Source organism: Flavimaricola marinus, assembly GCF_900184895.1.
In the GTDB taxonomy this organism is placed as follows: Bacteria; Pseudomonadota; Alphaproteobacteria; order Rhodobacterales; family Rhodobacteraceae; genus Flavimaricola; species Flavimaricola marinus.
In genome coordinates, this window is the sequence record NZ_FXZK01000005.1 from 55,827 (window position 1) to 167,981 (window position 112,155).

Annotated in this window: 110 protein-coding genes, 1 tRNA gene and 1 other RNA gene (2 of these 112 running past the window's edge); 45 read left to right on the top strand and 67 right to left on the bottom strand. The window is 63.6% G+C overall.

Annotated features, from left to right (window positions below; translation table 11 throughout):
* From LOM8899_RS13400 to mgtE, 4 genes are all read right to left on the bottom strand, one after another.
* A protein-coding gene (locus LOM8899_RS13400; protein WP_306456529.1) for a DMT family transporter crosses the window boundary here: on the bottom strand, positions 1 to 904 show its 5' portion. The gene continues 14 nt to the left of window position 1, outside the view; only the first 904 of its 918 coding nucleotides appear in the window; it begins with the start codon at positions 902 to 904; its stop codon lies off the left edge, out of view.
* Complete coding sequence (locus LOM8899_RS13405) at positions 901 to 1,719, bottom strand: TIGR00282 family metallophosphoesterase (RefSeq protein ID WP_093992751.1); 819 nt, start codon at positions 1,717 to 1,719, stop codon at positions 901 to 903. The genes LOM8899_RS13400 and LOM8899_RS13405 overlap by 4 nt, the downstream gene beginning before the upstream one ends.
* A 96-nt stretch (positions 1,720 to 1,815) precedes the next feature.
* The gene (locus tag LOM8899_RS13410; RefSeq protein WP_093992752.1) at positions 1,816 to 2,397 is read right to left on the bottom strand and encodes a 5-formyltetrahydrofolate cyclo-ligase; all 582 of its coding nucleotides are present in this window, start codon (positions 2,395 to 2,397) and stop codon (positions 1,816 to 1,818) included.
* The gene (gene mgtE / locus LOM8899_RS13415; protein ID WP_093992753.1) at positions 2,394 to 3,782 is read right to left on the bottom strand and encodes a magnesium transporter; all 1,389 of its coding nucleotides are present in this window, start codon (positions 3,780 to 3,782) and stop codon (positions 2,394 to 2,396) included. Before mgtE ends, LOM8899_RS13410 begins: the two co-directional genes overlap by 4 nt.
* A 102-nt stretch (positions 3,783 to 3,884) precedes the next feature.
* Here mgtE and guaD point away from each other — a divergent pair, with 102 nt between their 5' ends.
* Entirely contained in the window at positions 3,885 to 5,204 is a 1,320-nt protein-coding gene (gene guaD / locus LOM8899_RS13420) for a guanine deaminase (protein ID WP_093992754.1), read from the top strand.
* Here guaD and LOM8899_RS13425 read toward each other — a convergent pair.
* The 5 genes from LOM8899_RS13425 to LOM8899_RS13445 all read right to left on the bottom strand — a co-directional run bounded on the left by LOM8899_RS13425 (position 5,171) and on the right by LOM8899_RS13445 (position 9,273).
* Complete coding sequence (locus LOM8899_RS13425; RefSeq protein ID WP_093992755.1) at positions 5,171 to 5,680, bottom strand: CAP domain-containing protein; 510 nt, start codon at positions 5,678 to 5,680, stop codon at positions 5,171 to 5,173. The two genes, guaD and LOM8899_RS13425, sit on opposite strands and share 34 nt — an antisense overlap.
* A 78-nt stretch (positions 5,681 to 5,758) precedes the next feature.
* Positions 5,759 to 6,271 (bottom strand): CAP domain-containing protein, encoded by a 513-nt coding sequence (locus LOM8899_RS13430; RefSeq protein ID WP_168770545.1) that lies wholly within the window; start codon positions 6,269 to 6,271, stop codon positions 5,759 to 5,761.
* 395 nt (positions 6,272 to 6,666) lie between these two features.
* Positions 6,667 to 8,004 (bottom strand): 8-oxoguanine deaminase, encoded by a 1,338-nt coding sequence (locus tag LOM8899_RS13435; protein WP_093992757.1) that lies wholly within the window; start codon positions 8,002 to 8,004, stop codon positions 6,667 to 6,669.
* On the bottom strand, positions 7,997 to 8,818 hold the full coding sequence (locus tag LOM8899_RS13440; RefSeq protein WP_093992758.1) for an inositol monophosphatase family protein: 822 nt from the start codon (positions 8,816 to 8,818) through the stop codon (positions 7,997 to 7,999). The genes LOM8899_RS13435 and LOM8899_RS13440 overlap by 8 nt, the downstream gene beginning before the upstream one ends.
* A gap of 80 nt (positions 8,819 to 8,898) precedes the next feature.
* Positions 8,899 to 9,273 carry a helix-turn-helix domain-containing protein gene (locus LOM8899_RS13445; RefSeq protein ID WP_093992988.1) on the bottom strand — a complete coding sequence of 125 codons (375 nt, stop codon included), beginning with the start codon at positions 9,271 to 9,273 and terminating at the stop codon, positions 8,899 to 8,901.
* A gap of 280 nt (positions 9,274 to 9,553) precedes the next feature.
* Here LOM8899_RS13445 and LOM8899_RS13450 point away from each other — a divergent pair, with 280 nt between their 5' ends.
* The gene (locus LOM8899_RS13450) at positions 9,554 to 10,513 is read left to right on the top strand and encodes an NADPH:quinone oxidoreductase family protein (RefSeq protein ID WP_093992759.1); all 960 of its coding nucleotides are present in this window, start codon (positions 9,554 to 9,556) and stop codon (positions 10,511 to 10,513) included.
* A gap of 5 nt (positions 10,514 to 10,518) precedes the next feature.
* Here LOM8899_RS13450 and LOM8899_RS13455 read toward each other — a convergent pair whose 3' ends face one another.
* Entirely contained in the window at positions 10,519 to 11,397 is an 879-nt protein-coding gene (locus tag LOM8899_RS13455; protein WP_093992760.1) for a LysR family transcriptional regulator, read from the bottom strand.
* A 121-nt stretch (positions 11,398 to 11,518) separates the two neighbouring features.
* Between LOM8899_RS13455 and LOM8899_RS13460 the strand changes: the two genes are divergently transcribed.
* The gene (locus tag LOM8899_RS13460; RefSeq protein ID WP_245820530.1) at positions 11,519 to 11,752 is read left to right on the top strand and encodes a DUF1127 domain-containing protein; all 234 of its coding nucleotides are present in this window, start codon (positions 11,519 to 11,521) and stop codon (positions 11,750 to 11,752) included.
* 182 nt (positions 11,753 to 11,934) lie between these two features.
* Positions 11,935 to 12,678, top strand: a complete 744-nt coding sequence (locus LOM8899_RS13465; RefSeq protein ID WP_093992761.1) for a Bax inhibitor-1/YccA family protein — start codon at positions 11,935 to 11,937, stop codon at positions 12,676 to 12,678.
* A 129-nt stretch (positions 12,679 to 12,807) separates the two neighbouring features.
* Here LOM8899_RS13465 and LOM8899_RS13470 read toward each other — a convergent pair whose 3' ends face one another.
* The 9 genes from LOM8899_RS13470 to LOM8899_RS13510 form a co-directional block, all read right to left on the bottom strand.
* The gene (locus LOM8899_RS13470; RefSeq protein WP_093992762.1) at positions 12,808 to 13,341 is read right to left on the bottom strand and encodes a GNAT family N-acetyltransferase; all 534 of its coding nucleotides are present in this window, start codon (positions 13,339 to 13,341) and stop codon (positions 12,808 to 12,810) included.
* A complete protein-coding gene (locus LOM8899_RS13475; protein ID WP_093992763.1) occupies positions 13,338 to 13,670 on the bottom strand; it encodes a hypothetical protein in 333 nt (110 codons plus the stop codon). Before LOM8899_RS13475 ends, LOM8899_RS13470 begins: the two co-directional genes overlap by 4 nt.
* A gap of 106 nt (positions 13,671 to 13,776) precedes the next feature.
* A complete protein-coding gene (gene rpmG, locus LOM8899_RS13480; protein ID WP_093992764.1) occupies positions 13,777 to 13,944 on the bottom strand; it encodes a 50S ribosomal protein L33 in 168 nt (55 codons plus the stop codon).
* A 109-nt stretch (positions 13,945 to 14,053) separates the two neighbouring features.
* Positions 14,054 to 14,483: RNase P RNA component class A (gene rnpB, locus LOM8899_RS13485), an RNA gene on the bottom strand.
* Positions 14,484 to 14,494: 11 nt separating this feature from the next.
* Positions 14,495 to 15,160: an N-acetylmuramoyl-L-alanine amidase gene (locus tag LOM8899_RS13490; protein WP_093992990.1), complete on the bottom strand. Its 666-nt coding sequence runs from the start codon at positions 15,158 to 15,160 to the stop codon at positions 14,495 to 14,497.
* A 64-nt stretch (positions 15,161 to 15,224) separates the two neighbouring features.
* Entirely contained in the window at positions 15,225 to 16,001 is a 777-nt protein-coding gene (locus LOM8899_RS13495; protein ID WP_245820531.1) for a hypothetical protein, read from the bottom strand.
* Between the two features lie 61 nt (positions 16,002 to 16,062).
* A complete protein-coding gene (gatA, locus tag LOM8899_RS13500) occupies positions 16,063 to 17,538 on the bottom strand; it encodes an Asp-tRNA(Asn)/Glu-tRNA(Gln) amidotransferase subunit GatA (protein ID WP_093992765.1) in 1,476 nt (491 codons plus the stop codon).
* Positions 17,538 to 17,825 (bottom strand): Asp-tRNA(Asn)/Glu-tRNA(Gln) amidotransferase subunit GatC, encoded by a 288-nt coding sequence (gatC, locus tag LOM8899_RS13505; protein WP_093992766.1) that lies wholly within the window; start codon positions 17,823 to 17,825, stop codon positions 17,538 to 17,540. The genes gatA and gatC overlap by 1 nt, the downstream gene beginning before the upstream one ends.
* Positions 17,826 to 17,863: 38 nt before the next feature.
* The gene (locus LOM8899_RS13510) at positions 17,864 to 18,514 is read right to left on the bottom strand and encodes a hypothetical protein (protein WP_093992767.1); all 651 of its coding nucleotides are present in this window, start codon (positions 18,512 to 18,514) and stop codon (positions 17,864 to 17,866) included.
* 272 nt (positions 18,515 to 18,786) lie between these two features.
* On the opposite strand from LOM8899_RS13510, the gene LOM8899_RS13515 reads away from it, so the two are divergent.
* Entirely contained in the window at positions 18,787 to 19,476 is a 690-nt protein-coding gene (locus tag LOM8899_RS13515; protein WP_093992768.1) for a metal-dependent hydrolase, read from the top strand.
* 42 nt (positions 19,477 to 19,518) lie between these two features.
* Here LOM8899_RS13515 and LOM8899_RS13520 read toward each other — a convergent pair whose 3' ends face one another.
* From LOM8899_RS13520 to LOM8899_RS13550, 7 genes are all read right to left on the bottom strand, one after another.
* Entirely contained in the window at positions 19,519 to 20,070 is a 552-nt protein-coding gene (locus tag LOM8899_RS13520) for a sarcosine oxidase subunit gamma (RefSeq protein WP_093992769.1), read from the bottom strand.
* Positions 20,063 to 23,002: a sarcosine oxidase subunit alpha family protein gene (locus tag LOM8899_RS13525; RefSeq protein ID WP_093992770.1), complete on the bottom strand. Its 2,940-nt coding sequence runs from the start codon at positions 23,000 to 23,002 to the stop codon at positions 20,063 to 20,065. Before LOM8899_RS13525 ends, LOM8899_RS13520 begins: the two co-directional genes overlap by 8 nt.
* Positions 22,999 to 23,289 (bottom strand): sarcosine oxidase subunit delta, encoded by a 291-nt coding sequence (locus tag LOM8899_RS13530; RefSeq protein ID WP_093992771.1) that lies wholly within the window; start codon positions 23,287 to 23,289, stop codon positions 22,999 to 23,001. Before LOM8899_RS13530 ends, LOM8899_RS13525 begins: the two co-directional genes overlap by 4 nt.
* A 17-nt stretch (positions 23,290 to 23,306) precedes the next feature.
* Positions 23,307 to 23,720, bottom strand: coding sequence for a hypothetical protein (locus LOM8899_RS13535; protein ID WP_093992772.1), 414 nt, complete (start codon positions 23,718 to 23,720; stop codon positions 23,307 to 23,309).
* The gene (locus LOM8899_RS13540) at positions 23,717 to 24,211 is read right to left on the bottom strand and encodes a hypothetical protein (protein WP_133065031.1); all 495 of its coding nucleotides are present in this window, start codon (positions 24,209 to 24,211) and stop codon (positions 23,717 to 23,719) included. Before LOM8899_RS13540 ends, LOM8899_RS13535 begins: the two co-directional genes overlap by 4 nt.
* The gene (locus LOM8899_RS13545) at positions 24,189 to 25,445 is read right to left on the bottom strand and encodes a sarcosine oxidase subunit beta family protein (protein ID WP_093992774.1); all 1,257 of its coding nucleotides are present in this window, start codon (positions 25,443 to 25,445) and stop codon (positions 24,189 to 24,191) included. The genes LOM8899_RS13540 and LOM8899_RS13545 overlap by 23 nt, the downstream gene beginning before the upstream one ends.
* Before the next feature lie 103 nt (positions 25,446 to 25,548).
* Positions 25,549 to 25,998, bottom strand: a complete 450-nt coding sequence (locus tag LOM8899_RS13550) for a MerR family transcriptional regulator (RefSeq protein ID WP_093992775.1) — start codon at positions 25,996 to 25,998, stop codon at positions 25,549 to 25,551.
* A 72-nt stretch (positions 25,999 to 26,070) separates the two neighbouring features.
* Between LOM8899_RS13550 and LOM8899_RS13555 the strand changes: the two genes are divergently transcribed.
* Complete coding sequence (locus LOM8899_RS13555; protein ID WP_093992776.1) at positions 26,071 to 26,691, top strand: cation efflux transmembrane domain-containing protein; 621 nt, start codon at positions 26,071 to 26,073, stop codon at positions 26,689 to 26,691.
* A 9-nt stretch (positions 26,692 to 26,700) separates the two neighbouring features.
* Here the strand turns inward: LOM8899_RS13555 and LOM8899_RS13560 are convergent, their stop codons facing one another.
* Together LOM8899_RS13560 and LOM8899_RS13565 are read right to left on the bottom strand one after the other, a co-directional pair.
* The gene (locus LOM8899_RS13560) at positions 26,701 to 27,285 is read right to left on the bottom strand and encodes a hypothetical protein (RefSeq protein WP_133065032.1); all 585 of its coding nucleotides are present in this window, start codon (positions 27,283 to 27,285) and stop codon (positions 26,701 to 26,703) included.
* Between the two features lie 6 nt (positions 27,286 to 27,291).
* Positions 27,292 to 28,734 (bottom strand): Glu/Leu/Phe/Val family dehydrogenase, encoded by a 1,443-nt coding sequence (locus LOM8899_RS13565; protein ID WP_245820532.1) that lies wholly within the window; start codon positions 28,732 to 28,734, stop codon positions 27,292 to 27,294.
* Between the two features lie 373 nt (positions 28,735 to 29,107).
* On the opposite strand from LOM8899_RS13565, the gene LOM8899_RS13570 reads away from it, so the two are divergent.
* The 3 genes from LOM8899_RS13570 to LOM8899_RS13580 are packed head-to-tail and all read left to right on the top strand — an operon-like array spanning position 29,108 to position 31,885.
* A complete protein-coding gene (locus LOM8899_RS13570; RefSeq protein WP_168770546.1) occupies positions 29,108 to 30,715 on the top strand; it encodes a TadE/TadG family type IV pilus assembly protein in 1,608 nt (535 codons plus the stop codon).
* Complete coding sequence (locus LOM8899_RS13575; RefSeq protein ID WP_245820533.1) at positions 30,712 to 31,257, top strand: TadE/TadG family type IV pilus assembly protein; 546 nt, start codon at positions 30,712 to 30,714, stop codon at positions 31,255 to 31,257. The genes LOM8899_RS13570 and LOM8899_RS13575 overlap by 4 nt, the downstream gene beginning before the upstream one ends.
* A 1-nt stretch (position 31,258) precedes the next feature.
* Entirely contained in the window at positions 31,259 to 31,885 is a 627-nt protein-coding gene (locus tag LOM8899_RS13580; RefSeq protein ID WP_093992779.1) for a TadE/TadG family type IV pilus assembly protein, read from the top strand.
* Here the strand turns inward: LOM8899_RS13580 and LOM8899_RS13585 are convergent.
* Positions 31,882 to 32,379 (bottom strand): hypothetical protein, encoded by a 498-nt coding sequence (locus tag LOM8899_RS13585; protein WP_093992780.1) that lies wholly within the window; start codon positions 32,377 to 32,379, stop codon positions 31,882 to 31,884. The genes LOM8899_RS13580 and LOM8899_RS13585 overlap by 4 nt on opposite strands.
* A gap of 164 nt (positions 32,380 to 32,543) precedes the next feature.
* Positions 32,544 to 33,497: an NAD(P)-dependent oxidoreductase gene (locus LOM8899_RS13590; protein ID WP_093992994.1), complete on the bottom strand. Its 954-nt coding sequence runs from the start codon at positions 33,495 to 33,497 to the stop codon at positions 32,544 to 32,546.
* A 270-nt stretch (positions 33,498 to 33,767) separates the two neighbouring features.
* Here LOM8899_RS13590 and LOM8899_RS13595 point away from each other — a divergent pair, with 270 nt between their 5' ends.
* From LOM8899_RS13595 to LOM8899_RS13625, 7 genes are all read left to right on the top strand, one after another.
* Positions 33,768 to 34,088, top strand: a complete 321-nt coding sequence (locus LOM8899_RS13595; protein WP_133065033.1) for a hypothetical protein — start codon at positions 33,768 to 33,770, stop codon at positions 34,086 to 34,088.
* Between the two features lie 53 nt (positions 34,089 to 34,141).
* Complete coding sequence (locus tag LOM8899_RS13600; protein ID WP_093992782.1) at positions 34,142 to 35,461, top strand: homoserine dehydrogenase; 1,320 nt, start codon at positions 34,142 to 34,144, stop codon at positions 35,459 to 35,461.
* Between the two features lie 52 nt (positions 35,462 to 35,513).
* The gene (locus LOM8899_RS13605) at positions 35,514 to 35,903 is read left to right on the top strand and encodes a VOC family protein (RefSeq protein ID WP_093992783.1); all 390 of its coding nucleotides are present in this window, start codon (positions 35,514 to 35,516) and stop codon (positions 35,901 to 35,903) included.
* Positions 35,900 to 37,144 (top strand): MFS transporter, encoded by a 1,245-nt coding sequence (locus LOM8899_RS13610; RefSeq protein ID WP_093992784.1) that lies wholly within the window; start codon positions 35,900 to 35,902, stop codon positions 37,142 to 37,144. The genes LOM8899_RS13605 and LOM8899_RS13610 overlap by 4 nt, the downstream gene beginning before the upstream one ends.
* Before the next feature lie 133 nt (positions 37,145 to 37,277).
* On the top strand, positions 37,278 to 38,243 hold the full coding sequence (gene glpX / locus LOM8899_RS13615) for a class II fructose-bisphosphatase (RefSeq protein ID WP_093992785.1): 966 nt from the start codon (positions 37,278 to 37,280) through the stop codon (positions 38,241 to 38,243).
* Between the two features lie 60 nt (positions 38,244 to 38,303).
* Complete coding sequence (recJ, locus tag LOM8899_RS13620; RefSeq protein WP_093992786.1) at positions 38,304 to 40,049, top strand: single-stranded-DNA-specific exonuclease RecJ; 1,746 nt, start codon at positions 38,304 to 38,306, stop codon at positions 40,047 to 40,049.
* Positions 40,050 to 40,148: 99 nt separating this feature from the next.
* Positions 40,149 to 40,223: transfer RNA gene (locus tag LOM8899_RS13625), tRNA-Glu, on the top strand.
* 267 nt (positions 40,224 to 40,490) lie between these two features.
* Here LOM8899_RS13625 and ypfJ read toward each other — a convergent pair.
* Both ypfJ and LOM8899_RS13635 read right to left on the bottom strand, forming a co-directional pair.
* Complete coding sequence (gene ypfJ / locus LOM8899_RS13630; protein ID WP_093992995.1) at positions 40,491 to 41,330, bottom strand: KPN_02809 family neutral zinc metallopeptidase; 840 nt, start codon at positions 41,328 to 41,330, stop codon at positions 40,491 to 40,493.
* Positions 41,331 to 41,680: 350 nt separating this feature from the next.
* Positions 41,681 to 44,674, bottom strand: coding sequence for a sensor domain-containing protein (locus LOM8899_RS13635; RefSeq protein ID WP_168770547.1), 2,994 nt, complete (start codon positions 44,672 to 44,674; stop codon positions 41,681 to 41,683).
* A 150-nt stretch (positions 44,675 to 44,824) separates the two neighbouring features.
* Here LOM8899_RS13635 and LOM8899_RS13640 point away from each other — a divergent pair, with 150 nt between their 5' ends.
* Positions 44,825 to 45,217: a hypothetical protein gene (locus tag LOM8899_RS13640; RefSeq protein WP_093992788.1), complete on the top strand. Its 393-nt coding sequence runs from the start codon at positions 44,825 to 44,827 to the stop codon at positions 45,215 to 45,217.
* Positions 45,218 to 45,428: 211 nt separating this feature from the next.
* Here LOM8899_RS13640 and LOM8899_RS13645 read toward each other — a convergent pair whose 3' ends face one another.
* Complete coding sequence (locus LOM8899_RS13645; RefSeq protein WP_093992789.1) at positions 45,429 to 51,335, bottom strand: DEAD/DEAH box helicase family protein; 5,907 nt, start codon at positions 51,333 to 51,335, stop codon at positions 45,429 to 45,431.
* Positions 51,332 to 54,586, bottom strand: a complete 3,255-nt coding sequence (locus LOM8899_RS13650) for a hypothetical protein (RefSeq protein ID WP_133065034.1) — start codon at positions 54,584 to 54,586, stop codon at positions 51,332 to 51,334. The genes LOM8899_RS13645 and LOM8899_RS13650 overlap by 4 nt, the downstream gene beginning before the upstream one ends.
* A 302-nt stretch (positions 54,587 to 54,888) precedes the next feature.
* On the opposite strand from LOM8899_RS13650, the gene LOM8899_RS23920 reads away from it, so the two are divergent.
* On the top strand, positions 54,889 to 55,377 hold the full coding sequence (locus LOM8899_RS23920; RefSeq protein WP_370739365.1) for a DNA cytosine methyltransferase: 489 nt from the start codon (positions 54,889 to 54,891) through the stop codon (positions 55,375 to 55,377).
* A 286-nt stretch (positions 55,378 to 55,663) separates the two neighbouring features.
* On the top strand, positions 55,664 to 57,274 hold the full coding sequence (locus LOM8899_RS13660) for a glutamate synthase-related protein (RefSeq protein WP_093992792.1): 1,611 nt from the start codon (positions 55,664 to 55,666) through the stop codon (positions 57,272 to 57,274).
* Here LOM8899_RS13660 and epmA read toward each other — a convergent pair.
* Entirely contained in the window at positions 57,271 to 58,317 is a 1,047-nt protein-coding gene (gene epmA, locus LOM8899_RS13665; protein WP_093992793.1) for an EF-P lysine aminoacylase EpmA, read from the bottom strand. The two genes, LOM8899_RS13660 and epmA, sit on opposite strands and share 4 nt — an antisense overlap.
* Positions 58,318 to 58,404: 87 nt before the next feature.
* Here epmA and efp point away from each other — a divergent pair, with 87 nt between their 5' ends.
* The gene (gene efp, locus LOM8899_RS13670) at positions 58,405 to 58,971 is read left to right on the top strand and encodes an elongation factor P (protein WP_093992794.1); all 567 of its coding nucleotides are present in this window, start codon (positions 58,405 to 58,407) and stop codon (positions 58,969 to 58,971) included.
* Between the two features lie 128 nt (positions 58,972 to 59,099).
* On the opposite strand, the gene LOM8899_RS13675 is transcribed toward efp, so the two are convergent.
* From LOM8899_RS13675 to LOM8899_RS13705, 7 genes are all read right to left on the bottom strand, one after another.
* Positions 59,100 to 60,245: an iron-containing alcohol dehydrogenase gene (locus LOM8899_RS13675; protein WP_093992795.1), complete on the bottom strand. Its 1,146-nt coding sequence runs from the start codon at positions 60,243 to 60,245 to the stop codon at positions 59,100 to 59,102.
* The gene (locus LOM8899_RS13680; protein ID WP_093992796.1) at positions 60,242 to 61,624 is read right to left on the bottom strand and encodes an aldehyde dehydrogenase family protein; all 1,383 of its coding nucleotides are present in this window, start codon (positions 61,622 to 61,624) and stop codon (positions 60,242 to 60,244) included. Before LOM8899_RS13680 ends, LOM8899_RS13675 begins: the two co-directional genes overlap by 4 nt.
* A gap of 10 nt (positions 61,625 to 61,634) precedes the next feature.
* Entirely contained in the window at positions 61,635 to 62,999 is a 1,365-nt protein-coding gene (locus tag LOM8899_RS13685) for a glutamine synthetase family protein (RefSeq protein ID WP_093992797.1), read from the bottom strand.
* A 97-nt stretch (positions 63,000 to 63,096) separates the two neighbouring features.
* Positions 63,097 to 64,164: a TRAP transporter substrate-binding protein DctP gene (dctP, locus tag LOM8899_RS13690; RefSeq protein ID WP_093992798.1), complete on the bottom strand. Its 1,068-nt coding sequence runs from the start codon at positions 64,162 to 64,164 to the stop codon at positions 63,097 to 63,099.
* A 47-nt stretch (positions 64,165 to 64,211) separates the two neighbouring features.
* Positions 64,212 to 65,546: a TRAP transporter large permease gene (locus LOM8899_RS13695; RefSeq protein WP_093992799.1), complete on the bottom strand. Its 1,335-nt coding sequence runs from the start codon at positions 65,544 to 65,546 to the stop codon at positions 64,212 to 64,214.
* Positions 65,543 to 66,043: a TRAP transporter small permease subunit gene (locus tag LOM8899_RS13700; protein ID WP_093992800.1), complete on the bottom strand. Its 501-nt coding sequence runs from the start codon at positions 66,041 to 66,043 to the stop codon at positions 65,543 to 65,545. The genes LOM8899_RS13695 and LOM8899_RS13700 overlap by 4 nt, the downstream gene beginning before the upstream one ends.
* A 25-nt stretch (positions 66,044 to 66,068) precedes the next feature.
* Complete coding sequence (locus LOM8899_RS13705; RefSeq protein ID WP_093992996.1) at positions 66,069 to 66,812, bottom strand: DeoR/GlpR family DNA-binding transcription regulator; 744 nt, start codon at positions 66,810 to 66,812, stop codon at positions 66,069 to 66,071.
* A gap of 103 nt (positions 66,813 to 66,915) precedes the next feature.
* Between LOM8899_RS13705 and LOM8899_RS13710 the strand changes: the two genes are divergently transcribed.
* Genes LOM8899_RS13710 through LOM8899_RS13725 form a run of 4 tightly spaced genes read left to right on the top strand, consistent with a single transcriptional unit; the run spans position 66,916 to position 71,422 of the window.
* Entirely contained in the window at positions 66,916 to 68,367 is a 1,452-nt protein-coding gene (locus LOM8899_RS13710; RefSeq protein ID WP_245820534.1) for an NAD(P)/FAD-dependent oxidoreductase, read from the top strand.
* Positions 68,360 to 69,571, top strand: a complete 1,212-nt coding sequence (locus LOM8899_RS13715) for an NAD(P)/FAD-dependent oxidoreductase (protein WP_211096202.1) — start codon at positions 68,360 to 68,362, stop codon at positions 69,569 to 69,571. Before LOM8899_RS13710 ends, LOM8899_RS13715 begins: the two co-directional genes overlap by 8 nt.
* A complete protein-coding gene (locus LOM8899_RS13720; protein ID WP_093992801.1) occupies positions 69,568 to 70,980 on the top strand; it encodes an FGGY family carbohydrate kinase in 1,413 nt (470 codons plus the stop codon). The genes LOM8899_RS13715 and LOM8899_RS13720 overlap by 4 nt, the downstream gene beginning before the upstream one ends.
* Positions 70,981 to 71,038: 58 nt before the next feature.
* Positions 71,039 to 71,422: a hypothetical protein gene (locus tag LOM8899_RS13725; RefSeq protein ID WP_093992802.1), complete on the top strand. Its 384-nt coding sequence runs from the start codon at positions 71,039 to 71,041 to the stop codon at positions 71,420 to 71,422.
* Between the two features lie 85 nt (positions 71,423 to 71,507).
* Here the strand turns inward: LOM8899_RS13725 and LOM8899_RS13730 are convergent, their stop codons facing one another.
* The 4 genes from LOM8899_RS13730 to LOM8899_RS13745 form a co-directional block, all read right to left on the bottom strand.
* Positions 71,508 to 72,440, bottom strand: coding sequence for a sugar kinase (locus LOM8899_RS13730; protein ID WP_245820535.1), 933 nt, complete (start codon positions 72,438 to 72,440; stop codon positions 71,508 to 71,510).
* A gap of 85 nt (positions 72,441 to 72,525) precedes the next feature.
* Positions 72,526 to 74,418, bottom strand: a complete 1,893-nt coding sequence (locus tag LOM8899_RS13735; protein ID WP_093992804.1) for an acyl-CoA synthetase — start codon at positions 74,416 to 74,418, stop codon at positions 72,526 to 72,528.
* Positions 74,419 to 74,656: 238 nt separating this feature from the next.
* The gene (locus LOM8899_RS13740; RefSeq protein ID WP_093992805.1) at positions 74,657 to 76,450 is read right to left on the bottom strand and encodes an ABC transporter transmembrane domain-containing protein; all 1,794 of its coding nucleotides are present in this window, start codon (positions 76,448 to 76,450) and stop codon (positions 74,657 to 74,659) included.
* A 364-nt stretch (positions 76,451 to 76,814) separates the two neighbouring features.
* Positions 76,815 to 77,570: an alpha/beta fold hydrolase gene (locus LOM8899_RS13745; RefSeq protein WP_093992806.1), complete on the bottom strand. Its 756-nt coding sequence runs from the start codon at positions 77,568 to 77,570 to the stop codon at positions 76,815 to 76,817.
* A gap of 78 nt (positions 77,571 to 77,648) precedes the next feature.
* Between LOM8899_RS13745 and LOM8899_RS13750 the strand changes: the two genes are divergently transcribed.
* The 6 genes from LOM8899_RS13750 (at position 77,649) to LOM8899_RS13775 (ending at position 83,427) form a co-directional block, all read left to right on the top strand.
* Complete coding sequence (locus LOM8899_RS13750) at positions 77,649 to 78,020, top strand: hypothetical protein (RefSeq protein ID WP_093992807.1); 372 nt, start codon at positions 77,649 to 77,651, stop codon at positions 78,018 to 78,020.
* Between the two features lie 76 nt (positions 78,021 to 78,096).
* Complete coding sequence (gene meaB, locus LOM8899_RS13755) at positions 78,097 to 79,065, top strand: methylmalonyl Co-A mutase-associated GTPase MeaB (RefSeq protein WP_093992999.1); 969 nt, start codon at positions 78,097 to 78,099, stop codon at positions 79,063 to 79,065.
* The gene (locus LOM8899_RS13760; RefSeq protein ID WP_133065036.1) at positions 79,058 to 79,873 is read left to right on the top strand and encodes an alpha/beta hydrolase; all 816 of its coding nucleotides are present in this window, start codon (positions 79,058 to 79,060) and stop codon (positions 79,871 to 79,873) included. Before meaB ends, LOM8899_RS13760 begins: the two co-directional genes overlap by 8 nt.
* Positions 79,874 to 80,000: 127 nt before the next feature.
* Positions 80,001 to 80,285 (top strand): 50S ribosomal protein L28, encoded by a 285-nt coding sequence (gene rpmB, locus LOM8899_RS13765; RefSeq protein WP_093992809.1) that lies wholly within the window; start codon positions 80,001 to 80,003, stop codon positions 80,283 to 80,285.
* 171 nt (positions 80,286 to 80,456) lie between these two features.
* The gene (hrpB, locus tag LOM8899_RS13770) at positions 80,457 to 82,877 is read left to right on the top strand and encodes an ATP-dependent helicase HrpB (RefSeq protein WP_093992810.1); all 2,421 of its coding nucleotides are present in this window, start codon (positions 80,457 to 80,459) and stop codon (positions 82,875 to 82,877) included.
* 148 nt (positions 82,878 to 83,025) lie between these two features.
* Complete coding sequence (locus LOM8899_RS13775) at positions 83,026 to 83,427, top strand: NUDIX hydrolase (RefSeq protein ID WP_245820536.1); 402 nt, start codon at positions 83,026 to 83,028, stop codon at positions 83,425 to 83,427.
* A 75-nt stretch (positions 83,428 to 83,502) separates the two neighbouring features.
* Here LOM8899_RS13775 and argF read toward each other — a convergent pair whose 3' ends face one another.
* The 4 genes from argF to LOM8899_RS13795 form a co-directional block, all read right to left on the bottom strand.
* Positions 83,503 to 84,429: an ornithine carbamoyltransferase gene (argF, locus tag LOM8899_RS13780; RefSeq protein ID WP_093992811.1), complete on the bottom strand. Its 927-nt coding sequence runs from the start codon at positions 84,427 to 84,429 to the stop codon at positions 83,503 to 83,505.
* Positions 84,430 to 84,503: 74 nt separating this feature from the next.
* The gene (locus LOM8899_RS13785) at positions 84,504 to 85,688 is read right to left on the bottom strand and encodes an aspartate aminotransferase family protein (RefSeq protein WP_093992812.1); all 1,185 of its coding nucleotides are present in this window, start codon (positions 85,686 to 85,688) and stop codon (positions 84,504 to 84,506) included.
* A gap of 303 nt (positions 85,689 to 85,991) precedes the next feature.
* Positions 85,992 to 86,849, bottom strand: a complete 858-nt coding sequence (locus LOM8899_RS13790; RefSeq protein ID WP_093992813.1) for a universal stress protein — start codon at positions 86,847 to 86,849, stop codon at positions 85,992 to 85,994.
* A 41-nt stretch (positions 86,850 to 86,890) separates the two neighbouring features.
* Positions 86,891 to 88,375: a SulP family inorganic anion transporter gene (locus LOM8899_RS13795; RefSeq protein ID WP_093992814.1), complete on the bottom strand. Its 1,485-nt coding sequence runs from the start codon at positions 88,373 to 88,375 to the stop codon at positions 86,891 to 86,893.
* 147 nt (positions 88,376 to 88,522) lie between these two features.
* Here LOM8899_RS13795 and LOM8899_RS13800 point away from each other — a divergent pair, with 147 nt between their 5' ends.
* Entirely contained in the window at positions 88,523 to 89,194 is a 672-nt protein-coding gene (locus LOM8899_RS13800) for a class I SAM-dependent methyltransferase (RefSeq protein WP_093992815.1), read from the top strand.
* Here LOM8899_RS13800 and LOM8899_RS13805 read toward each other — a convergent pair.
* Both LOM8899_RS13805 and LOM8899_RS13810 read right to left on the bottom strand, forming a co-directional pair.
* Positions 89,191 to 89,592, bottom strand: a complete 402-nt coding sequence (locus tag LOM8899_RS13805; RefSeq protein ID WP_093992816.1) for a hypothetical protein — start codon at positions 89,590 to 89,592, stop codon at positions 89,191 to 89,193. The genes LOM8899_RS13800 and LOM8899_RS13805 overlap by 4 nt on opposite strands.
* Before the next feature lie 91 nt (positions 89,593 to 89,683).
* Positions 89,684 to 90,499, bottom strand: a complete 816-nt coding sequence (locus LOM8899_RS13810) for an ABC transporter permease (protein WP_093992817.1) — start codon at positions 90,497 to 90,499, stop codon at positions 89,684 to 89,686.
* 133 nt (positions 90,500 to 90,632) lie between these two features.
* On the opposite strand from LOM8899_RS13810, the gene LOM8899_RS13815 reads away from it, so the two are divergent.
* On the top strand, positions 90,633 to 91,223 hold the full coding sequence (locus LOM8899_RS13815) for a GcrA family cell cycle regulator (protein ID WP_093992818.1): 591 nt from the start codon (positions 90,633 to 90,635) through the stop codon (positions 91,221 to 91,223).
* A gap of 246 nt (positions 91,224 to 91,469) precedes the next feature.
* Here the strand turns inward: LOM8899_RS13815 and LOM8899_RS13820 are convergent, their stop codons facing one another.
* The 3 genes from LOM8899_RS13820 to LOM8899_RS13830 all read right to left on the bottom strand — a co-directional run bounded on the left by LOM8899_RS13820 (position 91,470) and on the right by LOM8899_RS13830 (position 93,523).
* Positions 91,470 to 91,982: an SRPBCC family protein gene (locus LOM8899_RS13820; RefSeq protein ID WP_093992819.1), complete on the bottom strand. Its 513-nt coding sequence runs from the start codon at positions 91,980 to 91,982 to the stop codon at positions 91,470 to 91,472.
* Positions 91,975 to 92,319, bottom strand: a complete 345-nt coding sequence (locus tag LOM8899_RS13825; protein ID WP_093992820.1) for an ArsR/SmtB family transcription factor — start codon at positions 92,317 to 92,319, stop codon at positions 91,975 to 91,977. Before LOM8899_RS13825 ends, LOM8899_RS13820 begins: the two co-directional genes overlap by 8 nt.
* 178 nt (positions 92,320 to 92,497) lie before the next feature.
* Entirely contained in the window at positions 92,498 to 93,523 is a 1,026-nt protein-coding gene (locus LOM8899_RS13830) for a hydroxyacid dehydrogenase (RefSeq protein WP_093992821.1), read from the bottom strand.
* 168 nt (positions 93,524 to 93,691) lie between these two features.
* Between LOM8899_RS13830 and rimO the strand changes: the two genes are divergently transcribed.
* The 5 genes from rimO to ppk2 all read left to right on the top strand — a co-directional run bounded on the left by rimO (position 93,692) and on the right by ppk2 (position 97,485).
* Positions 93,692 to 95,071 carry a 30S ribosomal protein S12 methylthiotransferase RimO gene (gene rimO, locus LOM8899_RS13835; RefSeq protein WP_093992822.1) on the top strand — a complete coding sequence of 460 codons (1,380 nt, stop codon included), beginning with the start codon at positions 93,692 to 93,694 and terminating at the stop codon, positions 95,069 to 95,071.
* Entirely contained in the window at positions 95,044 to 95,748 is a 705-nt protein-coding gene (locus LOM8899_RS23250; RefSeq protein ID WP_133065037.1) for a hypothetical protein, read from the top strand. Before rimO ends, LOM8899_RS23250 begins: the two co-directional genes overlap by 28 nt.
* Before the next feature lie 50 nt (positions 95,749 to 95,798).
* Positions 95,799 to 96,065 carry a hypothetical protein gene (locus tag LOM8899_RS13840; protein WP_093992823.1) on the top strand — a complete coding sequence of 89 codons (267 nt, stop codon included), beginning with the start codon at positions 95,799 to 95,801 and terminating at the stop codon, positions 96,063 to 96,065.
* Positions 96,066 to 96,118: 53 nt separating this feature from the next.
* Complete coding sequence (locus tag LOM8899_RS13845) at positions 96,119 to 96,502, top strand: thiol-disulfide oxidoreductase DCC family protein (protein WP_211096203.1); 384 nt, start codon at positions 96,119 to 96,121, stop codon at positions 96,500 to 96,502.
* Between the two features lie 77 nt (positions 96,503 to 96,579).
* A complete protein-coding gene (ppk2, locus tag LOM8899_RS13850; RefSeq protein ID WP_093992824.1) occupies positions 96,580 to 97,485 on the top strand; it encodes a polyphosphate kinase 2 in 906 nt (301 codons plus the stop codon).
* 7 nt (positions 97,486 to 97,492) lie between these two features.
* Here the strand turns inward: ppk2 and LOM8899_RS13855 are convergent, their stop codons facing one another.
* Both LOM8899_RS13855 and LOM8899_RS13860 read right to left on the bottom strand, forming a co-directional pair.
* The gene (locus LOM8899_RS13855; RefSeq protein WP_245820537.1) at positions 97,493 to 97,747 is read right to left on the bottom strand and encodes a DUF6455 family protein; all 255 of its coding nucleotides are present in this window, start codon (positions 97,745 to 97,747) and stop codon (positions 97,493 to 97,495) included.
* Between the two features lie 91 nt (positions 97,748 to 97,838).
* Positions 97,839 to 98,249 carry a diacylglycerol kinase gene (locus LOM8899_RS13860; protein WP_245820538.1) on the bottom strand — a complete coding sequence of 137 codons (411 nt, stop codon included), beginning with the start codon at positions 98,247 to 98,249 and terminating at the stop codon, positions 97,839 to 97,841.
* Between the two features lie 114 nt (positions 98,250 to 98,363).
* On the opposite strand from LOM8899_RS13860, the gene trhA reads away from it, so the two are divergent.
* Together trhA and LOM8899_RS13870 are read left to right on the top strand one after the other, a co-directional pair.
* Positions 98,364 to 99,059, top strand: a complete 696-nt coding sequence (gene trhA / locus LOM8899_RS13865; RefSeq protein ID WP_093992825.1) for a PAQR family membrane homeostasis protein TrhA — start codon at positions 98,364 to 98,366, stop codon at positions 99,057 to 99,059.
* A 144-nt stretch (positions 99,060 to 99,203) separates the two neighbouring features.
* On the top strand, positions 99,204 to 99,506 hold the full coding sequence (locus LOM8899_RS13870) for a CBU_0592 family membrane protein (protein ID WP_245820539.1): 303 nt from the start codon (positions 99,204 to 99,206) through the stop codon (positions 99,504 to 99,506).
* 9 nt (positions 99,507 to 99,515) lie between these two features.
* On the opposite strand, the gene LOM8899_RS13875 is transcribed toward LOM8899_RS13870, so the two are convergent.
* Positions 99,516 to 100,253, bottom strand: a complete 738-nt coding sequence (locus tag LOM8899_RS13875) for a M48 family metallopeptidase (RefSeq protein ID WP_370739354.1) — start codon at positions 100,251 to 100,253, stop codon at positions 99,516 to 99,518.
* A 151-nt stretch (positions 100,254 to 100,404) separates the two neighbouring features.
* Here LOM8899_RS13875 and LOM8899_RS13880 point away from each other — a divergent pair, with 151 nt between their 5' ends.
* The gene (locus LOM8899_RS13880; protein WP_093992826.1) at positions 100,405 to 100,644 is read left to right on the top strand and encodes a DUF8831 family protein; all 240 of its coding nucleotides are present in this window, start codon (positions 100,405 to 100,407) and stop codon (positions 100,642 to 100,644) included.
* Here the strand turns inward: LOM8899_RS13880 and LOM8899_RS13885 are convergent.
* Positions 100,641 to 100,892, bottom strand: coding sequence for a DUF167 domain-containing protein (locus tag LOM8899_RS13885; RefSeq protein WP_211096204.1), 252 nt, complete (start codon positions 100,890 to 100,892; stop codon positions 100,641 to 100,643). The two genes, LOM8899_RS13880 and LOM8899_RS13885, sit on opposite strands and share 4 nt — an antisense overlap.
* 88 nt (positions 100,893 to 100,980) lie before the next feature.
* Between LOM8899_RS13885 and LOM8899_RS13890 the strand changes: the two genes are divergently transcribed.
* The 3 genes from LOM8899_RS13890 to LOM8899_RS13900 are packed head-to-tail and all read left to right on the top strand — an operon-like array spanning position 100,981 to position 103,391.
* Positions 100,981 to 102,084, top strand: coding sequence for a histone deacetylase-like amidohydrolase (locus LOM8899_RS13890; RefSeq protein ID WP_093993007.1), 1,104 nt, complete (start codon positions 100,981 to 100,983; stop codon positions 102,082 to 102,084).
* Between the two features lie 36 nt (positions 102,085 to 102,120).
* A complete protein-coding gene (locus LOM8899_RS13895; RefSeq protein WP_093992827.1) occupies positions 102,121 to 102,699 on the top strand; it encodes a nitroreductase family protein in 579 nt (192 codons plus the stop codon).
* Positions 102,696 to 103,391, top strand: coding sequence for an EI24 domain-containing protein (locus LOM8899_RS13900; RefSeq protein ID WP_093992828.1), 696 nt, complete (start codon positions 102,696 to 102,698; stop codon positions 103,389 to 103,391). Before LOM8899_RS13895 ends, LOM8899_RS13900 begins: the two co-directional genes overlap by 4 nt.
* Position 103,392: 1 nt before the next feature.
* Here the strand turns inward: LOM8899_RS13900 and LOM8899_RS13905 are convergent, their stop codons facing one another.
* From LOM8899_RS13905 to LOM8899_RS13925, 5 genes are all read right to left on the bottom strand, one after another.
* A complete protein-coding gene (locus tag LOM8899_RS13905) occupies positions 103,393 to 104,529 on the bottom strand; it encodes an aminotransferase class V-fold PLP-dependent enzyme (RefSeq protein WP_093993008.1) in 1,137 nt (378 codons plus the stop codon).
* Positions 104,530 to 104,584: 55 nt separating this feature from the next.
* A complete protein-coding gene (locus LOM8899_RS13910) occupies positions 104,585 to 105,358 on the bottom strand; it encodes a GGDEF domain-containing protein (RefSeq protein WP_093992829.1) in 774 nt (257 codons plus the stop codon).
* 237 nt (positions 105,359 to 105,595) lie between these two features.
* Positions 105,596 to 106,324 (bottom strand): GGDEF domain-containing protein, encoded by a 729-nt coding sequence (locus tag LOM8899_RS13915; RefSeq protein WP_093992830.1) that lies wholly within the window; start codon positions 106,322 to 106,324, stop codon positions 105,596 to 105,598.
* Positions 106,325 to 106,392: 68 nt separating this feature from the next.
* Complete coding sequence (locus LOM8899_RS13920; protein WP_093992831.1) at positions 106,393 to 106,848, bottom strand: Lrp/AsnC family transcriptional regulator; 456 nt, start codon at positions 106,846 to 106,848, stop codon at positions 106,393 to 106,395.
* A complete protein-coding gene (locus LOM8899_RS13925; protein WP_093993009.1) occupies positions 106,845 to 107,300 on the bottom strand; it encodes an Lrp/AsnC family transcriptional regulator in 456 nt (151 codons plus the stop codon). Before LOM8899_RS13925 ends, LOM8899_RS13920 begins: the two co-directional genes overlap by 4 nt.
* Positions 107,301 to 107,434: 134 nt before the next feature.
* Here LOM8899_RS13925 and ilvC point away from each other — a divergent pair, with 134 nt between their 5' ends.
* The gene (gene ilvC / locus LOM8899_RS13930; protein ID WP_093992832.1) at positions 107,435 to 108,457 is read left to right on the top strand and encodes a ketol-acid reductoisomerase; all 1,023 of its coding nucleotides are present in this window, start codon (positions 107,435 to 107,437) and stop codon (positions 108,455 to 108,457) included.
* 378 nt (positions 108,458 to 108,835) lie between these two features.
* Positions 108,836 to 109,744, top strand: coding sequence for a DMT family transporter (locus LOM8899_RS13935; RefSeq protein ID WP_093992833.1), 909 nt, complete (start codon positions 108,836 to 108,838; stop codon positions 109,742 to 109,744).
* Here LOM8899_RS13935 and glmM read toward each other — a convergent pair.
* The 3 genes in view from glmM to LOM8899_RS13950 are tightly spaced (at most 15 nt apart) and all read right to left on the bottom strand, a layout consistent with a single transcriptional unit that may run on beyond the window.
* Positions 109,741 to 111,084 carry a phosphoglucosamine mutase gene (gene glmM / locus LOM8899_RS13940; protein ID WP_093992834.1) on the bottom strand — a complete coding sequence of 448 codons (1,344 nt, stop codon included), beginning with the start codon at positions 111,082 to 111,084 and terminating at the stop codon, positions 109,741 to 109,743. The genes LOM8899_RS13935 and glmM overlap by 4 nt on opposite strands.
* A 15-nt stretch (positions 111,085 to 111,099) precedes the next feature.
* Complete coding sequence (gene folP, locus LOM8899_RS13945) at positions 111,100 to 112,047, bottom strand: dihydropteroate synthase (protein WP_093992835.1); 948 nt, start codon at positions 112,045 to 112,047, stop codon at positions 111,100 to 111,102.
* Positions 112,044 to 112,155 carry the 3' end of a dihydroneopterin aldolase gene (locus LOM8899_RS13950; protein WP_093992836.1) on the bottom strand. Its footprint extends 794 nt past the window's final position, so 112 of the gene's 906 nt are visible here — the last part of the coding sequence; the start codon falls outside the window, past its right edge; the stop codon is at positions 112,044 to 112,046. Before LOM8899_RS13950 ends, folP begins: the two co-directional genes overlap by 4 nt.

The following is a 112,155-nucleotide window of genomic DNA, read 5'->3' on the forward strand; positions in this document are numbered from 1 at the left end:
GCGCAGGGCGCGGTCGCACCAGGGTCAGGCCCAATAGCATCGCGGCGAGGGCCACCCAGATATACACCGAATAGCGTTCGCCCAACAAAATCATTGCCCACAAGATGCCAAAGCCGGTGACAAGGTAGCTGACCTGAGTGGCAAACACCGCGCCGGCCCGGCCGACGATCCAGACATAGGTGGAATAAACGATCGCATGGATCGACGCCGAGGTGAGAAAAGCCAGTTCCGGCAGCCCCCAGGCGAACCGTGGATCGGCCATCTGCCCCATCCCGAAGGCCAGCGGCAGCGCGATCACCGACCCGATGATCGACGCCCCTTGCAGGACTTGCAGCGCGTCCAGCCCGCCGGTGCCCCATCGGCCAACCACATTGCCCTCGACCGCATAGCAAAACGGCGCCAACAGCGCGAGCGGCAGAAAGGCCACCATCGCCCGGTCCGGCAGGCTGGTCTCTGGCAACGCGATCAGCGCCACGCCCGCCAGCCCCAGCAAGAGCCCGGTCAGGCGGATCACGGAGAACCGGTCCGTCCCGAGGGCCAGAGCGATGGGAAAGGCAAACATCGGCACCGCCGAGATCACGATCGACATCACCCCTGCGGGCAGGTGATAGGCCGAGGTAAAGCTACCCCAGTTGGGCAATACCGTGCCGAGGACCGCAATAAAGACATAAAGCATCACCGATTGGCGCCCCATCGGCAGGCGCACCCCGCGCGCCGCATTGATCGCGCTGAGCAGCACCGCGCCCACGACCAGTTGCCAGAACACGAGGCCCATCGCCCCATGTCCGGCCGAGACGGCGATCTTGGACAAGGGTTGCGTCAGGCCCCACCCGGCGCCCATCGCAACGAGGGCCAGGGTCAGGACAAACCGCCCGAGGGGCGGCGCGGCAAGGCCGGTCGTCACAGGTGCGGCCCCGACGGCGCAAGATGCCCGCCCTCTCGAACAGGAACGACGCGGCTGGCCTGGCCGGTCCGGTCGTCTGTCTCGACATAGAGGCCGGACAGGGTGGCCTCGCCATTCGCGGGGGTAAAGCGTTCCTTGGGCATCCCAGTGATAAAGCGGCGCATCGGCTCGGCCGGGTCCATCCCGATGACGGAATGATAATCGCCGCACATCCCGGCATCCGACAGATAGGCGGTGCCGCCGGGCAAGATCATCGCATCGCCGGTGGGCACATGGGTATGGGTGCCGACGACGACGCTGGCGCGGCCCTTGCAGAAATGCCCCATCGCCATTTTCTCGCTGGTGGCCTCGCAATGCATGTCCACGAGGCTGGCATTGACCATGCCGCCCAAGGGGTGCGCACGCAGCACCGCATCCATGGCCGAAAACGGGTCGTCAAAGGCACGCTTCATGAAGACCTGCCCCAGAACCTGCGCCACCAGAACCTTGCGGCCCCCGGGTGCATCGAACACTCGAGCACCCTTGCCGGGGGCGGCCTTGGAATAATTCAACGGGCGGATCACACGCGGCTCGGTTTCGACGAACTGGAGCATGTCCTTCTGATCGAAGGCATGGTCGCCCAAGGTGATCACATCCGCCCCGGCCTCCAGAATGCCCTTGGCATGGGCGGCCGACAGCCCGGCGCCCGAGGTGGCGTTCTCGCCGTTGACCACCACGAAATCGAGTCGCCATTCGCTGCGCAAACGGGGCAATTGCTCCGCTATGGCAGTCCGGCCAGCTCGGCCCATCACATCGCCTAGGAATAGAATACGCATGAGCGCGGTGTTAGGCGCGGGCGCTGGAAAGGGCAAGCATGCAGCGACGCCGCATGGCATTTGCACCGGCCTGCCCCTTCATCTTGGCCAAAAAACTCACACTCCTGCCCTAGCCACAGGCGATAGGTCGATCACCTCGCGCTCGGTCACCACCATGTCGAGTGGCTGATCGGTCGGCTCCAAAGGCAACTGGTCTGCCTCTTGTGCGGCGAAGGCAAAGCCGATGGCCAGCACCGGGCCGTCTGCGCGCAGCTTTTGCAGGGTGCGGTCATAAAAGCCGCCGCCATAGCCCAAGCGGCCGCCACGGCGATCAAAGGCCACCAAGGGCACGATCAGGATCTGCGGCGTGACCCATTCGCCGGCTGCGGGGATCTGCGCCCCGAATGCGCCGGCCTCCATCGCACAGCCGGGCGACCACGCCCGGAATTGCAGCGGCTGCCCCTTGCCCATGATGACGGGCACTGCGACGGTGCCATGAGCCGCGGCCTCCTCCATCACCGGGGTCGGGTCGATCTCGGTGCGCATCGCCATGTATCCGGCCAGCGGCACTCCGCGATAGCCCGCGAGGATCGAGGACAAATGACCGGCCTGCGCGGCGTCGGCGGCGGCAAACGCCGCCTCGCGACGCGCGAACGCGGCCGCACGGGCAGCGGACTTGATCCCGGCCAGATCGGTCATAGCAACAAGACCGCGGCGAGCCCGAGAAAGGCGAAGAAGCCGACCACGTCAGTCACGGTGGTGACGAATGCGCCCGAAGCCAGCGCCGGATCGACGCCGAGTTTCTCAAGCAGCACCGGGATGCCGGTGCCCGCAAGCCCCGCGATCACGAGGTTGACCACCATCGCCATGGCGATGACCGCGCCCAGCATGGGCGAGCCGAACCAGACGATACCGACGGCCCCCATGACCACGGCAAAGATCAGACCGTTGATCGCGCCCACCATGATTTCGCGGCGGATCACCCGCCAGACGTTCGATCCGGTGAGGTCGCGCGTCGCAATCGCGCGCACGGCCACGGTCAGCGACTGCGTGCCCGCATTGCCGCCCATCGAGGCCACGATCGGCATCAATACGGCGAGCGCGACAAGTGCCTCGATCGTGCCTTCAAAGAGCGAAATGACACCCGAGGCGAGAATCGCCGTCACCAGGTTGACCGCCAGCCACGGAAACCGCTGCTTCGTGGTCTCGATCACGCTGTCGGACAGCTCGGATTCGCCGCCCACACCGGCCAGACGCAGGATGTCTTCCTCGTGCTCCTCGTCGAGCACCTCCATCGCATCGTCGATGGTGATCACGCCGACGAGCCTGTCGTCGGCATCCACCACGGGGGCGGAAATCAGGTGATACTGGTTGAACGCATAGGCCACCGCCCCCTGCTCGTCCGTCAGGCGGAAGGTGCGAAAGCTCTCTTCCGCCAGATCGACAAGCTTGGTGGCGCGCCGCGACGACAGCAGGCGGCCGAGGGTGACATAGCCCTGCGGCTTCATCCGGGGATCGACGAGGATGACGTGGTAGAATTGCTCGGGCAGCGCCTCGTTGGCACGCATGAAATCAATGGCCTGACCGACGGACCAATGCACCGGCGCACTGACCACCTCGACCTGCATCAGGCGACCGGCGGAATACTCCGGATAGGCGAGCGCCTTCTCGACGGCGACCCGCTCGGTGGCGTCGAGGCTGGCCAGAACCTGCTCTTGCTGAGCTTCGTCCAGATCCTCGACCAGATCGACCACATCGTCCGATTCCAGTTCGCGCATGGCGAGCGCAAGATCGGCCGGGGCGAGGGCTGCGATGATCTCTTCGCGCAGGTTGTCGTCAAGCTCGGACAGGATCTCGCCGTCCATCCCGCCTTTCCAAAGCGCCAGCAGCGACCGCCGGTCCCGCTGGTCGATCTGTTCGAAAAGGTCGGCGATGTCCGCGGCATGGAGCGGCTCGAACAGGGCGTCGATGGCGACCGCGTCGCCCGCCTCGATCGCATCCAGAACGTCGTCGAACAGCCGTGCAGGCAGGCCGAAATCGTCGGTCTCGTCTTCCGGTTCTTGGATGTCTGTCTGATCGGTCATGGCGGCTCCCGTATCTGATTTGGACAATAGCGAAATGGGTGCGGGCCACAACCGGATGTTCGGTTATTGTAGAGCCAACACGGCCAGACTACGCTGGCCCGTATGACACGCCATTTGATCCTCGGCCAGACCCTGGCCTTCGCCGCCGATCCGTTTTCCGCCCCCCTCGAGGTGGCCGCCCAGCATCACCGGCGAGGGGCGGTCCTGATCGACGCCGGCCGCATCGCCGCGGTCGGTCAGGCCGATGATCTCAAAGCCGAATTTCCAGATGTCGCCACAACCGACTATGGCGACGGCCTGATCTCGGCCGGTTTCGTGGATGCCCATATGCATTACCCCCAGACCGCGATCATCGCGTCATGGGGAAAACGGCTCATCGACTGGCTCAATCTCTATACCTTTCCCGAGGAAATGCGGTTTGCCGACCCCGCCTATGCAACCGAGATCGCCGGGCGCTGCCTCGATCTCAATCTCGCCCACGGCACGACCACCGTCGCCAGCTATTGCACCATCCATCCCGGCAGCGTCGACGCGATCTTTGAGGCCGCCGCCGCGCGCGATATGCGGATCGTCGCGGGCAAGACCTGCATGGATCGCGACACCGCCCCGGACAGGCTGCGCGACACCGCGCAAGGCGCCTATGACGACAGCCGCGCCCTGATCGAGCGTTGGCATGACAAGGGCCGGGCCAGCTACGCGATCACGCCGCGATTCTCGCCGACTTCGACGGTCGCGCAACTTGAGGCCCTGGGTGCGCTCTGGGCCGAGCACCCCAGCTGCCTGATGCAGACCCATCTCAGCGAGCAGACCGACGAAATCGAATGGGTGCGCGGCCTCTACCCCGAGGCCCGCGACTATCTCGATACCTACGAGGCCTACGGGTTGCTGGGCGAACGCGGTGTCTATGGCCATGCGATCCATCTGGAAGAGCGCGAAAAGGCGCGATTGTCCGAGGTTGGCGCCGGGCTGGTCCATTGCCCGACGTCGAACACCTTCATCGGATCGGGGCTCTTTGACATGGCCGGGCTCAAGGGCGCGGGCCAGCGGGTGGGTCTGGCCACCGACACCGGGGGCGGATCGTCGTTTTCGATGCTGCGCACCATGGCAGCCGCCTACGAGGTGGGCCAGTTGCACGGCACCGCGCTACATCCGGCGCAGCTTTGGTGGCTGGCCACAGAGGGCAGCGCACAGGTGTTGCACATGCAAGGGCGGATCGGCGCTCTGCGGGCCGGCGCCGAGGCCGATCTGGTGATCCTCGATCTCGGATCCACCCCCGCAATCGCCCAACGCGCCGCGCAGGCGAACGATATCTGGGATGCAATCTTTCCTACGATCATGATGGGCGACGACCGCGCCGTGCAGGCGGTCTGGCTGAACGGGGCGCCTTGTCAGTCAGCGGGATCCGCAAGGATCAGCACGTAGAGGTCGGCGTCCAACCCCAGACCGAATTCTTCGGCGCGCGGCTCCAGCATCGCGTCGCGGTGAGGGGCCGATTGCATCCATGTCTGCACCGCGACGGCCTCGTCGGTTGTGCCCTGCAACAGGTTCTCAGCCACCCAGTCATACTGGTAGCCGGAGGCCGACACCCGGTCGGAAATCGTCGAACCATTCAGCCCGACATGCGAGAAATAGCCGTTCTGCGCCATGTCGGTGGCATGGGCCTGCGCGACGTCGGTAAGGGTCTGATTGATCGTGATGGGCTGGGCCATGACGCCGCCGCGCTCGTCGTTGAGCAGGATCGCGAAACGGTCATTGTCCTGAGAGCCCGCCGAGGCAGGCTCCGGCGCCATGCCCGGATCAAACGACAAGAGCCCGCTTTCGGCGCTCTCGCCGAGCGACACGCCACAGCCCGCGACAGAACCGCAGGCCACCACCGCCGCCGCTGCAATCGCTTTCATGCTCACCCCCGCTGTGCCGCAAAATCGTTAATGGGCACAGAGGGCGGGTGATGCGCAAGCCCTTGGGCAGCAGATCGGCTATTGTGCGCCGAGGAGCAGGACCCAGGTGCTGTCTTCTTGGGCAATCCCGAATTCGACGGCACGCGGATCGAGGATGTTGTTGCGATGGCCCGGCGATCCCATCCACGCGTCGACGACCGTGTCCTGATCGGAGAAACCCTGAGCGATGTTTTCGGCCACGAAGGAATAGTTGTAGCCGACCTCGAGCACCCGGTCCCCCACGGTGCGTCCATCGAGGCTGGTGTGCGACAGATAGTCGTTCTCGACCATGTCCTGCGCGTGCAGGGTCGCCGCTTCGTTCAGCAGATCGTTCTCGGTCACCGGAAGCACGTCGAATCCGCCGCGGGTATCGTTCAGCAGGATCCCAAAGGATTCATGGCCAAGATTGTCAGGAGCCGCTGGCAGCGGCGCAATATTTGCCGAGTCCGACACAGCCGAGGTCCCCAGAACCGTCGTCTGAACCGGATTTGCCACACCCGCAGCAGCGCAGGCAGATAGCAAGGGCAAGGCCAGCAGTGACCATGTGCGCATAAAATGCATCCTTGTTCGTCAGGCCCCCGCCTCTGTCCGTTTTACCCGTCGAATACGGTGAGATCTGGGCAAGTGCCGTCAGATTCCGCCGCATTTGCCTATGCGGCCCCGGGGGCCTTCGGGCTGTTTTTCGGAACTGAAACGCTTTGACCCGGGTGTCGTGCAAGGGTGCAGATCCGCAGCGGAGACGCCAACAACGCTCGGCTTAATGCATTGATATAAATCAGAAAATATACAACGCCCGAGCGCACGGCCTGAACAGCTTTCGCGCAGGCGCCTCTCCGGTCGTGCGGCCGCATCGCCGCGCCAGGAGCCGGAATGCCCCTAACGTCACCCTTCGGACAAACAAACTGTTTCCAATTCGGGCCAATTCGCGGAAATGGAGTGACCTTGGGTCAACCGGCCAGCGTCGCAGCCAGCCTGTCTTGCCGCGCAATCGCCGCGCCCAGATCAAAGGTGACGACCTGGCCGTCCCGCACGATCTGGCGGCCCTCGACGATGAGATCACGGACCTTGGTCGGGCCAGCCAGCAGCAGAGCCGCCTTGTCCCAGCTGCCCGCGCTCTCGATGCCGGAGGTGTCCCAAATGGCGATGTCGGCACGCTTTCCGACAGCGATCTGGCCACAATCCTCGCGGCCCAGCACCTCGGCGCCGCCACGGGTCGCGATATACAGCGCCTCGCGGGCACTCATCGCATTGGCACCGTTTGCAACCCGCTGAAGCAGGAGCGCCTGCCGCGCCTCGCCGATCAGATTGCCCGCGTCGTTGCTGGCCGAGCCATCGACCCCAAGCCCCACCTTGACCCCGGCGTCACGCATCGCCCGCACCGGGGCAATTCCGCTGCCCAAGCGACAGTTTGAGCACGGACAATGGGCCACTCCGGTCCGACTGCGGGCGAAAAGGTCGATCTCGGCCCCGTCGAGCTTCACGCAATGGGCGTGCCAGACGTCGTCCCCGGTCCAACCGAGATCCTCGGCGTATTGACCGGGGCGGCAGCCGAACTGGGCCAGAGAGTAAGCGATGTCCTCGTCGTTCTCGGCCAGATGGGTGTGCAACATCACGCCCTTGTCGCGGGCCAGCAAAGCGGCGTCGCGCATCAACTCGCGGCTGACCGAGAATGGAGAACAGGGGGCAATGCCCACGCGGACCATCGCACCTTCATTCGAATCGTGAAAGGAATCCACCACTCGAATGCAATCTTCGAGGATCGCATGTTCGTTTTCGACAAGCGCGTCCGGAGGCAATCCGCCATTGCTCTCGCCGATGCTCATCGCCCCGCGGGTCGGGTGAAAGCGCAACCCCACCTCGGATGCGGCAGCGATGGTGTCATCCAGACGCGCGCCGTTGGGATAGAGATACAGATGATCCGATGTCATAGTGCAGCCGGAAAGCGCCAGTTCGGCCAGACCGATCTGGGCCGAGACGAACATCTCTTCGGGGCCAAAGCGCGACCAGATCGGATACAGGGTTTTGAGCCAGCCAAACAGAAGCGCATCCTGCCCGCCCGGCACGGCGCGGGTAAGCGTCTGATAGAGGTGATGATGGGTGTTGACCAAGCCCGGCGTCACCACACAGCCCGCTGCGTCGATGACTTCGGCCGCAGGAGCCTCCAGATCGGCGCCAATGGAGTGGATCACCCCGTCCCGGAGCAAGATATCGACCGATCGCAGCTCGGACCGGGCGTCATCCATCGTCAGGGTGACATCGGCGCGCTTGATCAGAAGGTCAGTCAACGAATTTGCTCAGGATGGCCAAGGCTTCCGCATGGATCTGTGGATTCGCGGCGGCCAGCGCGCGGCCGCCGTTGTGGGCCGGGCCGCCATGCCAGTCGGTCACGATGCCGCCGGCTGCCGCAACGACGGCGATGGGAGCCTGCAAGTCATAGGCCTGCAAGCCCGCTTCGATCACCAGATCCACCTGGCCCGCGGCAAGCAGCGCATAACCATAGCAATCCATGCCATAACGGGTCAGTCGCGCCTGTTTGGACACGGCATGAAAAGCACGCCCCTCGGCTTCGGTCCCGACTTCCGGAAAGGTGGACAACAGCTGTGCTTCGGCCAGCGGACGCGGTGCCCGCGTTCGGAGCGGGCGATTGCCCATCGGCCCCGTCGTCTCCGCAAGGCCGAAACCGCCGACGAACCGTTCCCCGATAAAGGGCTGATCTATAATGCCAAAGAGCGGACCGTCGCTATTGGCGACCGAGATCAGAACCCCCCAGGTCGGGGTGCCGGAGATATATCCGCGCGTGCCGTCGATGGGGTCGAGAACCCATGTCAGGCCGGAGGTGCCGGCCTTCGGTCCGAATTCCTCGCCGAGGATCGCGTCGTCCGGGCGGGCGATCTCCAGATGCGCCCGCATCGCCGCCTCGGCGGCACGGTCCGCGACCGTAACCGGATCAAAGCCCCCCGCGAGCTTGTTTTCGGCCTCCACGGCCACGCGGAAATGCGCCAGCGTTTCCGGACGGGCCAGATCAGCGAGCGCATGGGCCGTCGCCCTCAACGTCTCCGCGAGGGCCCGGTCGGGAATGATTGCGTCGGTTTGATCCATTGGACTGCCTCGCTGATACGGGGCCGCAATGGCCCACCCCTTCGCGCTAGCGCGAGGGATGCAACGAGGTCAAGTGCGGATCAGGCGGCTTCGCTCAATACACGGGCGAGGTCGAACAGACGACGGCGCTGATTCTCCGGAATTGCGTAATAAGAGCGCAGCAGTTCCAGTGCTTCGCGGTCGGACATGATGTCGCCGGGCATGTCGCTGGCATCCATCGACGGCACGTTGACGGCCTCGTCCAATCCCTCGAAGAAAAACGAAACCTGAACGCCGAGCGCGTGGGCGATGTCCCACAACCTTGACGCGCTGACGCGGTTCATGCCGGTTTCGTACTTTTGAATCTGCTGGAACTTGATCCCAACGGATTCCGCCAGCTGCTGCTGGGTGGTGCCTGCAATCCACCGACGGTGTCTGATGCGCTTGCCCACATGCACATCTACTGGATGTTTCATATTTTTTCCCTCGTTTTTGGGGCCCAGCGAAGAACTCATTACCAAGAACCGAACCCAACCCAGACGCCGATCTTTCCCCAACGTGAAGGGGAATAGTTTCAAAGCCTTGAATATCTACTGCCAGAAGAAACACGTAACGGTTGCACTAGTCACCCTGACTTTTTGTACAGGTAGGCCTCTAAATCGTTTTCGAGCCGAATTGCGGAAAAACCGGAACCGACTGGTCGATCCAGCCTGCAATGGTTAGGCTTTTGACCAATGAAACAAGGGATTGAGCCTCATGCGCGCCTTTCAAGTCACCGCCTTTGACACGCCGCCCGCCTTGCAGGAGATCCCGATGCCGTCTCCCGGCGCGGGAGAGGTCTTGATACGCATCGAGGCCTGCGGGCTGAATTTTGCAGATCTCCTCATGGTAAAAGGCACCTATCAGGAAACCCCGAAGCCGCCCTTCACTCTGGGTCTGGAAATCTGCGGGACCGTCATCGGCCACGGCCCTGACGTCAGCGCACCGGCAATCGGAACGCGGGTGGCGGTGTTCGGCGGTCAGGGCGGCCTTGCCGAATACGGGGTCTTTGCCGCAGCACGTTGCCTGGCGGTGCCCGAAACCATGTCGTCCGAGATCGCCGCCGGATTCATGGTCGCCTATGGCACCTCGCATCTTGCGCTCGGTCGCCGGGCGCGGCTGCAACCGGGCGAAACGCTCCTCGTGCTCGGGGCGGCGGGCGGTGTCGGGCTGACGGCGGTCGAAATCGGGCATGCCATGGGGGCGCGTGTCATCGCGGTCGCACGGGGCAGCGCCAAGCTCGAACGGGCGCGACTTGCGGGCGCGGACATCCTCCTCGACAGCGACGACGGGGAGTTGCGCCAGCGGCTCAAGGATCTGGGCGGTGTCGACGTGGTCTATGATCCGGTCGGCGGCGCGGCATTCGACGATGCGTTCAGGGCCACCAATCGCGAGGGTCGGATCATCGTGATCGGCTTTGCCAGCGGCACCGTGCCGGAGGTGCCGCTCAACGTGGCCATGGTCAAGAACATCGACATTCTCGGTGTCTACTGGGGGGGCTATCTGAGCTTTGCGCCCGACGTGCTGAACGAGTCGCTTGCCGAGCTGATGCAATGGCATGCCGACGGGCGGCTCCGTCCGCATGTCAGCCACAGCCTGCCGCTAGATCGCGCCGCCGAGGCGCTGGAGATGCTGTCGGGCCGGCGCTCCACCGGAAAGGTCGTCGTCACCATGTGACGCGATCAGGCCACGTTGCTGCGGCCGGCCTGAGCGTGTTGCGCATATTCCTGCCCGATGATCGACGCCATCGCCGCAGAGACCGCATCGTCGGGGCGTTGCACATAGAGGTTGATCTTCTGCGGGCGCAGCGCAGGCAAGGCTCCGCCGTGGTGGATCACCTCGGTATGGGGCGGAAGATTGCCTTCGAGCGAGACATTGACACCGAGGTCCGCGCTCACCGCGGCCTCGACGGCATTGTCGAGCTCTGAATCCACCGTCATTTCCCACGGCACTCCGGCGGCGTTCAGGGCGGAAAGGACACCGCCCCGAAAGATGCAGTTCGAGCAGAAGGCGACGGGCAACGGACGCTTGCGCCATGCGGTGCCCCCCATGGCCCCGATCCAGAGCAGCGGCAGTTCGACGATGCTCCGCCCTCCGGGGCCGCAGGATTCCTCCGTGGTGAGGATCAGATCGCATTCGCCCCGACCGAACATCTCCAGAAGTTTCCGGGTCGCCCCGGAAATCAGGCGCACCTTCATCCGGGGAAAGTCGGCGGCGAACCGTTTGAGGATCTGCGGCACGGCCGGATAGATGATGTCATGCGGCACGCCCAGTTTCAGTTCGCCCTCGAACTCGGTCGCCGTCAGTCGGGCGTAGATCTCGTCGTTCACGTCCAGCATGCGACGACCGAGGCCGAGCAATTGCTCACCCGCCGGCGTCAGGCCGATACTGCGGCCGGTGCGATCCAGAAGCGACAGATCGAGCGATTCCTCGAGCCGCTTGAGCTGCATCGACACCGCCGACTGCGTCAGGTTGAGAATACCGGCGGCCCTAGTGACCCCACCGCTTTCCGCCACGGTGACGAAGGACCGCAGGGCCGTCATGTCCATGTTGCGCGCCATTCATCACAATCCTTGATATGAGATACGTCAAACATTCATTTTCAACATGACGCATGATGCGCCATATATCAAGCATCGGAATGAAACAGCATAGACTCATCACAGATCAGAGGGAAATGACATGACCATCTCCACCAACATCCGGCAGGGCGCCGGCCCCCGCCAGCAGCTGTCGGCAGCTTCGATTCAGGGACCATTCGCCATGATCGCCCACTGGCACGGAGTCTGGGTGCAACGCCGCCAGCTTGGGGCGCTCTCCGGCGCTCAGTTGGAGGACCTCGGCCTCACTGCGGCAGAGGCCGAGCAAGAAGCGTCTCGGCCGTTCTGGGATGCGCCTCGGCACTGGCGGCAATAGGCGAATTACCACGAGGCTGCCCCGGTTCTGGGGCAGTTTGCCGCATTCGTGGCTTTCAAGACAAAATCCGCCAGTTTTAGGTCGCTCCATGCACCGGAAATCCTTGAAAATGATGACAACGACGCCAATATCATGCGCAGCGCCCGAGAAACGGGCGAGGGATTCTTAACTGGAGGTCATCGATGGCTGACTATTCAACGATCCGACCGACGGCCGGCACTCGCTCGGCCGCGATCGACGCAGGGCTTCGCGCCCACATGAACAAGGTCTACGGCACAATGTCGGTAGGCATGCTCATCACGGCATTCGCCGCATGGGCCATGTCCGGACTGTCCGTGGACGCAAGCGGCAACCTGACGCAACTTGGTATCACCCTGTATACCTCGCCCCTGAAATGGGTCGTGATGTTCCTGCCGCTGGCGATGGTGTTCCTGTTCGGCGCGATGATCAACAAGTTGTCGGCTGCCGGCGCACAGCTCTTCTTCTACACCTTCGCCTTGGCGATGGGTGTGTCGATCAGCTGGATCTTCCTCGTGTTCACGGGCTTCTCGATCGTTCAGGTCTTTCTGATCACCGCCGTCGCCTTTGCCGGTCTGTCGCTCTACGGCTACACGACCAAGAAGGACCTCAGCGGCTGGGGCACATTCCTGATCATGGGCGTGATCGGCCTCATCGTGGCCTCGATCGTCAACATCTGGCTGGCCTCGCCGGCGATCATGTTCGCGGTTTCGGCTCTTGGTGTGCTGATCTTTGCCGGACTGACCGCCTATGACACGCAAAAGATCAAGGCAGACTATATCGCGCACGCCGCCCACGGCGACGCGGAGTGGCTGGGCAAAGCCGCCATCATGGGCGCGCTGAACCTCTACCTCGACTTCATCAACATGTTCATGTTCCTGCTGCAGCTTTTCGGCAGCCGCGAATAACAGAACATCTCAGTCAATGAGATCAGGGGCCGGTGGAAACACCGGCCCTTTTTCCTGCGGCCCACATTGATCGGAGGGTGGCCTGTGCGGCAGACGTCGCGTCGTGAGTTTTCAGGCCAAGATGAAGGATCAGAGATCGCACCGCATTTCGACCGCCGGAAAACCGATCCCGGCAGGGCCGATCGGGATGGACACTTCGCCCATCGCGGTAAAGCCCAGTGAGGCGTAGAACGGCACCGCGGTGCGGGTCGACACGCAGTGCATCCACGTCATGCCCTCTGACCGCGCCGAGGCGAGGGTATGCGCCATCAGCGCACGACCGATGCCCTGCCGGACGCGGCTGTGATCCGTCACCACGTGCCGGATGTTGCCGCGACCCGGCTCGCGGCCCCCTGCCCCCGGAATCGATTGCGTCCAGCCGCCGGCGCCCACGATGGCGCCGTCGCGATCTTCGGCCACGTAATAGGTGCCGCATTTGATCAGGTCGGGCTGCGCCCGCGCGATAAGCGGTATGGCCGTAACCAATACCGAGGGTGGGTAATCCGGTTTGAGCAGGCGGGGGTAGCTCTGCCGCAGCAGCCGGTCGATGCGCTCGATATCCCCGGCATTCGAGGGGCGGAGCTTGGGCCAGGCACCGATTCGCTTCGGATCGGGCGCGGTCATGCGCTGGCGCCTTCCGAGGCGACCGTGCGTTCCTGCCGAGATTCACCGCCCCATCGCAGGTCGTAGACGTAAGAGGCACCCGCCTTGCGACTGACCCACGGGCCCTGCGGCGGCCTGTTGGCCTGTTCCTTGGGCGGCAGGCTGAAGGACAGGCCCGCGACACTTCCATCTGCGGCCGGCGCATACCAACCCCAGCGCGGATGCCACAGGATCCACAGATCGGCATCGGACCGCTTGTAGGCAAGGCGGCCGTTGTGGGCGCCCTGGGCGGAAAAGCAGTACTCAAGCCCATCCCCGTGTCTGATCAGGGAAAACTCGGTAAGCGGCATGGCAGGACTCCGGACAATTCAAGACTATGACGGAGCACTGGCCAGAACGGAAAAGGCCGCGCTCCGGTGAGGGGCGCGGCCTTGTCGGTCTGTCGGGAGGGCGATCTTACTTGATCTTGCCTTCCTTGTACTCGACATGCTTGCGCACCACCGGGTCGTACTTACGTACCGACATCTTGTCGGTCATCGTGCGGGCATTTTTCTTGGTCACGTAGAAGTGGCCCGTGCCTGCGGTGGAGTTCAGGCGGATTTTGATTGTGGTAGGCTTCGCCATGGGTCGTGTCTCCTGATCGCGGGCCGGTTAGCGGCACCTGCGTGAAATCTCTTGGAAGCTGCCTTTTACCCGGACGGCCCCCCAAGTCAACCGCAAAGCCGGAGAGAATATGCGCGGACGGCCTATAAGCCGGATTTTGTCCAAGGGTTTGACCCCTCTGGATGACCATTCCTCTGAACGCACCGTTGCCGATGCGCCTCTAGCTGCCAACCCGGGCCTTCCGGTTCAAGCATCCGTGCGGGGATATCGTTGCCGATCACACCCGCGCGAGGCCCCTATTTGGCATTGCTCCCGGTGGGGCTTGCCGTGCCGTCCCTGTTGCCAGGTCCGCGGTGGGCTCTTACTCCACCGTTTCACCTTTTCCCCGCGACGATTCCCTTGGCGAACCTCGGGGTGACGGGGTAGTCTGTTCTCTGTGGCGCTTTCCCTGGGGTTGCCCCCGCCGGGCATTACCCGGCACCGTGCTTTTTGGAGTCCGGACTTTCCTCTCTGGCAGGCTGCCGGAGCCGCCCGCGCAAAGCGGCCATCCAGCCATCCGCGCCCTGTCCGGTTAGGCGTTGTGCCGCGCTTGGTCAACGGGGAAACGACGCGCGATGTCCTGTGCCAGCGCGAGGTCCGTCGCGTCGGGCGGGCCGGATCGAGATGGGCGAAACCGCAGTCGGAAGGCCCGGAGCACCGTCTCGAGCGGGAGCTCGTCGGTGTAGCCGATGCCGGTGAGTGCGCGGCGCAGGGCCGTATGGTCCGGGCTTTGGATGCGTCGGGATGCCTCCGGCGGCCGTATTCGGGGCCAAAAGAAGCCGGGACGGGGCGCGATGGCCAGACCTTGCCGCGCGAGCCGCGCCCAGTCGAATCGGGCGCCGGGATCGGATTTTCGATCCGGGGCCATGTCGGAGTGGCCGATGACCCGTTCGGGCGAGATCGACCAGCGGCCGAGGATGGCGGGCAGGAGTGCTTCGAGCGCGTCCATCTGCGCGGCGGCAAACGGGGTCGTGCCCGTGTTGGCAAGTTCGATGCCGATCGAATGCGAATTGACGTCCCTAGTCTTGCCCCAGCGACCCGCTCCGGCATGCCATGCCCGCTGGTCTTCGGCGACCAGCCGCAGGATCGTGCCGTCTTCACCGATCAGATAATGCGCCGAGACTTCGAATTCCGGATCGCAGAGCCGCTCTGCCGCCGCCTCGCAACTCGCCATGGCAGTGTAATGCAGCACGACCATGTCCGGCAACGCCCCGCCACGGCGCGGGCCGCAGTTCGGCGAGGGCCGGTCGCGGATGGTCGGATCAGCCTCGGCCAACGACGAGCAGGAACGGGGCCGGATCCCAGCCGCAGGCAAAGCCGTCGCCGTCAGGATCGATGCCTCTGGGGTCGCGCTCCGGGCCACCCCGTTCGAGGAAGTCGCGCTGCGCCTCGTCGGCCGAACGATAGCTCGAGCAGTTCCGCTCGAACTTGCCTTGGGCGTCGATGGTCAGCAGCGACCGGGAATACCATTCCTGGCCCCGCCGATTCGGCGCGTTCAGCGCATATTCGACGATGTTCGGCCCGACGTCCCCGTCGCGGGTCGGCAGCGCCGTCGGCTGGATCACGGTATAGGCCGCCTGTTGCTGCTCGCGCAGCGCCGCGTCGTCCTCGATCCCGCGCTCACTGGCGACGGCGTCGAAATCCTGTTCGGACGAAATCCCGCTGGAGGCGATATTGACCGGAGCGTTCGTCGGGCTGGCCTGAACGCCCGAAGTGCGGTTCACGTCCTGCCCCGAGACGGTTGTGGCCGGCGCGGTGCCGATAGTGCCTGCACCGATTGGGGCGCCGATTCCGGCCGCGGCAAGGTCGGAGGTCGAAATCCCGCCCGACGGCACAATGGTGCTGCCTGGCGCCACACCGGCCGCACTGGGCGGCACGATGGCTGTGCTGGAGTTGACGATGGGCGAACCGGCACCGCCGGACAACTGCGCCTCACGGCGCGCCCGCTCGATCTCGTATTGGCTGTATTCCGAAAAGCCGACGCCGGCACCACTATCCGGCACCTGCGGCGCACAGGCCGCCAGCATCAGCCCAGCCACTCCGATCAACCCATAGCACTTCACGGCACGACCCCTGCCCCGGCTCAAACTTCGTAGGCTCTTACCACCACTTGCCCGGTTTGGCCACAAATTGCGCCGCACGTTCCAGTGAATAGGCGGTGTTGAGCAGATCGCCCTCTTCCCAGGGGCGGCCGATCAGTTGCAGGCCCAAGGGCAGCCCCTGTTTATCGACACCCGTCGGCACCGCGATGCCGGGCAGACCGGCGAGGTTGACCGTCACGGTAAACACGTCGTTGAGATACATCTGCACCGGATCGTCGAACTTTTGGCCCAAGGCGAAGGCGGCCGAGGGCGTCGCGGGCGTCAGGATCGCATCGACCCCTTTGGCAAAGACCTCGTCGAAATCGCGCTTGATCAGGGCGCGGACCTTGCGGGCGCGGTTGTAATAGGCGTCATAGAAGCCCGCCGAAAGCACATAGGTGCCGACCATGACCCGGCGCTGGACCTCTGCGCCAAACCCTTCGGCGCGGGTCTTTTCATACATCTCGGTGATGCCGTCGCCGGCGGCGAGCTTGGCGCGGTGGCCAAAGCGGACCCCGTCGTAGCGGGCAAGGTTCGACGACGCCTCGGCCGGGGCAATGACGTAGTAAGCAGGCAAGGCGTATTTGGTATGGGGCAGCGAGATGTCGACCATCTCGGCGCCCGCATCGCGGAGCATCTCCTGACCTTGGGTCCAAAGGGACTCGATCTCGTCGGGCATCCCGTCCATGCGGTATTCGCGCGGGATACCGATCTTCTTGCCGCGAATGTCGCCGGTCAGCATCGCCTCGAAATCCGGCACCGGAATGTCGGCACTGGTGCTGTCGAGCGGATCATGGCCGGCCATCGCGCCCAGCATGATCGCGGCATCGCGCACGTCCTTGGTCATCGGCCCGGCCTGATCGAGCGACGAGGCAAAGGCCACGATACCCCAGCGGCTAACCCGGCCGTAGGTGGGCTTGAGGCCGGTGATGCCGGTGAAGGCGGCCGGCTGGCGGATCGAGCCACCGGTATCGGTCCCGGTGGCGGCAAGGCAGAGATCGGCGGCCACAGCAGCGGCAGAGCCACCGGACGATCCCCCGGGGGTGAGCGGCGCGTCGATCTTCCACGGGTTGACTGCGTCACCATAGGTGCTGGTCTCGTTCGAGCTGCCCATGGCGAACTCGTCCATGTTGAGCTTACCCAGCATGACGGAGCCTGCCTCGAACAGACGGGTCGTCACGGTGCTCTCATACTCGGGCTTGAAGCCTTCGAGAATGCGGGACGCGGCCTGCGAGGGGACGCCCTTGGTGCAGAACAGATCCTTGATGCCCAGCGGGATGCCGCACATGTCGGGGGCATCGCCCGCCTTGATACGGGTATCGGCGGCGGCGGCCTGAGCGCGGGCAATCTCAGGTGTGTGATGGACAAAGGCGTTGAGCGCCCCTGCCCCCTCGATCGCGGTCAGACAGGCCTCGGTCAACTCGGCGGCGGTCGTCTCGCCCTTGCGTAGGGCATCGCGGGCGGCGGAAATCGTCAGCTTGGTCAGATCGGTCATTATTCCACCACCTTCGGCACGGCAAAGAAGCCCTCGCGGGCATCGGGGGCATTGGCCAGCACGGCGGCCTGCTGGTTGCCGTCGGTCACCACGTCGTCACGACGCTTGAGGCGCATCGGGGTGACGGAGGTCATCGGCTCGACGCCGTCCACGTCCACCTCGTTGAGTTGTTCGATAAACCCGAGGATCGTGCTGAATTCCTGCGCCAATGCGGGCAAATCCGCCTCTTCCACCCGAATACGGGCGAGCTTGGCGACACGGGCTGCGGTGCCTTCATCAATGGACATGGGGGTTGGCCTCCGGGCTGGTCTGTCAGCGATTGCGTTTAGCGCCCTGCAGGGCCTGCTGCAAGGCAATGGCGGCGATAAGTCTCCAAGACCACCACAAACATCCCCGCATTTATCGTGTGCCACAGGAAATGAGTGCCCAAGGGCCAGCTTTCGCACCACAGCAGGTCTACCGAGCGCAGCGAAATCGACACACACAGGATCACAGCTCCGGCCAGAAGACCCTTGGCCAAGGGGAGCCGGCGCAACGCCGCTGCATAGACCACCAATGCAATCGGCACGGTCCAGTAGAAATTCGAAATCTGCACGAAGGGGAGCCGGTCCAGCCAAGGCAGCATCAGGGCCGCATAAGGCACATAAGCCGCCGTCCCCAACAGCGCCGCCCACAACGGCCAGCCCACCACATAGCGGTTCAAGGCAAACAGATAGAGCAGGATAAACACGCCGATCGGCGCCGTATCGGCCAAACCGGCCCACTCGGTTGCGAGGGTGTGAAACAGAAACGATCCGACAGAGATCGCGACCAGTATCAGGCTCAAGGCGGGCCCCAACGGCACATGCACCATCCGGCGCCACGTCCAAAGACCGACGATCAGATAGCCCAGATTGGTCAACGCATTCAGCGGCTCGGCCCAGAACTCCGGTCCCATCCGCTCGCAATAGGCATCAACCTGCGCGGTCCAGTCCATGACAGCTCTCCCACTCCATCAGCCAAACTAGCCAAAGGCCCGGCGAATGCCAGACGCCATGGCTTCTTTGGGTCCAAAATATCCCCCCCCGGAGGGTCCGACCGCACCACGAGGCACCGCCAGCCGTGAGGTTGCCTCCGGCGGCCGTATTTGGGGCCAAAAGAAACCAATGCGGGATGCAATGGCCAGACCTTGCCGCCCAAGCCTTGACCGATTGACCGCTCGCCGCCCGCCGTGGCAGCCTTCCCGAAACATCTAGCGGAAGGCGACACATGAAAATCACTTGGCTCGGACATTCCAGCTTCCGGATCGACATCGGCGAGGAGGTGCTGTTGATCGACCCGTATCTCACCGGCAATCCAAGCTTCCCGGACGACCGGCGAAACGAAGCGATCTCGGGCGCGACCCATATCCTGATCACCCACGCCCACGGCGATCACGCCGCAGAGACCCCGGCCCTGTCGGCGCAAACCGGTGCGACCGTCATCTGCATTCACGAGCTTTCCGATATCTGGACGGCCGAGGGCATCAAGACCACCGGAATGGGCAAGGGCGGCACGGTCGAGCTCGGCGGCGTCAGCGTGACCATGGTCAACGCCCAGCACTCTTCCTCGATCGATTTCAAGGAGGGCATGCAATACGCGGGCGAACCGGCCGGCTTCATGATCAAGGGCGAGGGCCACACGATCTATGTCACCGGCGATACCGATATCATGGCCGACATGGACTGGATGGGCGACTTGCACAAACCCGACATCGGCATCCTGTGCTGCGGCGGGCACTATACAATGGATATGGCCGGCGCCGCCTACGCCGCCAAGCGATATTTCAATTTTTCAACCGTGATCCCCTGCCACTACAAGACATTCCCGGTGTTGGCCCAGTCGGCACAACCTCTGGTCGACGCCTTGCCCGGCGTCGATGTCCTCACTCCGGAGGTCATGGAGGTGCTCGAGTTCTAGGCCGCCCAGGTCAGCGTTTATGCCGCACGGGCGGTCAAGGGCCTAGCCCAGCGCCCGTCGCGCCATGACGCCCTTGGCCGCCTGTTCCAGATCATGCACGAGCGTGCCGGCCATGGAGCGCATGGCCATGATCTCGAACGCATCCGCGCCAACGCGGGTGACGCTCACCTGCATATGTGCCAACATGGTGCGGGCGGTATGGCCCGTCTTGAACACGGTGCTGCGCAGATCCATCGGAATCAACCGGGCGAGAACGTCCTCGACCGCCTCGCCCTCGATGCGAAGCACCGCATTGGCGCCGGTCTGGTCGGTCATGGCAGCGAGACCCTCCAGCCCCTCGGGCTTTGCCCCCAGCATCAGCGCTCGGCCCTTGCCGGCCCAGATCAGGCGCACGTCGCCCGCCGCGACGGCACGGTTCACGGGCGGAAACCGCAATCCGACGCGCTCCTTCAACACCGCAGACACCGCCCGCGACTGACCCTTGAACGGAGCAATCGACGTCACCGGCCCGGTTTCAACCTCGGTCAGGGAAATCCCGCCGACCGTCACGGGCAACAGCCCCATCAGGGCGCTCTTTGCAATCAGCCTAGCCACGCAAACGCCCTCCTTCGGGGTCAAAGAACACCGGATCGCAGACTTCGCAAAGCGTCTCGACATCGCGCAGATGATCGACCAGCCGCACGACCTCGCCGTGGCGGGCGCGGCCGCGCTTGAGGAAACCGAGGGCGATCATGTGCCCCAGTGTCGGGGACGGGGCGACCGAGGTCACATAACCCTGATCGTTCTCGCGCACCGCCTCTGCGGTCTGCTCGAACAGATGCGCCCCCGCCGTCAGCTTGCCGCCGGCGTGAACGGGCTTGAGCCCCACCAACTGTTCGCGATCCTCGTCCAGCAGGCCCGGACGGCGCGACGCGGCCTGCCCGATGCAGTCCTTCTTGAGCCTCACCATCCGGTCCATGCCGATATCGAAGGCCGTGGTCCGGCCGTGGATTTCGGCGTGGGTGATGAAGCCCTTCTCGATGCGCAGCACGTTGAGCGCTTCCATGCCGTAAGGCCCGCCGCCCATGACCTCGGCCTGCGCGGCCAGCAGGCGGTAGAGGCTCTCGCCATAGCCGACCGGCACCGCGACTTCATAGGCCATTTCGCCCGAAAAGCTGATCCGGAACAGCCGCCCCGGCACGCCGGAGACCTGCACCGGACCACAGCCCATATAGGGCATTGCGGTGTCGTCAATGGGCTGATCGAGCACGGTGTTGAGCAGTTCGCGGGCGCGGGGTCCGGCCACGGAAAACTGCGCCCAGGACTCGGTGACGGAGACAACCTGCACGTCCAGATCGGGGCGCAGGACCTGCGCCACGAAATCCAGATGCCGCATGACAAGACCCGCCGCCGCGGTGGTCGTCGTCATCACGTAATGGGTCTCGCCCAGACGGGCGGTGGTGCCATCGTCCATGACGTGACCGTCCTCGCGCAGCATCAGCCCATAGCGGACGCGGCCGACCTTCAACGTGCTGAACGTGTTGGCGTAGACGAAATCGAGGAACGCCGCCGCATCCGGCCCTTGGATGTCGATCTTGCCCAAGGTCGACACGTCGCAGACGCCGACGGAGTTGCGCACCATCGCCACCTCGCGGTCGCACGACTGCTGCCACGTCGTCTCGCCGGGCTTGGGGAAGTAGGACGGGCGATACCACAGACCGGCCTCGATCATCGGCGCGCCGGAGGCCACTGTCGGGCCGTGCGACGTGGTCAGGCGTTGCGGCGCAAAGCCCATGCCTTGACTGCCCGCGCCCATCGCGGCGATCGACACCGGCACATAGGGTGGGCGGAACGTCGTCGTCCCGGTCTCGGGGATGCCGCGCCCGGTGGCATCGGCCAGCACGGCCAGAGCGGCCACGTTCGAGGATTTGCCCTGATCCGTCGCCATGCCCTGCGTCGTGTAGCGTTTCATATGCTCGACGCTTGCGAAATTCTCCTGCGCGGCGAGCTTGATGTCCTTCACATGCACGTCGTTCTGAAAATCGAGCCATTTGCGGGCCGACGGCTTGACCCTCGGCCCGTCCACGGACCACAGCGCCTCGATGGCATAGGCGCGATCCTCGGCCTCCGGCACGGCGACGTCCGGGGCGGCGAGGTCGAGCGCCTGCAACGCCTCGGTCGCCGCGCGGACGCCGTCGGTCAGGCAACTACGTGTGGACATCACACCATTGGCGGCCCCCGCGACGACCATGCCGGGGATCGACCCCGGGCGCGGCACGAAGGACAGCAGTTGCTCGTCCCACACAGGCCGCCCGTTCATGTGACAGGTCAAATGCACCGTAGGGTTCCAGCCGCCAGAGATAGCGAGGCAATCGGCGCGGATATTGCGTGTGTGCTCGCCGGTTCGGATGGTGATGTGCTCAAGGCCTAGCCTGCCTGCCGTGTCGACGACATGGCTGCCCGCAAACACCGGGAAATCGCCCTTCGGCGCGGCATCCTCGCGGCTGTCCACCACGGCCACGATCGACACACCCGCCGCTGCCAGATCACGGGCGGTGCGGTGGGCGTCGTCGTTGTTGCCGAAGACGGCGACACGCATTCCCGGCGACACGCCCCAGCGGTTCAGATAGCTGCGCACCGCGCCGGCCATCATCACACCGGGACGGTCGTTGTTGGGAAAGGCGATGGGGCGCTCCAAGGCTCCGGCACAGAGGATCGAGCCCTTGGCGACGATCCGCCAGAAGCATTCGCGCGGCGCCTCTCCGGGGGCGGCATGCAGCGACACCCGCTCCAACGCGCCGAAGGTGCCTTGGTCATAGGCCCCGGTCACCGTGGTGCGGGTCATCATGCGCACATTGGGCATCGCGGCCAGTTCGGCCAGTGTCTCGGACACCCATTCGTGGGCCTCGACACCGTCGACATCCTCGACCTCGGCCAAAAGCCTGCCACCCATCTGGAGGTCTTCGTCGGCGAGGATCACGTCGGCCCCGGCACGGCCCGCGGTCAAGGCCGCCATCAACCCGGCAGGGCCCGCGCCGATCACCAGCAGATCGCAGAAGGCAAAAGCCTTCTCATAGGGTTCGTCGTTGGACTTGCCGCTCAACGCGCCCAATCCGGCGGCGCGGCGAATGATCGGCTCGTACAGCCCTTCCCAGAATTTGCGCGGCCACATGAAGGTTTTGTAATAGAAGCCGGCCCCAAGGAACGGCGCGGCCACGTCGTTCACCGCCATCACGTCATGCGACAGGCTGGGCCAGCGGTTCTGGCTGCTGGCGGCCAAACCGGGAAAGATCTCCTGCTGGGTGGCGCGCACATTCGGCACGCGGGCAGCGCCCTTGCCGATGGTCACCAAGGCGTTCGGCTCTTCCGATCCGGCGGTCAGAATGCCGCGCGGGCGGTGATACTTGAAGCTACGGCCCACGAGGCGGACACCATTGGCCAGCAGGGCAGAGGCCAGCGTGTCGCCTTCGCGGCCCTCGTATGATTTGCCGTCAAAGGTAAAGGAGACCGTGCGCGTCCCGGTGCGGCCATGTCCGTCGATCCTCATGCCCGCCCCTTCCCGGCAGCAGCCTTTCCGGCGCGTGCCGTCTCGGCCAGAGACGACCCGTGAACCGCATGGGTCACCGTATCACGGTCGACCACGGCCCATGTTCCGCAGGCATCGTGATACCACAGGTCGCGGGTCGGCCCGGCGGGGTTCTCGCGGTTGTGGAGGTAGTCGTCCCACGCCACCTCGCCCGCATCCACAGCGGGACGGTCCAATGCCAGAGCATCGGCCCCCCACGTGAACTCGCGGCGGTCACGGACGCCGCAGACAGGGCAAGGTATACGCATGGGTCAGCGCCTTTTCATCAGCAAGAGGTCACACGGCGGGCAAGGATCGGGGCGCCGGCAGGGTCGACCATCGTCACCTCGACAGCCCCGCCCGACGCCATAAAGGCCGGAACGGCCGGGTTGGAACAGAGCGATCCGACAAAGCCCTGAGTGAAGCCGTCCTCGAACTCCTGTCGGCCGATCGCCTCGAGCTGGGCCACGGTGGCGACAAACTGGAAACCGGCGCGCAGGGTGCTGCCGTCCGCCTCGGCCGACAACAGGGTGACGCCGCCGCCGATATCCTTGCCGACATCGGCCTGCAGGGCGGCAACCACGCCATCAATGCCCGTGGCGGCAGAGGCGCTGACCGGGGTCGCGGTCGGGGTCGAAGTCTCGCAGGCAGCCAGTCCAAGCGCCAGAGCCATGGCAAGTGCGGCGTTCTTAATCATCATCGCGGTATCCTTTCGTCACAAATCGCATTGGCCACGCGCATCAGACGATAGGTCGTCGTCCGGCCCGGCCCTTCTGAGAGGTCAACGGCACCGCCGCAGCCCTCGGTGTCTCCGACCAACAGGTAGTCGGTGCGCAATTCCAGTATGTTGCCGTCGTTGCGCGTCACTTCGAACCAGCCGCCATCGCATTCCACCGAACAGCCCGCCGTCACATCGTCGACCCAGCAGATCAACCCCTGATCCAAGGTCTGACCGGCAAGCGGGGTGCCTGCGACATGGCCCTGATCGGTCAACTCGACCGAAATCCACGCAAAGGTCTGGTCGTATTTGGTGTCGTGGCTGAACTGGAGCAGGAATTCATCGACGATCTGATCCGGCTGCGAGGCAAGATGCTCGGGCGAATAGTCGCGGGCATAGCAGGACGGGTCGAACAGAGGTTGCGCCGCCGCAGGGGTGGCCAGCATCAGGCTAATGCAGATTATGTTGCGCACCGGTGCCCTCCTCGTCCATGATCCCGCGCCCGGTCAGGAAACGGTCGAGCCGGAACTTGGCCGCCGGGGCGTGGTGTTGGCCCGTGGCGATCAGGTGGGCGGTCGAAAAGCCCGATCCCGGCACCGCCTTGAAGCCCCCGTAATTCCAGCCGCAATTGACAAACAGACCCTCAGTCGGGGTCTTGTCGATGGTGGGCGACCCGTCGGGCGACATATCCATGATACCGCCCCAGGAGCGAAGCACCTTGGCCTTGCCGATCATCGGCATCAGCGTCATCGCGGCATCCATCACATGCTCTTTCATCGGCAGGTTCCCCCGCGCGGCATAAGAGCTGTAGAAATCGATGTCGCCGCCAAAGACGAGGCCGCCCTTGTCGGACTGGCTGATATAGAAGTGGCCCATGCCAAAGCTGACCACATGGTTGATGACAGGCTTCAGCCCTTCGGTGACGAAGGCCTGCAACACATGGCTCTCGATCGGCAGGCGCATCCCCGCCATCGCGGCCACCTGAGACGAGCGGCCCGCCACGATCATCGCCACCTTCTTGGCGCGGATCGGACCGCGCGAGGTCTGCACGCCGCGGACCACGCCGCCCTCGATATCGATGCCGGTGACTTCGCAGTTCTGGATCAGATCGACGCCGCGCTGGTCGGCGCCGCGGGCATAGCCCCACGCCACCGCATCATGGCGGGCCGTGCCGCCGCGCGGGTGCAACAGGCCGCCATAGATCGGAAACCGGACGTTGTCGAAATCCAGATAGGGCAGATGCTTGCGCACCCCGTCGCGGTCAAGAAGGATCGCGTCGTCGCCCTGATTGACCATGGCATTGCCACGGCGAACGAAGGCATCGCGTTGGCCGTCCGAGTGGAACAGATTGATCAGGCCACGCTGCGAATGCATGACGTTGTAATTGAGGTCGGCCTCAAGGCCTTCCCACAGCTTCAGCGAATGCGAATAGAACTCGGAATTGCCGGGCAGGAAATAATTGGCGCGGACGATGGTGGTGTTGCGGCCCACGTTACCGCCGCCCAGATAGCCCTTTTCCAGCACCGCGACATTGGTGATGCCGTGCTCCTTGGCGAGGTAGTAGGCCGTCGACAGACCATGCCCGCCGCCGCCGATGATGACGACGTCATATTCCGCCTTGGGTTCGGGATCGCGCCACATGGGCGTCCAGCCGGTTTGCCCGCGCAAACCTTCCCAAATCACCTTCAAGCCGGAAAACCGTCCCATCGCGCGCTCCTTGTTGCGCCCGACACTAGCAACCCAGCAGGCAGGCGCAACGGCCCTTTCCGACAGAGTCCGGCAAATTCACGCCGTGACGCAGAGGGCCGGGTCACATCGGCGCGGGGCCGGGATGATCGGCGGCGCAATGAGCGTGATCGGACAGGCTTTCGATCACTCGGCACTCGCCCACGGTGCCACCGGCGCAGGTGGCGATCATCCGGTCGAGCTCTACGCCCAGCGCCTCCAGACGCGCGATCCGGCGGGTCACTTCGGCCCTTTGGGCGCGGGCGATGGCGTCGACGGCGGCGCAGGATTGGTCGGGCTCGTCGCTGAGGCTCAGAAGCGTCGCCACATCCTCGAGCGCAAAGCCCAGCTCGCGGGCATGGCGGATAAAGCGCAGGCGATCCACGTGGGATTGGGCATAGAGCCTGCGATTGCCCTCGCTGCGCGGCGGGGCGGGCAACAACCCGCGGCTCTCATAGAAGCGGACGGTGGTCACCTTCACCCCCGAGGCGCGGGCGGCCTCGCCGATGGTGAAGTCTCCCGGTTGTGGCGACATGGGGCTTGCTCCTACAGTGACTGTAGATGGCATCAAGGGATAACGACGACCGAATCGCAAGGAGAAACCGCTATGGCCGGATGCCATCACCACCACGAAGCCGCCTTCGACGGCATGGCCCCCGCCTACAAGCGCGCGCTCTGGGCCGTGATCGCGATCAACGCGGGCATGTTCATCGTGGAGATCACCGCCGGGTCGCTGGCCGGATCACAGGCGCTCAAGGCAGACGCGCTGGACTTTCTGGGCGACAGCCTGACCTACGGGCTCAGCCTCTTCGTCATCGGGATGCCCATTGCGCAACGGGCCAACGTGGCGCTGCTCAAGGGCGTCTCGCTGGCGGCCATGGGGCTTTGGGTGCTGGGCAGCACCATCTGGCTGATGCTGGGGCCCGGGCTGCCCGAAGCGGACGTCATGGGTGTCGTGGGGCTTCTGGCGCTGGCGGCGAACGTGGCCTCGGTCGCGATCCTGATGCGCTGGAAGGACGGCGACGCCAATGTGCGGTCGGTCTGGCTTTGCTCGCGCAACGATGCCATCGGCAATGTCGCGGTGATCGGGGCCGCCGGTGCCGTCGCCGTCACGCAAAGCGGCTGGCCCGATCTGATCGTCGCCGGGCTTATGGCGGGACTGTTCCTGTCCTCCTCGGCGCAGATCCTGAAACAGGCACTGGCAGAGCGTCAGCAGGTCGGCGCGTAGCCGATGCGTCTAGCTGGTCCCGGAACCGGACCACGCCTGCAACTGGCCGAACACCTCCTTGACCGAGCCGTCGATCGCGCGGGTCGGGATCAGGACGGGCAGACGGGGGTGCAGAACCACCAGGTGATTGGCCCAGCGCCGACAGCGAACCGGGCCGTCGGACCAACTGAACCGGCCCGAGAACGCATCCCCTGCCACCGAGAAGCCGTCATCGTCAAAGATCAGCTCATGCTCCATGCCCTGCGACGCATCGAACCAAGTGCGCAACGCCGCCGTTTCGATGCTGTCGGTCCGCCAGTGCATGACCTGCATCACCGCGAAACTGGCAAGCCACACGACAATGAAAACCGCCACAAGCTCCGGCACGAACGCGGGAAGATCGGGGGCCCATAGGAGAGCGAGCATGAGCGTGCTGAGCACAGGCACCCCGAAATAGGCCACCAGATAGGTGGCCGCGGCGCCCCACCAGCCCGTCCGCTTGGGACGGGCCTGCGCCAGAAACTCGGCGAATTGCCGATTGAGCAACAGATAGGCCGGGAAGTCGGCCGGCTCCAATCTGACCGATATGCGTAGGGCACCGTTATCTCGGGGCATAAAAGCCTATAGTCCTTTTGCCTTGTAACTCGCCGCCACCCGATCGATGGATACCAGATAGGCCGCGGTGCGCAAATCGGTCACTTCCTCGCGGCTGTGCCATACCTCGCGCATCGCCTGATAGGCGGCGCGCATCGTGTCGTCCAAGCCGGAACGGACAAGCTCCAGCTCATCGGCCCCGCGCAGGTATTGCGCCTTGAAGCCGGGGCTGAGCGTCCAGTTGATCGAGGTGTCCTTGGAGATGCGCTCCAACTCGTCGACGATCAGCTGGTGGCGGCTTTCCTCCTGACGGCGTTGCATCCGGCCAAAGCGGATATGGGACAGGTTCTTGACCCATTCAAAATAGGACACGGTCACGCCGCCGGCGTTGGCATACATGTCGGGAATGATGACCGTTCCCTTTTCGCGCAGGATTTCGTCGGCACCGGCGGTGACCGGACCGTTCGCGGCCTCGATGATCAGCGGCGCCTTGATCTTGGGCGCGTTCTTGCGGTTTATCACGCCTTCCAGAGCGGCAGGGATCAGGATGTCACAGTTCTCTTCGAGAAGCTGTTGACCGTCCTTCAGGGTATTGGCAGCCGGATAACCGGTGATGCCGCCATGTTTCATGATCCATTGATGCACCGCCTCGACGTTGAGGCCCGCCTCATCGTGCAAGGCCCCGTCGCGCTCGATAATGCCGGTGATCTTGCAGCCGTCCTCTTCGGACAGGAACTTGGCGGCGTGATAGCCCACATTGCCGAGGCCCTGCACGATCACACGCTTGCCGTCTAGAGTGCCGGACATCCGGGCGATGGCCACATCCTCCGGGTGACGGAAGAATTCGCGGAGCGCATACTGAACACCGCGGCCCGTGGCCTCGGTGCGGCCCTGAATGCCGCCGGCATGGGTGGGCTTGCCGGTGACGCAGGCGTTGCCGTTGATATCGGTGGTGTTCATTCGCTTGTATTGGTCCGCGATCCACGCCATCTCGCGCTCACCCGTGCCCATATCGGGGGCCGGAACGTTCTGGGCGGGGTTGATCATGTCGCGCTTGATCAGCTCATAGGCAAAACGACGGGTGATCAGTTCCAGCTCGTGCTCGTTCCATTCGCGGGGATCAATGCGCAACCCGCCCTTGGAGCCGCCGTAAGGCACCTCGACCAGAGCGCATTTGTAGGTCATCAGCGCGGCGAGAGCCTCGACCTCGTCCTGATGCACCCCGATCGCGAAACGGATACCGCCCTTGACCGGCTCCATGTGTTCGGAATGGACGCTGCGGTAGCCGGTGAAGGTCTTGATTTCACCACGAAGCCGCACGCCGAACCGAACGGTATAGGTGGCGTTGCACACCCTGATCTTCTCTTCCAGCCCCGGGGACAGATCCATCAGTGCGACGGCTCTGTTGAACATGATGTCAACGGATTCGCGGAAACTGGGCTCTGGCGCCTGGCCGGCTTTCTGGGTCATGAAAAGGTCCTTCCGTGGGGCAATTCGGCCCCGTTATTGCTGAATGCGCGGCCGCCTTCTGCGACCGCTGACCGCACCCTAACGCTGATTCGTAAAGGCTCCGCTCAAAAACGACTAAACTTGAAAATTCACCGTTCTTTAAGGTTTGTGTGCACAGCGTTGACAGTGCAGCGTTTCCGCACAAACGACAATGCTCGGGCCGACGGCAATCTGTGTCGAATTATCGATATAATGCCATCGCTTAGCCCAATCGTTCGCCCCATTTCAGCCACAAAAACATGAGCATTTATGCCATTCACGGGCAGAGATCTGCTTAGCCCGACCGGGATCCGCAAAGAGACCGGAGCTGCGAGCCACAAGGATGCTGATCGATATGAGAGACGCACAACGACACATTTTCGCGCGCCGTGGGGGCGAGGCGCTGAAACGGGTCAAATCATTCCGGCGGGATGAAGACGGCGCGATGGTCGTCTTCACGCTGTTTATCCTTGCCATGATGCTCATGGTGGGCGGCATGGCCGTAGACATGATGCGGTTCGAAACCTACCGGGCCCGACTGCAATCCACCCTCGACCGGGCCGTTCTGGCCGCGGCCGACCTGGACGTCTGCCTCGAGGGCGAAGGCGTCGCGGAAGCCGTGGTCAACGACTACGTGCTCAAGGCGGGCTTCGAAGAACAACTCGACAGCGTCAGCGTCATTCAGGGGTTCAACTCCTGCGAAGTCGCCGCGACCGCCTCGATCGAGGTGAACACGATCTTCATGCAGATGGTCGGGGTCGACGAACTGGCCTCCCCCGCCGCCAGCTCCGCCGTCGAGGCACTGGACGAGGTCGAGATCAGCCTCGTGCTCGACGTCTCCGGCTCGATGGCCAGCAACAACCGGCTGGTCAACATGCGCAACGCCGCCCGCGAATTCGTGGGCGAAATGTTCAACGGGTTCGACGACGAATCCCTGTCGATGTCGATCGTGCCCTACTCCACCCAGGTGAACCTCGGGCCGGCTCTGGCCGCGCAATACACGCGCAATTACGCCCACGGATACAGCTATTGCATCGACCTGCCGGCCAGCACATACGGCACGACGTCCCTGCCGACCACGGCGACCTACGATCAGGCCGCGCATGTGGACGTGGACGGCTACGCCTCCAGTTGGAGCAACCGCTATGCGTCGCGGTTCGTCTGCAACCCGGACAGCCGGGCGCATGTGATGCCGTTCGCCACCAATGAAGGAGCGATCGACACAATGATCGCCAACCTGCAATCGAATGAATGGACCTCCATCGAGATGGGGGCAAAGTGGGGCGTCGCCTTGCTCGACCCCTCCTCGCAGCCGGTGGTCAACGGACTGATCAGCGCCGGCGCGGTCTCCGGTGACGTCGCAGGGCGGCCGTTGGATTTCGGCACGACCGGATCGCTCAAGGTCATGGTGCTCATGACCGACGGTGAAAACACCCAGCACTACGAGTTGGACACAAACTACCGGTCAGGCGATTCCGATGTGTGGAAGGCCTCCTCCGGCGTCTACTACGTGCAAGACGAAGAGCAGGGAAACTGGGACGGCGACAGCACCTGGTACGAGGATTACTACCGCCCGCAAAACGACAACTTCACCAACTCGCGGTCGGGCAACCGGATGACGTGGCCGGAGCTGTTCAACGAGGTCTCGCTTGACGGTCACGCCTGGTATTTCCGGCGGGGTCAGACCAACAACAACAGCGTCTGGAACGACTGGTACTACGATCTGTTCACCACCACGACGACAGCGGACAAGGACGAACGACTGGATGACCTCTGCACCGCCGCCAAAAGCCAAGGCATCATCATCTTTGCCATCGGTTTCGAGGTGACGGACCGGGCAGCGGACGTGATGGAAAGCTGCGCCTCGTCTCCTAGCCACTTCTACCGGGTGAACGGGCTTGAGATCTCCACCGCCTTCAGCTCGATCGCCGCCAACATCACCTCACTGAGGCTCGTGCAATGATGATCAATCGGAAAATGCGCCGCATCGCCGCTCGGTTTCTGCGTGACGAATCCGGCAACGGAACCATCGAGTTCGTGATCTTCGTCCCGTTCTTCCTGATGCTCTTCCTGTCGAGCTTCGAGGTTGGGATGCTGATGGCGCGCAACGTGATGCTGGATCGCGGGCTGGACATCGCCGTGCGGCAGGTGCGGCTGGGTCAGATGGACCCGGTCAACCACACCAATATGAAAACCGCGGTCTGCGATGCGGCCGTGATCATCCCCAACTGCATGAGCGAGTTGCGGCTGGAAATGCGCCCGCTCGATCCGCGCGGTTGGCAAAACATCCCCGACACCCCCGATTGCGTCAACGCCGAAGACCCAAGCGCCCCGGTGCGGCAATTCGTGGCCGGTCAGCCGAACCAGCTGATGATCGTGCGCGCCTGCGCCATCTTCGATCCGATCGCGCCAAAAGCGGGCTTCGGCGAGAAGCTGAGCGGCGGCGACGACAACGACCGTTACGCCCTGTTCTCGTCCGCGGCCTATGTTGTGGAGCCTAATTGATATGACACAAGAAACTCCTCGAAAGCGCGGGACGCGCAAGGGCCCGCTCGGTTGGGCCAGCCGCGCCCTGCGGCGGATCCGCCGCTCCGAAGACGGTTCTGTCTCTGTCGAGGCGGTCTGCATGTTGCCGCTGATGATCTGGGCCTTTCTCGGGATGTATGTGTTCTACGACGCCTACCGGGCGCAATTCGTGAACACCAAGGCAGGGTATACCCTCGGCGATATCCTCAGCCGCGAGACGACCTACATCACGCCGGAATATCTCGACAGCCTCTACGACCTGCAAAGGTTTCTCGTGGACCGTCAGGAACCGATCCGGCTGCGGCTGACCGTGATCAGCTATGACCAGGACTCCGACAGCTTCAACGTGCGCTGGTCGCAGAACCGGGGCGGCGGCGGCGTGCTGACGACCGGCGATCTGCCCGCGATGCGGCACCTGATCCCTGACATGGCCGACGGGTCTGTCGCGGTGGTCGTGCAGACCTCGATGGAATACAAGGCGATCTATGGCGCCGGTATCGGGCTGATGGACTTCGACGACATCATCGTCACACGGCCACGCTTCGCCGGTCAGCTCTGCTGGAATTCGGTCAACACCAATCCGACGCAAGCCACGGCCACCTGCTAAAGGCCAAGGTTTCCCTGCCGCTGGGCAAGGCTGAGCGCGATCTGTTCGCCCATGAACTTGGTCTCGCGCATCGGGGTCACACCCCCGACGCCGACCCTGCGGCCAATCCTCCAATACAGGCCCGGCGCCCAGGCGCCCGGGCCTTTTTCCTTGAGGATCAGGACAAAACCGTTCGAGGGCTTGAAGGCAAAGGTGCCACGCTCGACCTTGGCGATTTCGTCCCAATCGGCCAGCACTCGGCCGCTGGAGTCGCGCAGACCCTCCTCGGTCAACTCCAGCCGCATCGACGTGGCGCGACGCATCCGCTCGGCCGCCCACAGGATAAACGCGCCCAGCGCGATCAGAAATACCGCCCAGCCCAGCGCCGGCGGCTGTGCCAGAGCCATCCAGATCAGCAGCGCCCCGAGCAGATAGATGGTCGCGACCGCCATCACCCGACGGCCGGCGGATGGCGCCAACCGCAACAAAACACCGTTCTCATCCGGTTCCAGCATCCGTGGCCTCCTCCTGACAGCACCCTCCCCTAGCCGCTGACGGGCGCACGGACCAGAGCAAAACGCAGGCAAGGTCTCAGGGGGCCGCGCCCTCGCAGCGGCGCACAGGGGCGCACAGGGGGGCGGCCCGCACCGGGCGCGGCGGCGTCCGGCCCGGTCCGGCGTCAGGCCATACCGCGGCCCGGCACCACCTCGTAGCCCGGCTCTTCGGGTTCGTCATCGACCATCTCGGCCGGAAACCCGGGGGCCAGAATTTGCAGACCCGTCGCCTCCTCCAACCGCTCGATGATGCGGTCGGACTGGGCGCGAGGGCCATAACGGCTGATACCATCCTCAAAGATCGACACCATCAGGGGACTGATCTCCAGCGGCACCTCTGCGGCCTCGGCGATGGATTGAAACAGCCCGATATCCTTCTTCACCAGATCCATCGTGAAGTTGATGTCGCGCGAGCCGTTCAGGATCATCTGGCTCTCCGTTTCGTGGACAAAGGAGGTGCCCGACGAAATGCGGATGGCCTCATAGGTGGTCGCCATATCGAGGCCCGCCGCCTTCATGGTCACGAGGGCTTCGCAAAGGGTCAGCAAATTCGCGGTGGCGAGGTAATTCGTCATCACCTTCAAGGTCGAGGCGCTGCCCAGCGGACCGGTGTGCAAGACCCGGCGCCCCAAGACGGTCAGCAGCGGCAGCACCGCATCAAAGGTCTCCCGGTCGCCGCCCATGTAGATGCTGATATTGCCGGTGGCCGCGCGGTGACAGCCCCCCGAAACAGGGCACTCCGCCGCCTGCCCGCCCGCGGCAATCACTGCCGCGCCAAGGCGCTTGACCTCGTCGGCATCGGTGGTCGACATCTCGATCCAGATCTTGCCGGCGGTCACCTCCGGCAGCATCGCCTCCACCACCGCAGAGCACGCGGCGGGAGACGGAAGGCACGTGATCACCACATCGCAGCGGCGCATCATCTCGGCCGGGCTCTCACCGGCAGTCGCGCCCGCGGCCACCATCTGGCCCACCAAGACCGGATCCAGATCGTGCACCCAAAGGTCCTGCCCGTTGCGCAACAAGCTGCCCGCCAGCTTGGCACCCACGTTGCCCAGCCCGATAAATCCAACCGCCATTTGGCTCTCCTTCGCATTGTCCGGATCAGGATCGGGCCACGACGATCCCGTCGTCTGGCCCAAAGGCGACCTCTACCGGCCGCTGCAGACCAAAACGCCCCCGTCGGCCACCGGAGCGGCCCGGTTTGCACCCGGGCAATGCCCCCCGCTTCTTTGGGTCAAAAATATCCGTATCCCGACACCGGCAAAGGGACCGACGTCCGGCAGGGCGGCTTGCCCTCGGACATGGTTAGGATACTGTGCCGCAACGCTCTGAATAGGTCCGCTGTCTTGGCTTCGCTGCACACCCGCATTTCGCTCCCCGCCGCGCTGCTTGCGCTGGCGCTGCTGGCCGGCTGCGGCGAATGGCCGGATCCGGTGATCCCCGGCGCCAGCGAGAGCGGCTCTGCCGGCTGGCCCACGCTGGTGCCGATCGGGCCGATTCTGGCCCGCGGTGAACAGCCCGTCGCTGTGCTGCCGCCGCCGGCGGGGCGCATTGCCGCGCTCAACGCCCGGGCCGCCGCCCTGCGCGGACGCAGCGTGATCGACAGCGGCACAAGGGCGCGAATGCGGGCCGGGATCGACCCCGCCGCGCTCGCAGCGTTGAACTGATCCCCCGGACAGGCTAACAGCCTCGCAGACCTCTCCAGCTTGAAAGCGCCGCCATGCCCGACACCGCCAAATCCGACGCCGCAAACGCCGCCGCCCCGCTTCGCCTCGGGATCGCCGGATTGGGGACCGTGGGCACCGGGCTGGTGCAGATCATCCAGACGCATGGCGATCTGATGACCGCGCGGGCCGGACGCGGCGTGACGATCAGTGCCGTCTCGGCGCGCAGCCGCGACAAGGATCGGGGGATCGACCTCTCGGCCTACGACTGGGAAGACGACGCCGTGGCACTGGCGCAGCGCGACGATATCGACGTGTTCGTGGAACTGATGGGCGGCTCCGACGGCCCCGCCAAGGACGCCACCGAAGCGGCCATCGCCGCAGGCAAGGACGTGGTGACGGCAAACAAGGCGCTGCTGGCGCTGCACGGTCAGGCGCTGTCTGTGGCGGCCGAAGAGGCCGGGCGGCTGATCCGGTTCGAGGCCGCGGTTGCAGGGGGTATCCCGGTGATCAAGGCGCTGACCGAGGGGCTGGCAGGCAATGAAATCACCCGCGTCATGGGCGTGATGAACGGCACCTGCAACTACATCCTGACGCGGATGGAGAATGCCGGGCTGACCTATCAGCAGGCCTTCGACGAGGCCGACGGGCTGGGCTATCTCGAGGCCGATCCCAATCTCGACGTCGGCGGCATCGACGCCGGGCACAAGCTGGCTTTGCTGGCCGCCATCGCCTTTGGCACGCAGGTCGATTTCGACGCGGTCGAGCTCGAAGGGATCGGCGCGATCACCATCGAAGACATCACCCAGGCCGCCGACATGGGCTACAAGATCAAGCTGCTCGGCGTCGCCCAGATGACCGGGCGCGGGTTGGAGCAGCGGATGTCGCCCTGCCTCGTGCCTGACACCTCGCCTCTTGGGCAGTTGCAGGGCGGGACCAACATGGTCGTGCTCGAAGGCGACGCCGTGGGGCAGATCGTGCTGCGCGGCGCCGGGGCCGGATCGGGGCCAACGGCCAGCGCGGTCATGGCCGACATCATCGACATCGCGCGCGGGCTGCGGCTGCCGACCTTCGGGCAACCGGCCAAGGGGCTGCGGGCCGCACGTGCGGCACGGGCGGCGGTGCCCGCACCGTATTATCTGCGGCTGCAACTGGTCGACAAACCGGGGGCGCTGGCCAAGGTCGCCGGTGCCTTGGGCGAGGCCGGGATCAGCATCGACAGGATGCGGCAATACGGGCACGACGACACCAGCGCCCCGGTGCTGATCGTCACGCACAAAACGACCCGCATGGCGCTCGACGAGGCCATTGAAGGCTTTGGCAAGACGAGAGTCGTTCACGGCACCCCGGTCGCGATCCGGATCGAAGCCGTTTGAGTTTGCGGCGTTCGGTGCCATAGTCCGATCATCGCAGCGTCAGTGAGGCGGCATGATCGACCACAGCGGCATCAGTGTTTCGGATTTCGACAAGGCTCGCGACTTCTACGATGCGGCCCTCGCCCCGATCGGGGCGTCGCTCCTGATGGTGGTGCCGCTTGAGTTCACCAACGGGGTCAAGGTCGGCGGCTACGGACAGGACCGGCCGGTGTTCTGGCTGTCCGAAGACGGGGCGCAGACGCCGCCGCTGCACTTTGCGTTCAGCGCGGCGAGCCGCGCAGAGGTCGATGCCTTCTACAGCGCGGCACTGGCGGCGGGCGGGGTCGACAACGGCGCGCCGGGGCTGCGGCCACAGTATCACGCCGATTACTACGGTGCCTTCGTGCGTGACCCCGACGGGAACAATATCGAAGCCGTCTGCCACGGCCCGGCACCTGAGTGAACGGTTCCTCCGCCCGCAATATCCCGCTCTACCGCTGGTCCCGCTTCCTGCGGAACCTGACGTTCTGGCAGGCGGTCTGGTTTCTCTATTTTCAGAACAGCCTCTCGGCAGCCGAAGCGATCCTGCTCTACGCGATCTACGACATCGGCACGACGGTGCTCGAAGTGCCCTCGGGCTACATGTCCGACAGGCTTGGACGGCGGCGGACATTGCTGGCCTCCGCCGTGGCGGGGCTGGGCGGGGCGCTGCTGCTGGCACTTGGAAACAGCTTCATGGCCTTCGCCGCCGGGCAAATCCTGCTCGGCGCCTCGATGGCGTTCGCCTCCGGCACCGACGAGGCGCTGCTCTACGAATCGCTCGCCGCGGACGGGCGCGGGCAGGAAATCGAGCGGCAGGAACTGATCGCGTGGCGCTGGTCGTTCAGCGGGCTGGCGCTCTCGGCGGTGCTCGGGGGTGCAATGACGCTCTGGGGGGCGACGCTGCCGTTCTTTGCGGCGGCGGTGGCCTATGCGGCGCTGCTCGGGGTGACATTCGCCTTTGACGAACCGCCAAAGGTGCGGCCCGAAGGGGCGGAGGTGATCCGACTCGGAACGCTGCGGGCGGCGCTGACCAATCCGGTTCTGGTCTGGCTCTTCGTGGTCGGCGTGCTGATGTATGTCTTCAGCCACCTGCCGTTCATCTTTGGGCAGCCGTTCATCCTGCAAGCGCTCGACCGGGCCGGCCTCGCCTCCGAAGCGCCGCTGGTCAGCGGGGCGGTGAGCACAGTGATGATGCTGATCTCGCTGGCGGCCTCGCTGGTGGCGCTGCGACTGCGGCAAAGGGTCGGGCTGGCGGCCATCCTGTTGCTGGCCTTCGGGATGCAAATCGGTCTGGCGGGCGTGCTGGCACTGACCAATTCGGCGCTGGCGATCGGGTTCCTGTTCCTGCGGATGGTGCCGGATGCGCTGTCGCGGCCGTTCATCATCGGGCGTATCCAGCCGCTGCTCAGCGACGACAGCCGGGCAACCTACCTCTCGGTCAAGAGCCTCGCGGGGCGGCTGCTCTTTGCAGGCACGCTGGGACTGTCAGCCCTGTCGACGAGCGACGTGGGGCTGATGCCCTACGCAGACATCCAGCGGATTCTGGGCTGGTATGTGCTGGCGGGATGCCTCTGCCTCGGCACGCTCTGGCTGGCCGCACGGCGGATCGGGGTCGAACCGGTGGGAGAACCGCAGGCACAGGACCCGCGCGTCGGCGGATAATGACACCGCCGCGATACCGACGGCACACCGACGCAATATCCAAAGGGTTTTTCGGGCCGTTAGCGTTCACACTGTTGCCCACGCGGAACGCAGCGGCTAGGTCGAAAGCAACCGGAAAAACAAGGACGACCCCATGGCACTAGCCTCAGAATTTCACGACCGCATGCTGTCACTGGGCCTCGCCCGCGTATCCGAAGCCGCCGCCATCGCCTGCGCCGACCTGATCGGGCGCGGCGACGAAAAGGCCGCCGACCAGGCCGCCGTCGACGCCATGCGGACACAGCTGAACAAGCTGGATATTCAAGGGGTTGTGGTCATCGGCGAAGGTGAGCGGGACGAAGCGCCGATGCTCTATATCGGCGAGGAAGTTGGCAACGGAACCGGGCCCAACGTGGACATCGCGCTCGACCCGCTGGAAGGCACGACGCTGACCGCCAAGGACATGCCGAACGCGCTCGCGGTGATCGCCATGGGTCCGCGCAATTCGATGCTGCACGCCCCCGACGTCTATATGGACAAGCTCGCCATCGGCCCCGGCTTCCGCACAGGCGTGGTCACCCTCGACATGTCGCCCGCCGAGCGGGTCTCGGCACTCGCCTCGGCAAAAGGCTGTAGTGTCAAGGACATAACCGTCTGCGTTCTGGAACGGCCTCGGCACGAAGACATGATCGAAGAGATCCGCAGCACCGGTGCGGCGATCCGGCTGATCACCGACGGCGACGTGGCGGGCGTGATGCATTGCGCCGAGCCGGGCAAGACCGGGATCGATATGTACATGGGCTCTGGCGGGGCGCCGGAAGGCGTTCTGGCCGCGGCGGCGCTCAAGTGCATGGGCGGGCAGATGTTCGGCAAACTGCTGTTCCGCAACGACGACGAACGCGGTCGGGCCAAGAAGGCCGGGATCACCAACTTCGACCGGGTCTACACCCGCGACGATCTGGTGACGGGCGACGTGATCTTTGCTGCCACAGGCGTCACCGACGGCAGCCTCGTGCCGGGCATCAAGCGCGAACCGGGGTTCGTGACCTGCGAGACGATCCTCATGCGCTCCAAGACCGGTTCCGTGCGGCGGATGACCTACCGCAATCCGGTGTCCTGATCGCTTGGCATCCGTTCGGCCTTCGAGTTTATTGGCCAAGATGAAATCAGACCGGACGCAATGACCGCATTTCTGGGAATAGAGGCCTCCGCGACGGGGCGCCGATGGGTCGGTCCTTCCGTCGAGGAGGACCGGCACGCCGAGGCGTTGGTGCAGGCGACGAACCTGCCGCAGGCGCTTTGCCGGATCCTGGCCAAACGCGGCGTGGCGCCAGAAGAGGCCGCCGGATTTCTCGCCCCGACCCTACGCGACCTGCTCCCCGATCCGCTTGTGCTCAAGGATATGCAGCCAGCGGCGGCGCGATTTGTGCAGGCCGTGCAGAAATCGGAGAAGATCGCGATCTTTGCCGATTACGACGTCGACGGCGGGGCCTCTGCGGCGCTAATTATCGACTGGCTGCGGCAGATGGGCCGGCCGGCGACGCTCTATATCCCCGACCGGATCGACGAGGGCTATGGCCCCAACGAACCGGCAATGGCCGATCTGGCCGGGCGCCACGATCTGATCGTCTGCGTCGATTGCGGGACGCTCTCGCACGGCCCGATCGCCGCAGCCAAAGGTGCCGACGTCATCGTGCTCGACCACCACTTGGGCGGCGAGACCCTGCCTGCGGCGTTTGCCGTGGTGAATCCGAACCGGCAGGACGAGAGCGGCGATCTTGGCCATCTCTGCGCGGCAGGCGTGGTGTTTCTGATGCTCGTCGAGGTAAACCGGCAAATGCGGGCCGCGGGACTCAAGGGCCCCGACCTGATGGCGATGCTCGATCTGGTGGCTTTGGCGACAGTGGCCGATGTGGCCCCGCTGATCGGCGTCAACCGGGCGCTGGTGCGGCAGGGGCTCGCGGTGATGGCGCGACGGGCGCGGCCCGGGCTTGTGGCGCTGGCCGATGTGGCGGGGGTGGGTACCGCGCCGCAGGCCTATCACCTCGGCTTTCTGCTCGGTCCGCGCGTCAACGCCGGGGGCCGGATCGGCAAGGCCGATCTGGGCGCGCGGCTGCTGTCAACCAATGATCCGCACGAGGCGGCGGCGATGGCCGAACGGCTCAACACGCTCAACCACGAGCGCCGCGAGATCGAAGCAGCGGTGCGCGAGGCCGCCATGGCGCAGGCCGAGGAACGCGGGCTCGACGGCCCGCTGGTCTGGGCGGCGGGCGAAGGCTGGCACCCCGGCGTCGTCGGCATCGTCGCGGCCCGGCTCAAAGAGGCCACCAACCGGCCTGCCGTGGTGATCGGGCTCGAAGGCGACGAGGGCAAAGGCTCCGGGCGCAGCGTCTCGGGGATCGACCTCGGCGCCGCCATCCAGAAGATCGCCGCCGAAGGGCTGCTGATCAAGGGCGGCGGGCACAAGATGGCCGCTGGCCTGTCGGTCACCCGCGCCGGGCTGGAGGCCGCGATGGCGCGACTGGGCGAATTGCTCGCCAAGCAAGGGGCGGATGCGCTGGGGCCGCAGGATTTGATCGTCGACGGCGTCTTGATGCCGGGTGCGGCAACCGTCGAGCTTGTCGAACAGATCGAATCCGCGGGGCCTTTTGGCGCCTCAGCCCCTGCCCCGCGTTTTGCCTTTCCCGATGTGGTGATTCACGCTGCCAGACGGGTCGGAACAGGACACCTCAAGGTCACCTGCGGCGACGGGCTCGGGGCGCGGCTGGACGGGATTTGCTTCGGTGCCATGGACGGCCCGCTCGGCCCGATGCTCGAAGGTCACGGTGGGCGGCGATTCCACCTGGCGGGCCGGATCGAAATCAACCTCTGGCAGGGACGAAAGTCCGTCCAGATCCGCCTCGAGGACGCCGCACCGGCCGCATAGGCCAACAAAAACGGACGGCGAAAAAAGGTTGTACGTTTTTCGCAAGAATCCCCTTGCCACTGGCCGCACCATTGCCTAATAGACGCCTCACCACCAAGTGGCCCGTTCGTCTATCGGTTAGGACGCCAGGTTTTCAACCTGGAAAGAGGGGTTCGATTCCCCTACGGGCTGCCACTTCCCTCCCGCAAGCGACTGTTCTATCGCGCAAATCCGACGCGAGCGATAACTTCATCCCCCACCGCTACGCTTTGAGGCATTTGATCCTCCCCATCCAGAGATAATCTGTGACCTTCTGGGGCGCGAATAGAGTTCCTGAACGCGTCTTATGCTCTCCCCTACTCATTAAGGGTCGTCGCGCTCAATCACTGCCGCCCCCGTCGAAGACCTCTCGACAGTCCGAGTGTTGCCAATGACCTACTTGGGGTCAGAGGCTCAGCTAACTTACAAGGCTCCGTCAGCAAAAGTATCGCACTCTCCGGGATTACCGTTCTGATATCCCCTTGCGAACCACTCCTGACGCTGCGCGCTCGTGCCGTGCGTGAAGCTGTCGGGCACCACCTGGCCCTGAGACGCCTGTTGCAGTGCATCGTCGCCAATCCTTGCGGCTGCGTTCATCGCCTCTGCGATGTCGCCCGCCTCAATTGACCCAAATCGCGACTGCGCCTCTCTGGCCCAGATGCCGCTAAAGCAATCCGCTTGAAGTTCGACGCGGACGGAAAGCTGGTTTGCCATCGTCTGGCTTACTCTCTGCTTTTCCGCATTGACCAAGGACAATGTTCCGAGCTGGTGTTGCACGTGATGGGCAACCTCATGCGCAATCACATATGCAGCCGCGAAGTCTCCGCCCGCACCCAACTGCTGGGACAACACGCGGAAGAAATCCGTATCGAGGAAAATGCGCTGGTCATTGGGACAGTAGAAAGGTCCGACGGCGGCATTCGCCGTGCCGCATGCAGATGACGTAGTCCCGGAATAGAGCACCAATTGCGGCTCGGCATAGGTCAAGCCGGAGTTGGCGAAAATGTCAGACCAGACTTCCTCCGTATCAGCCAGAACGACGCCAACGAATTGCTCTGTCTCGTCCTCGATCGTGTTGGGTCGGCTGTCGGACTCGTAAGAGCCGTCGATCCCACCACCCTGCAACAAAGGCGTGAGATCGACACCGAAAAACATGCCGGCGAGCACGAGAACGACTGCGCCGACCCCTCCGATACCCGCTGCACGCGTGCTGCCTCGTCTGTCTACAATATTGCGGCTGGTCCGCCGCCCACGCCATTTCATCGCTTGGTCCACCCCCAACCTGTCGCTCAACCCAACGCCGCAAGATGCGCCGAAGTTCCCGGCAATGACAATGACAGGTCCCGCCATTGCCGTTGCCTTGGCGGTCTGGGCCTTAGTGGGCACTGAAAAAGTGAATAAGCGCTTCTGTCGACCAGCAATTTCCAGCACGCTCAAATGCACCGACGCAGCACTTCCACGTCCCTCGGCAGAGCGCGTAGAACCGGCGTCAGGGTCGATTGCAAAGTGCATTTCCACTTCAGCGAAGAACTCGCTTGAGACATTCCGGGTCGCCCGGCGAGCTACCTCGTCACCTGATGCAATCAACCGGTGCCGGCGTCAGCGGTTCGGTCTTAGGCTACGGCGGAGAAGTCCCAATGCCCGGCCTTTAGGCGGGATCGCAAATCACATTCCGGCATTGGCATGCCAAGGCCGTATCCCTGAAGAAAGTGACAGCCCATTTGCTTCAGCAATCGCACGTGATCAGCCGTCTCGACGCCTTCCGCAATGATATCAATGCCATGCATCCGGCCAATGTCGATGATGGACTTCACAAGGATACCCTGCTTTTCACCTAGCACCAGTGGCCCAATAAGCTGCTGGTCGATCTTCAAGCGATCCGGCTGAAGCTGCAACATGCCGACAATTGATGCATGCCCGGTCCCAAAGTCATCGATCTCGATCTCAATTCCCTTGCTTCGGATGGCGGCAATATTAGACGTAATGATCGGGTTCGGCGTATCCAGAAAAACCGTTTCCAAGAGTTCGAAAGCAATTTGTCCGGGCTTGATATTCAACTCCTCCAGATGTTGGGGCAGCTGAGGGTCCGCGATCCTGCGCGCCGAGATATTCACAGATACCCGTGGCACCGGCAGGCCCATAGCCTTCCAGTTCTCTTGATCAGCAATAACCTGGCTCAAGACTTTCTGATCAATCCTGTTCACCACGCCCAGCTCTTCTGCGAGGCCCAGAAATTTCGAAGGAAGTTCGATCGTCCCATCGGGACGCCGCCAACGGACAAGTGCCTCTACGCCACTTAGCCGCAACGATCCGCTCTCGAACTGCGGTTGATAAACGCAAAAGAATTCATCCCGCTCAAGGCCACCGAGGACCGCGTCGGCCAGCACCCTTTTGGTCTTCAGGGCAATGCGCATATCCTCGGAGAAAAACACGCAGCGCCCACGGCCGCTGCTTTTGGCCTCGTAGAGTGCCATATCGGCATTCTCGAACACCTCTTGAGACGACTTTGATCGCAGCCGACCAAGAGCCACCCCGATCGACGCGCCAATTCGGCAATCTTGACCATTCGCCTGAAAGGGAACATGCAGCTCTGCCACAATCAATTCTGCGATCTGGACAAGAAGCTCGCGTCGCGGAGCGGTCTCAAAGAACACGACGAATTCGTCTCCCCCGATGCGAGCAACCGTCGCCGTCTTTGGCACGATACCGTTCATCACACCCGCGACGTGACGCAACACCGCGTCACCGGTTACATGCCCCAAGGTATCGTTGATCTGTTTGAACCGATCCAGGTCAAGGTGCATGACCGCGAATTGATGATCCGGGCCAAACGGCTTGCGCAATTGCTCGTCCAGATAGCGGCGGTTGGGCAGATCGGTCAGCGCATCGTGCAAAGCGTTGTATTCCATTTCCGCGCGGGCCCGCTCGAGTTCATCGTTGCGCTCTCGTGCCAAGGCATGGGCCTGACGAAGTTCGTCGGCTGCCTCAACATCGGCCGTCACGTCCCAACTCACGCCGATAAGAGAACGACGGCCATCCTCATCAAACACATCGGTGGTGCGCGCCCGGATATGCCGAACCGTCCCGTCAGGCCGGATAATGCGGTAATCATCGAGAAACTCGATCTCGCCGGCAACGACGTCCCGGGTCTGAGAGAGAACACGTTGCTTATCATCAGGATGAAGCGCTGCCTCCCATTTTTCGATCGGGATATGGCCGGGTAACAGGTCGTGACCGAAAATCTGCATCATTCGTGCATCCCAGACCATCTGGCGCGTCGAGAGGTCGACGTCCCAGATCCCAACCTGTGTCGCCTCGATAGCAAGCTCGAGGCGGCGTGACATGCGGTGGATCTTTTCGGTTGAAGCCTTGATCTCCGTGATGTCGGTATCGATCCCGATAATTCGCGACGCACGCCCCTGATCATCGCGCGAGATGACCCTTCCCCGCGACAGAATCGAAATCCAATGCCCCTGACAGTGCTTCTCGCGATATTCCAGCAATACGACGTCGGATTTGCCGTTGGTGGCTGCCTCGATCTGCTCGGCCAGAGCGGCGCGATCGTCAGGGTGAGTTCTCTCAACGAGCGCCTCGTAACTTTCGTCAAAGGTATCGTCGGGGCCAAAGCCGCGCATTGCCCGCCACGTCTGCGAGACATAGCGCGTCCCGGCGATCTCGTCATTGTCCCACAAGCCAAGCTGGCCGTATTCCGCTGCGATGAGCCAGCGTTGTTCGAGATGGGCCATCTGGCGGGTATATTCCTCGGCCGAATGCGACGCGGTAATGTCCGCATCGGTCCCCGCTATCCTTACGGCAGCGCCGTTTGCGTCCCACTCTACGACGGCCCCTTTGCAAAGAATCGTCATCCAATGGCCATCGACATGTCGTTCGCGATAGATGACGGGAACGAAATCAGCCTGACCTTGGTGCAATTTGCGCAGGTAGACCGACAAGGCCGGCCGGTCCTCGGGGTGGATTCGCTCGTTCCAGTCAGCGTAAAAAGTAGCAACTGGCGCGTCGACTGCGACACCGCGCATGGTGCGCCAGACTTCCGACGCAAGAAACTCGCCAGAGACGAGATCGTCTTCCCAATAGGCGTGCGACAGCTGCGACAGAATTCGGTGCGCAGAGCTACGGCTTTGGGCGTCAATTCGGTTGATGTTATCCTCTGGGCGGTTCGAAATCGCCGAGCCGGGAAGCGCGCGCAGCAGGAAGCCATTCGGCATGTCGTTGAGCGCAGTCAACACTGAGATTCTGGCGACCATTCTGAGCCGGGTCAGCGGCACATCGACGAAGCCGCAAGTCAGATTATCGACACTAATGTTCGAGAGCGACGTATCTTCATCATCCAAGCGTGATGGAAGGGCCGTTATTGAGCGACCTTGGTGCGCCGCGCAGAACTCGACAAGTCGCTTGCGCGCTTCGGGTCCGTCGATGAAATCCAAGATAGTCTGGCCAATAGGGGAGATATCGGCAAATCGGCTTTCAAGGCCGGGAGTTGCTTGTCGGAAGATCAGCTGTTCATCCAGCACAGCCCCGTCGATTGTGAGTGCGTCCAAAATCTGATCGGCGTCACCCTCAAGAGCGACGTATCTTGGTGTCTTCACTCGACTTTCTCCGACGTCATACATATCGCCTTTCGGGCTAAAGGAGAATTCTTAAGATTTCAGCATTATTGCTTAGGTTCAAGTTGATCTAGTTTACTTGAATCAGCCTTGGCGATGTCTTGATCCCGTTGAACTAGGTCGCGGCGAAGCATGGCTATTGCGAGCTACAGCCGAATTCCGCCCTCGAATAGGGCTCAGCTCGAGCAGTTCCTGTTTCAACTCCGTCCGCCCGATCTTGCCTCTTCCGGCAACCCAAACAGGAACGCGCTTCTCACGAAGCAGGTCCAGAACTGCGAGGCTGCGAGCAAGCTGATCAATATTAGCCGCGAGATTACCGACCCTTGCTTGAACTTCGAGGCGACGCAGCTCATCAATACCGCGGATCAACTCGAGCATGTCAGGGCGTGTCATGGGCCGGTCGCCAGCCGATGCGATATCTTGGCCGATGCTGTGGACGTCTACAGCCGCTCCATGTGCATAAGCCGTGATGGCGATCTCCTGTTGCTCAAGGCTAACACCATCTCCACCTGCGGCGGCGAATGAAGGACGCGGCTCCACTGATTTGCGATGGCTGCGACGGGGCATGTCGCCTCCCCTCTGATCACGGCACAACTTAGGCAGTCCCAAAATTGGAGAACCAGCTCTGGCTGGGAAACGAGAGAAGCCCGAAGTGATCGGCAAGACGTGGCAGATTCAGCCTAGGAAATAGGCCCCGTTGCCACCTCTTGGCACGGCCAACGGCTACGTGCCGGAACTAATGCTTTTCGATGAACAAATTACACTCCTTATGTTGAGACATAAGGTTATCAATTCCAGACGTGACATCCACTCGCCAACAAGTACCTGTGGTTTCCTGCTCTATTTGAACAACACGATCGTGGAAGTGCTGGCCGCGTGAGGGCTCCCACGGTCGAAGCGCAATCTCCCCGGAAACGCAGGGCTTAGATACGTTGAGCAATGCGTCACTCTGTAGCTTGCTGTGATCGTCTCCGTTCCGAGGGTTCCAAGTCAGTTTCAGAGACGCGATTGTGACGCCCGTCTGCCGAAGCGCACGAAGGAACTCACCGAGTTTTTCACGGTTGCGATGTTGTGCGCCGATCCAGGGGTCTTGGATGGCAAGAGAAACCGTCTGCCCACTCAGCTCCTGAAATACCGACGCAATATTCCTTGACTGCCCGGCCCGAAAACGGTGAACGACCAGCCGATCGAGAAGCTTTGCAAACTGCTCCGATTTCGGAGCCTTCAAGACGGCTTGAACATGTTTGGCGATCCACAAAGACTGTAAATCGTTCACACCGTGTCGTCGGAAACAAATGCCGTTCCCGAGGCCGGCCAGCAAGCCTTGCCTTGGCTCAGCGTCAAACAGCTCTTCATTCGTAATGCCGCCGAACAACGTCAAACGCGGGGCTTCCATAAGCTTGCTTTGAGGCATCTGGACGATGATAAGCTTGCCGGAGTCTTCAGCTGGCCTAAGCATCTCGGCGATCTGCTTATCTGTTCCAGTTGGGCTGTCCTGATCGTCTTCAGGAATGACAAGCCACGCACGACGTTCGCCATCATTCTCCAGCCAATCGCGTAGGGCTCGGGCACTTCCCAAGGACGCTTCGGGGTCCTCTGCTCCCCAAATCGAAGACCCAACTGCGATCATCTGTTTGTGACCCTTCAAAACAGGTCCGAGAGCAATTCCGAGCGGCGCCATGCAGGGAACGGCATTCTCTGGCACATGTTTCGGTCGCGCTATCGATCGCGCCACAACTCGCTCAAGCCATGTGCGCGACAGATGCCGGTCCATGCGGTCCCACCAAATCTGATTGGAATAGTCATTCAGACAGTGGACGCAGGTCGTTTGACAGTCCTTCTCACAATCGAGCTTGTTGATTGCTTCGAGAAGTAGAAGGCGAGCAGAAAAGCGACTCTCTTCAACAAGCCTCCGAGCGTAGCCAGCACCTCCAGGCGTGGCGTCTGCCAAAATAACGTCGAAACCACCAGTGGGGGCCAGCTCAAATGTGGCGCGAAGGTCCCTGGGATCGGTTCCGAGCATATCCGCTGCTGCGAGCCGAATTGCTTCGGCCGCACCACGCAGGACATCTTCTTGCCAGGCACGTTGATCCACCGATGACGATGGAGGGTCGATCGGGACGGCTATCCGTATCAGCCTGATATCTGTCGAATAAGTGTGAGCGAGATCCGTCGCTCCTTTCAGTTCTTCGACCGGGCATTGGTCTCCGGTCCGAGGATCGTGATGCTTGGATGCCACCGGCCCGAACCCGAAATAGTTCCGGGCCGCGGGTTCAGCGTGTTCGCATCTGGGGCAGCGCATGTAGCCTGCCCCGTTCGGACCACGATTAACCACGATCATCTGACCTTCCGGATGATCCGCACTTCCAATCGCCGACGCGAAAAAAGTGCTCACGTCGCGGACATCAGTCGCGCCCATGAGACTGGATGGTGCCTTTGTAAGCAGACGGGCTTCGTCGACGGCGCGCGGTCGCAATCTGGACGAGCCCGGCTCGCCACCAGCACGATCCTTATAGTTCGTCAAAAAGCCAACCGGTTCCACGAAGCGCCGCGGAGCGTCCAGACTACCGTCGCAAGAGGGACAAGTCTGAAGAGTTTCTCCTTCTTTGGGAAGGCGCTCGACGTTTCGGCAATGTTTGCAAATCTGGAGACGGCCTTCGTCCATCCAGACGTCGTTCGCGCTATGCGAACTGCGTCGGGAGATACCGGCGCTGGTCCACACCCTGCCTGCTGCGATCGTCTCCGCCCCAGGCGCAAACTCAGAGATCGCAAGCGACGCGTCTCGCGCAAGTTCGATATCATCGCTCCCGCGCCCATGGCCACGATCCCGGACGACCTCCAGACTCAACGAGCTCACCGGGAAACTATAGGTCGGTATGATACCGAGCCTCGAGAGGCTTTCGGTCAAAAGGCGATTGAGGAAGAGCTGTTTCTCTCGTCCAGCCCGATACACCCGCCCATTGGCCTTTTGTTTTTCATCCTCGCTTTCCGCAGACGCAGCCTGCTCCTCAGCTTTTTGAGAGCGGTCGTCAATCATTTGCCAACGGCCACAAACATCGTCCAGCCAACGCGACAGGGCCTCATCTTTCACATGCCTGATCAGCTCCGCGCCTTGGAGAGCAACACCGTTGGGCAATCCCGTAGCCATGGCTTCCGCCTTTGTCAGCGAACTTTCTCCATCCTCCGACTGCAACCAGATGGCGAAGTCTTCCAGTAGGCTTTTGTGGGCAGCGCCGTCCAGTCGCTCCCCCAGCACGTCGCGAAGTCTCGGAGAGCCCGAACGTGAACTGTTAGCCAAGCGTTGCGCAAACCATCCCGCGAGAACGCAGGACACCTGATGGCGGTGGAAAAAACGCGGGTTCTCGAGGTTTATGTACGGAACGTTAGGCAACGCCTTCAGGTAATCGTCAAATCGACGAAAAGATGCCTGGTCGTATCGACTGCCTCTGGCGATCGTGAGCGCAATAGGCGCAACTTGAGCGCGTCGGCCAGCGCGCCCCGCGCGCTGCTGGTAGTTTGCAATCCCTGGCGGGACATTCCGACAGATAACCGCTTCGAGGTCACCTAAATCGACGCCCATTTCCATGGTTGTCGTGCAGCTGAGGACATTTACATCGCCAGTTCTGAAATTACCTTCGATTTCGTTCCGAAGCGCAGATCCGATTGCCGCAGTATGCTCACGGGAGATCGCGGCCCCCGGTTGGGTGAGCCACCGTCGCACGTAATAACTCCGCGTCACGTTCGCGTCTTCTCCGGGGGCCGGCAGCTTGGACACCGACCCTTCGCATCTGTTGGCCAGACAGACGCCACCCAAGTCAAAAGAAGCAATCCGGCCGCAAGAGTTGCAACGAAACCGTTCTGAGTGCTCGCCGAGCTTGATCTTGTCGAGGTCGATGACCATCGCCAAGTTGCCCTTCTTCAACACACCGGTACGTGGTCGAACCATTTCGTTCCAACACGCTTCCGCAACGATATCCGCGTCTTCTCGCGACAATCCGAGCCGGTCGCACAACACCCAGATCAACCGGGTCTTATCACGCGGCCTCGTCGGCAGGACTCGGCGTATTCGAGAAGCGTTGCTTTCTTTTCGAAGTTCCCAAGAGATACGCTCCGATCCCAGCCCTCGTCCCCAAACTGCTTCATCACCGAGATCCAGGCGGCCATCCAAATCGGAGATCGCCCGGCTCTGTCGCATCATCATCAAAGTCAGATGTATCACACCGGAGACGTAGGCGCTCAAATGCGGCTTACCGTCGTCGTCCAGACTTCGGGACACGCGACGCTCAATCTTGTCCAAGCCATCGTGCTGGACTGAGAGCAGGCCGTACGCTTCGAGCGAATCCCGACCACGTCCACCGAGTGTAATTTCCGCTGTCACAAGGGCCGTCATCCGGTCCTTCAGCTCCGTTCCAGAGAGCGGGGCCGATTGATCGCCTCTGTCGAAAATCCGAAATCGATGCTTCTTGAGACGTGCACTCACTTCCGACGAGAGGTTGGTGATCGACAGATCTTCTTCGGAACGAACAGCATCTATGATAGCCCCGCGGACCGACTCGACCCTTGAAATTCGTTCGAGGAACGGAGCAAAGAAGGCGGCGTCCTGTCGGTTGTCAGAGAAAGCGAGCAGTGAACGACCCTGCATCGGCGCGTCGGAGTCGAGTTTGGGGGGCAGTGCCTCGAGCAGCGTTTGCGTGGCCATAGCCGAAGTGGACTCGTCACCTGCGTAGATCGTCGTCAGAGGTTCGGCAAAAGCACCCTTCTTCGCCCCACATGCCAAGCAGGCTTTCACGTATTTCTTTCGGTCGTGGTCGTCATCAACGCACTCGGCGACTTGGAGCGAGATGATCCCCTCTCCCGGATCGTCTTCGATCGAGCCGGTTCGCGGATCAATGAGGACGAATTCCGTTTCTTGGTCTTCGTCCTCTTCTTCGTCCAAAGCTGCTGGCGCAGTGCCGATCAAACGGAGCACGGTCCGTTCGCCCTTGTTGTTGCGAGGTGGAAGAGCGGCCATTCGGATCCCATCTTCCCACGCTTCGATGTAAGGTTCCCCACACGTCCTGCATACGAGTAGCGGAAAGGCAGCTGGGGTGTCGCCGGTGGCGTCTCGCCCCCCTTTTCCTGCAAGCACCCGTCTCCATCTCTCCGGCGCATCCGCGGATAGTTCCACCAATGCTCCCTCGATCGTGGTCGCGGCAATATGGTAGCGGGCTGGAAGAAGGGGAAACCCACCCCCTTCTCGTGGCACCGCGAGAACCGCGACATTGACGAGCGCAATCAGTGCTCGCTCAGCCAGCTCCTGTTCCGCGCCGTCGAATATGATCCCGGCCAACTGTTCGAGCAACATCAAGCCGCTCGCCTTGTTATGGAGCGCTGTGGCAACCTGACGGACCTCGGTCAGGGTCGAAAGAGCCGTTAACAGCGCGTCGCCGAGATCATCGCCTTCGAGAGGTAAGTAGGCGCCCAGCTCCTCGTTCCAGTTTTCAATATGAAAGCGCTCTTCTTCAGGGGAAAGGCCGCCTTCTTTACGCAGACGCGCCAACCCTTCGCCGAGCGAAACCCAGTCTTCCGGGGGCAGCGAATTTGTCGTCAGGTCATTGCGCAAGCGCGGATGGAGTTCGCGCTCACCGGTGATGACCGCAGCGTCGCCAGCTCCGAACGGCTCGTTGAAAAGATCCGAAGCGAACTTCGCCAAGTCGTCCTTTCGCTCTGGGTCCAAACTCGCTGACGTCCCGACGCACCTGAGGGTCCCGGTCGACATGCCGATATTGGCTTTCAATTTTCGAAGTAGAAATGCAACTTCGATCGCTTGGGCCCCGGCGTAGGTGTGCAATTCGTCCAGAACGAGCCAGCGGAGATCGGCGTCTTTCAGTAGCGCTCGATTGCGAGGCAACAGCAACACATGCTCAAGCATAGCGTAGTTCGTTATAAGAATGTCCGGTGGCGTCTCCAGCATTTCCGAGCGGGAAAGCAGCCATCCGGAAGGCGCTTTTTGCGCGCCGGGGAAGGCGTCCTCAAAACTGGGCGATGACAGGATTTCGCGCTCGATCTCCGAACGGGTTGCACCGGGAGTGGTCTGCCCCGTGAAGCGCCCGGGCGTAATCTTAGGATCGTCAAGTTCGTTGAAAAGCAACCGCGCGATACGGAACATCTGGTCGGTGGCCAGCGCGTTCAGGGGGTAAACGAGGATCGCCTTAATCCCAGGCTTGCCGATACCGTGGCGCATGATGTCGTCGATCAATGGGAACAGAAAGGATTCCGTTTTGCCCGAGCCCGTTCCCGTGGCGACGATATAGTTTTCATCGCGGCCAATTGCAGCTTGCTGGTGGCGATGCAGCGGCCGTCTCCACAGTTCAGGCGCTTTTGTTAACATTCCTTGCCACTTCTCGGACAATTGCTTCTCCGCGACCAGCTGTTCGATCGAAGCTCCCTTCTCAAAATCAGGCAGGCTTTCCACGAAAGGACCCCTTATGAGAGTCTCCCCGTCAATCATCTTGCTGATGGCCTCACCCAGCGCAGGCGCGACGACCGGCGAGACGGCGGCAGCGGCAGTCGTAAAGCTTCGAATTTGCGCCTCGAGCGTTCTGCGGAATTGGAGTGGGTCCAACTCTGTCGCGCCGATTTCTCCGCCTACATGATCTTTCACGGCCTGCTCCTTTTTTCGATCTCGGCAGCGATCAGATGGAAGATGAAGATTTCTCTCCCCAACCGTATCATTTCACCAACTGACGCGAGAATTTTACCTTTGCTAAGTCCAGTCTTTTTGGAAGCCCTCTCTATTAAGGCTTCGACGGCTTCGGCACCCTCGCGGCTACGAACCGCAAATGTTGCAAGAGCCTTTTCGATCAGGTGGACAGACGTATCGTTTTCATTTTCCGTGCTCAGACACCGATCCAATATGATTGGTTCTTGTAGCGCGAAAGACGTGCGATTCATCTCTGCACTTCTGAGCGACATCCGCGCCTCAGCCTCGCCTGCACCAAGGATTTCGTGGGTTTCGATGCGATCACGCAAGAGATTCAGGCCTGTCCAGGCATGGTCAGGTCCCAGCGCGTCTTTGGCGAGCCATTCACTCGGCTTCTCGGCCATTGTAGAGAAGATTACCGGCAAACTACTTGGCCGGAAGTTGCGAAGCTTTTCTCCGGCCATATCTGCCTGCCTCGCATTCGGAAACGCGAGCATAGCCATCGGGCTAAGATCCAAATCACGCAGCCGACGAGAGGATGCGTCGGCGATCACTCTCAAGATACGATCCGCACCATTGGAACTGGAGAACCCATGAAATTTGATTGAAGGGGCGGCGAACAGTGTCGGAATTTCCTGAATGACGTGCAGCATCGGCAGCCAGTCAGGTTCATTCTCTTGAAGTGACAGCAAAAGCAGTCTCTCGGTGCCACCAGGCAAAAGGGAGACCTGATCGACAAGAGTCGACCAGCGATGTTGCAGAGCCTTCCCGAGACCCCCGTCCCATACTTCGGGTGCGTAACATCTTGAGAGCCAGTCCTCTAGCTCATTGAGGGCAGATCCAGTAGCCTCAACCGCAGTCCCAGCTATCAATGGAAAGGCGTAAACATCATCTCTTGCGTTGCTGAGTTGGGTCCAATCTTGCTCTCCGACGCTACGCACCTTGAGGGTAATCAAGTTCAGTCCAGTCAAAGGCGCGCCATTAAGTTCTATTTCCACTTTCCTCCCATGCACCTTGGGATCAAGCAGCCAAAACTGACATGAAAGGGCAGCTGGAAGTCGATCAAAGCTCACTTCACTCTGATCTCTGTGACCATCCTCCGTTTGGAGCGTCACCATGATCCCGCCGACATTGAACGGCATCTCGAACGAAATACGAGTGCCACCGGACCAAGTTCGGATGGTAACATCCGAAGGCATCGACGCGCTCTCCACGGTCGCGATCAGAGTTGGCGCACCCGTTTCGGACACGTGCACGATGTCTCCGCCGTCCAGAATGGCGATCGGTATCGCGTAGGTTGGTCTTTCTCGGAATGGATTTACAATCGTTCGGGAGCCGATCCTTAGAACCGCGCGCTCGTCGGGAGATGTCAGCACAAGGGCATCGCTCTTGGTCGCCGACCCTTTGACGATGACACCGCCGAGTCTCCACGGCATCACCGTTCCATCAACGCGTTCCAAAACGCCGGACAGGAGTTTAGCGCGAAGAGCAAACAGGCTGAGATGCCCGCCAATTTCAAAAGCAATTCGCCCCTCTACATATCCTCCACCACGTTCGAGACACAGGAAACCAGCGTCGTCACGCACCACGTGCCTTGCCTCGGCGTCGATGAAGTTTCGCGGTGGGTCCTCAGACCGGATGAGCACGCCTTCCATCGCTCGGAAACCAGGCCAGACGATCAGTTTTCGCTTGAAGCGCGTCAGGACGCGTTCGGTCGAGTCAGCGTTCGTGCGGAGCAGCGTGAGCGAAAGCGCTTCCGGGTCGCCATTGGGAGCCAAGCAGGCAGCTTCAACGATCGCAGCTACGGTCACTGTCGCGATCCCGCGCCCATCGACTTCGATTTCCATATCCATCGAGCCGCCTGGCGTTTCGACACGGACGAAGGCGCGGCGCTGTTTACCGTCAGTATGTCCGGCAAGCAATTCACTGCAGCCAAAATCGAGTTCCACTTCGGCTTCAGGCCCCCAAAGGTTCGGACCTCCCAAGCCCTTAGCAACAGGTTGGCCATAAATCGAGATTTGCGGCCGACGCACACCGTAAAGCGTCCAATGTTTTGAGCCTCGCGCCAGAACTACCTTACCCGACCGAAGATCGACGTTGGCGCTGTAGAGATCAGGCGCCGTTTCCCGGCTCGGTTCGCCGTCTACAGAAAAGCTTTCCCTTGAAACCACGATGGCGGTTGCAACCACTCCGCTGAACCGTGTTTCCTCGTCGACGACCCGGGATGTCAGTTCGACCTGGCGACCCGTGTTGCTGTCGAACACGACAAAATCCGTGTTCTGAAACAAGCGGATGCACCCTGGTCTGCTTCCTTGCCAAGTGACTTCGGCGGGAAGCGGAAATGGCAGAGGCCAAAGACGCCCAGCGCGAACCCTATGCAACTGACCGTCAAGAAATATCTTGTATCGCTGCTCTTGACCGGGGATGGACAATTGTGGCCGCCCGTCTTCCCAGACAAGGCGAGGAACAGGAGCGATCCGGGTCGCTGGGCCGTTCGAGCCGTCAAATACCTTCTGCAACTGTTCGCCGAAAAGTTTCAGATAGGTAGATTTTTCCTGCAGCGCATTCTGATCCCGACGCCAGTCGACATAGGCTGATGCCATCCAAGCAGAATGATCCATTAAGATGGGGCGTTGCAGCACGTGCACGCCTGCATCCAAGAAGTGAAGCGCATCATCCTCCCAGCGATTCAACAAAACGATGTCATCTTGATCGGGCAATCCGATCGAGCGTTCCTGAGCAATGAAAACTCTCGACAGGTGGTGCAATTGGGAGCGCGATACGCCCGCGTGAATCTGGAAAGCCTGAACAGAACGGTCAAATCCGTCGGATGCCAGACCGAGTTTTTGGCAAGCCCGCAGAAAAGCTTTACTGATAAGTTTGCGCTCTTCCGGGAGCTTCAATGTCCTACCCAAAGTCTCCTCGACCAAAGGCCAAACCTTGGCATTGCCATCTTCGCCATAATGTTCGGACAGCGTTGCGCAAATTGCCCAACTTACCGCATATCCAAATTTCTGCATCAAGACATCAAGTCGCCAATCCGACAGCGCGTGAAACGCATCCCTGGCTTCTGGCAATTTCTCAACGGCAAGTGCAAGGCCGAGAAATGGCGAGGCGCCGGTTTCAAGCTGGGACCGCTTCACCATGAAATCCAAAAAACTGAGTTTCTTTTGAGCGTCCCGTGAAGAACAATCCAAAGTCGCCTGCGTCAATTATCGCGCCCCATGTATTTCTAATTGCTGTTTCGTTCTCGAAAGGCATACCAGCTGACAACATTCGTAGTGCGGCCTGCAAAATCCTAAATGGCGAATGCTATACTACTCTGATCCTATGGTTGTCCTTACGGGTCGATTTTGTCAACAGAATGGCATGCTTGAGCTAAAGCGCGGTTCGGTAAGGTGGGTGCCATCCTCGCCCGAGAGTTGCGAAGCAACTTGAGCCTCCCCCTTTGATTAGAAACCGAAGGACCACGTTAAAGGGGGAAGCTCACGTTGGGCCCAACGTCACGCGCTTGATGTTTTTAGAAAGCGCGAGCCTCTCAATATCTATTAGGCTATTGAGGATTCGCAGGATAAGTTCGGTACCACTAATTTCGATTGCACTCCGGTGCCCAGCGCCGAGAATTGAGCCGCTGCGCCGTTGGGGCGAATTGAAACTGCCCAACGAAATAAGACCGGAAAGTCATCAAGACGGAAAAACCTACGGTTCGGTTTACAGATGCATGTATGCAGATAGGTCTGCAGCGACAATTACTACGGGCATCGGTACGCCCGGTCAGGGTCGCTTCACACATCCGACGCGAGCTCGTCTGATTACGCCACAAGAAGCTGCACGAATCCAATGTTTTCCCGACGGATACGGCTTTGAAGCCCCTAAAGGAAACACGACCAGAAAAGAGCTCGCAAAGTGGATCGGGGATGCCGTGCCTCCCTTGCTTGGCATGATGGCGGTTTCAGCCGCTCTTTCCGAAGCAAGCGGCACCGAACCCAATCTGCCCTGGTAGGCTGCCGACTTCTGGAGATCGGCTTTTGGCTGATAAGATCAAAGTGTTAACGCGACGGCTCTGTCGCGCTTTCTGGATGGTCTCGGCGTAGGTTCCTCGTCGAGGCGATGCATCAGACCGACACAGCCGGTTCAGCCCAGAGCCCATCGGACTGGCCACACCACCGCGTTCACGGCAGGATGGACTTGACCGCGCGGGGTGCTGCGCCACGTAGACCGGTCAGGGTGACGGGCCGGAGTCCGCTCCCGCACGGAGAATTGCGGCACATGGCAAGTGGGAGACGGCGATGAACAAGATATCCATCATGAAACTCGATGATCTGCCTGACCGATCCCCCGAATATGCGCTCGTGGCCGATGTCGACCTCGTCGTCGTGCGCTTCGACGACGCGGTCTCGGTGTTTTACGGGCGGTGCCTGCACCGGGGGGCGCTCATGTCGGACGGCTTCGTGCGCGGCGACGACCTGATCTGCGGGCTGCACAACTGGGATTACCGGCTGGATACCGGGGTGTCGGCCTATAACAACGAGGAAAAGCTGCCCAAGTTCAGCTCGTGGGTCGAAAACGGCGAGATCCTCGTCGATGCGGACGAGATCGGCGATTGGGCGAAGGACAATCCGCAACCCTACAACCGCGACGCCTATCTCGGGCTCTACGCCGACCCGTCGGGCGGCGCACCGGAAGAGCAGGAAACCGGGCTGATCCAGCAATATGCCAAGGACGGGCTGTCCAAGACCGGGCACCACGGCAAGCTCGCCTCGATGGGCGTGTCGCGCGAAAGCCTGCCGAAATGGGACGACATCCAAATCCTCACCGCACAGTTGCACAAGCCGCCGATGCTCGACGACGAGGCTGTGGGGACAGACGTGGTGATCGGACCGAATGCGCAGAAACCGCTGCGGCTCAGGATCCCGCTGATGGTGTCGGACATGTCCTTCGGGGCGCTGTCGGTGTCGGCCAAGGTCGCGATGGCGCAAGGGGCCGAAATGGCGGGAACCGGGATCTGCTCGGGCGAAGGCGGGATGCTGCCCGAAGAGCAGGAGGCCAACAGCCGGTATTTCTACGAACTCGCCTCGGCGAAGTTCGGGTTCGAGTGGGACAAGCTCAAAGGCGTTCAGGCGTTTCACTTCAAGGGCGGTCAGGGGGCCAAGACCGGAACCGGCGGGCACCTGCCGGGAAACAAGGTCACCGACAAGATCGCCGAAGTGCGGGGGCTGGGCGAAGGCGAAGACGCGGTCTCGCCGGCGCGGTTCCCGGAATGGACCGATCCGGCGCAGATCAAGGACTTCGCCGACGAGGTGCGCGACCGGACGGGTGGCATCCCGATCGGCTACAAACTGTCGGCGCAGCACATCGAACGGGATATCGACGCCGCGCTGGAGGTGGGGGTTGACTACATCATCCTCGACGGGCGCGGCGGCGGCACCGGGGCCGCACCGACGATCTTCCGGGACAATATCTCGGTGCCGACGATCCCCGCGCTGGCGCGGGCGCGGCGGCATCTGGATGCGTCGGCGCGGGGCGACGTGACGCTGGTGATCACGGGCGGGTTGCGCAGCCCGGCCGATTTCATCAAGGCGCTGGCGCTCGGGGCGGATGCGGTCGCGGTGTCGAATGCGGCCATGCAGGCGATTGGCTGCCTCGCGATGCGGGCCTGCCACACCAACAACTGCCCGGTCGGGATCGCAACGCAAAAACCCAACCTCGTCAGCCGCTTGATCGTCGACAAGTCGGCCAAGCAACTGGCCAATTTCTTCGAGGCGAGCGTCGAGCTGATGCAGGTCATGGCGCGGGCCTGCGGGCACGATCATGTCTCGAAATTCAACGTCGACGATCTGACGACGTGGAAAAAGGACATGGCAGAGCTGTCCGGAGTGCGCTTTGGCGGCGTCGGTTAATCGGGAACCGGCGCCCAGATCACGTCGTCGATGCGCGGGGCGCCGGTGGCGAGCATGACCAGCCGGTCAAAGCCGAGCGCGATGCCGCTGGCCTCGGGCATATGCTCCAGAGCGGCAAGGAAATCCTCGTCGAGCGGATAGCGCTTGCCGTAGACGCGCTGCATCTCGGCCATCTCGGCCTCGAAGCGGCGGCGCTGCTCGGCGGGGTCGGTCAGCTCACCAAAACCATTGGCGAGTTCGACCCCGCAGGCATAAAGCTCGAACCGCTCGGCCACGCGGGGGTCGTCCGGGGCCTTGCGGGCAAGGGCGGCCTCGGCCACGGGATAGCGGTCCAGAATGGTCATCCGACCATGGCCGAGATGCGGTTCGACCTTCTCCACGAGAATGCGGGACAGCATGTCGGACCAGGTGTCATCCGGGGCGGCACGCATCCCGCGGCGGGCCATTTGGGCGGCGAGGGCCTGCGCATCCGGGGCACCTTGGGCGTCGACCGTGGCCAAGAGATCGATCGAGGCATAGCGGGCAAAGGCATCGGCCACGTTCAAACGCTCGGGCGGGGCAAAGGGATCGCAGGTGGCCTCGCGAAAGCGCAGGATCGTGGCTCCGGCCGCGCGGGCCGCCAGAGCCACGAGGGCCCCGCAATCGGCCATCAACGCCTCGTAGGGGGCATCGGCGCGATACCACTCGAGCATGATGAACTCAGGGCTGTGCAAGACGCCACGCTCGCGATTGCGCCAAACGTGGGCGAAAGCGGCGATGCGGGTCTCTCCGGCAGCGAGGAGCTTCTTCATCGCGAATTCCGGCGAGGTGTGCAGATAGAGGGGCCGCGACAGGCCGTCGTTGCCCACCGCTTCGGTGGCAAAGGCATGCAAATGGGCCTCGTTGCCGGGTGAGACCTGCATCGCCATCGGGTCGACTTCGACAAAGTCCTGCTCCGCAAACCACACGCGCATCTGCGCCTGAATACGGGCGCGGGCCAACATCAGGGGACGGCGGTCGGCATGTCGGCGCGGATGCCACCACGGCGTGTCGACGGGGCTCATCGGCCCACCGCTTTGATCTGGCGAAATGGCGCGAGATAGGTTAGGGGCAAGGGCAAATACTCAGCCTCACTGCACAAGGATGCATCCGTGAAAGTCATCGCCTCCAGCCTCCGTAAAGGGAACGTCCTCGACATCGACGGCAAGCTCTATGTCGTCCTGACCGCCCAGAATTTCCATCCCGGCAAGGGCACTCCCGTGACCCAGATCGACATGCGCCGCATCTCCGACGGGGTCAAGGTCTCCGAACGGTGGCGGACGACAGAACAGGTCGAAAGGGCGCATGTCGAAGAGCGGGACTACGACTTCCTCTACGAGGACGGCGAGGGGTTCCACTTCATGGAGCCCAACACCTACGAACAGGTCACCGTCACCGAAGACGTGATCGGCGACAGCAAGGTCTACCTGACCGACGGACTGCGGGTCTCGATCAAGACCTACGAAGAGGTCGCCATCGCGATGGAATTGCCTCAACGGATGGTCGTCGAGATCACCGAGACGGAGCCGGTCGTCAAAGGCCAAACCGCCTCGTCCTCCTACAAGCCTGCGATGTGTTCGAATGGGCTGCGGATCATGGTGCCGCCGCACATCAGCGCCGAAACCCGGGTCGTGATCAACACCGACGACAATTCCTACGTCGAACGGTCCAAGGACTGACAGGTCGCTGGGGGCGCTGCCCCCAAACCCCCGCCGTATTTGGAGCCAAAAGAAACCAAGCTCACCTTCGCTTCTTTTGGCTTTCAAATACGGAAATCCCGAACGTCGCCGCAGGCGCGCGGCCGGGATTACATCGCGGCCTCGAACAGGCTCCGCGTGTTCTCCAGCGTCATGGCGACCGGGTTGCCTCCGACGCTCGGGTCTTCGATGGCCATGGCAGTCAACTCGTCCAGACGCTCGGCCTCGACGCCCATCGCGGACAGGCCCGACGGGATCGCCAGCATCTCGCGCAGTTCCATGACGCGGGCGACAAAGCCTTCGTATCCGCCGGCGATCCCCATATAGGCCGCCGCCTGCGCCAGTCGGCCTTCGATGGCGGGCCGGTTGAAGGCGAGGCAGGCGGGCATCACCACCGCGTTCGTGGTGCCGTGATGGGTGCCGTAGACTGCCCCAACCGGGTGGCTCAGCGCGTGGATCGCACCCAGCCCCTTCTGGAAGGCAACCGCCCCCATCGCGGCGGCGCTCATCATAAGAGCCCGCGCCTCGATATCCGTCCCGTCCACATAGGCGCGCAGCAGGTTGTCGTTGACCAGCCGCAATCCTTCGAGCGCGATCCCCTGGCTCATCGGGTGATAGTGCGGCGAGCAGAACGCCTCGAGGCAATGGGCAAAGGCATCCATCCCCGTACCGGCGGTGATCATCTTGGGCATGCCCACGGTCAACTCCGGATCGCAGATGACGACCGACGGCAGCACCTTGGGGTGGAAGATGATCTTCTTCACATGGGTTTCGGAGTTGGTGATGACCGAGGCCCGGCCCACTTCGGAGCCTGTGCCCGCCGTCGTCGGCACCGCGACGATGGGCGCGATGCCTGCCGGATCGGCGCGGGTGTACCAGTCGCCCACATCCTCGAAGTCCCACAATGGCCGGGTCTGCCCGGACATGAAGGCGACCATCTTGCCCAGATCGAGCCCGGAGCCGCCGCCAAAGGCCACGACCCCGTCGTGCCCACCGGCCCGATAGGCGGCCAGCCCCACGGCGAGGTTCAACTCGTTTGGGTTCGGGTCCACTTCGGAAAACAGCGCCCGGCCCAGCCCCGCAGCCTCGAGAATGTCGAGCGCGCGCGTCGTGATCTCCATCCCGGCAAGCCCGCGGTCGGTGACCAGCAGGGGCCGCGTGATCCCGGCCTGTGCGCAGGCGGCGGGCAGTTCAGCGATCCGCCCTGCCCCGAACTTGATCGCCGTGGGGTAAGACCAATTGGCGGTGATGCTCATGCTTTGACCTTTCTCATGTGATAGCTGCGCGGCCGGGTGACCGAGGCATAGCCGATGGCCGACATCGCGCCGCCGCGGCCGGTGTCCTTGCACCCGGTCCAGCAGACCGCCGGGTCGATGTAATCGGCGCGGTTCAGGAAGACGGTGCCGGTCTCGATCCGGCGACCAAGGGCCATCGCCCGTTCGGGGTCGCTCGTCCAGAGGCTCGCGGTCAGCCCGTAGGCGCAATCGTTCATCAGGGCGAGCGCTTCCTCGTCGTCCTTGACCGACATAATGCCGACCACCGGGCCAAAGCTCTCCTCGCGCATCACCGCCATGGAATGATCCACGTCCACGAGCACTTGCGGAGCGAGATAGGCGCCGCCGTCATCGGCGGGGAAATGGGCCGGGTCAATCAGGGGCTTGGCCCCGGCGGCCACGGCATCCGCGATCTGATCGCGGACCACCGAGGCAAAGCGGGCATGGGCCATCGGGCCGATGGTCGTGTCGGCGTCAAACGGGTTACCCAGTTTCAGCGCGTTCACCCATGCCACCGCCTTTTCGACAAAGGCGTCATAGAGGCTCTCATGGACGTAGATCCGCTCGATCCCGCAGCAGCATTGGCCGGCGTTGAACATCGCCCCGTCCATCAGCGTATCGACGGCCCAGTCGATATCGGCATCGGCCATGACATAGCCCGGATCCTTGCCGCCAAGCTCGAGGCCCGTGCCGGTGAAGGTGCCCGCTGCGGCCCGTTCGATCGCGCGGCCTCCGCCGACCGATCCGGTGAAGTTCACGAAATCAAAGGCCCGGGCCGCGATCAGGCGCTCGGTGCCGGCGTGATCCAGAACCACGTTCTGAAACACCCCGTCGGGCAGGCCGGCAAAGGCCTCGGCCAGCATTTCGCCCACCAGCAGGGTCTGGCTGGCATGCTTGAGCATCACCGCATTTCCCGCCACCAGCGCCGGAACGATGGTGTTCATCGCGGTCATGTAGGGGTAGTTCCACGGCGCGATGACAAAGACCACGCCTTGAGGGGCGCGCTCAATCCGGCGGTCAAACTTCGGGCTGTCCTCGACGATCTCGGGGGCGAGCGCGGTTTCGGCGATGCTCAGCATGTAGTTCGAGCGTTCGTTCATGCCGCCGAATTCACCGCCATAGCGGGTCGGGCGGCCCATCTGCCAGGCCAGTTCCTCGACAGCGCGGTCGGACATGGTGTTGAGCGTGGCGAGAGCTGCACGAACCATCTCGATCCGCTCTGTCAGGGGGCGGGCGGCCCAGCCCGACTGGGCGGCCTTGGCGGCGGCAACCGCGGCGTCGGCCTCGGCCTCCGTCAGGACGGGGCGCTCGGCATAAAGGCTCCCGTCGACGGGCGATATACATTTGATTGTCTTGGTCATGTCGGTGTCCTTAAGCGCGTTCAAAGCCGCGTTTGATGTCCCAGTCCGTAACGGCCCGGTCGTTTTCGGCAATCTCCCAGCGGGCGGCGTGGACGTAGTGATCGACCACGTCGTCGCCGAAGGCAGAGCGCAACATCGTCGACCCGTCAAGGGCTGTCGCCGCGTCGCGCAGGGTCGACGGGATCTCGCGGGCTTCGCCGGCCTGATAGACGTCGCCCGAGGCTTCGGGCTCCAGCACCAAGCCCTGCTCGATGCCGGTCAGGCCCGCCGCAAGCTGCGAGGCCAGCGCCAGATACGGGTTGAGATCCGCCCCGCCGATGCGGCACTCGACGCGCACCCCCTTGGTGTCGGCGCCGCAAACCCGGAAGCCCGCGGTGCGGTTGTCCATCGACCAGACCGCCTTGGTGGGGGCAAACATCCCGACGGTGAACCGCTTGTAGCTGTTGACGTAGGGCGCCAGAAAGGCCGTCACGTCAGAGGCATGGGCCAAGAGGCCCGCCATATAGGCGCGCATCGTGGCGCTCATGCCATGCTCGGCGGCCGGGTCGTAGAACACCGGCGTGCTGCCCTGCCAGAGCGACTGGTGGACGTGGCTCGACGATCCGGCCCGGTCGGTCGCATATTTCGCCATGAAGGTCACCGAACGGCCGTGGTTGAAGGCGATCTCCTTGGTCGCGTTCTTGGTGATCGTGTGCATGTCGGCGGTGTCGAGAGCATCGGAATACTTGATGTTGATCTCTTCCTGCCCGGTTTCGGCCTCGCCCTTGGAATTCTCCACCGGGATGCCGGCGCCATAGAGGCCGTTGCGCAGATCGCGCATCACCGCCTCTTCCTTGGTCGTGCCCATGATCGCATAATCGACGTTGTAGCGGCCGAGGGTCTGCAAATCGCGATAGCCCTGGTCGTTGAGCGCATCGAAGCTCTGTTCGAACAGGTAGAACTCGAGCTCGGTCGCCATCATCGGGGTGAAGCCCATCGCCTCGGCACGGGCGATCTGGCGCTTCAAAATGGCGCGCGGCGAGACGGAGACCTCTTCGTGGGTGTGGTGATCCAACAGATCGCACATCACCATCGCCGTCCCGGGCAGCCACGGCACCCGGCGCAGGGTGCTCAGATCGGGCTTGTGAACGTAATCGCCATAGCCCGCCTCCCAGGATGTCGACTTGTAACCGGGAACGGTGTTCATCTCGATATCCGTGGCCAGCAGATAGTTGCAGCCGTGGGTCTCGTGATAGCCGCCGTTCACGAAATGCGCGGCGTGAAAGCGCTTTCCCATCATCCGGCCCTGCATATCCACGACGCAGGTCAGAACAGTGTCGATTTCGCCCGCATCCACTGCGGCTTTCAGAGCATCAAGTGTCAGGTTGGCAGGCATTGGCGCATACTTTCTTCAAGACGGACTTGTCATTCTTTGATGTGAAACGGTTCGCGAGGGCCAATCTGGCCCCCGCGCTTGTCTTTTTGCGATGGGATCAGCGGTAGGGGTAGCCTGCCGCTTCCATCGTTGCCGCATAGGCCTTGAACGCATCTACAACCTTGCCCGCACGTGGGGAAGAGGCCGCGATTTCGTCCCAGAACACCTGAGCATCGGCGTTGACCTGCGCCCATTCGTCGGCGGGCAGCGATGTCAGCTCCATCTTCTCGCCTTCGACGCGCAGCTTGGCCTCGCCGCCCCAATACCACTGGGCACGGTAATAGTGCGACTGGTCGATGGTGCTGCGATACAGCTGCTGCAGATGCGGCGGGACAGCGTTCCAGCTTTCGGTATTGGCGAAATAGCTGCCGAACCACGCGCCGGTCATCGAGTTGGTCAGGGCATAGTTGCACAGATCGGCCCAGCCGACCTCGTAGGCTTCGGTAAATCCGCACCATGCCACGCCGTCCAGCTCGCCGGTTTGCAGCGCGACTTCCACGTCGTCCCACGGCACGGTGACCGGGATCAGGCCGTATTGCGACAGGAAGCGGCCCGCGGTCGGCACACCGAACACTCGCTTGCCGCGCATGTCGGCAAGGCTGCGGATCGAGTCCTTCGAGAAGATATGCAGCGGATCCCAAGCGCCCGAGGACAGCCACGTGACGTTCTCGACTTCGCCGTAGGCTTCGGCCCAGATCTCGTTCAGCCCGTAGTAGGAAAACAGCGCCGGCACATCGAGCGAGTAGCGCGTGGCAAATGGGAAATACCCGCCAAAGACCGAGATATCGACCGGCGAGGCCATCGTCGCATCATCCGACTGCACCGCGTCGATGGTGCCGTTCTGCATGGCGCGGAACAGCTCGCCCGTGGGGACCAACTGGTCGGCGTAATAGAGTTCGATCTCCATTTCGCCGTTTGCGGCGGCGTTGAACGCATCCACCTGCGGCTTGATCACATGGGCACCAAGGGGGGCGCCGGAATAGGTCTGCAAACGCCACCGGATCGGAGCCTGCGCCTTGACGATCGACGGGGCGGCAAGCGCAGCCGGGGCCGCGATACCGGCCGCAAGGAACTTGCGGCGCGAGGCGAGGATCTTCTCGCTGGGGCTTAGGATCTTGTCAGTCATCTTCAACTCTCCTTGGTTGGTATGGGGCCTCTTGTCGGGCCTTGGGGTCAACGGCCGCGCACGGTTTCGGGCAGCCAAAGGGCAATCTGCGGAAAGAACATAACGAGGGCGATGGTCGTCGCCATCATGATCACAAACGGCCAGATCGACCGATAGATGTCCAAAAGGCCAATTTCCTTGGGCGCCATCGCGCGCATCAGGAACAGGTTATAGCCGAACGGCGGCGTGATATAGGCGATCTGACAGGTCATCGTGTAAAGTACGCCAAACCAGATCAACTGGTTGTCGAAACCCAGATCGAGCAGCTTGACCAGCGGCACATATAGCGGGGCCACGATCACCAGCATCGCGGTGTCGTCCAGAAACATGCCCATCACGATAAAGCTCAGCTGCATCATGATGATCACCTGCCACGGGGTCAGCTCCCAACGGGTAATGAACAGCGTCTCGATGGCGCGGACCGCCCCGATCCCGTCGAACACCGCGCCAAAGGCGAGGGCCGCGAGGATCAGCCACAGGAACATGCACGAAATCGCCAAGGTCTTGCGGGCGGTCTCGTGGATCATCTTGAACGACAGACGGCGCTTCCAAGCGGCGGCCAGCGTGGCCGAGGTCGCCCCCACGGCAGAGCTTTCGACCAGCGAGGTGACGCCCATGACAAACAGGCCGGTCATCGCGAAGAAGATCGCGAAGGGGATGATGCCCGCACGCAAGAGCGCCAGCTTCTCGCGCATCGGCATGGCCAATTCCTCGTCGCTGACCACCGGGGCGAGGTCCGGGTTCACCCGGCAGCGGACCCAGATGTAGATGACGAACATCGTCGCCATCAAAAGGCCGGGGATCACACCGGCCAGCCACAACTGGCTCACCGGCTGGCGGGCGATCATACCGTAAAGCACCATGACCACGGAGGGCGGCACAAGGATGCCCAGAGACGAGCCGCCTTGGACGACGCCGGTGATCAGCACCTTGTCATAGCCCCGGCGGAGCATCTCCGGCAGGGCGATGGTGGCCCCAATCGCCATGCCGGCCACGCTCAGCCCGTTCATCGCCGAGATGATCACCATCAACAGAATGGTGCCGATGGCCAGCCCGCCTCGCACCCTGCCGAACCAGACATGGAGCATCCGGTAAAGGTCTTCGGCAATCCCGCTCTCGCTCAGGATATAGCCCATGTAGATGAACAGGGGCAGCGTGAGCATCGGAAACCAGTTGAACAGCTTGAACGCCTGACTGAACGGGATTTCGACCCCGCCGGTGCCATAGAGCATCAGCACCATGCCCGAGGCGACAAATCCGATGGCGGCGAACACGCGCTGTCCGGTCAGCAACAGCACCATCATCGACGCGAACATCAAGATGGCGATCATCTCATAGCTCATACGAGGGGCTCTCCCTTCGCGGCGTGCCAGTATTTGATGATCAGGGCAAAGGTCTGGCCCACCATGAGCACGATACAGGCGGTCATCAGCGCCTTGATGGGGATCATCGACGGGTTCCACATGCTGAACCGGCGCTCGCCGGTCTCGATGGCATAGGTCAGCGACGACACCGAGCCGAACAGCAAGACGCCCAGATAGAACAACAGGCAGATCATCGTGATCAGGTCCATCTTGGCCTTTCCGGTGTCGCTGAGACGGTCATAGAACAGGTCCATGCGGACGTGGTCGTTGTCCTTGAGGGTCATGGCCCCGCCCATGAAGTAATAGGCGGCGAGGGTAAACTGGGCGGCCTCGATGCACCAATGCAGCGGAATGTCGATGACGTTACGGGTCACCGCGTCCAAGAGAAGGATCGCGATCATCAGGAAAATCAGATACATGGCAACGATGCCGACCCAATCGGCCAGCTTGTCCATTGCCCGCACATAGGCCCGCATCACAGCACCCCGCCCCGTCTGGTTCCTAGCACACCGTCCCCCCATGTTCGGCCACAGCCGCCACGAACGAAGGCTCCGGCAGCACGTCACAGACAAGCACATCCATCTCGCTCAATGGACAGATCCGATGTGCCGCCGATTTGCCGAATTTCGCGCCATGCGCAAGAACGATGCAGCGTCTGGCGTGATTGCGCATTGCACGGGCGATCTGTGCCTCCTCCAGATCAGCATCCATGGCGCCCGCAGCTTCGTCAATGGCCGTGACCGTCAGCACGGCGGCATCGGCCTGAAACTGGGCGATCTGGGCGATGGTCTCGGGGCCGACGGTCTGGCCGTTGTCCGCGCGGTAGCGGCCGCCAAGCAGCAAGACCTCCGCCCCGCCCATGGCCTGGGCAATGCGGACCGAATTGGTCACCACCGTCAGGCCGGGCACAGAGGCCAGCGCCGCCGAGGCGGCCAGCGTCGTGGTGCCGGTGTCCATCAAGATGGTCTCGCCGGGGCGGATATGCGCGATGAGCTTGCGGGCGATCTCGGCCTTGGCACCGGCATGATCCATCATCCGCTCGGCAAAGCTGCCCTCGCCCAGAAACCGCATCCGGCGAGCCGCACCATGCACCTTTTGCAGCGCACCGGCCTCGGCCAATACCGCCAGATCGCGGCGGATGGTCTCGGGCGAGACGTCAAACGCCAGTGCCAGATCATCGACGCTGGCCTCGCCGCGATGATCGACAAGTTCCACAATCTCGCGCTGGCGATCTTTTGGCTTCACGGACTGGCCCCCTGATTGCGGCCAGCTAAGCGCAGTCAAATTGACCATGTCAACATGCAATTGACGGGTCACTCGCCCATTTGGTCACAAGACGCCTGTGGAATTGACTGAACGGGCAAGCTATGCCAGCGTTTGTATCAGCGCCCATCTGCCGGAGCCCGCCTTGCCGCACTCAGCCCCCTCCCCCGACCGCTATGACATCGCGATCATCGGCGCAGGCGTCGTCGGCTGCGCTCTGGCGCGGTCCTTCGCCATGGCCGGGGCGCGGGTGGTGGTGCTGGAAAAGGCGCACGACATCCTCGACGGCGCCTCCAAGGGCAACTCGGCGATCCTGCACACCGGGTTCGACGCCCCGACAGGCAGCCTGGAGGCGGCCTGCGTGGCGGCGGGACATGCCGAGTACCTCGAGATCCGCGAACGGCTTGGCCTGCCGCTGCTCACGTCCGGCGCCCTCGTCATCGCATGGAGCGACGAGGAGGAAGCCGCCCTGCCCGGCCTCATGGAGCAAGCCCGCAGCAACGGCGTGACCGACATCGAATACCTCGACGGTCCGGCGCTGCGCGAAGCTGAACCCGGGCTCGGCGCAGAGGCGCGGGCAGCGTTCCGGGTGCCGCGCGAATACCTGATCGACCCGTGGTCCGCGCCGCTGGCCTACCTGACGCAAGCCATCGCCCACGGCGCCGACGTCCGGCGGCGCTGCGAAGTGACGGGCGGCGCGTTCAACGGCACCGATTGGACGCTCAAGACCAGCCAAGGCCCCGTTCGGACCTCCAGCGTGATCAACGCCGCCGGGCTCTATGGCGACCGGATCGACGACCTGCTGCTCGGACGGACGGATTTCACGATCAAGCCGCGCAAGGGGCAGTTCATCGTCTACGACAAACCGGCCTTCGATCTGGCCCGCCACATCCTGTTGCCGGTGCCAACCAAGGTCACCAAGGGGATCGTGGTCTGCCGCACGATCTGGGGCAATCTGCTGGTCGGGCCAACCGCCGAAGAGCAGAACAGCCGCACGGACGCCGGCCTGCACCAGCCCACGCTGGAGGCGCTCAAGGCACGCGGGCAGGAAATTCTGCCCGCTCTGGCCCACCACAAAGTCACCGCCCTCTATGCCGGTCTGCGCCCCGCCACCGAGGAAAAGCATTACCGGATCAGCAAGCATCCCGAAAACATGATCACCGTCGGCGGTATCCGGTCCACCGGGCTCTCCGCCGCGCTGGGGATCGCACAACATGTCCGCAAGCTCTGGGAGGACGAACGCGCCCCCGATTGGATCGCACCGGAGCCGGTCTGGCCCAGCGTGCCGAACATCGCGGAAACTGCCCCACGAGACTGGCAAAGCCCCGGCCACGGCGGCGTGCTCTGCCATTGCGAGATGGTCACCGAGCGCGAAATCCGTGCCGCCCTCAACGGCCCGCTCCCCGCGCAATCGCTGGCCGGGCTAAAGCGGCGGACGCGGGTCACGATGGGGCGATGCCAAGGCTACTACTGCGCCGGTGCCTTGGCGCGGCTGACCAAAGGCAAACTCAGCCAGCCGATGACAGCCGATGACTGATCTACCTGCCGAAATCGACGTGGTGATCGTCGGCGCGGGCCCGGCGGGCCTCGCCGCCGCGACGGTCATCGCGCAGGGCGGCGGCTGCCGGGTCGTCGTGCTAGACCGTGAGGGGCAGGCCGGCGGCGTGCCGCGGCATTGCAGCCACTCGCCCTACGGCCTGCGGGAATTCCGGCGGCTGATGACCGGGCCGAGCTACGCCAAGACGCTGGTGGAAAAGGCCAAATCCGCCGGGGTCGTGATCCACACCGGGGTCAATGTCACCCGGCTCCTGCCCGGCCCCACGATCGAAGTCACCTCCGACGCCGGGCCCGCCACGATCCGCGCCCGCGCCGTGCTGCTGGCCACCGGCGCGCGCGAAACCACCCGGGCCGAACGGCTGATCGGCGGGACGAAGCCGCAAGGGGTGCTGTCGACCGGGGCGCTGCAGCTGCTGCTCGAAACCGGGCAGAAACCGTTCCACCGGCCGGTGATCCTCGGAACCGAACTGGTCGCCTTCTCGGCGCTGCTGTCCTGTCGGCTCGCCGGGATCAAACCGGTGGCGATGATCGAACCCTCCGACACGGTCACCGCCCGCTGGCCCACCGGGCTGTTCCCGCGGCTGCAAGGGACCCCGCTGCTCAAGAATACCCAAATCAGCCAGATCGACGGGCAGGCCCATGTCACCGGGGTGCAACTCAGCACCGGGCGCACCCTTCAGACCGACGGGCTGATCGTCAGCGGGCGGTTTCAGCCCGACGCGCCGCTCTTGGCCCGCAGCCCGATCCGGGCAGACCCCGACACCGGCGGGCCGGAGATCGACCAATTCGGGCGCTGCTCCGAGGCCGGTTACTTTGCCGCCGGAAACCTGCTCAGAGCAGTCGAGACGGCCGGTTGGAGCTGGTCCGAGGGGCGGGCGATCGGTGCGGCGATCCACGCCTATCTGAACGACGGGTTACCTGCCGATCCCGGGCAACGGATCCGGCGCAGCGGGCCGATCTCGGCCTTGGTGCCGCAGCGGATCGCGCCAGGGCCGGCACTGGGGCTCAGCAGCCTGCAACTCAGGGTCGGCACGGCGCTCACCGGCAGGCTCAGTCTGCTCTCGGACGGCTCCGTCATCGCGGGCAAAACCTTGCGCAGCCGACCAGAGCGCCGCATCCTGCTACCGCTGCCGCAGGCCGGAACCGGGCCAGAAGTGCGGCTCGAGCCAAGGGGGTCCAGATGATCCTCGCGATCGACCAAGGGACGACCAGCACTCGGGCGCTCATGGTATCCGAGACCGGGCAGATCACGCCGCTGGTCAGCCTGCCACACGGTCAGCACTACCCTCAGCCGGGCTGGGTCGAACACGACCCCGCCGAACTGCTGCGCAACATCGACACCTGCATCCGCGCCGGCGCCGAGGCCGGAGCGGTGGCGATCGGGCTGGCCAACCAGGGCGAAAGCTGCCTCGGCTGGGACGCGCGGACCGGTACGCCGGTCGGGCCGGTGATCGTCTGGCAGGATGCGCGGACCTCCGACGTGATCGCCGGACTCGAAGCCGCAGGCGCCGGCGACGAGGTGCTGCAACGGGCGGGACTGCCGCTCGACCCCTACTTCTCGGCCAGCAAACTGGGCTGGATCCTGCGGCACGTCCCCGAGGCGCAAAGGCTTGCCTCCGCCGGTCGCCTGCGGCTCGGCACCACCGACGCATGGTTCCGCGACAGGCTGACGGGGCGGTTCGAGACTGACGTGACAACCGCTTCGCGCACTTCGCTCATGGCGCTGGACAGCTGCACATGGGACGCCGAGCTGTGCGCACTCTTCGGCGTGCCGATCGAGTGCCTGCCCCGGATCACCCCCACCACCGGGATGCTGGGCGGCAGCCACGACCTGCCGCTGACCGCCAGCGTGACAGACCAGCAAGCCGCCCTCTACGGGCACGGCGGGCACCGGGCGGGTCAGGCCAAGATCACCTTCGGCACCGGAGCCTTCGCGCTGGCCGTGACCGGGCCACTCGTGCGGGCGCGGGGCGTGCTGCCGACCGTGGCGTGGCAGCTCGACGGCGCCGACCCGGTCTACGCGCTCGACGGCGGGGTCTATGCCGCGGCCTCGGCGGTGAACTGGGCGCATGGGCTGGGGTTGTTCCGCGATTACGACGACATCAACCGCTTCGACGGACGCGCCATCGACCGGGGTCTGGCCTTCGTGCCCGCCCTCGCCGGGCTCGCCTGCCCGCATTGGGACAGGGCCGCGCGAGGGGCGTGGCTGGGCCTCGGGCTCGACACCGGGCCGCGCGACATGATGCAGGCGCTGCTCGAAGGGGTTGCGCTGCGCACGGGCGAGGTCATCTCCGCGATCGAGGCCGCGATGCCGCTCGACGGGCCCATCGCCATCGACGGCGGGATGACGGCAAACCCCTACTTCTGCCAATTCCTGACCGATGTCCTCGGGCAGGACACCCGGCGGTCGGACGAGGCCGAACGAACGGCGCTCGGCACCGCCGCCCTCGCCGCACAGGGGATGGGGCTGACGCTCGCGCTACCGACGGCGGGCGACGTGCTGCAGCCAAAAGACTTCGACGAGACCGGCCTCGCGCGGTTCCGCGCCGCCCGCGAGGCGGTGTCGGCCTTCGGGGCGACGCTGCCCGGTTAAGCAATCCTTAACCCTTCTGAGCGACGCCTTAAGGCGGCAAACACAAGGGGCCCGCGCCGTGAAACAGATCTTCCTCTTCGGGGCGGCAATCGCACTGGCCAACTGCTCGAACGGCGACCTCGGCATGCCGACAGTCGCGATCGGCAGCAGCGCCAGCGATCTGGCCTTCCTGAATGCGGCGGTCAGCCAGCACGCCGGGCGAAACCGCCCCTCGGAGTTGCGACAGGTGCAGATCTACGCGCTCCCCGACGGAAGCCGGATCGGCTGCGGCGACTGGGACGCGCCCGATCCCTACGGTGGCTTCGGCGGCTACGCGCCGTTCTACGTGCGCTACACCGGGGGGCAGGTCAGCCGGGTGCACCTGGACGATCTCACCGGCTACGGACCCGCGCAAACCGGATGCTACAGCGCCCACGCCCGGTTGACAGGCGCCAGCAGCTAGGGGCACCGCTCCCCTTCATCTTGGCCGAAAAACTCCGGGGTGTGGGGTGGAACCCCACTTCAACGGCATACACCGGGCGCAAGGCTCAGGCGCGGCGCAGACCGGCCTCCACTTCGGACCCCGCGGGAATGCCCGCCACAGCACCACGGCGAGTGGTGGAAAACGCCGCCGCCGCATTGGCGCGGATCGCCGCCTCGACCAGATCGTCGCCCGCGGTCATGGCCGACAGGAAATAGCCGTCAAAGGTATCGCCCGCGCCGCTGGCATCGACCAAATCGACACTCATCGGGGCAATCAGACGGCGGGCCTGCGGGGTGGCCACGAAAACGCCGCGGGCGCCCATGGTCAGGGCGACGACCTGCGGGCCAAAGCTCAGCACCCGGTCGATGATCGCCTCGGGATCGCTGAGGCCAAAGAGCATCTCGGCTTCCTCAAGGCTCGGCAGGGCGATGTCGCACTGGCTGAGCATCGACAGCGCCACGCCGCGGGCCTGATCGACGGACCACAGGGCCGGGCGATAGTTCAGGTCGAACGACAGGCGCGTGCCGGCCTGACGGGCCAATCCGGCGGCCTGCTCGGCCAAAGCCGCAGCACTGGGGGAAATCGCACAGGTGATGCCCGAGATATGCAGAACACGGGCCTGCGCAATCGTCGAGGCATCCAGATCGCCGGGGCGCATCAGGCTCGCAGCCGACCCCTTGCGGGCATAGCTGAAGCGATGGCCCGCATCGGTCTGATGCACGAAATAATGGCCGGTCGGCGCGCTTTCGTCGCGGATGACGCGGGAGGTGTCCACGCCCTCGCGATCCCACAGATCGACGAACATCTGGCCGAATTCGTCATTGCCGATCCGGGTGGCATAGGCGGCCTTGCCGCCGGAACGGGCCACCGCGATGGCCACGTTCGAGGTGTCACCGCCAAAACCGCGCAGATAGTGGCCGGGGGTCGTCTCCGAGAATTCCACCAGCGGCTCGCCAAGGCACAGCACGTCCCACGAACGGGTTCCCTCTGCCTGCACGCCAGCCTCCTGATCCGAAATACAACTTTCCCCCGTTTGGCACACCACAGCGGGCATGCCAAGGGTTCAGGATCGGCGTCAGAGGCTAGTCGGCCCATTCCCAAGGCCGGGTGAACGCACCCAGTGCCTTGACCACCTCATCCTCGGACACGGTGCCGGTGCGGCTGATGCGGGCGACGAGGCCGCGCTTCTTATCCTCGATCACCTCGGACACCTCGGCGGCAACGTCGGCATTGGCCAGCGCGGCGTTGTAGGTGCGGGTGATCGCACGGCGGCGCAGATCGGGCTTGAAGATCTTGCCGACCGCGGTCTTCGGAAGCTCGTCGAGGATCTCCAGATACTTGGGATAGGCGGCGCGCTCATGGATCTGGCCCTTGGCGTGCTCGAGCAGCTCCTCCACGGTGACGGACGCCCCGTCGACCAGTTCGACATAGGCACAGGGCACCTCGCCGGAATGGGCATCGGGCTGGCCGATGGCCCCGGCAAAGGCCACCGCCGGATGACCGGCCAGAGCCTCTTCGATCTCGGCGGGGTCGATGTTGTGGCCGCCGCGAATGATCAGATCCTTGGCGCGTCCGGTGATCCACAGATAGCCGTCGGCATCGACACGGCCCAGATCGCCGGTGCGCAGGAACCAGTCACCATCCTCGGGCCAGTGATAGAACAGGTCGGCGTTCTTGGCCGCTTCGGTATAGGTCTGGCCGCCGAACACACCGGGATTGTTGAGACAAATCTCACCGATCTCGTCTGTGGCGCAATCGGTCTGGGTGGCCACGTCGATGATGCGAATGCGGGTGTGCGGAAACGGTATCCCGATGGAGCCCACTTTCTTCTCGCCGTCCGGCGGGTTGATCGACACCAGACAGGTCGCCTCGGTCAGGCCGTATCCCTCGCAGATCGTCACGCCGGCGGCCGCCTCGAAGCGCTTGTACAGCTCCAGCGGAAGCGGGGCAGAGCCGCAGAACGCCAGTTTCAGCGACGAGATGTCGGCGTTCACAGGCTTTTGCATCAGGGCCGACATGGCGGTCGGGACAGTGATCATGAACGTCACCTTGTGACGCTCGATCAGCTTCCAGAAATTGTCGAAGACCCCGTCCCCGCGATAGCCTTGGGGCGTCGGAAACACGATCTGACAGCCCGAGGACAACGACGCGCCAAGGCTCACGATGGCCGCAAAGACGTGAAACATCGGCAACGGACAAATCTGAACGTCGGTTTCCTCGAACAAGAGCCGGGCCCCGAGCCAGGAATTGTAGATGATGCCCGAATAGCGGTGCTGGGCGACCTTCGGCATGCCGGTCGTGCCGCCGGTATGGAAATAGGCGGCCACGCGGTCGCCCTTGCTGTCCTCAAAGGCCAGCGAGGTGGGCTGCTTTGCGATTTCAGCATTGAAATTCAGGACGCGGGCCTTGTGGCTGACCGGGTTCTTGGGGCGAATGAGCGGAATGATCAGCTTCTTGATCCCGGTCACATAGCGCAGTAGGTCAACCTCAAGAACGGTCTGGACGCTGGGCGCAAAGCTCAGCGCCTCTGCGGCCTTCTGGGCCACGTCGGTCTTGGGGAAGGAGCGCAGGGTCACCAGCACCTTGGCATTGGCCTCGCGCAGGATCGCCCCGATCTGCGAGGCATCCATCAGCGGGTTGATCGGCAGCACAATGCCCGCCACCTGGCCGCCCAGATAGGTCAGAACGCATTCGTTGCAGTTGGGCAAAAGGAAAGCGACCACATCGCTCTCGCCCACGCCAAGCGAGCGGAACAGGTTGGCCGATTGAGCCACATGATCCTGCAAACTGCGCCAGGTGAAGGTCTCTTCCTTGGCGCCGGGATCCGAGAACAGCTGGAATGTCAGCGCCTTGCGGCCGCCATGCGCAGCGGCGGTTTTGCTCAGCAGACCCCACGTGGTTTTCGGCAAATCGCGGTCTTCGAACGGCATCTCTGCCTCGATCGCGTCGCGGTCGGCCATATTGGCAAAAGTCATCGGCACTCTCCTCCCGGTGCATTTAGCCCGTCCACCATAGTCTCCCCGCGGGCGCTTGGCACCAGTTACGAAGCGCCGGACACATGCTGCAAGTATGACGCAGCGAAACAGCGGGCAAGAGCAAGTGTTTTTGACGCAAACCGGACCTATTCCCACACAGGCGGGCCGGGTTCAGACCGGGGTGTCACAGTTGTGACACGACCCGCTCTGGCGCATGGTTAAGCTACGCGCGGAGCAATCACTCCGCCGCCAGTCCTTCCGTGAATTGCAGGCGGGCCAATCGGGCATAAAGGCCACCCTGAGCGACCAACTCGTCATGGGTACCGGTGGCGACGATCTTGCCGGCCTCGAAAACAACGATACGGTCGGCCTTTTTTACGGTGGCAAGGCGATGGGCGACAATCAGGGTGGTGCGGCCTTCGGCAAGGCTCTCGACCGCCTTCTGCACCAGATGCTCGCTTTCGGCATCCAGAGCACTCGTGGCCTCATCCAAGAGCAGAACGGGAGCGTCGCGCAGGATCGCGCGGGCGATGGCAATACGCTGCTTTTGACCACCCGAGAGCATCACACCACGCTCACCGACATAGCTCTCGTAACCATCGGGAAGGGCCATCAGGAAATCATGGGCAGCAGCGGCGCGGGCGGCTTCTTCGACCTCGGCATCGGTGGCACCGGGACGGCCAAAACGGATGTTCTCGCGGGCGGTGGTCGCAAAGATCACCGGATCCTGCGGGACCAGAGCAATATCGCGGCGGAACTCCTCGCGAGCCAGATGGCGCAGATCGACATCGTCAAACAGGATCGCGCCCGACTGGGGGTCGTAGAAGCGCTGGATCAGTTGGATGATGGTGGTCTTGCCCGCGCCGGAAGGGCCGACAAGGGCGACCGTCTCGCCGGGCTTCACGTCAAGGGTGACATGATCAAGGGCCGAAATGCCGGGGCGGGACGGATAGGAAAACGACACATCGCGAAAGCTGATGGCGCCGATGCGCTTGGCCTCGATCTGCTTCGGGGTCTCTGGATCCTGCACCGCGTCAACGGAATGGAGCAATTCGACCAGACGCTCGGTCGCTCCGGCCGCACGCTGCAACTCGCCCCAAATCTCCGACAGGGCGGCGACGCCACCGGCAACCATGACGGAATAGATCAGGAACTGAACCAGCTCACCGACGGTCATCACGCCACCGCGCACATCGCGGGCGCCGATCCACAGAACACCGACCACGCCCGCAAACACCAGAAAGATGATGATCGCGGTCATCAACGCGCGCACGGCAATGCGCTTGCGGGCCGCATCAAAGCTCTTTTCAGTGATGTCAGAGAAACTGGCGCGGCTGGCGGCCTCGTTGGTATAGGCCTGCACGGTCTGGGCACTGAGCAACGCCTCAGAGGCAGAGCCAGAGGAGGACGCGATCCAGTCCTGATTCTCGCGGCTAAGGGCGCGGACACGGCGACCGAGCAGAATGATCGGCAGGATCACAGCTGGAACAAGGAGCAGAACGAGGCCGGTCAGTTTGGCCGAGGTGACCATCAACAGGATCAGGCCGCCGATCAGGGTCAGGGACTGGCGCAGGGCAATCGACACCGACGAGCCGATAACCGACAGGATCAGAGTGGTGTCGGTGGTGATGCGGCTGAGAACTTCGCCCGTCATGATGCGCTCGAAGAACGCGGGGCTCATGCTGATCATACGGTCAAACAGGGTCTTGCGGATATCAGCCACGACACGCTCGCCAAAGCGGGTGACAAGGTAGTAACGCAGGGCTGAGCCCACAGCCATCAGGGCGGCGATGATCAGGGCGGCGGCAAAGTAGCGATCCAGAAGGCCGCCGTCGTCAACCTCGAAGTTGTCGACCACCCGACGCACGGCCAGCGGCAGGATCAGCGAAATCGCGGCGGTGGAGACCAGCGCCACCATTGCCGCAATCATCATTGTGCGGTGCGGGCGCATGAAGGGCCAAAGGTCGCGCAAGGCCCCGACCCGTTTTGATGTGGCGCGGTCTTGCTCAGATTGCAGCGGTGCTTCGGCCATTGGGCTCTCTCTTATAACCACGCCCGATGTAGGCGCTCGCGCGATCAGGGGCAACCCAAGCCAGCCGCCCGCTGCTGGGAGCTGTTGTTAAATTGAGCGGCTGCGCCGCACACGATTTCGGATCTGGCGCAGGGTGCTCGGCGGCAGCCTTCCCCCCAACAGGTGCGCTCTGGCCGAAAAGTCGTGCCCGCAGCGACGGAAGCCGGCGGGCCGCGCGTATCAGCAGGGAGATTTCACAGGAGCGACCCGATGCGGACGATGATTTACGGAATGGTTTTTGTGCTGGGCGGGCTCTGTCTGGCCACCGTCGCCACATCCGAAACCCTGATCGCGGTCAGCTGCCTCTAGCGCCGCGCCGCGCGGATCACTGATTTAGAAACGCACTGACGGCCGCGATGAACTCCTGCGGTTTTTCAGCGTGTAACCAATGGCCTGCGCCAGGGATCTTGGCGAAACGGGCGTGCGGGAACAATGCCTTGATCGTTTCTCTGTGATCGCGGCTGACATAGTCGGACGCCCCGCCCGACAGGAACAAGGTCGGCCCGTCGAATTGAGTGCTGACGGCCGGAAAGGACAGGATCTTGGCCATGTCCTTTTCCAGCACATCCAGATTGAGCCGCCAGCGTTTTTCCTTCAGATCGAGGCTTTGCAGCAGGAACGCCTCGACGCCCGGATCGCCAAGCGCCAGTTGCGCAGCGGCCTCGCTTCGGTTTGTGACGGCCTCCAGATCGACGCCGCGCATGGCGTCGATATTGTGGCTTTGGGTGTGACCATAAGGCACGGGGGCGATGTCGGCGACGATCAGGCGGCCCACCAGATCCGGCCGGGTCAGCGCCAGCATCATCGACGCCTTGCCGCCCATCGAATGGCCCAGCACATCCGCAGGACCGGTGGTCGCCTCCAGCAGCTCGGCCAGATCGGCGGCCATGTCCTCATAGCTTTGGCTGTCGTGCCAAGGGCTTGAGCCGTGGTTGCGCATATCGCAGGCGGTGACCTGCCGACCCTCGGCGGCGAGCTTCTTGGCGATCACGCCCCAGTTGCGGGCCGATCCGAACAGCCCGTGGGCGATGAGCAGCGGTGGGCGATCAGACCCCGCCCCGGTGACAATCGTGTTCAACATGCCGCAACTCTACGCCTGTTCGGCCCCGCTTCGCCAGACCCATTGAGCCGCGGTTGGCGCCCGGCTAAGGTCCGCGCCATGAACGGGGATGCTGTCACCAGAAACGCGGCCGAGATCAGTCGGTTGATGTCCGAGCGCATGCGCATTTCGGGCCGGAGCCTCGAAGCGCAGGTGCGCAAGGCCGGCCGGGCCCTGCCCCGCGCCCGCGCCCGCGAAGCGCGCTATCTGGTGCAGGCCCAGCAGCTCAGCCAGAATCCCAAGCTCGCCCGCATGATCGACGAACGTCAGGTCACACAGGCCACAGCCAACCTGACCGCGTTTCTCAGCGGCATCGATCCCAAGGAGCGGCGCAAGGACCGGCTGCTCGGTATTCTGGGCATTTTGGCCGCCAATGTGCTTTTGATCGGCGGCGCCGCGATCACCTATCTGTGGTGGCAGGGCCTTGTCTGATCGGCCCCCGACCAGCCCAGGCCCTTCCGATACGCCACAGCCTGCTCCGGGCGGGATCGACGACGGCATCGCCAGCATGGCCCGATCCGTGGCCGCAGGCGACCGGCGGGCACTGGCCCGCGCGATCACGCTGGTCGAAAGCAGCAAGGCCGAGCACCGGATCAAGGCTCAGGCGCTTCTGGGGGCACTCGGCAGCGCCAGACAGGCGGTGCGGGTCGGGCTGTCCGGCACGCCGGGGGTCGGGAAATCCACTTTTATCGAAGCACTTGGGCTGCATCTGACAGGGATGGGGCAAAGGGTCGCCGTGCTGGCGGTCGATCCCTCCTCGGCACGGTCGGGCGGGTCGATCCTGGGGGACAAAACCCGGATGGAGCGGCTCAGCCGGGATCCGGCGGCCTTCATCCGGCCCTCGCCGGCGCAGAGCCAGCTTGGCGGGGTCGCGCGGCGCACCCGCGAGGCGGTGGCGCTCTGCGAGGCGGCGGGCTTCGACGTGGTGTTGATCGAAACCGTGGGTGTCGGGCAATCCGAAACGATGGTGGCGGGGATGTCCGACATCTTCGTGCTGCTGCTGGCGCCCGCCGGGGGCGACGAACTGCAAGGGGTCAAGCGCGGGATCATGGAGATGGCCGACCTGATTCTGGTGAACAAGGCGGACGGGGCGCTCAAGCCGCAGGCGACGCGGACCTGCGCGGACTATGCCGGCGCGCTGCGGCTGCTGCGCAAACGGGCGCAGGACCCGGACGGGTTTCCCAAGGCGATGACCGTCTCGGCCCATGACGGGACCGGGCTGACCGAGGCGTGGGACACGATCTGCGAACTGGCCGAATGGCGGCAGGACAGCGGCGTCTGGGCAAAGACCCGGGCCGAACAGGCGCGACATTGGTTCAGCGAAGAGCTTCGGGCCGAGATGATGGGGCTGCTGACGCGGGATCCGGCGCTCAAGGCGCGGCTGTCCGGGCTCGAGCGCGACGTGGCGGCCGGGCGGATGACGCCGTCGTCGGCGGCGCGGGCCGCACTGGCCCCGCTCTGGAGCGACGATGGCTAGGACGCGCGTGTTCGACGGGGCGCATCTGCGGGCGACGCTGATCGATCTGGAAGTGGCACCGGGCAAGCCGTCGGACCGGCTGATGGTGACGCTGGATTTCCGGCGCGTGGGTAAAAACGATTTCGACCCGCCGCCACGATCGAGCAACTTCGCGCGGAAAGGATTCGCACAACTGTCGATCCAGACGCGGGCGAACGACTGGTTCGTCAACGCGGACACCTACGCGCTCGAAGCCGCCCTGCCCGAGATCGTGGCCCGGTTTGGCGAGGTGCGGCTGCTGGGCTATTCGATGGGCGGCTATGGGGCGTTCCGGTTTGCCGACGCGCTCGGGGCAGCCTCGGTGGTGGCGATCTCGCCGCAGGTGTCGATCGACCCACAGGTCGTGCCCTTCGATCTGCGGTATCGGGAGGACGCGGCCGGGTTCGACCCGGCGGTCGGGGATCTGGCACAGGCGGCGCGGAGCGATCTGCCCGGACTGATCGTGCTCGACCCCTTCGTGCGGGCGGATCTGCGACACGCCCGGATGCTGCAAAGGCTGTTTCCCCAGGTCGAACTGGCGCGGCTGAACTTCGGCGGGCACCCGGCGATTCGGCCGCTGCGCGAGGCGGGGCGGGCGTGGACGATCCACAAGGCGGCCGCCGAGGCAGACAGCGTCGACGGCACGATCCAGGCCGCTCACCGCGGCATCCGCAGGCAGTCCCGGCGCTATTGGCAAGGGCTGGCCTCCAAGGCCGAAGCGCGTCGACCGGCACTTGCCGCCACGGCGCGGCGGAATGCTGCAAGATTACAGGCAAAAGGCGGTCAATAGCGGGTTGACTGCCTTCGTGAATCCCCGTAATCCCCCCCAATCTGTTTCGAGGCCCGGCTTTTGCGGGGTCCACCCCTGTTGGACTTCCGCGCCCGCGCGGATCCGAGATCACACGAGGACTACGCCCATGTCGCGCCGCTGCGAATTGACCGGAAAAGGCCCCATGTCTGGCAACAATGTCAGCCATGCGAACAACAAAACCCGCCGTCGTTTCTTGCCCAACCTGAACGACGTGACCCTGAAATCCGACACGCTTGGCCGGACCTTCCGGTTCAAGATCTCCGCGTCGGCTCTGCGGACCGTCGACCACCGCGGTGGTCTGGACTCCTTCCTTGCGAAAGCCAAGGACACGGAGCTGTCCGATGCCGCTCTGAAAGTGAAGAAAGAGATCGCCAAGGCCGCAACGGCCTGATCCTTTTCGCTTGCGAGGTTGAATGGCCCGGTTTTGCCGGGCCTTTTGCCGTTTCCGGGTGCCTTTGCCGGACGGGCCGCCCGATGGTGGCGGAGTGCCGTGGATATTTTTGACCCAAAGAAGCCAGGGACCGCGCCTTTACCCCGGCCTCGTGCCAGCGGATAAGGGCCTATGGCGCAACCGCTCCCCATAGATGCTGTCCTGCCAAAGCTGTGCGCGGTCATCGCCGCGCAGGGTCAGGCCGTGCTGCAGGCTCCGCCCGGGGCGGGCAAGACGACCCGCGTGCCGTTGGCCCTGCTGGAGCAGGTGGCGGGTCGCATCCTGATGCTGGAGCCCCGCCGCCTCGCCGCGCGCGCCGCCGCCGAGCGCATGGCCGAGACCCTGGGCGAACCTGTCGGCGCGACCGTGGGCTATCGCATCAGGGGCGAGGCCAAGGTCGGCGCCGAGACCCGGATCGAGGTGGTCACCGAGGGCATTCTGACCCGTATGATCCAGTCCGACCCCGACTTGCCCGGCGTCGGGGCGATTCTGTTCGACGAATTCCACGAACGCTCGCTCAATGCTGATCTGGGCCTTGCCCTGGCGCTGGAAATCCGGTCGGCGCTCCGCCCGGACCTGATCCTGTTGCCGATGTCGGCCACTCTGGACGCGGCCCCCGTCGCCGCCCTCATGGGCGGGGCGCCGGTGATCACCGCCGAGGGGCGCAGCTTTCCCGTCGAGGTGAAATGGCGCGAGCGGCCCTTGCCCAAGGGTCAGCGCCTTGCCGCCGCGGTCGCCGATCTGGTGGCCGAGGCCGTGGCCGAGACCGAAGGCGGCGTGCTGGTGTTTCTGCCCGGTGAGGGCGAGATCCGGGCGGTGCAGGGGATGCTGACGGGCCGGTTTCCGGAAACCTGCGAGATCCGGCCGCTCTTTGGGGCGATGCCCTTTGCCGCCCAGCGTGCCGCCATCGCCGCCCTGCCCGATCCGCGCCGTCGCAAGATCGTGCTCTCGACCTCGATTGCCGAAACCTCGCTGACCATCGAGGATATCCGTGTGGTCGTCGACGCCGGCCAATCGCGCCGCGCCCGGTTCGATCCCGGCTCGGGCATGTCGCGGCTGGTCACCGAAAAGGTCAGCCGCGCCGAGGCGACCCAGCGATCCGGCCGGGCGGGCCGGGTGGCGCCGGGCGTGTCCTACCGGCTGTGGACCAAGGGCGAGGACGGGGCGCTGGCGGGCTTTGCCCCGGCCGAGATCGAGGCCGCCGACCTGGCCGGTCTGGCGCTGGAGCTGGCCCAATGGGGCAGCGCCGATCTGGCGTTTCTGACACCGCCGCCCGAGGCCGCCATGGCCGAGGCGCGGGCCCTGCTGCGCGCTCTGTGGGCGCTGACCGCGGAGGACAGGATCACCGATCATGGTCGGGCGCTGGCCGCTCTGCCGCTGCACCCGCGGCTGGCGCATATGCTGATGACCGCCGGACCGCAGGCCGCACCCCTTGCGGCCCTCCTGGGCGAGCGCGATCCGCTGCCGGGGGCCGGGGCGGATCTCGGGCTGCGCCTCGGCGCCCTCTCCGAGCAGCGCCCTGCCCCAGACGCCAGCCGCGCGGCGCTGGCCCGGATCAGGACGGAGGCGAAACGGCTCGCCCGTGGCTTGCCGCAGCGGCCCGCCATGTCACCGGCGGAAATGGCCGCCCTCGCCTATCCCGATCGGATCGGGCAGCGGCGACCCGGCGACGAGCCGCGCTATCTGCTGTCGGGCGGACGCGGCGCGGTGATCCGGTCTGACGACGCGCTGGCTCAGGCCCGGTTCATCGTGGCCACCGATCTGGACGGCGGCGGGCGCGAGGCCAAGGTGCGGCAGGCGCTCAGGATCGAGGAGTCCGAAATCCGGGCGCTGATGGGCGACCAGATCGGCTGGGAGACCATCTGCGCATGGTCGCGGCGGGACGGGCGGGTGGTGACACGCAAACACGAAAAGCTCGGCGCACTCGTGCTTGCCGATCAGCCCTGGCCGGATGCGCCGCCCGAAGCGATGGCGCAGGCGATGTGCGACGGGGTCCGGCAGCTCGGGCTGCGGCTGAGCGGGGCCGCGGCGCGGTTTCGGGCGCGGGTCGAGCTGGTCCGGGCGGGCGATGCCGACCTGCCCGACATGCGCGACGCGGCACTGCTCGACGGGCTCGAGGACTGGCTCGCGCCGCACCTGAGCGGAGTGCGCAGCGCCGAGGACTGGAAAGGGTTCAACCCGCTTCCGGCGCTGCAGGCGATGCTCGACTGGGGGCAGACCCAGCGGCTGAACGAGGCCGCCCCCGCCGCCTTTACCACGCCGCTGGACCGCAAGATCCCCATCGACTACGACGGCGAGACGCCGTCAATCTCGCTTCGGCTGCAAGAGATGTTCGGCGTGACACAGCATCCGATGATCGGAAACACGCCGTTGCGGGTGACGCTGCTGTCGCCGGGGCACAAGCCGGTGCAGGTCACGACCGACATTCCGGGCTTCTGGGTATCGAGCTACGCCGACGTGCGCAAGGACATGCGCGGACGCTACCCCAAGCACAATTGGCCCGAGGATCCGACCGTCGCAGAACCGACCCTGCGGGCCCGGCGTAAACCCTGACCGAGCATCGGATTTGTAAGACGCGGTTAAGGGTGCTATATTACCAGCAATTAGAGCGGTTTGCACCAAAGCAGCCCTGTCATAGTCAGGCAAACACATGTCGCCAATGCCACGCGTCGCCCCCTCGGGGGGCCGGAAATCCTTTGTCATGCCAGTGCACACGCAGCTGGCGGCCCTTTGTCACCGCAAAGGCAAGAAAGGGCGTGAGGTGTTGCTGGTGACCTCCTCCAACGGACGCTGGATCCTGCCCAAGGGCTGGCCGATCGACGGGCTGAACTCCTGCGATGCGGCGATGGTCGAGGCGTGGGAAGAAGCCGGGGTCAAGAAGGGCAAGGTCTCGCGCAAGGCTCTGGGCAGCTTTCTGAGCACCAAGCTCTCGTCCGAAGGCGACGAAGAGCCCTGCCTGACGAAAGTCTATGCGATCAAGGTGCAAAAGACCCTTGAGGACTATCCAGAAAGCGACCGGCGCGACCGGATCTGGGTCAGCCCGACAAAGGCGGCCAAGATGGTCACCGAAGACGGGCTGCGAGCGCTTCTGCTCGATCTTTAAGGTCAGACCGCTGAGCCGGCAGACCTGTCGGCACGCGGCTGGACGTATGGCCAAACCGCTGCCGATGGCGCGGTCTCAGACGCCCAGACACCAGCGCATGATCGCCTTCTGGGCGTGCAGTCGGTTCTCGGCCTCGTCAAAGATCACCGAATGCGGCCCGTCCATGATCTCGCTCGTCGCCTCGTCGTCGCGGTGGGCGGGCAGGCAATGCATGAACAGGGCGTCGGGCTTGGCCTTGGCCATCAGCTCGGCATTCACCTGATAGCCGCGCAGCTGGTTATGGCGGCGCTCTCTGGCAGAGACCGGATCGTGCATGCTGACCCATGTGTCGGTGACCACCAGATCGGCACCTTTAACCGCCTTGTGCGGATCGCGGACGATCTCGACATTGGCGCCCTTCGCACGGGCCTCGTCTAGGAAACCGGGCTCGGGATCCAGCGGCTGCGGGCCGGTGAACGTCAGATCAAAGCCGAATTGGCCAGCGGCATGTGCAAAGCTGGCAAAGACGTTGTTGCCGTCGCCGGACCAGACCACCTTCTTGCCCGCGATCGGGCCGCGATGCTCCTCAAAGGTCATGATGTCGGCCATGATCTGGCACGGGTGGGTGCGGTTGGTCAGACCGTTGATCACCGGCACGCTGGCATGTTCGGCCATCTCGAGCAGGGTCTGCTCCTCGAATGTGCGGATCATGATCATATCGACATAGCGGCTGAGAACGCGGGCGGTGTCGGCGATGGTCTCGCCGTGGCCAAGCTGCATGTCGGCTCCCGACAGCACCATGGTCTGGCCGCCCATCTGGCGCACGCCCACGTCAAACGACACGCGGGTGCGGGTCGACGGCTTCTCAAAGATCAACGCCACCATCTGGCCGGCCAGCGGCTGTTCGTCGTCGGGCTGGCCCTTCGGGCGGTCGGCACGGGCGTTTTTCATGGAAATGGCGTGGTCGATCATATGCCGCAGGGCGGGCGCGTCGGTCTTATTGATGTCGAGAAAATGGGTCATGGGTCAACTCTGTGTCTGCGGCGGCTCGGCAAGGTAGGGCCGAAACCGCCGTGGGATCGTCTGGCAAGATGGGATCAGGCCGATGCGGAGGACAAGGCGGTGGCGGCCTTGTCGAGCAGGTCCAGCGCGGTTCGGATATCCTCGTCGGGGATGTTGAGCGATGGCAGCAGGCGAATGACGTTGTCGGCCGCGCCCACCGTCAGCACACCGGCGGCATATCCGGCGGAAACCACCTCGGTATTGGGAACAACGCATTGCAGGCCCAGCATGAGACCGGCCCCGCGAACACCGGCGAACACGGTCGGATGCGACGCAACCAAGCCCTCGAGGCCCTGACGAAGCAATGCCGCCTTGCGGTTCACCTCGGCCAGAAACGCAGGTTCGGCGACGATCTCCATCACCTTGGTGCCCACGGCACAGGCCAGAGGGTTGCCGCCGTAGGTAGAGCCGTGCGTGCCGGCCCCCATGCCCGAGGCCGCGGCCTCGGTGGCGAGCAATGCACCCAAGGGGAAACCGCCGCCGATGCCCTTGGCGACCATCATGATATCCGGGGTCACTCCGGCCCATTCATGGGCAAACAGGCGGCCGGTGCGGCCCATGCCGCATTGCACCTCGTCCAGCATCATCAAGGCGCCGGTCTGGTCGCACAGATCGCGCAGGCCCTTGAGGCAGGCGTCAGGAAGCGGACGAATGCCGCCCTCGCCCTGCACCGGCTCGACCAGAACACCGGCGATATCCGGGGCCTTCATCGCCTCGGCCAGCGCCTCGTGATCGCCAAATGGCAGCGATGTGAAACCGGGGAGCAATGGTGCAAACCCCTTGGTCATTTTCTCGGAGCCGGCAGCCGCGATGCCCGCAGAGGAGCGGCCGTGGAACGACCCGGCAAAGGTCAGAATGCGGGTGCGCTCGGGCTGGCCCTTCTCATACCAGTATTTGCGGGCCATCTTGATCGCCAGTTCACAGGCCTCGGTGCCGGAATTGGTGAAAAAGCAGGTATCGGCAAAGGTCGCCTCGACCAAGGCATCGGCCAACGCCTTCTGCGCGGGGATCTGATACAGGTTCGACACATGCCACAGGTCCTGGGCCTGCTTGGTCAGCACCTCGACAAGCTCGGGGGCGGCATGACCAAGGGCATTCACCGCGATACCGGCACCCAAATCCAGAAAACGTCGGCCATCGGCCTCGATCAACCAGGAACCTTCACCTTTGACAAAGGTCAAAGGGGCACGGGAATAAGTAGGCAGGATCGACGGGATCATAGAGAATGTCCTTGAAACAAGAAGCCCAAGTGGTGCCGGAGCATCGCGGGGCTGTCAACGATTTTGGGATGGCATGACAAGACAGGGCCCGAATGGGGCCCAAAGATCAGCGTCGGCGTCGAAAGGCGAGAGGCAGGATCTGTGTCATGCACAGGCTCATAGCGGCAAGCGGCGCGGTTGAAAAGAGAACAATCGTCAGCACCCCACGCGGCACGGCAGAACCGGGCGGCACCTGAGAGAGCGGCCGCAGGACGCGATCGAAGACAAGGCGTCACGCCGCAGGCGTGGCAATGTGACAAGAGATCAGGGGAAGATGCAGAACGGCACCCGGCAGGTGCGCATCAGCTCCATCGTTGTCGAGCCGATGAACAACTGGCGCAGACGGCTGTGACCCGCCTTGCCCAGCACCAGCATGTCGGCCTTCAGATCGACGACGGCCTTGGCGATCACCGCCTCCGGTTCGCCGGTCTCCAGATGCTCGGTCACCTCGAACCCCGCGCGGCGGAGGGCCGCGGCGGCATGGGTCAGCTTGTCTCGGGTCTGCGGGGTCGCGGCCCCGACGCTGAGCATATCGCAGGACATCCCGGCCAGAACCGAGCCGGCCGTCAACCGCTCGACCGCACGCTCCGTGGCGGGAGAGCCGTCATAGGCCAGCACAAAGCGTTCCGGGGTCTTGAAGGCGCGGTTGGCTACCAGTACCGGGCGCTTGGAGATACGAACGGCACGGTCGAGGTTCGAGCCCAGCATGTCGGCGGCAAATCCGGCCGCCTCGCCACGCTTGCCCAGAATGGTAAAACGGGTCTCGGCTTCCAGCTCGGAAATCGCCTCGATCAGATCGCCGTTGCGCAGCTTGGTGATGACGTCGATATCGCCAGCGGCGGCGATCCGGGCGGCACCGTCGTCGAGGATCGCACGGCCACGCTCGCGGCCCAGAGCGGCGCGTTCCTCGTCCAGCTTCGACAGCTTCTCGAGCAGCGAAGTGCGGGCGCCGAGACGCAGGTTGCCGCTCAGATCGGCGGGGGGCGACGACACGTCGTTGCGGCGGCCGATGACATGCACGAGGCTCACCGGCATCGACAGCTGTGCCGCGGCCCAGACCGCATGGTCACACACGCTGGCCGCATATTCCGACCCGTCGATAAAGGCTGTGATCCGGTCCATGGTCGTTCTCCCTCTGGCCCGCACAGACGCGAGCGGTGTCTCTAGTGTGCGTTGAGCTGATCCATCGCACCCGGCTTGTCATGCAGGGCGAGCTGGTCAACGATCGTCTCCGACGCTTCGTTCATGCCCACGAGCGACACCTTGGTGCCCTCGCGGCGGAACTTGAGCACCACCATATCCACAGCGGCCACCGAAGATATATCCCAGATATGCGCCCCGCTCACGTCGATGGTGACTTCGTCGAGAGCTTCGTGGAAATCGAAGGCCTTGTTGAAATCCTCGACAGAGGCATAGAACAGCTGGCCCTCGACACGATAGACGCGGGACCGGCCATCGCTGGCAGGCTCGCTCGACACCCGGAAGATCTGGCTGATCTTGCTGGCAAAGAACACGCCGGACAACAGCACCCCGGTGAGCACCCCAAAGGCGAGGTTGTGGGTCCAGACGGTCACGACGACCGTGGCGAGCATCACCACGGAAGAGCTCTTGGGATGGGTGCGGAGCGCCCCGATCGACGACCAGGAAAACGTTCCAACGCTGACCATGATCATCACCGCCACAAGGGCGGCCATCGGAATGATGCGCACGAAATCGGCGAGGACGAGGATCAAGAACAGAAGGATCGCACCGGCGGCAAAGGACGACAGGCGGGCGCGACCGCCCGATTTGACGTTGATCATCGACTGACCGATCATCGCACAGCCCGCCATGCCGCCAAAGAAACCGGTGACGGTGTTGGCCACGCCCTGTCCGACACATTCACGGTTGCGGTCGCTCTCGGTGTCGGTCAGCTCGTCCACCAGATTGGCGGTCATCAGGCTCTCCAACAGGCCCACCGCGGCCACGGCCAGCGAATAGGGCAGGATGATCATCAAGGTCTCGAGGTTGAACGGAATGTCGGGGACAAAGAAGAACGGCAGCTGATCGGGCAATTCGCCCATGTCGCCGACCGTGCGGACATCCCAGCCCATCATGAACACCAGAGCGGTCATCACGATGATCGCCACCAAAGGCGACGGAACGGCGGTCGTCAGATACGGCAGGCCGTAAATCACGATGAGCGAGGCACAGACAAGCGCATAGGTCAGCACCGGCACGTCGATCAGTTCCGGCAATTGGGCCATGAAAATAAGGATCGCCAGCGCGTTGACGAAACCGGTCATCACCGAGCGGCTGACAAAGCGCATCACGAAACTCAGTCGGGCAAAGCCCACAGCGATCTGCACCAATCCGGCGAGAACGGTGGCGGCCAACAGGTATTGCAACCCGTGGTCGCGGACCAGCGTCACCATCAGCACGGCGGTCGCCGCCGTCGCGGCAGAGATCATGCCGGGGCGGCCGCCGACGATGGCCGTCAGAACCGCGATGGAGAAAGAGGCATAAAGGCCCACCTTGGGATCGACGCCCGCGATCAGGCTGAACGCGATCGCTTCGGGGATCAGCGCCAGCGCCACGACGAGGCCGGACAACAACTCTGCCTTTGGATTGCCGAACCATTCCGCCCGGGTCCGCTCTGATAGTTGCATGATGATCCTCGCTGCAGTGCCGCAAAGCCCCGCTTGTGTTGCGCAACCATGGCGGAGTCAACCCGGTCGGCGTGAAAACAACCGGCCTTGTCGCTCGACAGGCGCAGGCGGCGGGTGTAGAAAAGACAACCCCAAAGAGGATCCGTCATGTCCAGCTTCAGCGATCCCGCAATGATCTCGGATTACGCCGACAGTGCCGCCCAAAAGGTGCCGGGTCTGGCCGATCTGCACCGGATGATGACGATCCTGCTTCAGGAAAAGGTCGGCGCGGGCGGTCAGGTGCTCGTGCTCGGCGCCGGCGGCGGGATGGAGCTTCTCGCGCTCGCCAAAGCCCGGCCCGACTGGACGCTCACCGGCGTCGACCCCTCCGAAGCGATGCTCGATCTGGCCCGGCAGACCCTCGGCCCGGACCGTCCGGCCACGCTGACCCTCGGCACGATCGACGACGCGCCCGCCGGCCCGTTCGACGGAGCGACCTGCCTGCTCACGCTGCATTTCTTGACGCGGGAGGAGCGGGCAGCCACGCTCGGCGCCTTGAAACAGCGGCTGAAACCCGGCGCCCCGCTTGTCGTGGCGCACCACAGCTTCCCTCAAGACGACGCGAGCAAGGCGCTCTGGCTCAACCGCTACGCCGCTTTCTCCACCGCTCCGGGCGGCGACCTCGCCAAGACGCAAGCCGGCGCGCAAAAGATCGGAGAGCTGTTGCCCGTCCTGTCGCCCGACGACGACGAGAAGCTGCTGCGCGAGGCCGGCTTCACCGACGTCAGCCTGTTCTACGCCGGGTTCACCTTCCGGGGCTGGGTCGGGACGGCGACTTAGCGCAGCTTGTCGAACGGGTCAGCACTGCGCGAGCCAGTCTGACTGGCAACTTTGCCTCGCGTTGGCGTGGAGCGCGCCATTGTCGCTCCAATGCCCTTACCAAGACGCGCGGCAACGCCATCTCCTGTATCCGACCGAGTGTCAGATTGCGTTTTGGAAACAACTTCTTGCCCCGCCAACTTGAGCAGCGTCTCTGAGATTTCGACCAGAATGCCAAGAAAGACGGCGCCACTCAGGCTCGAAATGCCCAGTACCCAGAACATATCCTTCGCGGATGACGGCACGAGCGTCCCGGCGCGATATGAATAAGACGGCAATGTTGCCGCCTGGTAGATGCAGACCCCGGCCGCAATCAGACCAAGAATTGCAAACTTTCGTCCCAACCGCGTAAAAAACATGATCCGCCTCTAATCAATTTGTTTGAACCAGTCCTATGAATGGCCTGCCAATAAGGCTCAAATTGGAGAGAGTTGTGGCGAACTACAGGCCTTACGGCTTCAGCCGATACCCCAGCCGGAACCAGTTCCAGTTGATCAGCACGACCACCGCGGCCGATGCGCTGACAATCGCCAGCCCCAGCCACGGAGAGCTGTCGGACACATCGAGCATTCCGTAGCGGACGCCGTCGATGATGTAGAAGAACGGGTTGGCATGGCTCAGGGTCTGCAACACCGGGGGCATCGCATCGAGCGAGTAGAACGTGCCGGACAGGAACGCCAAGGGGGTCACAATGAAATTCGAGATCGCCGCCAACTGATCGAACTTGTTGGCAAAAATCCCGGCAATCAGGCCAAGGCCGCCCATGAACACCGATCCCAGAACGGTAAAGATCAGCACCCACAGAGGATGGGCCATGCCGATGCCCAGAAACAGGCGGACGCCCACCGCGATGACGACCGCGACGAGCAGGCCGCGGGCGACGGCGCCGGCGATATAGCCGGTGACGAGCTCGGCGGCACTCAGCGGCGGCATCAGGGTGTCGACGATATTGCCCTGAACCTTGGCGCTGGCGAGGCTGGACGAGGTATTGGCGAATGCGTTCTGGATCACGGTCATCGTCAGGATGCCGGGGGCGATGAACGTCACGAAAGGCACGCCCATCACAGGGCCACGGTCGGGGCCGACGGCGATGACAAAGATCATCAGGAACAGACCGGCGTTGATCAGCGGGGCCATGATCGTCTGGCTCCAGACGTTCAGAAACCGGCGGCACTCGCGCTCGATCAGGGTGGCAAGGCCCAGCCAGTTGACCCGTCCGAACCGGCGCACCCCCAGATCCGCACCCATGTTATCAGCGTCACTCATCTGCCACGTCCCTCTCATTTGCACGGCTGCGCTTGTATCCGCCGCTCGCAGGCTTAGAATAGGAAACTGACGGAATTCTCAAGGGCGCCCTGTGTAATCAGTTGCGCGGCCTACCAACTCGCAAGGAAGACATATGTCCTGGACCGACGAGCGCGTCGAGACGCTGAAAAAGATGTGGGGCGAAGGTCAATCGGCCAGCCAGATCGCAAAAGAACTCGGCGGGGTCACCCGCAACGCCGTGATCGGCAAGGTGCACCGGCTTGGCCTGTCCAACCGGACGGGCACCGGTGCGACGGCGCCCGCCGCCGCACCCGCCGCCGCGGCACCGGCCAAACCCGCCGCCGCCCCGGCCAAGGAAAAGGCGCCGGAGCCTGCCGCCGCCGCAGCGCCCGCCCCCAAGGCAGAGCCGGACGAGCCGCCAGAACCGCCGATGAGCGCCGCCCGCCGCGCGATCATTCCCGCCGGTCAGCCGCTGCCGCCGCAGCCGTCGCTGAACGAAATCAGCCCCGAGGCACTGGCCAAGGTCAACGAGGTCGAAAAGACCGCCAAGCGCCTGTCGCTGATGGAGCTCACCGAAAAGACCTGCAAATGGCCGGTCGGTGATCCGGCGACACCGGACTTCTGGTTCTGCGGCCTGCCCACCCAAGCGGGCAAGCCCTACTGCGAAGCCCATGTCGGCGTCGCCTTCCAACCGATGAGCGCCCGGCGCGACCGCCGCCGCTAAACCGCGCTCCGCATCTGCAAAAGGCCCGCCCCCCCCCGGCGGGCCTTTTGCTATTAACCGCGCCGGTCACGCGATTACGGCCTCGGACCATGCGGGCAAAGTAGAACGAGCTCCCGAAGACAACATCGAGAGCACCGGCAGAGGATGATGCTGGATCATGTTGTGTCAGCTATGCTGGACGGAGCTGCCGTTCCTGTGCTGCTTTGAATGTCTGATGACAAAACCTGATCAGGGAGTTCCGCAGCATTAGGACGTGGCGGCGGTACTTTCCTTTGCAACGAACGCTGCGAACTTGTCCCAAGTTTGAGTCCCGTATTCGACGGCACCAAATCCAATGACGATAGCGCGACGTTCAGCCGAGGGGTGCATCTGACGCAGAGTGACTGCCGTCTTGCCATTGCCCTGCTGGTCGAAAGTCACGAGCATGCGAAAGGCGTCAGGATCGTTTTCTACTTCACTCCCATGGATGAACTCTATCATCTTGGACGGCTCGATCCACAGAAACTCCATGCGATTTGGGAAGACAGTTCCATCCGGTGCTGTCATGTGGAATCGCCAAACCCCACCAACGCGGATATCGATCTCATGGGTTTGCGTTTCAAAGCCGCTTGGTCCGAACCACTGAACAATTTCCGCAGGATCGATCCAGGCGCGGAACGCAGTCTCGCAATCCGCATCGACGACGCGGGCCATTACCACTTCCCTTTCCAATTGCAGTGCGGTCCACGGCGAGTCGATTTCATGCTTTTTCTCAGTCATTTGGCTTCTCAGTCTTTATGTTTTCAAGGTGTGCATCATAGCGATCCATGCGGCGCTCCCATTGCTGGCGATAGATGGCCATCCAGTCTTCGGCAGCCTTCAATGCCAAAGGGTTGAGAGAGCAGATACGGCTGCGACCTTCGCGTTTGGAGATAATTAAACCCGCATTTTCCAAAACGCCGAGGTGCTGCGTGAAGGAAGGTAGGGCCATCTTGAACGGTTTCGCCAATTGCGAGACTGCCGTTGGGCCATTGCTCAAAGCTTGCACCACGGCGCGTCGCGTTGGATCGGCAAGTGCGCTGAAAGTCGTTTCGATATGGGAATCATTGTTAGGCATGAGCCTAACTTAGGCTAACGCCATACTTAGGTCAATACCTAACAAATGTCGTGCCGCTTACCGTATGCGGTCATTTGATCAAAGTGCAGCATTTGGGAGGTTGGGGTCAAAGAGGTCATCCGCTGCAAATTACATGATCCATTGCATAGGGCTGGCCCCAAAGGCGGGCCAAAACCTGTCAATTCACGCTCACCGGACGCGAGCGCATCCGCGCGACCGTCTCGCGCTCGGCGCGTTTGCAGACCTGCGGCGGCAGGCCCCGGTCGATCAGGTCCATATCCTCCAGCACCATCTCGCCCATCTGGGCAAAGGCACTGTCCAACGCCCCCGCACGATGGGCCGACAGCAGCAAGCCCTCCAGACCGCGCACCGGATGGTCCGCAGGCATCGGCTCTTGCGGGAAGACATCGGTCGCGGCGCGGATATGGCCACGATCCACGGCGGCCATCAACGCCTCGAAATCCACCACTTCGGCCCGCGACAGCAGGATGAACGCCGCCCCCGGCTTCATCGACGCAAAGGCCTCGGCCCCCAGAAACCCGGCGTTTTCCGAGGTCACGGCAGCGGTGACGAACACCACGTCCGATTGCGCCAGCAAGGCGTCCAAGCCCACAGGCTCGGCGCCACCGGCGCGGGTCACGCTGGGGGCCTGCCACGGATCATGGACCAGCAAACGGGGGCGAAAGCCCGTCAACACCCGGCCCAGCGCCCGGCCCAGATCGCCAAAACCGACAATGCCCACCGTGGCGCCGCTCAACTGGCGCATCCCGGCATTGCCGTCACCGCCCCAACGCTCGGTCCCGGCGCGGAAATCGGCGTCGGCGGAATGGATGCCGCGCAGCAGCGACAGCGCCATGCCAAGGCCCATCTCGGCAACGGGCAAGGCAAAGACCGCCCCGGTGGTCACCACATGGATGCCACGGGCGAAAACCTCGTCATACGGCATGTTGTTCAACAGGTTGCTCTCCACATTGAACACACAGCGCAACGCGCTCAGGCGGGCCAAGGTGGCGGTGTCCAACGGGGGCTGGCCGATGATGTGACGGGCCCGCGACAGCACCGCATCCGGCAGGCCGGGCAGGTCCTCGTCAGTGGTCTCGATCACCTCGTAACGGGCGTGCAGCTCGGCCAGACGGTCGGGCGCAAAGATCAGCGGCAAGGTGCGGGGCAGCGGGCAACTGATCACCAGCGGCTTGTCTGTCATGGCGAGGTCTCCTTTGCGGCCAGCATCGCCGGGACGCCCGGAATTTCAAGGGTCGATCTGCGGCGGCGTCCGGCCTTGCGCCCCACATCGGCGCAAAGACGCGGGCAAAGGATCGGGCGGCGGCGGAGTCCCCTTTCCAAGCCGCCCCCTTCCGCATTATAGCGGGCCATGGCTCAGAACCCTCCCAACCTCCGCCCCGATCTCGCGCCCCGTGCGCGGTTCACCGAAACGGTCCGCGACGGCCAGCCGACGATCGGCATGGTCTCGCTCGGCTGCCCCAAGGCGCTGGTCGACAGTGAGCGGATCCTCACGAGGCTCCGGGCCGAGGGCTATGCGATCTCGCCCGATTACGCCGGGGCCGACGCGGTGATCGTGAACACCTGCGGCTTTCTCGACAGCGCCAAGGCGGAAAGCCTCGACGCCATCGGCGAGGCGCTCACCGAGAACGGCAAGGTCATCGTCACCGGCTGCCTCGGGGCCGAGCCGGACTACATCCGCGCCCACCACCCGCGCATCCTCGCGGTGACCGGGCCGCAGCAATACGAACAGGTGCTCGACGCGGTCCACGCGACAGTGCCGCCCTCGCCCGATCCGTTCATCGACCTGCTGCCGGCCACGGGGGTCAGCCTGACGCCAAGGCATTATTCCTACTTGAAGATTTCCGAGGGCTGCAACCACGCCTGCAAGTTCTGCATTATCCCCGACATGCGGGGCAAGCTGGCGTCCCGGCCTGCCAAAGCAGTGCTGCGCGAGGCGGAAAAGCTGGTCGAGGCGGGCGTCAAGGAGCTCCTCGTGATCTCTCAGGACACCTCCGCCTACGGCACCGACTGGCCGCGCGACGCCGGCGACCGGACGGCGCATATGACCAACCTCGCCCGCGATCTCGGCAGCCTCGGCGCATGGGTGCGGCTGCACTACGTCTACCCCTACCCGCATGTGCGCGACCTGATCCCGCTGATGGCGGACGGGCTGGTGCTGCCTTATCTCGACATTCCGTTCCAGCACGCGCACCCGGAAACGCTCCGGCGGATGGCGCGCCCCGCCGCCGCCGCGCGGACGCTGGACGAGATCGCCGCATGGCGGAGCGTCTGCCCCGACATTACCCTGCGGTCGACCTTCATCGTCGGTTATCCCGGCGAAACGGAAGAGGAATTCCAGACCCTGCTCGACTGGCTCGACGAGGCGCAGCTCGATCGGGTCGGCTGCTTCCAATACGAGAACGTCGACGGAGCACGGTCCAACGCCCTGCCCAACCACGTGCCCGCCGAGGTAAAGCAAGACCGCTGGGATCGGTTTATGGAAAAGGCGCAAGCCATTTCCGAGGCGAAACTCACCGCCAAGGTTGGAAAAGTGCTAGACGCGATCATCGATGACATCGACGAAGACGGCATCGCCACCTGCCGGACAAAAGGCGACGCGCCCGAGATCGACGGCAACCTGTTCATCGACGAGGGCACAGAGGGGCTCTCAGTCGGCGAGATCGTGCAGGTCGAGGTCGACGAGGCGGGCGAGTATGACCTATGGGGGCGGCCATCAGTAAACCGCTGACACCACTCCGATCGTTTTTATCCAAGGCCAAAGTCCATCGAGACGTTACAAGCGCCCTGAAGACAAAAGCGAAGTCGCATTTTGGTGAAGTTGATTCGGAGCTACGACAAGCGAACGATCTCGCACTGTCTTGCTTGTGTTCTCAAACAGCGCGAGCGGGCAATCTACTTCGCGCAGACCTCTCGGACATAGAGATCAAGCGAAGTGACATTCATGCAGAGTTTATCAAGGGTCTTAACGCCTTCGAATACTGCCTAGAGTCTGGATTATATGGAGCATCAGCAACATTAGCACGGCGTGAAATAGAGGCCGTAAATGTTTGTGTGAATTTTAGGCGAGGAAAACAGAAAAACAAAAAGAACCCCGGGATCAAGGCTTTCAAACGCTTCGAGGGAATCTACAAGCAACTATCGGGGATTGCCCATAACACAGATCAAGCAGCGATGTCTTATCTGTCAGGCGGCGGTAAAGGGAACTTGGATCCGCGAATTGATTGCCGACTTGCGAATTTTCTGTTGGGAGTTCACATCCATTCTTCAATCGCAATCTTGTTTGATATGTCGGAAATCGCACCGTTCTCGGAATCATGTCGATTAGATCCCGACGAACAATACTACAGTCGAGTGGCGCTTGGTATCTTAGTGGACAAGGACATCATGAACCTAGAGCCTAAATAGGCCGATCATAAGTCATTGCGCGAAACTGATTAAAAGCGCAAACTTGCCCCATGAAACGCCTCATCCCCCTCTCCGCCCTGCTGCTGCTCAGCGCCTGCGCCACCGCACCGCTGGCCATCGAAGGCTCGCGGGGGTTCTTCTGGGGGCTGTTCGACGGGGCGGTCGCGCCCATCGCCTTCATCGTCTCGTGGTTCTCCGACACCGTCGGCATCTACGAAGTGCCCAATTCGGGCGGCTGGTATGACTTCGGCTTCCTCATCGGGCTGACCTGTTGGGCGGGCGGCGGCGGCGCGGCCTCCCGGCGCAAGCGGCGCTAGGCGCGACACCGCACCGCATACGCGACGGCCCCGCCCGGACCTATCTCTTGGGTATGACCCAAGACACCCGCATCCTCTACAACGCCAACTGCCCAGTCTGCTCGTTCGAGATCGACCATTACGCCGCGTGGGCCAAGGCCCAGAACCTGCCGCTGCGGTTCGAGGATCTCAACACCTGCGACGCCGCCCCCTACGGCGTGACGCAAGACCAGGCGGCGCGGCGGCTTTACGTTCTGCACAAGGGCGAGGTCTACGGCGGTGTCGACGGGTTCATCGTGCTCTGGCAGCAGATGCCGCGGACACGCTGGCTGGCGCGGGTGGTCGGGCTTCCGGGCATCAGACAGGCGGCCAGCGCGGGCTATGATCACATCGTCGCCCCCCTGATCTACCGTTGGCACCTGCGCAGGCAGGCGCGACAAAGGGCCTCCCGCCCCTAGCGGCCAGCCTTTGACTCAGGTCAAGGACAGCGCCCCTGCCCTGCCGCACCCTTGGCGGGACAAGACAGGAGCGGCCTATGCCAGACACGTCCACGCCCCAAGACATCACCGCCATACCCGACCCGGCAGCCCCCGTGACGGGCGGCGCGGCCAAGAGCGCACGACGCACCCCGCTGCGCAAGCTCGCCCGCGGCCCCTACGAGGCCGAGAAGGCACGGCTTCAGGCCGAACTGCTCAAGGTGCAACTCTGGGCGCAGGAAACCGGGCAGAAATTCGTGATCCTCTTCGAGGGGCGCGACGCGGCTGGCAAGGGTGGCACGATCAAGCGGTTCATGGAGCACCTGAACCCCCGCGCCGCGCGTGTGGTCGCCCTGAACAAGCCCAGCGATACCGAGCGCGGCCAGTGGTTCTTTCAGCGCTACATCGAACACCTGCCGACCTCTGGGGAAATGGTCTTCTACGACCGGTCCTGGTATAACCGGGCCGGGGTCGAACGGGTCATGGGGTTCTGCGCGCCCAACGAATACCTCGAATTCATGCGGCAAACACCGCAGTTCGAACAGATGCTCACCCGGTCAGGGATCAGGCTGTTCAAATACTGGTTCTCGGTCACCCAAGACGAACAGCGGCGGCGGTTCACGGCCCGCGAAACCGATCCGCTCAAGCGTTGGAAACTGTCGCCCATCGACAAGGCGTCCTTGGACAAATGGGATGACTACACCGAAGCCAAGGAGGCGATGTTCTTCTACACCGACACCGCCGATGCGCCGTGGACGGTGATTAAGTCCAATGACAAGAAGCGGGCGCGGCTGGAATGCATGAAGCATTTCCTCAATGAGATCGACTACCCCGGCAAAGACCCCGACGTCGCCCTGCCCCCCGATCCTCGGATCGTCGGCAGCGCCGAACAGGTCGTGCACAGGGCGGATCACATCCTCGGCAGCGCGCTCCATCCGGATCTGCGGCACAAGCCGATGCCCTAGCATCGCGCTAGATGTCGCGCAGCGCGTCGAACAGGGCGGCGTTGCGGCAATAGCCCGGCAAATCTGTTTCCGGCTCCGGCCCGCGCAGCCAGATCGCGCAGGCCCCCGGCTCTGCACAGCCGCGACAGCGGGTCACCGCATCGGACCACTCGGCTTGGGTCAATCGGCCCTCGCGGAACGCGGCCACCAGATCAACGCCGGTGAGCTTGGCCGCCCCGGAGGTCAGGAAGAAATGGGTGCGGGGGGTTCCTAGCGGGGTCATCGGGGATCCTTTCGGTGTGTCCCGGGCACTTTCCGCAAATGGAGCTTCGGCGTCCTTGCGCCAGATCAAATCCGCGCCCCGGGGGCGGAGGCTAGCCTCCGCCCAGCGCAAACCGCGAGACGAGGATCACCACCCACGCCACGCCCACGGCGATCCCGGCGACAGAAACCGCCGCCGACCCGGCGTCCTTGGCCTGCCGGGCGCGGTCGCGTTTCTCAGTCGAAATATCGTCCACCACCCGCTCGATCGCCGTATTGAGGCACTCGAAGGCCAGCACAAGGATGCCGCCCATCAAGAGCACCGCCCGCTCGGCCCCGCTCAGCGGCAGGGCAAAGGCCAGCGCGGCAGAGACGACATTGGCCCAGATCCACTGGTGCAAAGAGCCCTCGGTGCGCCAGACATGGACCCACCCGGCCCAAGACCAGACCGCGCGATCGGCAATCCTGCGCAAATGCCTGACGATCATCGGCCCCTCCCGCCCGTAGCCATTCAGGCGCAGCATGGAACAGGCCATGTCGGAAAGAAAGAGGCGGCGGTCCGGCAAAGATCGGCCGAAACGCGGGAATGACCCAACGGCACAGTAGCCAGATCGTGCAGAAGCCCTACGCTCAGTCTCGTGAAGCATGCACCCGATCCTGAAAGCTACCCCGCCTATTCCCGCGCCGAACGGATCGCGGACGGGACGGTGCACGCGATCGGGGTGCTGCTGGCGGTGACCGGAGCGGTGCTGCTGATCGTCATCGCCGCCAGCGGCGGGGTCGGCGGGCTGCACGGCGGGCATGTGGCCGCGATCTCGGTCTATGGCGCGGCGCTCATTGCGACGTTCGTGGCCTCAGCCTGCTATCACATGACCCCGTGGGAGCGGGCGCGTCCCGCGCTGCGCAGGCTCGACCACGCCGCGATCTACCTCAAGATCGCCGGGACATATACGCCACTCGTCGTGCTGATCGGGTCCGGCTTTGCCTATGTGGTGCTGGGGCTGGTCTGGGCGCTGGCCATCGGCGGGGCGGTGGTCAAGGTCTTCTTCTGGCACGCGCCGGGGCGGCTGGGTCCGGCACTCTACCTGATCATGGGCTGGCTCAGCGTGGCTCTGATCTGGCCAATGGCGGCCACCCTGCCGCCCATCGGGACAGGGCTCGTGGTCGCGGGCGGGCTGCTCTACAGCTTTGGAGTGATCTTCTTTACGTGGGAAAGCCTGCGGTTTTCCAATGCGATCTGGCACGGCTTCGTGCTGGCGGCCTCCGGGTGTTTCTTTGCGGCAATCGCGCTTGGCGTGGCCAGCGTGCCCGCGATGGCGCAGGGATTGCTCTGAGGCATCCGGCAGCGACGCAAGGTGGGGTTTTCCTCACTATCGCGACCTCCCGGAATGGCTAACCTTCCTCTCATTACCATGCAGCCTTGGCGCGGGGCATTTTCCCACAGATGCGGCAAGGCGTTGATTTGAGAGGGAACGGCAATGATTTTCGCCGATTACATCACGACCATGCCGCTCACCGACCTGATCGGCATCCTCGGCTTTTGTGTCTACGTGACGAATTACACGCTTCTGACGCTGCACAAGCTCGATTCCCGCGGGGTGCTGTATTTCGTGCTCAACATCGCCGCGGCGAGTTGCGTGCTGATCGGGCTGGCCGGCTCGTTCAATCTGGCCGCCGCGCTGATCCAGGGGTTCTGGATCGTGGCCTCGCTCGCCGCGATCATCCTGCGGTTTCGGCAAGACCGGCGGGCGCCGGCAGGCGGCGCCGCGGCGCAGACCTGAAACGACGCGCTAGAGGCCCAGCTCGGCGGCGGTTTGCTGGACGATGGCGACGCGGGCGGCATTCGGCGGGTGCGTGCCCAGAAAGCGGTCACCGGGATCGGGCAAACGGAAAAAGAACTCCGCCCCGCGCACCGGGTCAAAGCCCGCGCGGGCCGCGATCACGGTGCCCAACGCATCGGCCTCCAGCTCGAAATCCTGACTGTAGCGGCGCGAGCCGACCACCGCGCCCAACTGGCGGGCGGTTTCCACTCCGGCCGGGGTGGCCCGGCCCGACACCGTGGCCAGTCGGCCAAAGATCACCGCCCCGCGCACCGCGTTCTGCTGTTGCCGGGCCAGATGGCCGGCCACGTGATGGGCGGCCTCATGGGCCATGATGAACGCCAGTTCGTCCTCGTTGCGCACTTCGGTCAACAGCGACAGGGTAAAGGCGATGATCGGGCGGCCATCGGCATCGAGGGTCTGAAAGGCGTTGGGCTGCTGGCCGGGGGTGTCGTCCACCACGATGCGGAAATCGCAGTTCAGCCCCTGCGAACGGGCGCGGCACTCCGATTCCGCCACCGGCTCCACCGTCTCGACGACCGAGACAAAGCTGCGCGCGGCGGATCGGGCTGCGGCGGTCGTCGCGATGCCGGCGATGGGATCGGGGATCGGGGCGGCGGTCGGCTCGGCCGTCTGAGGGACCGGCGACGCACAGCCGGCCAGTCCGGCAACCACGGCAAAAACGGCAAGGCAACGACGCAACATCATTCTCGGAGCTATCCTTCGATCTGAACGTGACCCGCAATTTACAACGGCACATCACGTCCGGCCAGTGGCGTTCTCGTGATCGGGGCAATTCTTGCGCCGGGGCGGCCGAGCGGCCCTTTTCATTGTCGGCCCCGCCGCCTAGATTGAGGATATGTTTACGATCGAGCACGATTTCGACGCCACCGTCATCACCCTTGTGGATCAGGGCAAAGCGCCCCTGCAAGAGGACGTGACCGTCTGCGCCTTCGAGGATTGCGTCACGCTGGAGCAGTTGGACCCGCGCACCGACGAGGTGGTGCGGATCACCCTGTCGCTGGCACAGGCACGCGATCTGGCCGCCGCCCTCGATCTGCCGGAAGGCATGTATCAGGTGTCCGACACCAAGGATTAATCCAGCCGGAACAGCTTGTCGCGATGCGCCGCGCCGCGGATCAGGGTCAGGCGTCCGGGGGCCACGCCCATAGCCTTGGCCAGCAGGCGCTGGATTGCCTTCGTCGCCTTGCCGCCCTCGGGCACCGTGGTCACATAGACGCGGATCTCGTCGGTATCGGTCAGCACGATCCGGTCGCGGGCGGCCTTCGGCGTGGCACGGACCGGGATGGTCGCACCGGGCAGGGCCAAATGGGTCAGGTCGGGCATGGTCACACGTCCGCTTAGCACGGGGCGAGCACTCTTGCAGCCCCGGCCGGCGCGGCCCATTCTGCGGCGGATCAGCATGGGGGCGAAAATGCGCACGGGATTCTTCTGGGACGAGCGGTGCTTCTGGCACTCTGGCGGCAGCTACGCAGGCATGATGCCCGTGGGCGGGCTGGTGCAACCGGCCAGCAGCGGCGGCCTGCCGGAAAATCCCGAAACCAAGCGGCGGCTCAAGAACCTGATCGACGTCACCGGGCTCAGCGCCGAATTGCAGATGACGGGTGCGCCCGCCGCGACGTGGGACGACCTGTCCCGCGTCCACCCGCAAAGTTACCTGACCGAATTCAAGAGCCTGTCCGACGGCAAAGGCGGCGAATTGGGGCTGCGGGCGCCCTTCGGTCCGGGCAGCTTCGAGATCGCGGCCACCTCGGCGGGGCTGGCGACCGGCGCGCTGAAGGCGGTGCTCGACGGGCAACTGCGCAACGCCTACGCCCTGTCGCGGCCGCCGGGGCATCACTGCACGGCCGACACGCCGCAGGGGTTCTGCATGCTCGCCAATATCGCCATCGCGATCCGGTCCGCGCAGGCGGCGGGGCTGGCGCAAAGGGTCGCCGTGCTCGACTGGGACGTGCACCACGGCAACGGGACCGAGGCGATCTTCTACGACGATCCCGACGTGCTGACCGTCTCGCTGCACCAAGAGCGGAACTTTCCGCTCGACACCGGGCATTTCGAAGACCGGGGCACCGGCGCGGGCGTCGGGGCCAACCTCAACATCCCCCTGCCCTCCGGCACCGGGCACGCGAGCTACCTCGCCGCGATGGAGCAACTCGCCCTGCCCGCGATCCGGCGGTTTCAGCCCGACGTGGTGATCGTCGCCTGCGGCTACGACGCGGCGCTGAACGACCCGTTGGGGCGGATGCTGGCCACGGTCGAGACCTTCCGGGCGATGACGGCACAGGTCATGGCGCTGGCGGACGAGGTCTGCAACGGGCGGCTCGTCATGGTCCACGAAGGCGGCTATTCGGAAACCTACGTGCCGTTCTGCGGGCATGCCGTGCTGGCCGAAATGGCGGGCAGCAGCATCGACGCCCCGGATCCGCTGGCCAGCACCTTTGCGGCGCGGCAACCGGGTGCGGATTTCGACGCTTTTGTGCAAGATCGGCTGACACACATGGAACAGCTGCTCAGCTGACCCTATGTAGGGGCAACCAAACCTCCGGAGACCACGATGCCCACACCCAACCCCGCCGCCCTCGACTTCCTGCTCACCCGGCGGTCGCGCCCGTCCAAGACGTTGACCACACCGGTTCCCTCGCGGGACGAGCTGATCCCGCTGCTCACCGCCGCGGCGCGCAGCCCCGATCACGGCAAGCTGGAGCCTTGGCGGTTCATCGTGCTGGAAAAACAGGCGCTTGCACGGCTTGGCGAGATGATCCCGGCGCGGGCCGAGGCATTGGGCATCGACGCCGACAGGGTGATGAAAGCGGTCGCGCAATACGGCACGGCCGATCTGGCGGTGGCGGTCATCTGCTCGCCGAAACCCAGCCCCAAGATCCCCGAAATCGAACAGGTCTATTCCGCCGGCGCGGTCTGCCTCGCGCTGCTCAATGCCGCACTGGCGGCAGGCTGGGGGGCGAACTGGCTTTCGGGCTGGGCGAGCCACGACCGGACCTTCATCGAAGACGGGCTGGGGCTGGCCGCACATGAAACCGTAGCCGGGCTGATCCACATCGGCACCGAGACCAACCCGCCGCCCGAACGGCCGCGGCCCGATCTGGACGCGATCACCACCTGGGTCTCCGCATGATCTTCTCCGCATTCGGCAAGGCGGTGATGCAGCTTTCCGATCCGCGCTTCCGGCGGGTGCTCTGGCTCGGGGTGGCGCTGTCCATCGCCCTGCTGGTGGGGTGCTACGCCGGGCTGCTCTGGCTGATCGAAGCGATCGATCCGGGCAGCTTCCAGATCCCCGGCGTCGGGCCGATCACCTGGCTGGGCGACCTGCTGTCATGGGGGTCGCTCTTCGTGATGCTGTTCCTTTCGATGTTCCTGATGATCCCGGTCGCCTCGGCGATCACCTCCATGTTCCTCGACGATGTGGCTAACGCCGTCGAGGACGAATACTACCCGCACCTGCCCAAACCGCCCGCGGTTTCGTTCTGGGACGCGGCACGGGACACCGTGAATTTCCTCGGCGTGCTGATCGGGGCGAACATCCTCGCGCTGGCGCTCTACGTGTTCTTTCCGTTCATCGCGCCGCTGATCTTCTTCGGACTGAACGGCTTCCTGCTGGGGCGGGAATACTTCCAGATCGCCGCCATGCGGCGCGAAGGACGCGAGGGGGCCAAGGAACTCCGGCAAAAGCACCGGGGAACGATCTGGATGGCGGGGTGCCTGATGGCGCTGCCGCTGGCGATCCCGCTGGTCAATCTGCTGATCCCGGTTCTGGGGGCGGCGACGTTCACGCACATCTACCACCGCCTCGCCGGGACCAGCCGCTAGATCACATCACCTTGTCGAACACCGACTTGAACCGGGCGACAGTGCCGGGCACGTCATAGAGCTTGTCGAGGCCAAAGAGGCCGACGCGGAAGGTGGAAAACCCCTCGGGCTCGTCCACCTGCAGCGGAACGCCCGCGGCAATCTGCATCCCCTGCTCGGCAAAGGCCTTGCCGGTCTTCACGTCTGGATTGTCGGTATAGCTGACCACGACGCTCGGCGCCTCAAAGCCCTTGGCAGCGACGGATTTGACGCCCTTCTCGGCCATCAAGGCACGGATCTGCGCGCCGAGATCGGCCTGCGCGGCCTTCAGCTTGGCAAAACCATAGTCGCGGGTCTCGGCCATGGTATCGCGAAACGCGGCGAGGCCATCGGTGGGCATCGTGGCATGATAGGCATGGGCGCCACCCTCATAGGTCTTCATGATGCCGAGCCACTTCTTGAGGTCCATCGCAAAGGAGTTCGACGCCGTCGCCTCCACCCGCTCGCGGGCGCGATCCGACATCATCACCAGACCGGCAGAGGGGGTCGACGACCAGCCCTTCTGCGGGGCGCTGATCAGCACGTCGACGCCGGTGGCCTTCATATCCACCCAGATGCAACCGCTTGCGATGCAATCGAGGACCATCAACGCGCCAACCTCATGGGCGGCAGCGGCCAGCGCCGTGACATACTCGTCGGGGAGCATGATGCCCGCGCTGGTCTCCACATGCGGGGCAAAGACCACATCGGGCTTGGCCTCGCGGATCGCGGCGACCACGTCCTCAATCGGGGCCGGGGCATAGGCGGCCTGCGGGGCATTGCCGGTCGGACGGGCCTTGACCACGGTCGTCTGTGCGGTGAACTGGCCGGCGTCGAAAATCTGGCTCCAGCGATAGGAAAACCAGCCGTTGCGGACCACCAGGGCATGGGCATTGCCGCCCAACTGGCGGGCCACGGCCTCCATCGCATAGGTGCCGCCACCGGGGACCACCGCGACGTGATCGGCCGAATAGACTTCCTTGAGCATCGACGAAATGTCGCGCATCACGGCCTGAAACGACTGGCTCATGCTGTTGAGCGAGCGGTCGGTGAAGACCACCGAGAATTCCATCAGACCATCGGGGTCCACGGGTGTGCGATTTGCTTGCGTGCCGTCCATATTGTCCTCCATCTGTTGCCCCCGGCATAGGACGACAGACCGGCGAAATCAAAGCCTAACTGGACGCGGCCCCCGCCACCGGTCGAAGCGACTCCGGCTGCGGGTGCCAAGTCGTCACCGTCCGGTTGCGGCCCGCGGCCTTGGCGCGGTAAAGCGATGCATCGGCGGCCGAGATCGCGGCCATGATGTCGGTATTGCCATGCTTCAGCGCCGCCCCGACAGACAGGGTGACCTGCAACGCCGTGTCGTCGATCCGCAACGGCGCCTGCGCGACCCGTCGGCGCATCCGTTCGGCGGCCTCCCAGCCCTGCGCCGGGCCCAGACCATTGAGAAAGATCACGAATTCCTCTCCGCCATAGCGGCAAACGATATCCTCCGAACGGCACTCCGCGTCGAGGACCGAGGCCACCTCCCGGATCACCGCATCGCCAAGAATATGGCCGTGATTGTCGTTGACCGACTTGAAGTGATCGATATCGATCATCAGACAGACGCCGCACAGCCTCGGCGCCGCGTCCATGCGGGCAAAGAAATAGTCGCGCGTGGCCACATCTGTCAGGCGATCCCTCTCGACCAGCCTCTTGAGCGTCATCGCCAGCTCGAAATTGCGCAGCAGCAGCTTGCTGTAGAGGAACACCAGCGGCGTCGCGACCAGCAGAGCGATCCACGGGGTGCGCCAGACGATGAAGGGCACGAGCTCGGCCGGATAGAAGACGAACGTCAGCGCGGATGCCAGAGCCATGGCAAAGACGATCACCACCGCCGACCAGATCCACGCCTGTCGTCGGTTCCGCGCCAGCAGGCGATCGTATTTTTCCTCTACGTCCATGAGAGCTATTTCAAACCAGAATGACGCATTACTCGTTTACATTGCCATGAATGCGGCAAGTCAGCGGGGCAATGAAAGCATTAATCACGTCAAAATCGAATAAGATGTATCCTTAATACCGCGCTGCCGCGCATGCGCCGGTGAGGTGTGGCGCACCCTGTCGCACATGCGCCAGGGACGCGCGGCCCACCCTGCCGCACATGTGCCGGGGACGTGCGGCCCACCATGCCGCCCGGATCAGGCCGCCTGGCTCTCCAGCAACGGCGCGAAGAGCGTCGCATTCCGGCCTGCGGCCTTGGCCCGATAGAGCGCCGCATCCGCATCCGCGATCGCGCGGTTGATCTCGATCGCATCCGTTTTCAGCGCCCCGCCGATCGAGACGGTCACCGTCACGGTCTCGCCTGCGATCTTTCCCGCGATATCGAAGGTGTTCCGCTCCACCTCCAGACGCATCCGTTCCGCGATGGCCAGGCCGTCGTCCCGGCCGCGGGCATTCAGAAAGATCAGGAATTCCTCCCCGCCAAAGCGGCACACGATATCGTCGGGCGCGGCCACCCCGCTCAGGACCTGAGCCACGGACCGGATCACCGAATCTCCCGCCAGATGGCCATAGGCGTCGTTGATCGACTTGAAATGATCGATATCGATCATCAGCACCACGCCGCGCGCATTCGGCTCCGCCTCCATCCGTTCAAAGAAAAAGTGCCGCGTCGCCGCATCGGTCAGCCGGTCGCGGTTCAGCAGTATCTGCAATTCCTCGGTCAGTTTCGTGCTGCGCATCATGCTCAGCGTCATGATCAGGGTCATCGGTGCGCCCACGAAAACCGAGACGCCCAGAATGAACAGCACCACCGGCCGCCACATCTCCCGCTCGAACACGACGAGAGCCATCAGGTCGATCCCGATATTGCACCCCATGAACACGCAAAGCGACACGAGAAGCGCGTGTGAGGTTGATCGGATCATCGAAAGCCTTTCGTCTGGTGCGGACAGTAGATCACAGCAGTCGTCACCAGAAGGTTAATGGCTCAGGGCTACATCGGCCCCGGCCGGCGTTCCTCGCTCAGCAAGACATTGGCCTCGACGTTGCCGACCCCCGGCAAGGTCATGATCCGGCGGCGCAGAACGCGCTCGAAATCGGCCAGATCGCGGGCCACGACCCGCAGCCGATAATCATAAAGACCAAGAACAAGCTCCACCAGTTGCACCTCCGGGATCGCCGTCACCGCGCGCTCGAAATCCTCCAGACTGACGCGGCCCTTGGTGGCCAGCTTGATGCCCAGAAACACCGTCACGCCAAACCCCAAAGCCTGCGCATCCAGTGCCAGCCTTGTGCCGCTCAGAATGCCCGCGTCGCGTAGACGTCGAATGCGGCGCCAGGCGGCAGGCTGGCTCAGGCCTACCTGCGCCCCGAGGCTGGCGGCGGACTGGCTGGCATCCGCCGCCAGCGCCCGGCACAGGGCGCGGTCGATCTCGTCCCACTCGGTCACAACGGCAGGCCCTCGCGGACCTGCACCGTCGAGACGGTCATCAACGCCTCGATGTCGGCAATATGCGGCAGGGCCAGCACATGATCGCGGTATATCTGCTGATAATGATCCATATCGCGGGCAATCACCGACAGACGCACATCCACCTGCCCCAGAAAGGTCTGTATCTCGATCACCTCGGCGATCCCGCGGGCGGCGTCGATGAATTCGTCAAAGGCGCGGCCCTGCGTCTTGTCCAGCGTCACCCGCAACGACACCGACACCGCATATCCAAGGACGCGCCAGTCGATCACCGCATGGCGGCCAAGGATCACGCCGGTCTCCTCCAGACGGGCCACCCGGCGGGCGGCCTTCAAGGGCGACACGGCACAGCGCTCCGCCAATTCGGCCACCGTCAGGCTCGGTTCAGCCTGCCAGACACGCAACAATCGTCGATCCACATCATCAAGCATGAAATCATCACTAATCCAGGCAAAGACGCATGACAACTTCATCTTGGCCAAAAAACTCATGTCACCAGCGCTGGCCAAGGGGCAAAACCTGCGTCATAGACGGGCGCAATCTCAACCCGCAAAGGAATCTCATCATGCGCGTTTACTATGACCGCGATTGCGACGTGAACCTGATCAAGGACATGAAGGTCGCGATCCTCGGCTACGGCAGCCAGGGCCACGCCCACGCCCTCAACCTGCGCGACAGCGGCGCCAAGAACCTCGTCGTCGCCCTGCGCGAAGGCTCCCCGTCGGCCAAAAAGGCCGAAGGCGAAGGGCTCAAGGTCATGGGCATCGCAGAAGCCGCCGCCTGGTGCGACCTGATCATGTTCACCATGCCCGACGAGCTTCAGGCCGAGACCTACAAGAAATACGTCCACGACAACCTGCGCGACGGTGCCGCCATGGCCTTCGCCCACGGTCTCAACGTGCACTTCGGCCTGATCGAGCCGAAGCCCGGCGTCGACGTGATCATGATGGCCCCCAAAGGCCCCGGCCACACCGTGCGCGGCGAATACACCAAGGGCGGCGGCGTGCCCTGCCTCGTGGCCGTCGATCAGGACGCCTCGGGCAAGGCAATGGAAATCGGCCTCAGCTATTGCTCCGCCATCGGTGGCGGCCGCTCCGGCATCATCGAGACAAACTTCCGTCAGGAATGCGAAACCGACCTCTTCGGTGAGCAGGCCGTGCTCTGCGGCGGTCTGGTCGAGCTGATCCGCATGGGCTTCGAGACGCTGGTCGAGGCCGGCTACGAGCCCGAAATGGCCTATTTCGAGTGTCTGCACGAGGTGAAGCTGATCGTGGACCTGATCTACGAAGGCGGCATCGCCAACATGAACTACTCGATCTCCAACACCGCCGAGTACGGCGAATACGTCTCCGGCCCGCGCATCCTGCCCTACGCCGAGACCAAGGCCCGGATGAAAGAGGTCCTCTCCGACATCCAGACCGGCAAGTTCGTGCGTGACTTCATGCAGGAAAACGCCGTCGGCCAGCCGATGTTCAAGGCGACCCGTCGCCTGAACGACGAGCACCAGATCGAACAAGTGGGCGAGAAGCTGCGCGGCATGATGCCGTGGATCTCCGCCGGCCGCATGGTCGACAAAGCCAAGAACTAATCCGCGATCGACCCACCGCTTCCGGGCGGTGGGTCACGTCCGGCCTGACGCCGCCCGCTTCTTTTGGCCCAAAATACGGCCGCCGGAGGCATCCGACAGCCGCCGTCCGCGCTCAGGGCGGCCGGGAAAGCGCTCCGCCTCGGTCAGCACCAGCGCGTCGCCCCCGACCATCCCACGCGGCCCACGATCCGGGCGAAACGTGATCGGATCGGCGGATTTCCGACCGGCAACGCCCCTTGTGTTAACCCGTTCGGCTCGGCACAAATGCCGAAATTGACACCGACGCCATACCGACGGGACACCGACGTCATACCGAAAGGGCTTTTTCGTGATTCGTGCATTGGTTAACGCCGCCCATTTCAACACCTCCGCGACGCCATGAGCACGCCGCAGCCGACAGCCGCCAACTGGGCTTCCATCGGCGCTTTGGGGATGATCTGGGGCGGCACCTTCATGGTCGTTTCGGTCGCGCTCACGGGTTACGGGCCACTCACCGTCGCCTGCGCGCGGACGACGCTCGGAGCGATCGCATTGCTGGCCGTCATGGTGGCGCTGAAGCGGCCGCTGCCCGGCAACAACGTGCTGCCACATGTGGTCGTGATCGGGCTGCTCAACTCGGCCGTGCCCTTTGCCCTGCTGAGCTGGGGGCAACAATATGTGCCCTCGGCCTTCGCGGGGATCTCGATGGCGGCTTTGCCGCTGTTCGTGCTGCCTCTGGCGCATGTGTTCGCCGACGAAAAACTGAACGCCCTCAAAAGCATAGGCGTCATCGTCGGCTTCATCGGGGCGCTGGTGCTGATCGGCCCCGGCGTGCTGCGGATCGGCACGGGGTGGGAGCCTTTGGGCCAGCTCGCCTGCCTCTTGGCCTCGGCCGCCTATGCGATTTCGTCGGTGCTCACCCGGCGGTGTCCACCCGTCGATCCGGTGGCGCTGTCGGCGCTCACGCTGATCGTGGGCTCGCTGGTGCTGATGCCCGCCATGCTGGTCTTCGAAGGCGTCCCGCAATGGCAAGGCGGCACCGCGGGCCTTGCGATACTGGTGCTCGGCTTCGTGCCAACCGCGCTGGCATCGCTGCTGCGGACGGTGGTCATCCGCAGCGCCGGTTCGGTCTTCATGACACTGGTGAACTACCAGGTGCCGCTCTGGTCGGTCTTCTTTGGCTGGGCGGTCCTGAACGAGGATCTGCCGTGGCGGTTCTTCGTCGCCCTCGGGCTCATCATGACCGGCATGGCAATCAGCCAATCGGGCAGCCTGCTGCGCATGGTGCGAAGCATTTCAAGGGCTTAGGCGGCGCTCTCCACGGCGGCAACGATGTCGTTCACGACCGTATTCAGCAGGCCCTCGTCGGTGCATTCGGCCATCACACGGATCAACGGCTCGGTCCCCGACTTGCGGATCAGCAGCCTGCCCTGCCCATTGAGACGGGCCTCGCCTTCGGCAATCGCTCCGATCACCGTCGGCGCCTCCAGCGGCTGGTGGCCCAGCTCATAGCGCACATTCTTGAGCAGCTGCGGCACTTTCTCGAACTGCTTGGTCAACATGCTCGCAGGCTTGCCGGTCTCGATCATCGCGGCCAGAAACTGCAACCCGGCCAAGAGGCCGTCGCCGGTGGTCGCATAGTCGGTCATCACGATATGACCGGACTGCTCGCCCCCAAGGTTCCAGCCGCCCGCGCGCATCGCCTCGACGACGTAGCGGTCACCGACATTCGTGCGCTCAAGGCGCAAGCCTTTGTCGTTGAGGAAATTTTCCAGTCCGAGGTTTGACATGACGGTCGCCACCAAGGTGCCGCCACGCAGCCGGTCCGCCGCGGCCCACTGTGCCGCCATCAGAGCCATAAGCTGGTCGCCGTCGGCGACTTGGCCGTTCTCATCGAGAATCATCAAGCGGTCGGCATCGCCGTCGAGGCAGATGCCCAGATCGGCACCGTGGCTGACCACAGTCTCCGCCGCGGCACGGGTGTTGGTCGAACCGCAACCGTCGTTGATGTTAAAGCCGTTCGGGCTGGTCCCGACCGGGATCACCGTGGCCCCGAGCTCCCACAGAATCTCCGGCGCGACCTTGTAGGCGGCCCCATTGGCGCAATCGATGACCACCTTGATCCCATCAAGGCGCAAACCCGGTGGGAAAGTCGATTTCAGCCGCTCGGCATAGCGGAACCGACCATCGTCGATCCGCTTGGCGCGGCCGATGTTCACGGCCTGCGCAGGCTCGATCTCGTTCATGATCAAGGCTTCGATCTCGGCCTCAGCCGCGTCCGACAGCTTGAAACCGTCGGGGCCAAAGAACTTGATCCCATTGTCATGGTGCGGGTTATGGCTGGCGCTGATCATGATGCCCAGATCGGCCCGCATCGAGGTGGTCAGCAAACCAACGGCAGGGGTCGGCACGGGGCCAAGCAGAAGGACGTTCATCCCCGTCGAGGTCAGACCGGCCGTCAGGGCGTTCTCAAACATGTAGCCGGACAATCGGGTGTCCTTGCCGATGACGACACGGTGCCCGTTCGAGCCGTCGTTACGGAAATAGCGGCCGGCAGCCGCCCCGATCTTGAGCGCCATATCGGCGGTCATCGGCCACATGTTGGCGGTGCCACGCACCCCGTCTGTGCCGAATAATTTGCGTGTCATGATGGAGTGCCCCGGTCACTGTTCGACAATTGCCATATACAGGCTTAGCGCCTGTTTGGTGTCTGCCGTATCATGAACCCGCAATATCTGCACCCCTTGCGACACGCCATGTAGCGCAACCGCCACAGAACCCGGCGATCTTTCGCTCGGGACCTCCGCCCCGCCGATGGTGCCGATGAAGCCCTTGCGCGATGCGCCCAATAAAATTGGGCATCCCAGATCATGCAACTCTGCAAGGCCGCGCAGGAGTGTCACATTGTGTTGGAGAGTTTTACCGAAACCGATGCCCGGATCAGTGATGATCCGGTCCTTGGCGATGCCCGCGGACAGGGCCGCTTCGATCTGCGCGCCCAGATGGTCGATCACCTCGGCCAAAACGTCGTCATAGTGGGGTTTGTTCTGCATCGTCTCGGGCGTGCCTTTTGCGTGCATGATGCACACAGGCGCACCCGCCTGCGCGACGCAGGCCGCCATTTCTGGATCAAAGAGCAGGCCCGACACGTCGTTGACGATATCCGCCCCCGCTTGCAAAGCAGCATCGGCCACGGCGGCCTTGCGGGTGTCGATCGAGATGGGGGTGGTGATCCCGGCCTCGCGGATCGCTCGGATCACAGGGACGGTGCGGCGGATCTCCTCGGACACCGGCACAAATGCCGCGCCGGGGCGCGTGCTTTCACCGCCGATATCAAGAATATCGGCGGATTGCGCCATCCGCCGAGCCCGTTCGACCGCCGCCATCACGCCATCCAGCGTGCCACCGTCGGAAAAGCTGTCCGGGGTGACGTTGAGGATGCCCATGATGCGGGGCCGGTCTAGTGTGAGGCCACAGAGGGGCGCCCGAACGGAGGATTGGCGAGCATGATCTTCGGTGCTCTGGCTCTGGTCCGGCTCGAACCAGACGGCCTTGCTGCCTGCCAGAGGCAAGCTCGTGGCAGACCTGATGCCGGACCTTGCGACGATCATAGGGATTCGATGCGAACAGGAACCTCCGCGTCCGGCCCCTCCGCGCCGATCACGCGAAGTTCGACAGCGCCCATCTGTTTGGCGAACCATGCCACTAGGGCCAGCGCG

Coding starts and splice junctions, on each gene's coding strand:
- LOM8899_RS13745 (WP_093992806.1), bottom strand. CDS start 77,570: ATGTTGAACACGATTGTCACCGGGGCGGGGTCTGATCGCCCACCGCTG.
- folP (WP_093992835.1), bottom strand. CDS start 112,047: ATGATCGTCGCAAGGTCCGGCATCAGGTCTGCCACGAGCTTGCCTCTG.
- LOM8899_RS13925 (WP_093993009.1), bottom strand. CDS start 107,300: ATGCTTGATGATGTGGATCGACGATTGTTGCGTGTCTGGCAGGCTGAA.
- hrpB (WP_093992810.1), top strand. CDS start 80,457: ATGGCGCAACCGCTCCCCATAGATGCTGTCCTGCCAAAGCTGTGCGCG.
- LOM8899_RS13585 (WP_093992780.1), bottom strand. CDS start 32,379: ATGCTGGAACCGGATGAGAACGGTGTTTTGTTGCGGTTGGCGCCATCC.
- LOM8899_RS13530 (WP_093992771.1), bottom strand. CDS start 23,289: ATGCGTATACCTTGCCCTGTCTGCGGCGTCCGTGACCGCCGCGAGTTC.
- rpmB (WP_093992809.1), top strand. CDS start 80,001: ATGTCGCGCCGCTGCGAATTGACCGGAAAAGGCCCCATGTCTGGCAAC.
- LOM8899_RS13410 (WP_093992752.1), bottom strand. CDS start 2,397: ATGACCGATCTGGCCGGGATCAAGTCCGCTGCCCGTGCGGCCGCGTTC.
- LOM8899_RS13640 (WP_093992788.1), top strand. CDS start 44,825: ATGGCTATTGCGAGCTACAGCCGAATTCCGCCCTCGAATAGGGCTCAG.
- mgtE (WP_093992753.1), bottom strand. CDS start 3,782: ATGACCGATCAGACAGACATCCAAGAACCGGAAGACGAGACCGACGAT.
- ypfJ (WP_093992995.1), bottom strand. CDS start 41,330: ATGAAATGGCGTGGGCGGCGGACCAGCCGCAATATTGTAGACAGACGA.
- ilvC (WP_093992832.1), top strand. CDS start 107,435: ATGCGCGTTTACTATGACCGCGATTGCGACGTGAACCTGATCAAGGAC.
- LOM8899_RS13510 (WP_093992767.1), bottom strand. CDS start 18,514: ATGGACTGGACCGCGCAGGTTGATGCCTATTGCGAGCGGATGGGACCG.
- dctP (WP_093992798.1), bottom strand. CDS start 64,164: ATGACTGACAAGATCCTAAGCCCCAGCGAGAAGATCCTCGCCTCGCGC.
- LOM8899_RS13430 (WP_168770545.1), bottom strand. CDS start 6,271: ATGCGCACATGGTCACTGCTGGCCTTGCCCTTGCTATCTGCCTGCGCT.
- LOM8899_RS13815 (WP_093992818.1), top strand. CDS start 90,633: ATGTCCTGGACCGACGAGCGCGTCGAGACGCTGAAAAAGATGTGGGGC.
- LOM8899_RS13700 (WP_093992800.1), bottom strand. CDS start 66,043: ATGCGGGCCTATGTGCGGGCAATGGACAAGCTGGCCGATTGGGTCGGC.
- rimO (WP_093992822.1), top strand. CDS start 93,692: ATGGCTCAGAACCCTCCCAACCTCCGCCCCGATCTCGCGCCCCGTGCG.
- LOM8899_RS13845 (WP_211096203.1), top strand. CDS start 96,119: ATGACCCAAGACACCCGCATCCTCTACAACGCCAACTGCCCAGTCTGC.
- LOM8899_RS13600 (WP_093992782.1), top strand. CDS start 34,142: ATGCCCGACACCGCCAAATCCGACGCCGCAAACGCCGCCGCCCCGCTT.
- LOM8899_RS13525 (WP_093992770.1), bottom strand. CDS start 23,002: ATGAGGATCGACGGACATGGCCGCACCGGGACGCGCACGGTCTCCTTT.
- LOM8899_RS23250 (WP_133065037.1), top strand. CDS start 95,044: ATGGGGGCGGCCATCAGTAAACCGCTGACACCACTCCGATCGTTTTTA.
- LOM8899_RS13605 (WP_093992783.1), top strand. CDS start 35,514: ATGATCGACCACAGCGGCATCAGTGTTTCGGATTTCGACAAGGCTCGC.
- LOM8899_RS13695 (WP_093992799.1), bottom strand. CDS start 65,546: ATGAGCTATGAGATGATCGCCATCTTGATGTTCGCGTCGATGATGGTG.
- LOM8899_RS13675 (WP_093992795.1), bottom strand. CDS start 60,245: ATGAGCATCACCGCCAATTGGTCTTACCCCACGGCGATCAAGTTCGGG.
- LOM8899_RS13820 (WP_093992819.1), bottom strand. CDS start 91,982: ATGACTGAGAAAAAGCATGAAATCGACTCGCCGTGGACCGCACTGCAA.
- LOM8899_RS13470 (WP_093992762.1), bottom strand. CDS start 13,341: ATGACCGCGCCCGATCCGAAGCGAATCGGTGCCTGGCCCAAGCTCCGC.
- LOM8899_RS13465 (WP_093992761.1), top strand. CDS start 11,935: ATGGCTGACTATTCAACGATCCGACCGACGGCCGGCACTCGCTCGGCC.
- LOM8899_RS13590 (WP_093992994.1), bottom strand. CDS start 33,497: ATGGCGGTTGGATTTATCGGGCTGGGCAACGTGGGTGCCAAGCTGGCG.
- LOM8899_RS13890 (WP_093993007.1), top strand. CDS start 100,981: ATGCGCACGGGATTCTTCTGGGACGAGCGGTGCTTCTGGCACTCTGGC.
- gatC (WP_093992766.1), bottom strand. CDS start 17,825: ATGTCCATTGATGAAGGCACCGCAGCCCGTGTCGCCAAGCTCGCCCGT.
- LOM8899_RS13545 (WP_093992774.1), bottom strand. CDS start 25,445: ATGGGACGGTTTTCCGGCTTGAAGGTGATTTGGGAAGGTTTGCGCGGG.
- LOM8899_RS13805 (WP_093992816.1), bottom strand. CDS start 89,592: ATGTTTTTTACGCGGTTGGGACGAAAGTTTGCAATTCTTGGTCTGATT.
- LOM8899_RS13855 (WP_245820537.1), bottom strand. CDS start 97,747: ATGACCCCGCTAGGAACCCCCCGCACCCATTTCTTCCTGACCTCCGGG.
- LOM8899_RS13750 (WP_093992807.1), top strand. CDS start 77,649: ATGAACGGGGATGCTGTCACCAGAAACGCGGCCGAGATCAGTCGGTTG.
- LOM8899_RS13760 (WP_133065036.1), top strand. CDS start 79,058: ATGGCTAGGACGCGCGTGTTCGACGGGGCGCATCTGCGGGCGACGCTG.
- LOM8899_RS13550 (WP_093992775.1), bottom strand. CDS start 25,998: ATGTCGCCACAACCGGGAGACTTCACCATCGGCGAGGCCGCCCGCGCC.
- LOM8899_RS23920 (WP_370739365.1), top strand. CDS start 54,889: ATGTTTTTAGAAAGCGCGAGCCTCTCAATATCTATTAGGCTATTGAGG.
- LOM8899_RS13800 (WP_093992815.1), top strand. CDS start 88,523: ATGTCCAGCTTCAGCGATCCCGCAATGATCTCGGATTACGCCGACAGT.
- LOM8899_RS13910 (WP_093992829.1), bottom strand. CDS start 105,358: ATGGACGTAGAGGAAAAATACGATCGCCTGCTGGCGCGGAACCGACGA.
- LOM8899_RS13445 (WP_093992988.1), bottom strand. CDS start 9,273: ATGAAACATCCAGTAGATGTGCATGTGGGCAAGCGCATCAGACACCGT.
- argF (WP_093992811.1), bottom strand. CDS start 84,429: ATGACCCATTTTCTCGACATCAATAAGACCGACGCGCCCGCCCTGCGG.
- LOM8899_RS13580 (WP_093992779.1), top strand. CDS start 31,259: ATGACACAAGAAACTCCTCGAAAGCGCGGGACGCGCAAGGGCCCGCTC.
- LOM8899_RS13455 (WP_093992760.1), bottom strand. CDS start 11,397: ATGGCGCGCAACATGGACATGACGGCCCTGCGGTCCTTCGTCACCGTG.
- LOM8899_RS13840 (WP_093992823.1), top strand. CDS start 95,799: ATGAAACGCCTCATCCCCCTCTCCGCCCTGCTGCTGCTCAGCGCCTGC.
- LOM8899_RS13860 (WP_245820538.1), bottom strand. CDS start 98,249: ATGCTGCGCCTGAATGGCTACGGGCGGGAGGGGCCGATGATCGTCAGG.
- LOM8899_RS13405 (WP_093992751.1), bottom strand. CDS start 1,719: ATGCGTATTCTATTCCTAGGCGATGTGATGGGCCGAGCTGGCCGGACT.
- LOM8899_RS13440 (WP_093992758.1), bottom strand. CDS start 8,818: ATGGATCAAACCGACGCAATCATTCCCGACCGGGCCCTCGCGGAGACG.
- LOM8899_RS13535 (WP_093992772.1), bottom strand. CDS start 23,720: ATGATGATTAAGAACGCCGCACTTGCCATGGCTCTGGCGCTTGGACTG.
- LOM8899_RS13490 (WP_093992990.1), bottom strand. CDS start 15,160: ATGGTCGTGCTGCATTACACTGCCATGGCGAGTTGCGAGGCGGCGGCA.
- LOM8899_RS13935 (WP_093992833.1), top strand. CDS start 108,836: ATGAGCACGCCGCAGCCGACAGCCGCCAACTGGGCTTCCATCGGCGCT.
- LOM8899_RS13475 (WP_093992763.1), bottom strand. CDS start 13,670: ATGCCGCTTACCGAGTTTTCCCTGATCAGACACGGGGATGGGCTTGAG.
- LOM8899_RS13515 (WP_093992768.1), top strand. CDS start 18,787: ATGAAAATCACTTGGCTCGGACATTCCAGCTTCCGGATCGACATCGGC.
- LOM8899_RS13830 (WP_093992821.1), bottom strand. CDS start 93,523: ATGACAGACAAGCCGCTGGTGATCAGTTGCCCGCTGCCCCGCACCTTG.
- LOM8899_RS13895 (WP_093992827.1), top strand. CDS start 102,121: ATGCCCACACCCAACCCCGCCGCCCTCGACTTCCTGCTCACCCGGCGG.
- LOM8899_RS13785 (WP_093992812.1), bottom strand. CDS start 85,688: ATGATCCCGTCGATCCTGCCTACTTATTCCCGTGCCCCTTTGACCTTT.
- LOM8899_RS13680 (WP_093992796.1), bottom strand. CDS start 61,624: ATGACCAAGACAATCAAATGTATATCGCCCGTCGACGGGAGCCTTTAT.
- LOM8899_RS13425 (WP_093992755.1), bottom strand. CDS start 5,680: ATGAAAGCGATTGCAGCGGCGGCGGTGGTGGCCTGCGGTTCTGTCGCG.
- glpX (WP_093992785.1), top strand. CDS start 37,278: ATGGCACTAGCCTCAGAATTTCACGACCGCATGCTGTCACTGGGCCTC.
- LOM8899_RS13565 (WP_245820532.1), bottom strand. CDS start 28,734: ATGACCCAGAAAGCCGGCCAGGCGCCAGAGCCCAGTTTCCGCGAATCC.
- LOM8899_RS13870 (WP_245820539.1), top strand. CDS start 99,204: ATGATTTTCGCCGATTACATCACGACCATGCCGCTCACCGACCTGATC.
- LOM8899_RS13570 (WP_168770546.1), top strand. CDS start 29,108: ATGAGAGACGCACAACGACACATTTTCGCGCGCCGTGGGGGCGAGGCG.
- ppk2 (WP_093992824.1), top strand. CDS start 96,580: ATGCCAGACACGTCCACGCCCCAAGACATCACCGCCATACCCGACCCG.
- epmA (WP_093992793.1), bottom strand. CDS start 58,317: ATGAGCCCCGTCGACACGCCGTGGTGGCATCCGCGCCGACATGCCGAC.
- LOM8899_RS13685 (WP_093992797.1), bottom strand. CDS start 62,999: ATGCCTGCCAACCTGACACTTGATGCTCTGAAAGCCGCAGTGGATGCG.
- LOM8899_RS13775 (WP_245820536.1), top strand. CDS start 83,026: ATGCCAGTGCACACGCAGCTGGCGGCCCTTTGTCACCGCAAAGGCAAG.
- LOM8899_RS13825 (WP_093992820.1), bottom strand. CDS start 92,319: ATGCCTAACAATGATTCCCATATCGAAACGACTTTCAGCGCACTTGCC.
- recJ (WP_093992786.1), top strand. CDS start 38,304: ATGACCGCATTTCTGGGAATAGAGGCCTCCGCGACGGGGCGCCGATGG.
- LOM8899_RS13810 (WP_093992817.1), bottom strand. CDS start 90,499: ATGAGTGACGCTGATAACATGGGTGCGGATCTGGGGGTGCGCCGGTTC.
- meaB (WP_093992999.1), top strand. CDS start 78,097: ATGGCCCGATCCGTGGCCGCAGGCGACCGGCGGGCACTGGCCCGCGCG.
- glmM (WP_093992834.1), bottom strand. CDS start 111,084: ATGACACGCAAATTATTCGGCACAGACGGGGTGCGTGGCACCGCCAAC.
- rpmG (WP_093992764.1), bottom strand. CDS start 13,944: ATGGCGAAGCCTACCACAATCAAAATCCGCCTGAACTCCACCGCAGGC.
- LOM8899_RS13660 (WP_093992792.1), top strand. CDS start 55,664: ATGAACAAGATATCCATCATGAAACTCGATGATCTGCCTGACCGATCC.
- LOM8899_RS13740 (WP_093992805.1), bottom strand. CDS start 76,450: ATGGCCGAAGCACCGCTGCAATCTGAGCAAGACCGCGCCACATCAAAA.
- LOM8899_RS13880 (WP_093992826.1), top strand. CDS start 100,405: ATGTTTACGATCGAGCACGATTTCGACGCCACCGTCATCACCCTTGTG.
- LOM8899_RS13720 (WP_093992801.1), top strand. CDS start 69,568: ATGATCCTCGCGATCGACCAAGGGACGACCAGCACTCGGGCGCTCATG.
- LOM8899_RS13790 (WP_093992813.1), bottom strand. CDS start 86,849: ATGGACCGGATCACAGCCTTTATCGACGGGTCGGAATATGCGGCCAGC.
- LOM8899_RS13795 (WP_093992814.1), bottom strand. CDS start 88,375: ATGCAACTATCAGAGCGGACCCGGGCGGAATGGTTCGGCAATCCAAAG.
- LOM8899_RS13575 (WP_245820533.1), top strand. CDS start 30,712: ATGATGATCAATCGGAAAATGCGCCGCATCGCCGCTCGGTTTCTGCGT.
- LOM8899_RS13460 (WP_245820530.1), top strand. CDS start 11,519: ATGACCATCTCCACCAACATCCGGCAGGGCGCCGGCCCCCGCCAGCAG.
- gatA (WP_093992765.1), bottom strand. CDS start 17,538: ATGACCGATCTGACCAAGCTGACGATTTCCGCCGCCCGCGATGCCCTA.
- LOM8899_RS13900 (WP_093992828.1), top strand. CDS start 102,696: ATGATCTTCTCCGCATTCGGCAAGGCGGTGATGCAGCTTTCCGATCCG.
- guaD (WP_093992754.1), top strand. CDS start 3,885: ATGACACGCCATTTGATCCTCGGCCAGACCCTGGCCTTCGCCGCCGAT.
- LOM8899_RS13915 (WP_093992830.1), bottom strand. CDS start 106,324: ATGATCCGATCAACCTCACACGCGCTTCTCGTGTCGCTTTGCGTGTTC.
- LOM8899_RS13555 (WP_093992776.1), top strand. CDS start 26,071: ATGGCCGGATGCCATCACCACCACGAAGCCGCCTTCGACGGCATGGCC.
- LOM8899_RS13715 (WP_211096202.1), top strand. CDS start 68,360: ATGACTGATCTACCTGCCGAAATCGACGTGGTGATCGTCGGCGCGGGC.
- LOM8899_RS13905 (WP_093993008.1), bottom strand. CDS start 104,529: ATGGACGGCACGCAAGCAAATCGCACACCCGTGGACCCCGATGGTCTG.
- LOM8899_RS13885 (WP_211096204.1), bottom strand. CDS start 100,892: ATGCCCGACCTGACCCATTTGGCCCTGCCCGGTGCGACCATCCCGGTC.
- LOM8899_RS13875 (WP_370739354.1), bottom strand. CDS start 100,253: ATGATGTTGCGTCGTTGCCTTGCCGTTTTTGCCGTGGTTGCCGGACTG.
- LOM8899_RS13735 (WP_093992804.1), bottom strand. CDS start 74,418: ATGACTTTTGCCAATATGGCCGACCGCGACGCGATCGAGGCAGAGATG.
- LOM8899_RS13560 (WP_133065032.1), bottom strand. CDS start 27,285: ATGCCCCGAGATAACGGTGCCCTACGCATATCGGTCAGATTGGAGCCG.
- LOM8899_RS13450 (WP_093992759.1), top strand. CDS start 9,554: ATGCGCGCCTTTCAAGTCACCGCCTTTGACACGCCGCCCGCCTTGCAG.